Source organism: Halomonas mongoliensis (assembly GCF_052496345.1).
In genome coordinates this window covers 1,683,268-1,794,360 of sequence record NZ_CP199288.1, presented here as the reverse complement: position 1 = coordinate 1,794,360, position 111,093 = coordinate 1,683,268, and the positions used below count along the sequence as shown (strand labels likewise).

The 111,093-nt window shown below is 68.4% G+C and carries 105 protein-coding genes, 1 other RNA gene and 1 pseudogene (1 of these 107 only partly in view); 47 read left to right on the top strand and 60 right to left on the bottom strand.

From position 1 onward, the window contains the following. Positions 1-55: 55 nt before the first annotated feature. Positions 56-331 (bottom strand): HU family DNA-binding protein, encoded by a 276-nt coding sequence (locus ACRYRV_RS08435; protein ID WP_110069428.1) that lies wholly within the window; start codon positions 329-331, stop codon positions 56-58. A gap of 63 nt (positions 332-394) precedes the next feature. Continuing rightward, on the bottom strand, positions 395-1,555 hold the full coding sequence (locus tag ACRYRV_RS08430; protein ID WP_253447135.1) for an FAD-dependent oxidoreductase: 1,161 nt from the start codon (positions 1,553-1,555) through the stop codon (positions 395-397). A 74-nt stretch (positions 1,556-1,629) separates the two neighbouring features. Between ACRYRV_RS08430 and ACRYRV_RS08425 the strand changes: the two genes are divergently transcribed. The 4 genes from ACRYRV_RS08425 (at position 1,630) to phoR (ending at position 5,206) form a co-directional block, all read left to right on the top strand. Beyond that, positions 1,630-2,178, top strand: coding sequence for a chorismate--pyruvate lyase family protein (locus ACRYRV_RS08425; RefSeq protein WP_444985419.1), 549 nt, complete (start codon positions 1,630-1,632; stop codon positions 2,176-2,178). Positions 2,179-2,222: 44 nt separating this feature from the next. Further along, positions 2,223-3,116, top strand: a complete 894-nt coding sequence (gene ubiA, locus ACRYRV_RS08420; RefSeq protein ID WP_253447136.1) for a 4-hydroxybenzoate octaprenyltransferase — start codon at positions 2,223-2,225, stop codon at positions 3,114-3,116. Between the two features lie 94 nt (positions 3,117-3,210). Next, positions 3,211-3,900 (top strand): phosphate regulon transcriptional regulator PhoB, encoded by a 690-nt coding sequence (phoB, locus tag ACRYRV_RS08415; protein WP_253447137.1) that lies wholly within the window; start codon positions 3,211-3,213, stop codon positions 3,898-3,900. A 1-nt stretch (position 3,901) separates the two neighbouring features. After that, positions 3,902-5,206 (top strand): phosphate regulon sensor histidine kinase PhoR, encoded by a 1,305-nt coding sequence (gene phoR / locus ACRYRV_RS08410; RefSeq protein ID WP_444985420.1) that lies wholly within the window; start codon positions 3,902-3,904, stop codon positions 5,204-5,206. Positions 5,207-5,230: 24 nt separating this feature from the next. On the opposite strand, the gene ACRYRV_RS08405 is transcribed toward phoR, so the two are convergent. The 7 genes from ACRYRV_RS08405 to ACRYRV_RS08375 all read right to left on the bottom strand — a co-directional run bounded on the left by ACRYRV_RS08405 (position 5,231) and on the right by ACRYRV_RS08375 (position 11,987). Next, entirely contained in the window at positions 5,231-5,719 is a 489-nt protein-coding gene (locus ACRYRV_RS08405) for a copper chaperone PCu(A)C (RefSeq protein WP_253447140.1), read from the bottom strand. A 60-nt stretch (positions 5,720-5,779) separates the two neighbouring features. Continuing rightward, the gene (cysZ, locus tag ACRYRV_RS08400; RefSeq protein ID WP_444985421.1) at positions 5,780-6,511 is read right to left on the bottom strand and encodes a sulfate transporter CysZ; all 732 of its coding nucleotides are present in this window, start codon (positions 6,509-6,511) and stop codon (positions 5,780-5,782) included. Between the two features lie 13 nt (positions 6,512-6,524). Beyond that, positions 6,525-7,253 (bottom strand): phosphate signaling complex protein PhoU, encoded by a 729-nt coding sequence (gene phoU, locus ACRYRV_RS08395; RefSeq protein ID WP_253447144.1) that lies wholly within the window; start codon positions 7,251-7,253, stop codon positions 6,525-6,527. Between the two features lie 45 nt (positions 7,254-7,298). After that, positions 7,299-8,114, bottom strand: a complete 816-nt coding sequence (pstB, locus tag ACRYRV_RS08390) for a phosphate ABC transporter ATP-binding protein PstB (RefSeq protein ID WP_253447146.1) — start codon at positions 8,112-8,114, stop codon at positions 7,299-7,301. Positions 8,115-8,142: 28 nt separating this feature from the next. Beyond that, the gene (gene pstA / locus ACRYRV_RS08385) at positions 8,143-9,684 is read right to left on the bottom strand and encodes a phosphate ABC transporter permease PstA (protein WP_444986185.1); all 1,542 of its coding nucleotides are present in this window, start codon (positions 9,682-9,684) and stop codon (positions 8,143-8,145) included. Further along, on the bottom strand, positions 9,684-10,871 hold the full coding sequence (locus tag ACRYRV_RS08380) for an ABC transporter permease subunit (RefSeq protein WP_444985422.1): 1,188 nt from the start codon (positions 10,869-10,871) through the stop codon (positions 9,684-9,686). Before ACRYRV_RS08380 ends, pstA begins: the two co-directional genes overlap by 1 nt. Before the next feature lie 87 nt (positions 10,872-10,958). Beyond that, positions 10,959-11,987: a PstS family phosphate ABC transporter substrate-binding protein gene (locus tag ACRYRV_RS08375; protein ID WP_444985423.1), complete on the bottom strand. Its 1,029-nt coding sequence runs from the start codon at positions 11,985-11,987 to the stop codon at positions 10,959-10,961. A gap of 74 nt (positions 11,988-12,061) precedes the next feature. Here ACRYRV_RS08375 and ACRYRV_RS08370 point away from each other — a divergent pair, with 74 nt between their 5' ends. After that, positions 12,062-12,463: an acyl-CoA thioesterase gene (locus tag ACRYRV_RS08370; RefSeq protein ID WP_253447150.1), complete on the top strand. Its 402-nt coding sequence runs from the start codon at positions 12,062-12,064 to the stop codon at positions 12,461-12,463. A gap of 83 nt (positions 12,464-12,546) precedes the next feature. Here ACRYRV_RS08370 and ACRYRV_RS08365 read toward each other — a convergent pair whose 3' ends face one another. The 3 genes from ACRYRV_RS08365 to hexR form a co-directional block, all read right to left on the bottom strand. After that, positions 12,547-13,635 carry a TRAP transporter substrate-binding protein gene (locus tag ACRYRV_RS08365; protein ID WP_253447152.1) on the bottom strand — a complete coding sequence of 363 codons (1,089 nt, stop codon included), beginning with the start codon at positions 13,633-13,635 and terminating at the stop codon, positions 12,547-12,549. A 160-nt stretch (positions 13,636-13,795) separates the two neighbouring features. After that, positions 13,796-15,997: a DNA helicase II gene (gene uvrD / locus ACRYRV_RS08360; RefSeq protein WP_444985424.1), complete on the bottom strand. Its 2,202-nt coding sequence runs from the start codon at positions 15,995-15,997 to the stop codon at positions 13,796-13,798. Positions 15,998-16,077: 80 nt separating this feature from the next. Then, positions 16,078-16,935 carry a transcriptional regulator HexR gene (hexR, locus tag ACRYRV_RS08355; RefSeq protein ID WP_253447155.1) on the bottom strand — a complete coding sequence of 286 codons (858 nt, stop codon included), beginning with the start codon at positions 16,933-16,935 and terminating at the stop codon, positions 16,078-16,080. Positions 16,936-17,181: 246 nt separating this feature from the next. Here hexR and ACRYRV_RS08350 point away from each other — a divergent pair, with 246 nt between their 5' ends. After that, positions 17,182-17,391, top strand: a complete 210-nt coding sequence (locus ACRYRV_RS08350) for a PA3496 family putative envelope integrity protein (protein ID WP_253447157.1) — start codon at positions 17,182-17,184, stop codon at positions 17,389-17,391. A 93-nt stretch (positions 17,392-17,484) separates the two neighbouring features. Here ACRYRV_RS08350 and ACRYRV_RS08345 read toward each other — a convergent pair whose 3' ends face one another. The 25 genes from ACRYRV_RS08345 to argC all read right to left on the bottom strand — a co-directional run bounded on the left by ACRYRV_RS08345 (position 17,485) and on the right by argC (position 42,919). Further along, on the bottom strand, positions 17,485-18,828 hold the full coding sequence (locus ACRYRV_RS08345; RefSeq protein ID WP_253447160.1) for a sodium-dependent transporter: 1,344 nt from the start codon (positions 18,826-18,828) through the stop codon (positions 17,485-17,487). Positions 18,829-19,175: 347 nt separating this feature from the next. Further along, a complete protein-coding gene (locus tag ACRYRV_RS08340) occupies positions 19,176-19,997 on the bottom strand; it encodes a DUF72 domain-containing protein (RefSeq protein WP_444986187.1) in 822 nt (273 codons plus the stop codon). Positions 19,998-20,038: 41 nt separating this feature from the next. Continuing rightward, a complete protein-coding gene (glmS, locus tag ACRYRV_RS08335) occupies positions 20,039-21,874 on the bottom strand; it encodes a glutamine--fructose-6-phosphate transaminase (isomerizing) (protein WP_444985425.1) in 1,836 nt (611 codons plus the stop codon). A gap of 11 nt (positions 21,875-21,885) precedes the next feature. Further along, positions 21,886-23,283 (bottom strand): bifunctional UDP-N-acetylglucosamine diphosphorylase/glucosamine-1-phosphate N-acetyltransferase GlmU, encoded by a 1,398-nt coding sequence (glmU, locus tag ACRYRV_RS08330; protein WP_444985426.1) that lies wholly within the window; start codon positions 23,281-23,283, stop codon positions 21,886-21,888. Then, complete coding sequence (locus ACRYRV_RS08325) at positions 23,273-24,397, bottom strand: FAD:protein FMN transferase (RefSeq protein WP_253447169.1); 1,125 nt, start codon at positions 24,395-24,397, stop codon at positions 23,273-23,275. The genes glmU and ACRYRV_RS08325 overlap by 11 nt, the downstream gene beginning before the upstream one ends. A 37-nt stretch (positions 24,398-24,434) precedes the next feature. Then, on the bottom strand, positions 24,435-25,235 hold the full coding sequence (locus tag ACRYRV_RS08320; RefSeq protein ID WP_444985427.1) for an undecaprenyl-diphosphate phosphatase: 801 nt from the start codon (positions 25,233-25,235) through the stop codon (positions 24,435-24,437). Between the two features lie 130 nt (positions 25,236-25,365). Beyond that, positions 25,366-26,745, bottom strand: a complete 1,380-nt coding sequence (gene mgtE, locus ACRYRV_RS08315) for a magnesium transporter (protein ID WP_444985428.1) — start codon at positions 26,743-26,745, stop codon at positions 25,366-25,368. A gap of 145 nt (positions 26,746-26,890) precedes the next feature. Beyond that, the gene (locus tag ACRYRV_RS08310; protein WP_253447178.1) at positions 26,891-27,319 is read right to left on the bottom strand and encodes a F0F1 ATP synthase subunit epsilon; all 429 of its coding nucleotides are present in this window, start codon (positions 27,317-27,319) and stop codon (positions 26,891-26,893) included. A 24-nt stretch (positions 27,320-27,343) separates the two neighbouring features. Further along, positions 27,344-28,720, bottom strand: a complete 1,377-nt coding sequence (gene atpD / locus ACRYRV_RS08305; RefSeq protein ID WP_253447181.1) for a F0F1 ATP synthase subunit beta — start codon at positions 28,718-28,720, stop codon at positions 27,344-27,346. 66 nt (positions 28,721-28,786) lie between these two features. Next, entirely contained in the window at positions 28,787-29,668 is an 882-nt protein-coding gene (gene atpG / locus ACRYRV_RS08300) for a F0F1 ATP synthase subunit gamma (RefSeq protein WP_253447184.1), read from the bottom strand. A 68-nt stretch (positions 29,669-29,736) separates the two neighbouring features. Next, a complete protein-coding gene (gene atpA / locus ACRYRV_RS08295; protein ID WP_253447187.1) occupies positions 29,737-31,281 on the bottom strand; it encodes a F0F1 ATP synthase subunit alpha in 1,545 nt (514 codons plus the stop codon). Between the two features lie 16 nt (positions 31,282-31,297). After that, a complete protein-coding gene (locus tag ACRYRV_RS08290) occupies positions 31,298-31,834 on the bottom strand; it encodes a F0F1 ATP synthase subunit delta (RefSeq protein WP_253447190.1) in 537 nt (178 codons plus the stop codon). Positions 31,835-31,845: 11 nt separating this feature from the next. Further along, positions 31,846-32,316, bottom strand: coding sequence for a F0F1 ATP synthase subunit B (locus tag ACRYRV_RS08285; protein WP_253447193.1), 471 nt, complete (start codon positions 32,314-32,316; stop codon positions 31,846-31,848). 72 nt (positions 32,317-32,388) lie between these two features. Further along, positions 32,389-32,616, bottom strand: coding sequence for a F0F1 ATP synthase subunit C (gene atpE / locus ACRYRV_RS08280; RefSeq protein ID WP_195861500.1), 228 nt, complete (start codon positions 32,614-32,616; stop codon positions 32,389-32,391). Between the two features lie 68 nt (positions 32,617-32,684). Then, a complete protein-coding gene (gene atpB / locus ACRYRV_RS08275; RefSeq protein ID WP_253447197.1) occupies positions 32,685-33,512 on the bottom strand; it encodes a F0F1 ATP synthase subunit A in 828 nt (275 codons plus the stop codon). Positions 33,513-33,527: 15 nt separating this feature from the next. Further along, positions 33,528-33,965, bottom strand: a complete 438-nt coding sequence (locus ACRYRV_RS08270; RefSeq protein ID WP_253447200.1) for an ATP synthase subunit I — start codon at positions 33,963-33,965, stop codon at positions 33,528-33,530. 163 nt (positions 33,966-34,128) lie between these two features. Then, the gene (locus tag ACRYRV_RS08265) at positions 34,129-35,037 is read right to left on the bottom strand and encodes a ParB/RepB/Spo0J family partition protein (RefSeq protein ID WP_253447203.1); all 909 of its coding nucleotides are present in this window, start codon (positions 35,035-35,037) and stop codon (positions 34,129-34,131) included. Between the two features lie 36 nt (positions 35,038-35,073). Then, the gene (locus ACRYRV_RS08260; protein ID WP_299313280.1) at positions 35,074-35,844 is read right to left on the bottom strand and encodes a ParA family protein; all 771 of its coding nucleotides are present in this window, start codon (positions 35,842-35,844) and stop codon (positions 35,074-35,076) included. A gap of 31 nt (positions 35,845-35,875) precedes the next feature. Further along, positions 35,876-36,526 carry a 16S rRNA (guanine(527)-N(7))-methyltransferase RsmG gene (gene rsmG / locus ACRYRV_RS08255; protein ID WP_444985429.1) on the bottom strand — a complete coding sequence of 217 codons (651 nt, stop codon included), beginning with the start codon at positions 36,524-36,526 and terminating at the stop codon, positions 35,876-35,878. After that, the gene (gene mnmG / locus ACRYRV_RS08250) at positions 36,523-38,427 is read right to left on the bottom strand and encodes a tRNA uridine-5-carboxymethylaminomethyl(34) synthesis enzyme MnmG (protein ID WP_444985430.1); all 1,905 of its coding nucleotides are present in this window, start codon (positions 38,425-38,427) and stop codon (positions 36,523-36,525) included. Before mnmG ends, rsmG begins: the two co-directional genes overlap by 4 nt. A 532-nt stretch (positions 38,428-38,959) precedes the next feature. Next, positions 38,960-39,727, bottom strand: coding sequence for an amino acid ABC transporter ATP-binding protein (locus ACRYRV_RS08245; protein WP_309637233.1), 768 nt, complete (start codon positions 39,725-39,727; stop codon positions 38,960-38,962). A 12-nt stretch (positions 39,728-39,739) separates the two neighbouring features. Further along, positions 39,740-40,411, bottom strand: coding sequence for an amino acid ABC transporter permease (locus ACRYRV_RS08240; protein ID WP_309637232.1), 672 nt, complete (start codon positions 40,409-40,411; stop codon positions 39,740-39,742). Positions 40,412-40,522: 111 nt separating this feature from the next. After that, a complete protein-coding gene (locus ACRYRV_RS08235) occupies positions 40,523-41,311 on the bottom strand; it encodes a transporter substrate-binding domain-containing protein (RefSeq protein ID WP_444985431.1) in 789 nt (262 codons plus the stop codon). A 117-nt stretch (positions 41,312-41,428) separates the two neighbouring features. Then, positions 41,429-41,782 carry an iron-sulfur cluster insertion protein ErpA gene (gene erpA, locus ACRYRV_RS08230; protein ID WP_253447221.1) on the bottom strand — a complete coding sequence of 118 codons (354 nt, stop codon included), beginning with the start codon at positions 41,780-41,782 and terminating at the stop codon, positions 41,429-41,431. Positions 41,783-41,884: 102 nt separating this feature from the next. Continuing rightward, on the bottom strand, positions 41,885-42,919 hold the full coding sequence (gene argC, locus ACRYRV_RS08225; protein ID WP_444985432.1) for an N-acetyl-gamma-glutamyl-phosphate reductase: 1,035 nt from the start codon (positions 42,917-42,919) through the stop codon (positions 41,885-41,887). A 113-nt stretch (positions 42,920-43,032) separates the two neighbouring features. On the opposite strand from argC, the gene ACRYRV_RS08220 reads away from it, so the two are divergent. The 5 genes from ACRYRV_RS08220 (at position 43,033) to ACRYRV_RS08200 (ending at position 48,847) form a co-directional block, all read left to right on the top strand. After that, entirely contained in the window at positions 43,033-44,811 is a 1,779-nt protein-coding gene (locus tag ACRYRV_RS08220; protein WP_444985433.1) for a chloride channel protein, read from the top strand. Positions 44,812-44,866: 55 nt separating this feature from the next. Continuing rightward, positions 44,867-45,298 (top strand): protoporphyrinogen oxidase HemJ, encoded by a 432-nt coding sequence (hemJ, locus tag ACRYRV_RS08215; protein ID WP_253447231.1) that lies wholly within the window; start codon positions 44,867-44,869, stop codon positions 45,296-45,298. Beyond that, entirely contained in the window at positions 45,298-46,152 is an 855-nt protein-coding gene (gene thiD, locus ACRYRV_RS08210; RefSeq protein ID WP_444985434.1) for a bifunctional hydroxymethylpyrimidine kinase/phosphomethylpyrimidine kinase, read from the top strand. Before hemJ ends, thiD begins: the two co-directional genes overlap by 1 nt. A 108-nt stretch (positions 46,153-46,260) precedes the next feature. Next, the gene (gene hemL / locus ACRYRV_RS08205) at positions 46,261-47,550 is read left to right on the top strand and encodes a glutamate-1-semialdehyde 2,1-aminomutase (RefSeq protein ID WP_309637226.1); all 1,290 of its coding nucleotides are present in this window, start codon (positions 46,261-46,263) and stop codon (positions 47,548-47,550) included. A gap of 37 nt (positions 47,551-47,587) precedes the next feature. Further along, positions 47,588-48,847 carry an AAA family ATPase gene (locus tag ACRYRV_RS08200; protein ID WP_444985435.1) on the top strand — a complete coding sequence of 420 codons (1,260 nt, stop codon included), beginning with the start codon at positions 47,588-47,590 and terminating at the stop codon, positions 48,845-48,847. Between the two features lie 8 nt (positions 48,848-48,855). On the opposite strand, the gene ACRYRV_RS08195 is transcribed toward ACRYRV_RS08200, so the two are convergent. Then, a complete protein-coding gene (locus ACRYRV_RS08195; RefSeq protein ID WP_309637224.1) occupies positions 48,856-49,551 on the bottom strand; it encodes a LuxR C-terminal-related transcriptional regulator in 696 nt (231 codons plus the stop codon). A 348-nt stretch (positions 49,552-49,899) separates the two neighbouring features. Here ACRYRV_RS08195 and rdgB point away from each other — a divergent pair, with 348 nt between their 5' ends. From rdgB to ACRYRV_RS08175, 4 genes are all read left to right on the top strand, one after another. Next, entirely contained in the window at positions 49,900-50,508 is a 609-nt protein-coding gene (gene rdgB / locus ACRYRV_RS08190) for an RdgB/HAM1 family non-canonical purine NTP pyrophosphatase (protein WP_444985436.1), read from the top strand. After that, positions 50,508-51,680 carry a radical SAM family heme chaperone HemW gene (gene hemW, locus ACRYRV_RS08185; RefSeq protein ID WP_444985437.1) on the top strand — a complete coding sequence of 391 codons (1,173 nt, stop codon included), beginning with the start codon at positions 50,508-50,510 and terminating at the stop codon, positions 51,678-51,680. Before rdgB ends, hemW begins: the two co-directional genes overlap by 1 nt. 95 nt (positions 51,681-51,775) lie before the next feature. Then, complete coding sequence (locus ACRYRV_RS08180) at positions 51,776-52,453, top strand: OmpA family protein (protein WP_309637221.1); 678 nt, start codon at positions 51,776-51,778, stop codon at positions 52,451-52,453. A 92-nt stretch (positions 52,454-52,545) separates the two neighbouring features. Further along, positions 52,546-53,394: a 23S rRNA (adenine(2030)-N(6))-methyltransferase RlmJ gene (locus ACRYRV_RS08175; protein ID WP_309637220.1), complete on the top strand. Its 849-nt coding sequence runs from the start codon at positions 52,546-52,548 to the stop codon at positions 53,392-53,394. Between the two features lie 127 nt (positions 53,395-53,521). On the opposite strand, the gene mnmE is transcribed toward ACRYRV_RS08175, so the two are convergent. The 4 genes from mnmE to rpmH form a co-directional block, all read right to left on the bottom strand. Next, on the bottom strand, positions 53,522-54,889 hold the full coding sequence (gene mnmE / locus ACRYRV_RS08170; RefSeq protein WP_444985438.1) for a tRNA uridine-5-carboxymethylaminomethyl(34) synthesis GTPase MnmE: 1,368 nt from the start codon (positions 54,887-54,889) through the stop codon (positions 53,522-53,524). 102 nt (positions 54,890-54,991) lie between these two features. Further along, complete coding sequence (gene yidC, locus ACRYRV_RS08165; protein WP_253447287.1) at positions 54,992-56,680, bottom strand: membrane protein insertase YidC; 1,689 nt, start codon at positions 56,678-56,680, stop codon at positions 54,992-54,994. Between the two features lie 180 nt (positions 56,681-56,860). Further along, the gene (gene rnpA, locus ACRYRV_RS08160; protein WP_253447290.1) at positions 56,861-57,280 is read right to left on the bottom strand and encodes a ribonuclease P protein component; all 420 of its coding nucleotides are present in this window, start codon (positions 57,278-57,280) and stop codon (positions 56,861-56,863) included. Between the two features lie 13 nt (positions 57,281-57,293). Further along, positions 57,294-57,428 (bottom strand): 50S ribosomal protein L34, encoded by a 135-nt coding sequence (gene rpmH, locus ACRYRV_RS08155; RefSeq protein WP_010626003.1) that lies wholly within the window; start codon positions 57,426-57,428, stop codon positions 57,294-57,296. Positions 57,429-57,982: 554 nt separating this feature from the next. Here rpmH and dnaA point away from each other — a divergent pair. The 4 genes from dnaA (at position 57,983) to gyrB (ending at position 64,267) form a co-directional block, all read left to right on the top strand. Further along, on the top strand, positions 57,983-59,449 hold the full coding sequence (dnaA, locus tag ACRYRV_RS08150; protein WP_444985439.1) for a chromosomal replication initiator protein DnaA: 1,467 nt from the start codon (positions 57,983-57,985) through the stop codon (positions 59,447-59,449). A gap of 122 nt (positions 59,450-59,571) precedes the next feature. Next, complete coding sequence (dnaN, locus tag ACRYRV_RS08145) at positions 59,572-60,675, top strand: DNA polymerase III subunit beta (RefSeq protein WP_253447296.1); 1,104 nt, start codon at positions 59,572-59,574, stop codon at positions 60,673-60,675. 44 nt (positions 60,676-60,719) lie between these two features. Beyond that, positions 60,720-61,835: a DNA replication/repair protein RecF gene (gene recF / locus ACRYRV_RS08140; RefSeq protein WP_444985440.1), complete on the top strand. Its 1,116-nt coding sequence runs from the start codon at positions 60,720-60,722 to the stop codon at positions 61,833-61,835. An 11-nt stretch (positions 61,836-61,846) separates the two neighbouring features. Next, positions 61,847-64,267, top strand: a complete 2,421-nt coding sequence (gene gyrB / locus ACRYRV_RS08135; RefSeq protein WP_299316036.1) for a DNA topoisomerase (ATP-hydrolyzing) subunit B — start codon at positions 61,847-61,849, stop codon at positions 64,265-64,267. A 145-nt stretch (positions 64,268-64,412) separates the two neighbouring features. On the opposite strand, the gene gmhB is transcribed toward gyrB, so the two are convergent. From gmhB to glyQ, 3 genes are all read right to left on the bottom strand, one after another. Beyond that, on the bottom strand, positions 64,413-65,012 hold the full coding sequence (gene gmhB, locus ACRYRV_RS08130; RefSeq protein WP_444985441.1) for a D-glycero-beta-D-manno-heptose 1,7-bisphosphate 7-phosphatase: 600 nt from the start codon (positions 65,010-65,012) through the stop codon (positions 64,413-64,415). A gap of 242 nt (positions 65,013-65,254) precedes the next feature. Then, positions 65,255-67,321, bottom strand: coding sequence for a glycine--tRNA ligase subunit beta (gene glyS / locus ACRYRV_RS08125; protein ID WP_444985442.1), 2,067 nt, complete (start codon positions 67,319-67,321; stop codon positions 65,255-65,257). Positions 67,322-67,323: 2 nt separating this feature from the next. Further along, positions 67,324-68,301, bottom strand: a complete 978-nt coding sequence (glyQ, locus tag ACRYRV_RS08120) for a glycine--tRNA ligase subunit alpha (protein WP_253447308.1) — start codon at positions 68,299-68,301, stop codon at positions 67,324-67,326. A 98-nt stretch (positions 68,302-68,399) separates the two neighbouring features. On the opposite strand from glyQ, the gene rfaD reads away from it, so the two are divergent. Together rfaD and waaF are read left to right on the top strand one after the other, a co-directional pair. Further along, entirely contained in the window at positions 68,400-69,356 is a 957-nt protein-coding gene (gene rfaD, locus ACRYRV_RS08115; RefSeq protein WP_253447311.1) for an ADP-glyceromanno-heptose 6-epimerase, read from the top strand. Then, entirely contained in the window at positions 69,349-70,416 is a 1,068-nt protein-coding gene (waaF, locus tag ACRYRV_RS08110) for a lipopolysaccharide heptosyltransferase II (RefSeq protein ID WP_444985443.1), read from the top strand. The genes rfaD and waaF overlap by 8 nt, the downstream gene beginning before the upstream one ends. 7 nt (positions 70,417-70,423) lie before the next feature. Here the strand turns inward: waaF and ACRYRV_RS08105 are convergent, their stop codons facing one another. Next, positions 70,424-72,130, bottom strand: coding sequence for a sulfatase-like hydrolase/transferase (locus ACRYRV_RS08105; protein ID WP_444985444.1), 1,707 nt, complete (start codon positions 72,128-72,130; stop codon positions 70,424-70,426). Positions 72,131-72,251: 121 nt separating this feature from the next. Between ACRYRV_RS08105 and ACRYRV_RS08100 the strand changes: the two genes are divergently transcribed. Continuing rightward, positions 72,252-73,034, top strand: a complete 783-nt coding sequence (locus ACRYRV_RS08100) for a glycosyltransferase family 2 protein (protein ID WP_444985445.1) — start codon at positions 72,252-72,254, stop codon at positions 73,032-73,034. Here ACRYRV_RS08100 and ACRYRV_RS08095 read toward each other — a convergent pair. After that, positions 72,985-74,079: a glycosyltransferase family 9 protein gene (locus tag ACRYRV_RS08095; protein ID WP_444985446.1), complete on the bottom strand. Its 1,095-nt coding sequence runs from the start codon at positions 74,077-74,079 to the stop codon at positions 72,985-72,987. The genes ACRYRV_RS08100 and ACRYRV_RS08095 overlap by 50 nt on opposite strands. A gap of 38 nt (positions 74,080-74,117) precedes the next feature. On the opposite strand from ACRYRV_RS08095, the gene ACRYRV_RS08090 reads away from it, so the two are divergent. Then, positions 74,118-75,260 (top strand): glycosyltransferase family 4 protein, encoded by a 1,143-nt coding sequence (locus ACRYRV_RS08090; RefSeq protein WP_444985447.1) that lies wholly within the window; start codon positions 74,118-74,120, stop codon positions 75,258-75,260. 74 nt (positions 75,261-75,334) lie between these two features. After that, positions 75,335-76,303 (top strand): glycosyltransferase family 9 protein, encoded by a 969-nt coding sequence (locus ACRYRV_RS08085; protein ID WP_444985448.1) that lies wholly within the window; start codon positions 75,335-75,337, stop codon positions 76,301-76,303. On the opposite strand, the gene ACRYRV_RS08080 is transcribed toward ACRYRV_RS08085, so the two are convergent. Next, the gene (locus tag ACRYRV_RS08080; RefSeq protein WP_444985449.1) at positions 76,276-76,998 is read right to left on the bottom strand and encodes a 3-deoxy-D-manno-octulosonic acid kinase; all 723 of its coding nucleotides are present in this window, start codon (positions 76,996-76,998) and stop codon (positions 76,276-76,278) included. The genes ACRYRV_RS08085 and ACRYRV_RS08080 overlap by 28 nt on opposite strands. Between ACRYRV_RS08080 and ACRYRV_RS08075 the strand changes: the two genes are divergently transcribed. From ACRYRV_RS08075 to waaA, 3 genes are read left to right on the top strand one after another with little or no spacing between them, the layout of a single operon-like run. Beyond that, on the top strand, positions 76,997-78,100 hold the full coding sequence (locus ACRYRV_RS08075; protein WP_444985450.1) for a glycosyltransferase family 9 protein: 1,104 nt from the start codon (positions 76,997-76,999) through the stop codon (positions 78,098-78,100). The genes ACRYRV_RS08080 and ACRYRV_RS08075 overlap by 2 nt on opposite strands. Beyond that, on the top strand, positions 78,090-79,520 hold the full coding sequence (gene hldE / locus ACRYRV_RS08070; RefSeq protein WP_444985451.1) for a bifunctional D-glycero-beta-D-manno-heptose-7-phosphate kinase/D-glycero-beta-D-manno-heptose 1-phosphate adenylyltransferase HldE: 1,431 nt from the start codon (positions 78,090-78,092) through the stop codon (positions 79,518-79,520). The genes ACRYRV_RS08075 and hldE overlap by 11 nt, the downstream gene beginning before the upstream one ends. Next, positions 79,520-80,809: a lipid IV(A) 3-deoxy-D-manno-octulosonic acid transferase gene (waaA, locus tag ACRYRV_RS08065; RefSeq protein ID WP_444985452.1), complete on the top strand. Its 1,290-nt coding sequence runs from the start codon at positions 79,520-79,522 to the stop codon at positions 80,807-80,809. Before hldE ends, waaA begins: the two co-directional genes overlap by 1 nt. A gap of 23 nt (positions 80,810-80,832) precedes the next feature. Here the strand turns inward: waaA and rpiA are convergent, their stop codons facing one another. Then, positions 80,833-81,507 carry a ribose-5-phosphate isomerase RpiA gene (gene rpiA, locus ACRYRV_RS08060; protein WP_444986189.1) on the bottom strand — a complete coding sequence of 225 codons (675 nt, stop codon included), beginning with the start codon at positions 81,505-81,507 and terminating at the stop codon, positions 80,833-80,835. 168 nt (positions 81,508-81,675) lie between these two features. Between rpiA and ilvA the strand changes: the two are divergent. After that, positions 81,676-83,214: pseudogene (gene ilvA, locus ACRYRV_RS08055) on the top strand (threonine ammonia-lyase, biosynthetic); the annotation flags it as partial. 335 nt (positions 83,215-83,549) lie between these two features. On the opposite strand, the gene ACRYRV_RS08050 reads toward ilvA, so the two are convergent. The 3 genes from ACRYRV_RS08050 to ACRYRV_RS08040 form a co-directional block, all read right to left on the bottom strand. Next, positions 83,550-84,194 carry a 5-formyltetrahydrofolate cyclo-ligase gene (locus tag ACRYRV_RS08050; RefSeq protein ID WP_444985453.1) on the bottom strand — a complete coding sequence of 215 codons (645 nt, stop codon included), beginning with the start codon at positions 84,192-84,194 and terminating at the stop codon, positions 83,550-83,552. Positions 84,195-84,202: 8 nt separating this feature from the next. Next, positions 84,203-84,387: non-coding RNA, 6S RNA (gene ssrS / locus ACRYRV_RS08045), on the bottom strand. 51 nt (positions 84,388-84,438) lie between these two features. Then, the gene (locus ACRYRV_RS08040; RefSeq protein ID WP_253447341.1) at positions 84,439-84,738 is read right to left on the bottom strand and encodes a cell division protein ZapA; all 300 of its coding nucleotides are present in this window, start codon (positions 84,736-84,738) and stop codon (positions 84,439-84,441) included. Between the two features lie 177 nt (positions 84,739-84,915). On the opposite strand from ACRYRV_RS08040, the gene ACRYRV_RS08035 reads away from it, so the two are divergent. The 4 genes from ACRYRV_RS08035 to ACRYRV_RS08020 all read left to right on the top strand — a co-directional run bounded on the left by ACRYRV_RS08035 (position 84,916) and on the right by ACRYRV_RS08020 (position 89,453). Then, positions 84,916-85,494, top strand: a complete 579-nt coding sequence (locus ACRYRV_RS08035) for a UPF0149 family protein (RefSeq protein ID WP_253447343.1) — start codon at positions 84,916-84,918, stop codon at positions 85,492-85,494. A gap of 32 nt (positions 85,495-85,526) precedes the next feature. After that, complete coding sequence (gene pepP, locus ACRYRV_RS08030) at positions 85,527-86,864, top strand: Xaa-Pro aminopeptidase (RefSeq protein ID WP_444985454.1); 1,338 nt, start codon at positions 85,527-85,529, stop codon at positions 86,862-86,864. Positions 86,865-86,932: 68 nt separating this feature from the next. After that, complete coding sequence (gene ubiH, locus ACRYRV_RS08025) at positions 86,933-88,162, top strand: 2-octaprenyl-6-methoxyphenyl hydroxylase (RefSeq protein WP_444985455.1); 1,230 nt, start codon at positions 86,933-86,935, stop codon at positions 88,160-88,162. A 37-nt stretch (positions 88,163-88,199) separates the two neighbouring features. Then, positions 88,200-89,453, top strand: a complete 1,254-nt coding sequence (locus ACRYRV_RS08020; RefSeq protein ID WP_444986191.1) for a UbiH/UbiF/VisC/COQ6 family ubiquinone biosynthesis hydroxylase — start codon at positions 88,200-88,202, stop codon at positions 89,451-89,453. 18 nt (positions 89,454-89,471) lie between these two features. Here ACRYRV_RS08020 and ACRYRV_RS08015 read toward each other — a convergent pair whose 3' ends face one another. From ACRYRV_RS08015 to gpmI, 3 genes are all read right to left on the bottom strand, one after another. Next, positions 89,472-90,770, bottom strand: a complete 1,299-nt coding sequence (locus ACRYRV_RS08015; protein ID WP_444985456.1) for a S41 family peptidase — start codon at positions 90,768-90,770, stop codon at positions 89,472-89,474. 74 nt (positions 90,771-90,844) lie between these two features. Further along, positions 90,845-92,005, bottom strand: a complete 1,161-nt coding sequence (locus tag ACRYRV_RS08010) for a murein hydrolase activator EnvC family protein (protein ID WP_444985457.1) — start codon at positions 92,003-92,005, stop codon at positions 90,845-90,847. Positions 92,006-92,019: 14 nt separating this feature from the next. After that, the gene (gene gpmI, locus ACRYRV_RS08005) at positions 92,020-93,606 is read right to left on the bottom strand and encodes a 2,3-bisphosphoglycerate-independent phosphoglycerate mutase (protein ID WP_309637198.1); all 1,587 of its coding nucleotides are present in this window, start codon (positions 93,604-93,606) and stop codon (positions 92,020-92,022) included. 261 nt (positions 93,607-93,867) lie between these two features. Between gpmI and ACRYRV_RS08000 the strand changes: the two genes are divergently transcribed. From ACRYRV_RS08000 to ruvX, 8 genes are read left to right on the top strand one after another with little or no spacing between them, the layout of a single operon-like run. Further along, on the top strand, positions 93,868-94,290 hold the full coding sequence (locus tag ACRYRV_RS08000; protein ID WP_253447357.1) for a rhodanese-like domain-containing protein: 423 nt from the start codon (positions 93,868-93,870) through the stop codon (positions 94,288-94,290). A 46-nt stretch (positions 94,291-94,336) separates the two neighbouring features. Continuing rightward, positions 94,337-94,846, top strand: coding sequence for a protein-export chaperone SecB (gene secB, locus ACRYRV_RS07995; protein WP_253447360.1), 510 nt, complete (start codon positions 94,337-94,339; stop codon positions 94,844-94,846). Between the two features lie 15 nt (positions 94,847-94,861). Beyond that, positions 94,862-95,605 (top strand): 16S rRNA (uracil(1498)-N(3))-methyltransferase, encoded by a 744-nt coding sequence (locus ACRYRV_RS07990; protein ID WP_444985458.1) that lies wholly within the window; start codon positions 94,862-94,864, stop codon positions 95,603-95,605. Positions 95,606-95,648: 43 nt separating this feature from the next. Continuing rightward, entirely contained in the window at positions 95,649-96,353 is a 705-nt protein-coding gene (locus ACRYRV_RS07985) for a CvfB family protein (RefSeq protein WP_253447366.1), read from the top strand. A 45-nt stretch (positions 96,354-96,398) separates the two neighbouring features. Beyond that, positions 96,399-97,367, top strand: coding sequence for a glutathione synthase (gshB, locus tag ACRYRV_RS07980; RefSeq protein ID WP_444985459.1), 969 nt, complete (start codon positions 96,399-96,401; stop codon positions 97,365-97,367). A 13-nt stretch (positions 97,368-97,380) separates the two neighbouring features. Further along, positions 97,381-98,301 carry a TonB family protein gene (locus tag ACRYRV_RS07975; RefSeq protein ID WP_444985460.1) on the top strand — a complete coding sequence of 307 codons (921 nt, stop codon included), beginning with the start codon at positions 97,381-97,383 and terminating at the stop codon, positions 98,299-98,301. A 17-nt stretch (positions 98,302-98,318) separates the two neighbouring features. Next, complete coding sequence (locus ACRYRV_RS07970) at positions 98,319-98,882, top strand: YqgE/AlgH family protein (protein ID WP_253447375.1); 564 nt, start codon at positions 98,319-98,321, stop codon at positions 98,880-98,882. Then, positions 98,882-99,325 carry a Holliday junction resolvase RuvX gene (gene ruvX, locus ACRYRV_RS07965; RefSeq protein WP_253447378.1) on the top strand — a complete coding sequence of 148 codons (444 nt, stop codon included), beginning with the start codon at positions 98,882-98,884 and terminating at the stop codon, positions 99,323-99,325. Before ACRYRV_RS07970 ends, ruvX begins: the two co-directional genes overlap by 1 nt. A 5-nt stretch (positions 99,326-99,330) precedes the next feature. Here ruvX and ACRYRV_RS07960 read toward each other — a convergent pair whose 3' ends face one another. From ACRYRV_RS07960 to serA, 5 genes are all read right to left on the bottom strand, one after another. Continuing rightward, a complete protein-coding gene (locus ACRYRV_RS07960; protein ID WP_444985461.1) occupies positions 99,331-99,954 on the bottom strand; it encodes a hypothetical protein in 624 nt (207 codons plus the stop codon). A gap of 91 nt (positions 99,955-100,045) precedes the next feature. Next, complete coding sequence (pyrB, locus tag ACRYRV_RS07955; RefSeq protein ID WP_253447384.1) at positions 100,046-101,074, bottom strand: aspartate carbamoyltransferase; 1,029 nt, start codon at positions 101,072-101,074, stop codon at positions 100,046-100,048. 60 nt (positions 101,075-101,134) lie between these two features. Then, the gene (locus ACRYRV_RS07950) at positions 101,135-101,986 is read right to left on the bottom strand and encodes an IclR family transcriptional regulator domain-containing protein (protein ID WP_444985462.1); all 852 of its coding nucleotides are present in this window, start codon (positions 101,984-101,986) and stop codon (positions 101,135-101,137) included. A 110-nt stretch (positions 101,987-102,096) separates the two neighbouring features. Further along, positions 102,097-102,882, bottom strand: coding sequence for an enoyl-CoA hydratase (locus tag ACRYRV_RS07945; RefSeq protein ID WP_253447498.1), 786 nt, complete (start codon positions 102,880-102,882; stop codon positions 102,097-102,099). Positions 102,883-103,065: 183 nt separating this feature from the next. Then, positions 103,066-104,307, bottom strand: coding sequence for a phosphoglycerate dehydrogenase (gene serA, locus ACRYRV_RS07940; RefSeq protein ID WP_309637191.1), 1,242 nt, complete (start codon positions 104,305-104,307; stop codon positions 103,066-103,068). Between the two features lie 230 nt (positions 104,308-104,537). Between serA and ACRYRV_RS07935 the strand changes: the two genes are divergently transcribed. From ACRYRV_RS07935 to tssC, 7 genes are all read left to right on the top strand, one after another. Beyond that, positions 104,538-104,825: an exodeoxyribonuclease VII small subunit gene (locus ACRYRV_RS07935; RefSeq protein ID WP_253447583.1), complete on the top strand. Its 288-nt coding sequence runs from the start codon at positions 104,538-104,540 to the stop codon at positions 104,823-104,825. Beyond that, complete coding sequence (locus ACRYRV_RS07930; RefSeq protein ID WP_309637190.1) at positions 104,815-105,699, top strand: farnesyl diphosphate synthase; 885 nt, start codon at positions 104,815-104,817, stop codon at positions 105,697-105,699. Before ACRYRV_RS07935 ends, ACRYRV_RS07930 begins: the two co-directional genes overlap by 11 nt. A gap of 16 nt (positions 105,700-105,715) precedes the next feature. Next, positions 105,716-107,656 (top strand): 1-deoxy-D-xylulose-5-phosphate synthase, encoded by a 1,941-nt coding sequence (gene dxs / locus ACRYRV_RS07925; protein ID WP_444985464.1) that lies wholly within the window; start codon positions 105,716-105,718, stop codon positions 107,654-107,656. A 430-nt stretch (positions 107,657-108,086) separates the two neighbouring features. Further along, a complete protein-coding gene (locus tag ACRYRV_RS07920; RefSeq protein WP_444985465.1) occupies positions 108,087-108,587 on the top strand; it encodes a copper resistance protein NlpE N-terminal domain-containing protein in 501 nt (166 codons plus the stop codon). Positions 108,588-108,625: 38 nt separating this feature from the next. After that, a complete protein-coding gene (locus ACRYRV_RS07915; RefSeq protein WP_309637187.1) occupies positions 108,626-109,375 on the top strand; it encodes a hypothetical protein in 750 nt (249 codons plus the stop codon). A gap of 59 nt (positions 109,376-109,434) precedes the next feature. Beyond that, positions 109,435-109,965: a type VI secretion system contractile sheath small subunit gene (gene tssB / locus ACRYRV_RS07910; protein WP_302140161.1), complete on the top strand. Its 531-nt coding sequence runs from the start codon at positions 109,435-109,437 to the stop codon at positions 109,963-109,965. 15 nt (positions 109,966-109,980) lie between these two features. Beyond that, on the top strand, positions 109,981-111,093 hold the 5' portion of the coding sequence (gene tssC / locus ACRYRV_RS07905; protein ID WP_309637186.1) for a type VI secretion system contractile sheath large subunit. Its footprint extends 390 nt past the window's final position; 1,113 of the gene's 1,503 nt are visible here — the first part of the coding sequence; it begins with the start codon at positions 109,981-109,983; the stop codon falls past the right edge of the window.

Below are 111,093 nucleotides of genomic sequence, written 5' to 3'. Positions count from 1 at the left end.
GAGGAGAAAGCATCGCGGCCTGCCGGAGCAGGCCGCAGCTGTGGTAGCCGTGGGCCTACTTGGCCACGGCGTCCTTGAGCCCCTTGCCGGGCTTGAAGGCCACCGTCTTGCTGGCCGGGATGGTCAGCGGCTGGCCGGTCTGGGGGTTCTTGCCGGTACGCGCCGCACGCTCGCGCACGGTGAAGGTGCCGAAACCGATCAGCGACACGTCCTGGCCCTGGGCGACGCTTCCGGTGATCTCGTCGAGGATGACGTTGAGCACCTGGCTCGCCTTGTCCTTGGAAAGATCGGCACGCTCGGCAATCGCCGCGGCGAGTTCTGGCTTACGCATACTGCCCTCCTGGTGTTGGCATTCTCCCCGGGCGCCTGTCGCCGGGGGCTTGTTGTCGAAGATCTAGCCTAGCAATGGCGGCGCAGCCCGCGCCAGCTCAACTTTCCGACGGACACAGGCCCCTGTCAACGCAAATCCGATCAAACGTCCGTCCTCCGCCTCGGCCAGGGCGGTGAAATCCCCCGCCTCCCCCTCGATACGCCAGCGTGCCGGCGGGCGGGTGGGGGGCAGCGCCACCACCGGCAGCAGCGGCGTCTTCACCACCACCGGCCAGGCGCCATAGCTGACCGGCGTGGGCGTGCCGCCCAGGGTCCGGGCCAGGGCCTTGGCACTGGCCTGCAGCGGCTGCACATACATGGCGTTCACGCCATCGACGCAGGCCACATCGCCCAGGGCGTAGACCCCCGGCGCCGAGGCGGCCAGCCAGCGGTCGACGTGGATCCCGGCGGCGCTGACCGCCAGGCCCGCCGCCTCGGCCAGGGCGGTGCGCGGCGCGAGGCCGGTGGCCACCAGCACCAGGTCGGCATCGAGCCGGCTGCCGTCGTCCAGGGCCAGGCCCACCGCGTTCCCGGCCGCCTCCAGGGCGGTCACCCCGACCTCCAGCGCCAGCGCCATGCCGGCCTCCTCGAAGGCCACCCCCAGGGCGCGCCCCAGGGGTTCCGGCAGCAGCCGCGGCAGCGGCGCGGCCTCGGGGGCCACCAGGCTAACCTCGTGGCCGCCGGCCAGCAGGTCGTTGGCAAACTCGCAGCCCACCAGGCCGGCGCCGACGATGGCGATGCGGCCGGGCCGCCCCAGGGCCGCCAGGGCCGCGTGGAAGTCGCGATAGTCGTCCAGGTCGTTGATGGTGAAGACCCGTCCGGCCACGGCCTCGGGTACCGGAAAGGGAATCGCCGGTGCCGCGCCGGTGGCCAGCACCAGCTCGCTCCAGGGCAGCGTCTCCCGACCCACCGTCAGGGTCCGCGACGCGGTATCGATGGCGTCGACCCGGGTATGGGTGCGCGTCACGGCATGGAGCTGCTCGGCCACCTGGAGGGCGCTGCGCGCCGCCAGCCGCTCCGGGGGCAGGCGCTTGGCGAAGCCGGTGGAGAGCAGCGGCTTCGAGTAGTCATCGCCGCTGTCGGCGGTGATCAGGGTGATGGGGCGCTCGGCATCCTGAGCGCGCAGGGCGCGCAGCAGGCCGATGCCCGCCATGCCGGAGCCGATGATGGTCAGGGGAGCGCTCATGGATCTCCTCGGATCAGGAAGGGAGTGCCCCGCATGTTACACTAGCCGCCCCTGAATCGACGCGGAGCCCGACGGTGTCCGACCTGCCGACTTCCGAGACCCGCGCCCCGACGCGCTGGCTGCCCCTGGCCGAGGCCCGCCTCGCCATGAGCCCCGCCTGGCAGCGCTGGGTCGGCTCCCGGGACTCCCTCACCCTGCGTCTCACCGAGGCCGGCGCGCCGCGTCCCTTCCGCGTGCGGCTGCTCGACCAGCGTCTGGACGCGCCGCGCCCGGATGAGGCCCGCGCCCTGGGCATCGCCCCCGGCCAGCGCGCCTGGCTGCGCGAGGTGGCGCTCTGCCTGGGCGAGCGCCCCTGGGTGGTGGCCCGCTCGGTGGCGCCGCTTACGGGCCTGCCCGAACAGGAGCTGGCCCACCTCGGCGAGCGCTCCCTGGGCTCCTGGCTCTTCCGCCAACCGGATCTGGAACGCGGCGAGATCGAGGCGACCAGCGCCCCCGCCGGCTTCCACGATGCCAGCGGCCCCTGGGGACGCCGCTCGGTGTTCCGCCGCGGCGACTTCCGGGTGCTGGTGCAGGAGTGGTTCCTGGACGCCATGGCGGATGACCTCGGCCTCCCTTCGCGCTAGGCTCTGGGCCTCGTGCCGATAATGAAAACCTTCACGAGGTAGAGATGGACCGTTCCCTGATGCGCCCCAAGGGCCTGGCCCGGGTGCCCGACTTCCTGCAGCTGATGCGCCTCGACCGCCCCATCGGCACCTGGCTGCTGATGTGGCCGACGCTCTGGGCGCTGTGGATCGCCGCCGAAGGCATTCCGGGCCGCGATGTGCTGCTGATCTTCGTTGCCGGCGTCTACGTGATGCGCGCCGCCGGCTGCGTGGTCAACGACTACGCCGACCGCCACTTCGACGGCCACGTCAAGCGCACCCTTAACCGCCCCCTGGCCACCGGCCGGATCAGCGAGGGCGAGGCCCAGGGGCTCTTCGCGATCCTGGTCATGGTCGCCTTCGTGCTGGTGCTGTTCACCAACCTCTTTACCATCCTGCTCTCCATCGGCGGCGTCGTGCTGGCCTTCATCTACCCCTTCATGAAGCGCTACACCCACCTGCCCCAGCTCTTCCTGGGCGCCGCCTTCTCCTGGGCCATCCCCATGGCCTTCGGCGCGGTGCTCGGCCGGGTGCCCTTCGAGGCCTGGCTGCTGTTTGCCGCCAACGTCGCCTGGACCGTGGCCTACGACACCCAGTACGCCATGGTCGACCGGGACGACGACCTCAAGATCGGCATCAAGTCCACCGCGGTGCTGTTCGGCCGCGCCGACCGGCTGATGATCGGCCTGCTCCAGGGGCTGACCCTGCTGCTGCTGGTCTGGGCCGGTCTCCGCCTGGGGCTGGGCGGCTTCTTCTGGCTGGGCCTGGCCGCCATGGCCGCCACCTTCGTCTGGCAGCAGTGGCTGATCCGCACCCGCGAGCGGGATCCCTGCTTCCGCGCCTTCCTCAACAACCACTGGTCGGGGCTGCTGGTCTTCGCCGGCATCGCCCTGACCCTGTGGCCGGAGCTTGGCGCCTGAGGGCCGTCCGCCGCGTCCGAGCGCGGCTGTCACGCCAGTGTCATACTGGCATGGTGAGATCGTCACCGATTCGTCACTGTGCCGAGGCTACCGGATGACCGCCAAGACCGTTCTTATCGTCGATGATGAGGCGCCGATCCGCGAGATGATCGCGGTAGCGCTGGAGATGGCCGACTATCATGTGCTCGAGGCGGACAGCGCCCAGAGCGCCCACGCCCTGATCGTCGACCACCAGCCCGACCTGGTACTGCTGGACTGGATGATGCCCGGCACCAGCGGCATCGAGCTGGCCCGACGCCTCAAGCGCGAGCCCACCACCGCCGAGCTGCCGATCATCATGCTCACCGCCAAGGGCGAGGAGGACAACAAGATCCAGGGGCTCGAGGCCGGCGCCGACGACTACATCACCAAGCCCTTCTCCCCCCGGGAGCTGGTGGCCCGCCTCAAGGCGGTGCTGCGCCGCACGACTCCCCAGGGGGTCGAGGAAGCGGTGGAGGTGGACGGCCTGCTGCTCGACCCGGTCAGCCACCGGGTCAGCGCCAACGGCCGCGCCGTGGAGATGGGGCCCACCGAGTATCGCCTGCTGCAGTTCTTCATGACCCACCAGGAGCGCGCCTACACCCGCAGCCAGCTGCTGGACCAGGTGTGGGGGGGCAACGTCTACGTGGAGGAGCGCACCGTGGACGTGCATATCCGCCGCCTGCGCAAGGCGCTGGGCGAGCGCCACCAGCATCTGGTCCAGACGGTGCGCGGCACCGGCTACCGGTTCTCCGCCAAGGGCTGACGTGGGCCTCTGGAAGCGGGAAGCGTGGCGGCTGCTGCTGCTGGCCGGCAGCGGCCTGGCGGTGGGATGGCTGCTGTCTCATGCCTGGGCCGGCCTGGCCCTGGGGCTCGGCGCCTGTCTCGCCTTCCACCTGCACCAGCTGCGTCGCCTCCACCGCTGGCTGACCCTGACGCCCCAGGCCGAGCCCCCCGCCACCACCGGCATCTGGGGCGACCTCCTCGACCGGCTCTACCGCTACCAGAAGGGCCAGCGCCATACCCAGGAGCGCCTTCTCGGCATCATCAAGCGGGTCCAGGAGTCTTCGGAGGCGATGCGCGACAGCGTGGTGATGCTCGACGGCCATGGCGACATGGAGTGGTGGAACAGCGCCGCCGAACGCATGCTGGGCCTGCGCGCCGCCCACGACCGCGGTCACCACATCACCAACCTGGTGCGGGATCCCCGCTTCATCGACTACTTCCACGCCCGGGATTACCGGGAGCCGCTGACGCTCCCCTCGCCCATCGACGAGCAGATGGTGCTGCAGTTCCAGATCACCCTCTACGGCGACGACGAGCGCCTGCTGATGGCCCGGGACATCACCCGCCTGCACCGCCTGGAGGAGATGCGCCGGGACTTCGTGGCCAACGTCTCCCACGAGCTGCGCACCCCCCTCACCGTGCTGGCCGGCTACCTGGAGACCTACGCCACCTACGCCGACCAGCTGCCGCCGCGCTTCGCCCGGGGAGTCGATCGGATGCAGGAGCAGACCGTGCGCATGCAGAGCCTGGTCAGCGACCTGCTGCTGCTGTCCAAGCTGGAGATCGAGCGCGGCGGCGCAGACCATGCCCCCCTGGCGATGAGCGCGCTGCTGGCCAGCGTACAGCGGGACGCCGAGGCGCTCAGCGGCGGGCGACACACTCTGGAGGTGGAGCAGAGCGAGGCCCGGGCACTGGTCGGCAGCGAGCAGGAGATCCGCAGCGCCCTCTCCAACCTGGCCTTCAACGCGGTGCGCTATACCCCCGAAGGGAGCCACATCGTGCTGCGCTGGCGGCCCCAGGGCGACGGTGCCTGCCTGGAGGTGGAGGATAACGGCGAGGGCATCGACCCGGTGCACCTGCCGCGGCTGACCGAGCGCTTCTACCGGGTCGACAAGGGGCGCAGCGCCGCCACCGGCGGCACCGGGCTTGGCCTCGCCATCGTCAAGCATGTGCTGCTGCGCCACGATGCCCGCCTGGAGATCGACTCCCGGCCCGGCCAGGGAGCCCGCTTCCGCTGCCTCTTCCCGGCCTCCCGCCTGCTGGAGCCCCAGCTCGTCGAGCAGTGAGCCCGCCTCCGCGCGCAGGCCGATTCACCTGAGGTCATGGTGGTGGCCGTCGGCGGCCCGGCTGCCCCGTTCGGCGCTCTGCACCCAGACCTCCACCTCGACCTCGCCGCGCTCGGCGAACTCCAGCGTCATGGGAAAGCGCTCCCCCAGCCCCAGGGGGGCCACCAGCCCCTCGAGCATTAGATGGTAGCCGCCTTCCGGCCGCATGAGCTGGGTGATGCCCGCCGGCACCTCGATGCGCTCGAGGCGACGCCTCTCCGGCTCGCCCTCTTCGCGCCGCGTCTCGTAGAGCCCCACCGACTCGCTGGCCGGCGTCCTGGCACCGATCAGCACGGCGGGAGTCTCCCCCTCCACCCGGATATCCACATAGGCGGCGGCATGGGGCACCCCGGGCGGCGCCGGGGTAGCGAAAGGATGCACCAGGACGAGATCCTCAAGGACATATTCGTGGGCCTGGGCCAGGCCCGGAAGGGCGAGGCCGGCGGCCAGCAGCAGGGTAACGGACAGGCGCATGGCGGTTGGCTCCTTGTCGGGGTGTCTTCCGAGCATAGCAGCCGTCCTGCGGGGCCCCGTTCAACGCGCCACGGGGCTCTCCAGATCGCGATAGTGCTCGGCCCACATCAGCACCGCGCCGGACACCGCGCCGGGCAGCAGGAAGAGGTTGGCCAGGGGAATCCAGGTCACCAGGGTCACGCAGCCGCCGTAGCTGAGGCTCGGCCACCAGCGTGCCGCCAGCCGCCGTCGCATCTCGGCGAAGCTCACCTTGTTGTTGTCCATGGGGTAGTCCAGGTAGGCGATCGCCATCACCCAGGCCGAGAAGAGCGCCCAGAGCAGCGGGGCGGCGAGGTTCACGCCGGGAATCCAGCTGATCAGGAAGAGCAGCAGGGCCCTGGGCAGGATATAGGCCAGCTTGACCAGCTCGCGCCCCAGGGCGTCCACGGCGGTCCTGGCCAGGCCGCGATCATCCAGCGGCGGTCGCCCGGTGGCCACCCGCTCCACCTTGGCCGCCAGGAAGCCGTAGAAGGGAGCGGCGATCAGGTGGGTCACCAGGGTAAAGGTGAAGAAGACGATCACCACCAGGCTGACCAGGAAGAGCGGCCAGATCAGCCACTCCAGCCAGCCAAGCCATCCCGGCACCATGGCCATCCAGCCCTCCAGCCAGCCGCCGAAGTTGGCCAGCACAAAGCGCAGCATGGCGGCGTAGACCAGCAGGTTGATGACGATGGGCACGAAGACATAGCGGCGCAGGCCGCGGGAGTAGGCCAGGCGAGTGCCCCGGGCCAGGGCGGTCACGGCATCGAGCATGGGGCTATCGCGCTCACTCCTTGCGGGTGATCGCCCGCTCGTCCAGGTCGTCGGGGTCGGTGTGGCGGATATCCAGCCCCTTGACCAGATAGACCACGTACTCCGCCAGGTTGTTGGCGTGGTCGCCGATACGCTCCAGGGAGCGCAGGATCCACATCAGGCTGAGGATCGGCGAGATCGAGCGGGCATCCTCCATCATGAAGGTCATCAAGGAACGCATGGCGGTGCGGTACTCCTCGTCCACCTCCTCGTCCTCGTGGACCAGCTTCAACGCCAGCTCGGTATCGAAGCGGGCGAAGGAGGTCAGGGCATCGCGCACCATGCGCCGCACATGCTCGCTGATCATGCGCACCTCGACGAAGCCGCGGCTGCCGTTGTTGCCCTCTATCAGGTCGGCGGCGTTGCGGGCGATCTTGCTGGCCTCGTCGCCGATGCGCTCCAGGTCCGAGGCGGCGCGGATCACCGCCAGCACCAGGCGCAGGTCCGAGGCGGCGGGCTGGCGGCGGGCCAGCACCTGGGTGCACTCGCCGTCGATCTTGATCTGCATGTCGTTGACCGCCCGGTCGTTCTCCACCACCCGGCGGGCCAGGTCGGAGTCGCCGTCGAGCAGCGCCACCACCGCTTCCTGGATCTGCTTCTCCACCAGGCCACCCATGGCCATCAGGTGGGTCTTGAGCTCCTCGAGCTCCTGGTTGAACTGCCGCGAGATATGGCGGCTATGGATATCGCTGGTGATGTCCATGGGGACTCCTCTAGGGGGAACAGGCCTCGGGCCCTGGACCTGCGGTCAGCCCATGCGCCCGGTGATGTAGTTCTCGGTGCGCACGAGGCGCGGGTTGGTGAACAGGCTGTCGGTGGGGCCGTACTCCACCAGCTCGCCCTCCTGCAGGAAGGCGGTGTAGTCCGAGACTCGCGCCGCCTGCTGCATGTTGTGGGTGACCAGCACCAGGGTCAGCTGCGACTTCAGGTTGCGGATCAGCTCCTCGATCTTCAGCGTCGAGATCGGGTCCAGCGCCGAGGCCGGCTCGTCGAGCAGCAGCACCTCGGGACGCACCGCCAGGGTGCGGGCGATCACCAGGCGCTGCTGCTGGCCACCGGAGAGCGTCCAGGCCGAGCTGCCGAGCCGCTCCTTCACCTCGTCCCAGAGCGCCGCCGACTGCAGCGCCCATTCGACGATGTCGTCCATCTGCCGCTTGCGGATGCCGCCCTGCAGCCGCAATCCGAAGGCCACGTTGTCGTAGATCGACATCGGGAAGGGATTGGGCGCCTGAAACACCATCCCCACCCGCCGGCGCAGCTCCGCCACCTCCACCTCGGGGGCATGAATATCCTGCCCCTCGAGCAGAATCCGACCGCTCAGCCGCACCTCGTCGTTGAGGTCGTGTAAGCGGTTGAGGGCCCTCAGCAGCGTCGACTTGCCGCAGCCGGAGGGGCCGATAAAGGCCGTGACCCGCTGGCGCGGCACCCGCAGCGAGAGGTCGCGCAGGGCCAGTGTCTCGCCGTAGGCAAGGCTCAGCCCCTCGACCTCCAGGCAGCTGGCGGCCGGCTCGAAGTCGATGATCGGTCCGCCGGCGGCAGGCCGCGGCGACGGGAAGACAGACATCGGGCTCACACTCCTTCGGGCGCTGCCGCTAGCGACGCGGCAGCACCCCGTGACGCGCCCTCAGATGGTGGCGCAGAAATATTGCAGTCAGGTTAAGCACCAGGATCACCAGCACCAGCAGCAGCGCCGTGGCATAGACCAGCGGCAGCGCCGCCTCCACGTCGCCGCCGTGAAAGGCCACGTCGTAGATGTGATAGCCCAGGTGCATGAACTTCTGTTCAAGATGCAGGAAGGGAAACTCACCGTCCACCGGCACCTGAGGCGCCAGCTTGGCGACCCCCACCAGCATCAGCGGCGCCACCTCGCCGGCGGCCCGGGCGATGGCCAGGATCACCCCGGTCAGCATCGCCGGGGTGGTCATCGGCAGCACCACCCGGGTCAGCATCTCCACCCGGGTGGCCCCCAGGGCCAGGGCCCCCTCCCGCTGGTGGTCCGGCACCCGGGCCAGCCCCTCCTCGGTGGCCACGATCACCACCGGCAGGGTCAGCAGCGCCAGGGTCAGGGAGGCCCACAGCAGCCCCCCGGTGCCGAAGGTGGGCGAAGGGAGCCGGTCGGCGAAGAACCACTCGTCCAGGGTGCCGCCGATGCCGTAGACGAAGACCCCGAGCCCGAAGACCCCGTAGACGATGGAGGGCACCCCGGCCAGGTTGCGCACGGCGATGCGTACCAGCCGGGTGAAGCGTCCCTGATGGGCCACCTCGTTGAGATAGATGCCGGCCAGCACGCCGAAGGGGGTCACCACCACCGACATCAGCAGCACCATCAGCACGGTGCCGAAGATCGCCGGCCAGACGCCGCCAGCCGTGTTGGCGGCCCGGGGCCCCTCGGAGAGGAAGCGCCACACGCCCTGCCCCCAGGCGGCCAGCTTCTGAGGCGTCGACATGGCGTTGGGCCGCCAGGCACGCAGCACCTGCTCCAGGGGCTGCTCCAGCTGCCGGCCGTCGACGCTCTCCAGCAGCAGGCGAGTGCCCCCCATGCGCGCCTGGAGCTCGCGGATGCGGGCGTTGGCGGCGCCGAGCTCGGCGACCAGGGCCTCGCTCGTCTCCCGCTCGAGGCGGCGCACCAGCGGCACGACCACCTGGTCACGCAGGCGCTCCCGCTCCCGGCGCAGCGCCTGCAGCTCGTCGAGGCGCGCCTCGAGGGCCTGCCAGGCCGCCTCCCCCTCCACCCGGCCACGCTCCTCCTCCAGCGCCCGCAGGCGCCCCTGGAAGCTGCCCCAGCGCGTGCGCTCCAGCACCACCAGGTCCCGGGGGCGGCTCTCGGCGGCGATCTCCTCCAGATCTACCCAGGTCCAGATGGCACCGTCCAGGTCGCGGTTGGCGGTCAGGTAGAGGCGCTCACGCCCCTCGCCGTCCGCGCGGCGCTCCTCGCGCACCGCCTGGCCCGCCAGCAGGCGACCATCCTCCAGGGCCACCAGGCTGAGCGGCGCCGGCCAGAAGTGCCCCAGGCCGCGCACCGCCAGCAGCAGCACGAGGCCACTGAACATCAGCAGCGACAGGGCCACGCTGCCGGCGGCCAGCCAGGGCCAGGGCCCCTCGCCCCGGGGCAGGCGCGCCCATCCGGCGCGCATCATGAGGCCGCCCCCAGGCGGCGATAGCGCCGCCGCAGCCGCGCCCGCACCAGCTCCGCCAGGGTATTGACCAGGAAGGTAAAGGCGAACAGCGCCAGGGCGGCCAGGAAGAGCAGCCGGTAGTGGACACCGCCCGGCACCGCCTCGGGCAGCTCGATGGCGATGGTGGCCGACATGGAGCGCATCCCCTCCAGGGGGCTCAGGGTCATCAGCGCGGTGTTGCCGCTGGCCATCAGCACGATCATGGTCTCGCCCACGGCGCGGCCGGCGCCGATCATCACCGCGCTGAAGACCCCGGGCGCCGCCGCCGGCAGCACCACCCTCCAGAGGCTCTGCCAGCGGGTGGCGCCCAGTGCCTGGGCGCCCTCACCGAGGCTCGCCGGCACGCCGGTGAGGGCGTCCTCGGCCAGGGCGTAGATGCCGGGAATCACCGCAAAGCCCATGGCCAGGCCGACGATCAGCGCATTGCGGGCGGCATAGTCGAGCCCGAAGCGCGCATCCAGCCAGTGGCGCAGGTCACCGCCGAACAGCAGCGCCTCGAGGGCGGGGGAGAGCCACAGCGACAGCGCGGCCAGCAGCGCCAGCCAGGGCATCAGCCAGAGCCCGGCCCAGCCCGGCGCCAGGCGGCGCCGCAGGCCCGGAGGCAGCCAGGTCCAGGCCAGGCCGGCCAGCAGCATGCCGGCGGGCAGCAGCAGCGCCAAGGCCAGGGCGCCGGCCAGGTGGCGCTCCACCCAGGGGGCCAGCACCAGGCCGGCCACGAAGCCCACCACCACCCCGGGCATCGCCTCCATCATCTCCAGGGTCGGCTTGAGGCGGCTGCGCAGCCGCGGCGGCATGTAGAGCGCCGAGTGGATGGCGGCGCCCAGGGCCAGAGGAATGGCAAACAGCAGCGCCCAGAAGGCCGCCTTCAGGGTGCCCCAGGCCAGGGGCAGCATGCCGTAGGCGGGGGCTTCGCCGGGCAGGGTGCCGGGCTGCCAGCGCCCCTGCCACAGCTCCCGCCAGCCGACCGAGGCCTCGGCGCCCAGAAAGAGCGGCGCGACCTCCAGGGCCAGGAAGACCCCGATGGCAAGCACCGCCACGACCACGCCAACGCCCCCCGCGGTGATCAGCAGGGTCGCCAGGCGATCGCGCAGGCGCCGGTACCACTGGCGGCGGGGTTCGGGCCTGGGCGGCAGGGGTTCGATCATGGCCGCTCCCGATGGCTCATCGACATGGCTCTTGAAAGGGGGCAGAAGCCCAGATTACGACATCCCGGTGACAGTTGGGTGACAGCATTACGCCTCGGGTCCGCGCGCCAGCAGGTCCAGCTGCCGCTGCCGGAGGGCTTCCGGCAGCGACACAAAGCCCAGCTCCTCCACGATCGACTGTCCCTCGGGCGAGAGCACCAGCTCGAGGAAGGCCCGCTCCGGCCCGGGCAGGGGCTCCCCCGGTCGTCGGTTGACGTAGAGATAGAGGCTCCGCGCCAGGGAGTAGTCGCCGCTGACCACGGTGGTGGGGCCAGGCGGATGGAGCTCGCCGCTCTCCCCGTCGCGTCGAGGTATCACCCGCACCGAGGGAGTCAGGTGGTTGAGGCCGGCAAAGCCGATCGCCGCCGGCTCCGCCGCCACGGCGGCCACCACGGCGGCGGAGCCGGGGTGCTCGTTGACGTTCAGCCGAAAGCGGCCGCCGCAGAGCCCGTGCAGACGCACCAGGTCGTGGGTCCCGGAGGCCACGTTGCGCCCGTGCAGCACGATGCGTCCGGTCGGCGACGCCAGGCCGAGCTGGGACCAGTCGCTGATGGCCCGCTCGGCTCCACAGCGGCGGTTCTGAGAGAAGATGGCATCCAGCTCGGCCAGGGTCAGGCTCTCCAGAGGGTTATGGCGATGCACGATGACCGCCAGGGCGTCCCGGGCCACCTCGAGCTCCAGGGGCGGATAGCCGTGGCGGGCCGTGAACGCCGCCCGCTCGCTCTCGCTCATGGCCCGGGACATGGGCCCCAGCCGGGTGGTACCGGCGATCAGCGCCGTGGGGGCGCTGGCCGACCCGCTGGCCTGCAGCTGCAGCCGCACGGCGGGATAGCGCTCGGTGAGCGCCTCCCCCCAGCGCAGCATCAGCCCCGCCAGGGTATCGGACCCCACCGCCCCCAGGGTACCCACCACCTCGTCGCTGGCGGCCTGGAGGTTTGCCGGCAGGAGCAGCGCCATCACCAGTGCGGCGCCAAACCGCACCAGTCGCCGGCCCAGTGCACCGGGCGGCCGACGCCCGGGCGGACTGTCGCAGCCCGCGGCGCGGCGCTGGTGAGCGGCGGCGACTGCATATACCATGGCCTCCGATTCAGACATCCGTTTGCCTCTTGTCGCATACGGCCACAATAACAAGCCAGGATGATGACAATTTCATGACAGATCTCGATGATATTCCCGCCCCCCAGGGGGAGCTGACCCTCAAGCTGCTGGCCAGCCGGCAGGATACCAACCTTCACGGCGATATCGCCGGCGGCTGGCTGGTCGCCCATATGGACCAGGCCGCCGAGCTCGCCGCCGGTCGCGAGGCCCGGGGCCGCACCGCCACCGTGGCCATCGAGTCCATGGACTTCCTCTGCCCGGTTCGGGTGGGCGCCATGGTCAATATCTACACCGCCGTGCGCGAGATCGGCCACAGCTCGATCCGCATCGACGTCGAGGTGTGGATTCGCCAGCCCCAGGAGCGCGACCCCAGGGAGCTGCACAAGGTCACCGAGGCCAGCTTCGTGATGGTGGCCCTGGACGACAAGGGCCGCATCCGCGCCGTTCACCAGTAGGCCCGACTCTCTCCCGGGGCACCGCCCAGAACGCATCGGGGGCGCCAGCCGGCGCCCCCGATGCGTCGCGTCAGGCGTCTGGATCAGGCACCGACGGCGTCGCGACTCTTGAGGTAGGCGTACTCGCCGATATCGCTGAAGGGCCGCACCAGCTTCTGGAAGGCCAGGTAGGACTCGTACACCCTGGCGGATTCCGGGTCGCCGTCCACCTGGGCCTGGACCACCTCCATGGAGGCCTCATAGAGGGCCTGCATGACGTCCTCCGGGAAGGTGCGCAGCTGCACGCCGTGCTCCTCGACCAGGGTCTCCAGAGCCTGGGCGTTGCGGTAGGCAAACTCGCTGATCATGGAGAGGTTGGAGGCCTTGGCCGCCTCGCGCACCACCGCCTTGAGGTCGTCGGGCAGGGCGTTCCAGGCATCCAGGTTGACGGTGCCCTCGAGCACCGCGCTGGGCTCGTTCCACACCGAGGTGTAGTAGTAGTCGGTCACCTGATGCAGGCCAAGAGCCATGTCGTTGTAGGGGCCCACCCAGTCGGCGGCGTCCAGCACCCCGGTCTGCAGGGAGGTGAAGATTTCGGAGGCCGGCATGTTCACCGTGGTGACGCCGATGCGATTCATCGCCTCGCCGGCCAGGCCCGGCAGGCGCAGGCGGATGCCCTGCATATCGGAGAGGGAGTTGATCTCCTTCTTGAACCAGCCCGCCATCTGGGTGCCGGTGTTGCCCACGGCGAAGGGCTTGAGGTTGTGCTTGGCGTAGATCTCGTCCCACAGCTCCTGGCCGCCACCGTGGTAGAGCCAGGCGTTGGTCTCGGTGGTGTTCATGCCGAAGGGGACCGCGGTAAAGAACTGGGAGGCCGCCACCTTGCCGCGCCAGTAGTAGGCGGCGGAGTGGCCCATCTCGGCGGTGCCGGCGGCCACAGCGTCGAAGACCTCCATGGCCGGTACCAGCTCGCCGGCACCGTGAACGCGGATGCGCATGCGCCCGCCGGAGAGCGCCTCGACGCGCTGGGCAAACTCGTTGGCGCCGGTCCCCAGCGCCGGGAAGTTGCGCGGCCAGGAGGTGACCATGTCCCAGGTGATAGTCTCCTGGGCCTTGGCGGTGGAGACGAAGGGGGCGGCGGCGACGCCGGCGGCGCCGGCACCCAGGGTCTTCAGAAAGTTGCGGCGTTGCATGCGGCATGACTCCGAAAGCTTGTTATAGGACCACGGCGCTAGGTTCGGCCGTGGCAGTGTCCATCCGAAAGTATGCGTCAAGGGCAATTTGGCCGGCAAGCCGCGACATTGACGGGTACGTCAACGGGAGTTGGCACCGCCGCCCTACGCTACAGCGGGGCTACAGCGGGGTCAGCTTGGCGAAGCCCAGCACCAGCCACTTGTCGCCCTCGCCCTCGAAGCTGACCTGCACCCGGGCCCGGGGCCCCTCCCCCTCGGCGTTGAGGATCACCCCCTCGCCGAACACCGGGTGGCGCACCCGCTGGCCCAGGGAGAGCGACGGCAGATCGTCGCCGCCGCTCACCTCGGTCTGGCGCAGGCCCCCGGGGCGCGTGGCGGTCACCGGCCGGCTGACCTGGCCGCGCAGGCGCACCTCCTCGAGGTACTCCTCGGGGATCTCGCGCAGGAAGCGCGAGGCGCGCTGGAAGGTCTCCTTGCCGTGAAGCCGGCGGATCTCGGCGTGGGTCAGGTAGAGCTTGTGCATGGCGCGGGTCAGGCCCACGTAGCAGAGCCGGCGCTCCTCCTCCAGGCGCCCCGGCTCCTCCGCCGACATGCGGTGGGGGAAGAGCCCCTCCTCCACCCCGGCGATGAAGACCACCGGAAACTCCAGCCCCTTGGCGGAGTGCAGGGTCATCAGCTGCACGCTGTCCTCGAACTCGTCCGCCTCATGGTCGCCGGCGTTGAGCGCCGCCTCGGAGAGGAAGGCCTCCAGCGCCGCGCCCCCTTCGCCGGCCTCCGGCGGGTCGAAGGACTCCCCCTGGGTGAAGGCCCGGGCGGCCGTGACCAGCTCCTCCAGGTTCTCGACCCGGGCCTGGCCCTTCTCGCCCTTCTCGCTGCGGTGGTGCTCCACCAGACCCGAGCGCTCGATCACGTGGTCGATGATCTCATGGAGGGCGAGGCCCGCGGTGTCGTGGTCGAGCCGTTCGATCAGCTCGGCGAAGGCCTGGACGGCTTTGCCGGCGCGCCCCTTGAGGGAGCCGTCGCTCACGCCGTCATGCAGCGCCTGCCACAGCGAGACGCCGCGCTCCCGGGCGCCGGTACGCAGCAGCTCCACGGTGCGGGTACCGATACCCCGGGCCGGCACGTTGATCACCCGCTCCAGGGAGGCATCGTCGTCGCGGTTGAGCAGCAGGCGCAGGTAGGCCAGGGCGTTCTTGATTTCCAGGCGCTCGTAGAAGCGGTGCCCGCCGTAGATGCGGTAGGGCACCCCCTGGCGAATCAGCGTCTCCTCGATCACCCGGGACTGGGCGTTGGAGCGGTAGAGGATGGCGATATCCCGACGCCGCACGCCCTCCTCGACCCGCTCGCGCAGGGTGTCGACGATAAAGCGCGCCTCGTCCAGGTCGTTGAAGCCCGCGTAGACCGAGATGGGTTCGCCCCGACTGCCGGCGGTCCAGAGCTCCTTGCCCATGCGCTCGGTATTGTGGCTGATCAGGGCGTTAGCGGCTTCGAGGATGGCGCTGGTGGAGCGGTAGTTCTGCTCCAGCCGCACCGTCTTCGTCTGCGGGAACTCCCGCTCGAAGCGGCGGATGTTCTCCACCCGAGCGCCGCGCCAGCCGTAGATCGACTGGTCGTCGTCGCCCACCACCGTCATCGGCGTGCGCCTGCCGGAGAGCAGCTTGAGCCAGGCGTACTGCAGGGTGTTGGTGTCCTGGAACTCATCCACCAGCAGGTGGGCGAAGCGCTCCTGGTAGTGGGCCAGCAGGGCGGGGGTGTCGCGCAAAAGCTCCAGGCTCCTGAGCAGCAGCTCGCCGAAGTCCACCAGGCCGCCGCGCTCGCAGGTGAGCTGGTAGCGCTCGTAGAGCTCCACCATCTGCCCCAGGTAGGCGTCGCCGTGGACCTCGACCTGATGGGGGCGCAGCCCCTCCTCCTTGCAGCCGGAAATGAAGGAGTGCACCTGGCGCGGGGGGAAGCGCTCGTCGTCGACGTCATGCTCCTTGATCAGCCGCTTGATCAGGCGCATCTGGTCGTCGGCGTCGATGATCTGGAAGTGCTGAGGCAGCCGCGCCTCCTGCCAGTGGGTGCGCAGCAGGCGGTGGGCGATGGAGTGGAAGGTGCCCACCCAGACGTGGCGCAGGGAGAGGCCCAGCAGCGCCTCCAGGCGAGTGCGCATCTCCCGGGCCGCCTTGTTGGTGAAGGTCACGGCGAGCACGGCATAGGGGGAGAGCCCCTCGGCCTGCATCAGCCAGGCGATGCGGTGGACCAGCACCCGGGTCTTGCCGGAGCCGGCCCCGGCCAGCACCAGCATATTGCCCTGGGGGGCGCTGACCGCCTCGCGCTGGGCGGTATTCAGGTGGTCGAGAATCGCCGTGACGTCGTCCATGGAGAGGGCATCGCTGCTCGGAAAATGGGCGCACAGCTTAGCATATCGCCCGCCACTCCTCCTCGGCCTGCCTCGCCGCGCTAGGCCTCTTCCTCGGGGTAGCGCAGGGGGATCAGGCTCTTCTTCACCGACTTGAGCTGCTCGGCAAGCTTCGGGCCGCGGGTCTTGGCCACGCCCACCGCCAGCACGTCGACCAGCACCAGATGGGCGATGCGCGAGCTCATGGGGGTGTAGATCTCGGTATCCTCGTGGACATCGATATAGAGCGGCAGGGTGACCTCCTCGGCCAGGGGCGAGCCGCTGGGGCAGAGCCCGATCACGGTGGCCCCGGCCTCCTTGGCCAGGCGCACGCTGGCCACCAGGGCCCGGGTGCGGCCGGTCTGGGAGATCGCCACCACCACGTCACCCTCCTTGAGGGTCACCGCCGACATGTTCTGCATATGGGGGTCGGCGTAGGCGGCGGTGGAGATCTGCAGGCGGAAGAACTTGTGCTGGGCGTCGAAGGCCACCGCACCGGAGGCGCCGAAGCCGTAGAACTCCACCCGGTTGGCCATGGCCAGGGCGTTGATCGCCTGGCTCAGCGCCTCGTTATCGAGGCGGTCGCGCACCGAGAGCAGGGTGCCCACGGTGGAGTCGAAGATGCTCTGGGAGAATTCCGCCACCGAGTCGCTGTCGTTCATGGAGAACTGGGCGAACTGGCTGCCGGTCGCCAGCATCTGCGCCAGCTTGAGCTTGAAGTCCTGGAAGCCGTTGCAGCCCAGGGCGCGGCAGAAGCGCACCACCGTGGGTTCGCTGACCTTGGCCTCGGTGGCCAGGTCGACGATGCGCATGTGGATCACTTCCTCGGGGTTGCGCAGCACGAAACGCGCCACCTTCTGCTCGGAGCGGCGGAAGTGCTCCATGCGGCGTCTCATCTCATCGAACAGGGCGCTGCTCACGGGAACTCCTTGGCTTGGGTATCACCGTCGGGCGAGGAACGGTGCGTTGAAAGGATACTGCCTACAGTATGCCCCAAGCGGGCCTCTGTTGTGCAACGCAAGATGTCCGGCAGGGCAGGCGACGCCAAGCGTTGGAATAGCGTTTTTGCTCTGCAGCATGAGCCGTCATCATTCTGAAAGCTGCGTTATAGTAGGAATGTGATGGCTGGAATGACAGTGTCGCAACGTGACACAGGAGAGTCGATCATGCGAAATGTCGAACGGTTAACCTCCCTGAAGAGCGAGCTCCTCGATATCTTCATGAGCATGGAAGTCGTCGAGCACGAGCAGCGCTCCCGCACCGCCGCCCAGCGCAGCCTGAGGGCGCGCCGAGGCATCGAGCTCCACGAGGAGTTCAAGCAGCTCTCCCGGGATATCGCCGAGCTGCCCGAGGACGAGCTCGACGAGATGCACTGAAGCGCCCTCGAGGCAGGACGCTTCCCGGCCCGAACGACGCGAGCCCCGCCGGGGCGGGGCTCGCAGGGGGTATCGTGCTTCCCGCCTAGCGGCCTAGAGCAGGCCGGTGACGAACACCACGATCACCCCGATGGGCGCCACATAGCGCGCCACGACGTGCCACAGCTGCTCCTTGCCGCCGGTCAGGTTGAGTTCGCTGGCCACGCTCTGGCGCTCCAGGCACCAGGCCACGAAGAGGATCGCCCCGAGGCCGGTCAGCGGCAGCAGCACCTTGCTGGTGAAGGTATCCAGCAGGTCGAAGATGTTCAGGCCGAAGATCAGCACGCTGTCCCAGACGTTGAAGGACATCAGCGCCGCGATACCCAGCGCCCAGACCGCCACGCCGCTGATCAGGGTCGCCGCGACCCGAGTCAGAGGGGTGCGCTCCTCCACCAGCTCCACCACCGGCTCGAGCAGCGAGATCGCCGAGGTGAGCGCCGCGAAGGTGAGCAGCAGGAAGAACATCAGACCCAGGATGGCACCGCCGGTCATGTTGCCGAAGGCCACCGGCAGGTTGACGAAGATCAGCCCGGGCCCATCGGCGGGGCTCATGCCGTTGGCGAAGACGATGGGGAAGATCGCCATGCCCGCCAGCAGGGCGATCACGGTATCGAGGATGATCACGGTCCGGGCGGTGCCGACCAGGTTGACGTCCTCGCCCAGGTAGGAGCCGTAGGCCATCATGATGCCCATGCCCAGGGAGAGGGTGAAGAAGGCCTGCCCCATGGCGGCCAGCACCACGCCGCCGGTCACCGCGCTCCAGTCGGGACGGAACATGAAGGCCAGCGCCTCGCCGAAGTGCCCGGTGGTCATGCCGTAGCCGACCAGCACGATCAGCAGCAGCACCAGCCCCGGCATCAGGGTCCGCACGGCGCCCTCGAGCCCCTTGGTGACGCCGCGGGCGACGATGAAGATCACCAGCGCCATGAAGGCGGTGTGCCACAGGGTCAGGATGCCCGGGCTGCCCAGCAGGCCACCGAAGAGGGCGCCGATGCCGTCGGCATCCTGGCCGGTGAAGCGGCCGGTAACCGAACCCAGGGTGTAGGAGAGCGACCAGCCCCCGATCACGCTGTAGAAGGAGAGGATCAGGAAGGCAGCCAGCACGCCGCTGGCGCCAACCAGCGCCCAGGCCGGCAGGCGGCCATTCTGGCGGGCCAGATCCGCCATGGCGTTGATGGGGTTCTCCTGGCCGCGCCGACCGATCAGCCATTCGGCCACCAGGATCGGCAGGCCCACCAGGGCCACGCAGGCCAGGTAGATGAGCACGAAGGCCGCGCCCCCGCTGTCGCCCACCATGTAGGAAAAACGCCAGATATTGCCCAGTCCCACCGCGGAGCCCGCGGCGGCGAGCACGAAGGTCATCTTCGATGACCACTGCGCATGCACGAGTTTAGACATGATTCACCCTGAGTGTACGTGTCGCCATCGGCCGGTCTGGCGCGATGACGGCTTGTGCTTGTCATTGCCACGTCCAGGACGCCATGGATCGCACGGCGTCTTCCAGAGCATGACAGGATCCAGGCAGGATCACTGCCGTGCCGCCCGTCTCCGTCCGGCGAGTTGTTGCACCGAAAGGAGAAGGGACCGTGCGGCGGATACTGGCAGGAATCACGTCTTTACGCGGGAGATCCGGTCAATATCCATGGGGTATGCCGCACAGGGGAATAAAACTATCCGATCAAACGCTCGATGGCCAGCGGCGGCCGGCTCATGGAAACAATTTGCTGCGGTGGGTCATTGCCGGCCTAGAAGAGGGCCGCCTGGGCCTCGCCCGGAAAGTCCGCCAGGGGCGCCAGGGAGAGGGCCTCGGCGAGCCGCGCATGGAGGGATCTTGCCAGCTCAGGCGCCTGGCGGTTATCCGGAGTATGCACCATGAGATAAGGGGTTTTCCCCTGTTTTATCCACAGGGCGAGACGCTGAATCCAGGGCGCAAAGTAGCGCTCGTTGATCGCCGGATCGAGGTGGCCGATAAAGCGCACCAGGGGACGATCCGCCGTGGAAAGCACGTGTAAAGGGCGTCTTGGCTTTTCTCCCTGGGCCTTCAGCAGCCCGGGATGGCCGCTGGCCGGCGTCGAGAAGAGCGGGCGCACGTCGAGCATCACCCGGTCGACGCCGCGACTTATCAACAATCTGTTGAGGGCGATCTCGGCCGCCCCCTTGTGGAAAAACTCGGGGTGGCGCACCTCCACCGCGCAGGGGACCTCTGCCGGCCAGCGGGCCAGCAGGGCCTCGAGGCTGGGGAGCTCATCCGCGCCGAAGTCCCGGGGCAGCTGGACCATCATCGGCCCCAGCCGATCATGGAGCGGGGCGAGCGCCTCGAGGAAGGCGTCGAACTCGGCCTCGATGCCTGCCAGGCGGCGCTCGTGGGTCAGCGCCGCCGGCAGCTTGAAGCAGAAGCGAAACTCCGCTGGCGCCTGGCGGGCCCAGGCGGCCACCGTCTCCGCCCGGGGGGCACCGCTGTAGAAGGTGGTATTGCCCTCCACGCTGCCGAACACCCGGGCGTACTCCTCGAGGCCGCCACCGTGGGGCGGATAGAGGCTGCCGCGCCAGTCGGGGTTGGCCCACATGGGCAGCCCCAGGTAGAGACGCGGCGGCTCGACGATCGAGTTCACTCCACCGTCACGCTCTTGGCCAGGTTGCGGGGCTGGTCCACATCGGTGCCCTTGAGCACCGCCACGTGGTAGCTGAGCAGCTGCAGCGGCAGGGTGTAGAGGATCGGCGCCAGGGCCTCGTGCACCCGGGGCAGGCGCAGCACCCGGACCCCCTCCTCCTCGGTCAGCGCTATCCCCTCGTCGGCGAAGACGAAGAGCTCGCCGCCACGGGCCCGCACCTCCTGGAGGTTCGACTTGAGCTTGTCGAGCAGCTCGTCGTTGGGGGCCACGGAGATGACCGGCATCTCGCTGTCCACCAGCGCCAGGGGGCCATGCTTGAGCTCACCCGCCGGATAGGCCTCGGCGTGGATATAGGAGATCTCCTTGAGCTTGAGCGCCCCCTCCAGGGCGATGGGGAAGTGCGCCCCGCGGCCCAGGAAAAGGGCGTGATGCTTCTCGGCGAAGGCCATGGAGAGCGCCTCGATCTCCGGATCCAGCGCCAGCACCCGCTCCACCAGCCGCGGCAGGCCGCGCAGGGCCGCCACCAGCTCGGCCTGGACCGCCTCGTCGAGCCCCTTGACCCGCCCCAGCGCCAGGGTGAAGAGCATCAGGGCGGTGAGCTGGGTGGTGAAGGCCTTGGTGGAGGCCACGCCGATCTCGGGGCCGGCCTGGGTCATCAGGGTCAGGTCCGACTCCCGCACCAGGGAGCTGCCCGGCACGTTGCAGATCGCCAGGCTGGCCAGGTAGCCGCGCTCCCGGGCGAAGCGCAGCGCCGCCAGGGTATCGGCGGTCTCGCCGGACTGGGAGAGGGTGACGAAGAGGGTGTCGTCGGGCACCACCACCTGGCGGTAGCGGTACTCCGAGGCGACCTCCACCTGCACCGGCACCCCGGCGAAGCGCTCCAGCCAGTAGCGGGCCACCATGCCGGCGTGATAGCTGGTGCCGCAGGCGATGATATGAATCTGGCGCACCCGAGCGAAGAGCGCCTCGGCGTCGGGGCCGAAGCTCTCCACCAGCGCCGAGCGCTCGCCCAGGCGGCCTTCCAGCGCCGCGGCGATCACCGCCGGCTGCTCATGGATCTCCTTGAGCATGAAGTGGCGGTACTCCCCCTTGCTGGCCGCGCCGTCGCCGTGCTCGAAGGTCTGCACCTCGCGCTCCACGGGCCGGCCGGCGCCATCGAAGACCTCGATGCGCCCGCCGGCCGAGAGGCGCACCAGGTCGCCCTCCTCCAGGTAGATGAAGCGGTCGGTGACCTGCAGCAGCGCCAGCGGGTCGGAGCCCAGGAAGGCCTCGCCGATGCCCACGCCCACCACCAGCGGGCTGCCCTTGCGGGCGCCGACGATCACATCGGGCTCCGCCGCGCTGACCACGCCCAGCGCATAGGCGCCCTCGAGTCGGCCCAGCATGCGGCGCACGGCGGCCAGCAGGTCGCCGCCCTCGCGGCTCTCCTGATCGAGCAGGTGGGCCACCACCTCGGTATCGGTCTCGGAGGTGAAGGCGTAGCCGGCCGCCGCCAGCTCCTGGCGCAGGGCCTCATGGTTCTCGATGATGCCATTATGCACCACCGCGAGGCGCTCGCCGGACTGGTGGGGGTGGGCGTTGGCCTCGCTGGGGCGGCCGTGGGTCGCCCAGCGGGTGTGGGCGATGCCGCAGCGCCCCGGCAGCGGCTCGGCCGCCAGGCGCTCGGCCAGGGCCGCCACCTTGCCCACCGCCCGGCGGCGCGAGAGCGCCCCTTCCGGCGAGAGCACCGCCATGCCGGCGGAGTCATAGCCGCGGTATTCCAGGCGCTTCAGGCCCTCGAGCAGGATGCCTTCCACGTTGCGCTCGGCAACGGCACCGACGATGCCACACATGCGATCTCTCCCTAGCTTTTCTTGATGGAACCGCTTTCCTTGGTCGGCCGGGGCCAGTCGGCCCTGCTGACCTGACGCGCCCGGGTGACGGCCAGGGCGTTGTCGGCCACGTCCTTGCTGATGGTGGAACCGGCGCCCACGGTGGCGCCCTGGCCGATGCTGACCGGTGCCACCAGGGCGCTGTTGGAGCCGATGAAGGCGCCGTCGCCGATCTCGGTGCGATGCTTGTGGGCGCCGTCATAGTTGCAGGTGATGGTGCCGGCACCGACGTTGACGTCGCGGCCCAGGCGGGCATCGCCCACATAGCTCAGGTGGTTGATCTTGCTGCCCTCGCCCACCTCGACGTTCTTGGTCTCGACGAAGTTGCCCACCTTGGCGCCCACCGCCAGCCGAGTCCCCGGACGCAGCCGGGCGAAGGGGCCGATGGTGCCGCGACCGGCGATGACCGCTCCCTCGATGACGCTGTGGGGCTCGATCACGGTGCCGGCGCCGATATGGCTGTCGCGAATCACGCAGTGGGCACCGATGCGCACCCCCTCGCCGAGCTCCACCTCGCCCTCGAAGACGCAGCCCACGTCGATCTCCACGTCGTGGCCGCAGCGCAGTCTGCCGCGCACGTCGAGTCGGCTCGGATCGATCAGCGCCACCCCATCGGTCATCAGCCCCTCGGCGATGGCCAGCTGGTGGGCACGCTCCAGGCGCGCCATCTGCAGGCGGTTGTTGACCCCCTCCACCTCCAGCGGCTCGGCGGGCTGGGTGGTGACGATCTTCACCCCTTCGGCGGCCGCCATGGCGATGATATCGGTGAGGTAGTACTCGCCCTGGGCGTTGTCCGCGGAGAGGCTGGGCAGCCAGCGGCGCAGCTGGGCCGCGGTCATGGCCATGATCCCGGTGTTGCACTCGCGGATCGCCCGCTCGGCCTCGCTGGCGTCCTTGTGCTCGACGATGGCCACCGGCTCGCCGTCGGCGTTGCGCAGGATCCGCCCATAGCCGGTGGGGTCATCGAGGGTCACGGTCAGCAGCCCCAGGTGGTGGTCGTCGACCCCCTTCAGCAGCGCCTCCAGGGTCTCCCGGCGAATCAACGGCACGTCGCCGTAGAGCACCAGCACGCGGCCATTGCCCAGCCCCTCCAGGGCCTGGGCCACGGCATGACCGGTACCCTTCTGCTCCGCCTGCAGCGCAAAGCGCACCCGGCAGTCGGCCAGGGCCTCGCGCACCTTGTCGGCACCGTGCCCCACCACCACGTGGGTGCGCTCGGCGGCAAGCCCCGCGGCGGTATCGATCACGTGGCGCACCATGGCCTTGCCGGCCAGCCGGTGCAGCACCTTGGGTAGGGTCGAGCGCATCCGGGTGCCCTGCCCCGCGGCCAGTATCACGACATCGAGCTGTGTGGTTGGATCAAGCGTCATCAATGACTCCAGTGGACTCCATCTGTGGACTGTCGAACTCGGCTTCCAGGCCGAGCTCCTCGACCAGCGATTCGCCGAAGTATGCCACGAAGGCGGGACTGACGCGGCTCTGCCACTCGTCGCCGTCGCGCACGATCATCATCACCTTGAGGTCCTGCTCCAGGGCCAGGGCCATGCCCGCCTCGTCGCCCAGCACCATCAGCGCCGTGGCCCAGGCGTCGGCCCAGGCGTTGGAGGGGTGCAGCACGCTCACCGAGGCCAGGCGGTGGTCGATGGGACGGCCGCTGCGCGGGTCGATGGTGTGGGAGAAGCGCTGCCCCGCCTCCACGAAGTAGTTGCGATAGTCTCCCGAGGTGGCCAGGGAGACATCGCCGATGGGCAGCACATACTGGGCCTCCTGGCGGTCATCCAGCGGCGCCTCGATGCCGATGCGCCAGCGCTCCGCCTCGTCGTCGCCCGCCTCCCTGGCGTTGCGATAGCCCCGGGCGATCAGGTCGCCCCCCAGGTTGACCAGATAGTGCTTGATGCCCTCGCGGTCCAGGAAGGCGGCGACCCGATCCACCGCGTGCCCCTTGGCCACCCCCCCCAGGTCGACCTGAACGTCCCGGGTACGGCTCGCCTGCATGGCAGCGAGGTCCAGGGTCACCGCATCGAAACCCACCACCTGGAGGCGCTCGGCCAGGCTGGCCTCGTCAGGCACCTCCCGGGGTCGCGCCTCGGCGCCGAAGCTCCAGAGATTGACCAGCCCTCCCACCGTGGGGTCAAAGGCGCCATCGCTCTTCTCCGCCACCGCCTGGCTGATCGCCAGCACTTCCATCAGCTCATCGGAGAGCGGCTGCCACTCGTCCAGCGGCGCCTGGTTGAAGACCGAGAGCTCGGAGTCCTCGATATAGATCGACATGGAGACGTCCACCGCCTCGAGCACCTCGAGGATGCCCTCCTCCAGCTCCCGAGCCTCGCCCTGGGTCAGCGGATCGGCGATGGTCACCTGATAGAAGCTGCCGTAGACGCCGCCCTCGAAGCGCACCGGTGAATCGAGGGGCCGGTCGCGCTCCGAGCAGCCGGTCAGCAGCAGCGCAAGCAGGAGAAAGGGAAGGGAAGCCAGGGCTTTCATGATTCGAGCACGCTCCATGAGTGAAGGGGATACGGGACTACCAGAACAGCCACAGCAGCCAGCCGCCCAGCAGCAGACGATAGACCACGAAGGGCTGCATGCCGACCCGTTTGATAAAGGCCAGGAAGAAGTGGATGCAGAGGTAGGCGCTGATGCCGGAGAGGATGGCACCGACAAGCACCGCCGGCCAGTCCACCTGGTGGGCTTCGCGGATCAGGCCAACGACCTCCAGGCCGCCGGCCAGGGCGATCACCGGAATCGAGAGCAGGAAGGAGAAGCGCGCCGCCCCCTCCCGGCTCATGCCCAGCAGCAGCGCGGCGGTGATGGTGATGCCGGAGCGCGAGGTGCCGGGGATCAGCGCCAGGGCCTGGGCGCCACCGATCAGCAGCACGTCCCTGAGCCCGAGCTGGTACTCGCTGCGCCCGCCCCGGCGGCGGCGCCAGTCGGCATAGCCCAGCAGCAGGCCGAAGCCGATCAGGCTCACGCCGATGATCAGCGGCGAGCGCATGCCCAGCGCGACGGCATCCCGGAAGGCGAAGCCGATGATACAGACCGGCAGGGTGGCCAGCAGCACCCACCAGGCCAGCCGGGCATCCTCGTTCACGCCTCTGCCGCCCAGGGAACCGACCCAGCTTGCGGTCATGCGCACGAGCTCATGGCGGAAGTAGAGCACCACCGCCGCCAGGCTGCCGATGTGAAGGGCGACGTCGAAGGCGAGGCCCTGGTCTTCCCAGTCGGTGAGCACCGGAACCAGAATCAGGTGGGCGGAGCTGGAGATCGGCAGGAACTCGGTGAGCCCCTGCACGATGGAGAGAACGAGGACCTGGAGCCAATCCATCTTGCCATCCTTTGTCGGGAGAAACGTCAGCGTGGTGCCGGCGCACCGGCGCCAGCGTTGGCTCCAAGCCTAACCATCCACCATGACAGTCTGACCCGGCCTGCCGGGCCAGACCCTGAATGTCGCGGTCCTAGCCGCCCGGCAGGCCCAGGACGGCCGTGGCCAGGGCAAAGTAGATCAGCACGCCGGACGCATCCGCGATGGAGGTCACCAGTGGCGCCGAGGCGGTGGCCGGATCCCAGCCCAGGCGGTTGAGAATGAAGGGCAGGATCATGCCGATCAGGCTACCGACGATCACGATCAGCACCATGCTCATCGCCACCACCATGGCGATCTCCGTACCGGCACGGAACACCCCGACCACCGAGACGGCCAGTGCCATGGTCAAGCCAAGCCCCAGGGCGACGAACACCTCTCGTCCCAGCAGCCTGGCCCAGTCGCGACTGCGCACATCGCCAGTGGCCATGCCGCGCACCATCAGAGTGGCAGCCTGGGAACCGGCGTTGCCGCCGCTGTCCACCAGCAGGGGCAGGAAGAAGACCAGGGCGATGTAGGCCTCGATGGTCTCCTCGAAGTAGGCGATACCGGCACCCGAGAAGATATTGGCGAACACCAGCAGCACCAGCCAGACGATACGCTTGCGATAGAGCTCGAAGAGGCTGGCCGAGCGCAGTCCGCCCTCCAGTTTTCCGACCGACACGCCCTTGTGCATGTCCTCGGTGGCCTCTTCTTCGGCCACGTCCATGGCGTCATCGTGGGTGATGATGCCCACCAGCCGCTCGTCGGCGTCGAGCACCGGCACCGCCAGCATGTCGTAGCGGGCCACCACCCTGGCGACCTCCTCCTGGAGCTCGTCGACCGGAATGCTGATCACATCCCGAATCATGATGTCGTCGACCCGGGCCCCGGGTCGCGCCACCATCAGCTGGCGCAGCGACAGGGTGCCGGCCAGACGACCATCCGTCTCGATGACATAGAGCTGATAGACCGTCTCGGCGTCGGGGGCGGTCTGGCGCACCCGCATCATCGCCTGTGAAACGGTCATGCCACTGGGGATGGCCACATAGTCCGAGGTCATGATCGCCCCGGCGGTGCCCTCCTCATAGCTGGCCAGGCGTTTGAGATCCTCGCGCTCCTGACGCGCCATGCGCCGCAGCAGGCCCTCGCGGCGATCCTCATCAAGGAGCTTGAAGAGGTCAGCCCGTTCGTCGGCGCTCATCTCCTCCATGACCGACAGCAGCGTCTCGTCGCTCATCTCGCCGGCCAGCTCCTCCTGAAGGTCCTCAGGCAGGTAGCCGATGATATGTGCGCGTCGCTCGATGGAGAGATTGGCCAGCAGCGCAAAGACCGTCTTGCGATGCTCCTCCTCCTCGGCAATATGCTCGAGGATCTCGGCGATGTCGGCGGCACGCATCTCCTGCAGCAGGCTTTCCACCTGCTCACTATCCTCCGACTGCAGGGCGGCCATCAGGGCGTCGTGCTGCTCGATCAGGGTCTCATTCAGGGACATGGCATCCTCCTGACGCCTCATGGAGTGGTAGTCGGGCCGGGGGCAGGCCGACCACGATAGTGGATTGCATGATAGCAGAGACAAAAACGCCCCCCGACCCCGGTATTTCACGGGCGCGGGGGGCGTCATTGCGGCTCGGGCTGGATCAGCCCTTGCCGGCCTTCTTGCGCAGCTGCTGGATGGTACGCAGCTGTGCCACGGCCTCAGCGAGCTCGGCGGCGGCGCGGGTGTAGTCCAGCTCCGCCGACTTGTCGTTGAATGCCTTCAGCGCATGCTGACGGGCCTCCTCCGCGGAGGCCTCGTCGAGGTCACGAGCGCGGGATGCGGCGTCGGCCAGGATGGTCACCACGTCCGGCTGCACTTCGAGGAAGCCGCCGGAAACGTAGAAGTTCTCTTCCTGTCCACCGTCGTGGATCACGCGAATCGGCCCGGGCTGAAGCTCGGTCAGCAGCGGGGCGTGCCCGGGCAGGATGCCCAGGTCCCCCATGATCCCGGACGCGACGAGCTGCTCGATCTCGCCCGAGAAGATGGCCGCCTCGGCGCTGACGATTTCGCACTTGAAGCTGTTCGCCATAGCGAATCCCCCTGATGGACGGGATTACTTCATCTGGTTGGCTTTCTCGACGGCTTCGTCGATGGAACCGACCATGTAGAAGGCCTGCTCAGGCAGCTCGTCGTACTCGCCGTTGAGGATGCCCTGGAAGCCGCGGATGGTGTCCTTGAGGGACACGTACTTGCCGGGCGACCCGGTAAACACCTCGGCCACGAAGAACGGCTGCGACAGGAAGCGCTGGATCTTACGCGCCCGGGCCACGGTCTGCTTGTCCTCGTCGGACAGCTCGTCCATGCCCAGAATCGCGATGATGTCCTTGAGCTCCTTGTAGCGCTGCAGCACGTTCTGCACGCCGCGAGCGGTGTTGTAGTGCTCCTCACCGACCACCAGCGGGTCCAGCTGACGGGAGGTGGAGTCCAGCGGATCGATGGCCGGATAGATACCCAGCTCGGCGATGGAACGCGCCAGTACCACGGTAGCGTCCAGGTGCGAGAAGGTGGTCGCCGGGGACGGGTCGGTCAGGTCATCCGCGGGCACGTAGACGGCCTGCACGGAGGTGATCGAGCCGGTCTTGGTGGAGGTGATGCGCTCCTGGAGCACACCCATCTCCTCGGCCAGGGTCGGCTGGTAACCCACCGCGGAGGGCATGCGGCCCAGCAGTGCGGAGACCTCGGTACCGGCCAGGGTGTAGCGGTAGATGTTGTCGACGAACAGCAGCACGTCGCGGCCTTCATCGCGGAACTTCTCGGCGATGGTCAGGCCGGTCAGGGCCACGCGCAGGCGGTTGCCGGGCGGCTCGTTCATCTGACCGTAGACCAGCGATACCTTGTCGATAACGTTGGATTCGGTCATCTCGTGGTAGAAGTCGTTACCCTCACGGGTACGCTCACCCACGCCCGCAAACACCGAGTAGCCGCTGTGCTCGGTGGCGATGTTGCGGATCAGCTCCATCATGTTGACGGTCTTGCCCACGCCGGCGCCGCCGAACAGGCCGACCTTGCCGCCCTTGGCGAACGGGCAGACCAGGTCGATGACCTTGATGCCGGTCTCGAGCAGCTCGTTGGAGGCCGACTGGTCCGCGTAGCTCGGGGCCTTGCGGTGGATCGGCATGCGCTCCTGCTCGCCGATGTCGCCGGCCTCGTCGATGGGGCGGCCCAGGACGTCCATGATGCGGCCCAGGGTCTCCTTGCCCACCGGCACGGAGATGGCAGCACCGGTGTTGATGGTTTCCATGCCGCGCTTCAGGCCCTCGGTGGAGCCCATGGCGATGGTGCGCACCACGCCGTCGCCCAGCTGCTGCTGGACCTCGAGCACGGTCTCGGAGTTCGAGACGTTCAGCGCGTCGTAGACCTTGGGAACGTCGTCCCGCGGAAACTCTACGTCAATCACCGCGCCGATGATTTGTACGATACGTCCGCTCATCTTGCGATCCTCTAAAAAACCTGCAAATGAAGCCTGTGTGCCGGGAGGGCCTCGCCCTCCCCGGCGCTATACGGCGGCGGCGCCCCCGACGATCTCGGAGATCTCCTGGGTGATGGCGGCCTGGCGGGCCTTGTTGTAGACCATCTCCAGGTCGTCGATCAGGCCGCCGGCGTTGTCGGTGGCGTTCTTCATGGCGATCATTCGCGCCGCCTGCTCGCAGGCCGCGTTCTCGACCACCGCCTGGTACACCTGGGATTCGATGAAGCGAACCAGCAGGCTGTCCAGCAGCGCCTTGGCATCCGGCTCATACAGGTAGTCCCAGCTACCGGGACGCTTGTTCTCTTCGTCATGCGTATCCGTGCCCATGTCCGGGGACAGGGGCAGGAGCTGACGGACCACCGGCTTCTGGGTCATGGTGTTGACGAACTCGTTGTACACCACGTACAGGCGGTCCAGGCGCCCCTCGTCATACGCATCCAGCATGACTTTCACGCTACCGATCAGATCCTCGACCTCGGGCGACTCGCCCAGGCCGCTCTTCGCCGCCACGAGGTTGCCCCCGTAGCTGCGGAAGAAGCCGCCGGCCTTGGAGCCGAGCGCACAGAAGTCCAGCTCGGCGCCCTGGTCGCGCTTCTCCATCGAGTCCTTGAGCACGGCCTTGAACAGGTTGACGTTCAGGCCGCCGCACAGGCCGCGATCGGTGGAGACCACGATGTAGCCCACCCGCTTGACCTCGCGATCGACCATGTAGTCGTGCTTGTACTCGGGGTTGGCATCGGCGATATGGGCAACGACGTTGCGGATCTGACGCGCATAGGGCTGGCTGGCCTTCATCAGGTCCTGAGCCTTGCGCATCTTCGACGCAGCGACCATTTCCATGGCGCTGGTGATCTTCTGCGTGTTCTTGATGCTCCCGATCTGGGTGCGAATCTCTTTTGCAGCTGCCATAGCGATCTACTCCGTTCGTGGCCCTCAGACAGTTCCGGGGCCCGCCCGAGGCGGGCGGGCCGCCAGGCTTACCAGCTCTGAGTGGCCTTGAACTTCTCGAGACCCGCCTTGAGGCCGTTCTGGATCTCGTCGTTGTAGTCGCCGGTCTGGTTGATCTTGTCGAGCAGCTCGGCATGCTCGGACTTCATGTACTCGTGCAGGGCACGCTCGAAGTCCAGCACCTTGCTGACGTCAACGTCATCCAGATGGCCCTCGTTGGCCGCGTACAGCGACACGCCCATCTCGGCGACCGAGAGCGGCGAGTACTGCTTCTGCTTCATCAGCTCGGTCACGCGCTGACCGTGCTCCAGCTGCTTGCGGGTCGCTTCGTCCAGGTCGGAGGCGAACTGGGAGAAGGCCGCCAGCTCACGGTACTGGGCGAGCGCCAGGCGCACGCCGCCGCCGAGCTTCTTGATGATCTTGGTCTGGGCCGAACCACCCACGCGGGAGACCGACAGGCCGGCGTTGATGGCCGGACGGATGCCCGAGTTGAACAGGTCGGTCTCCAGGAAGATCTGACCGTCGGTGATGGAGATCACGTTGGTCGGAACGAAGGCGGAGACGTCGCCGCCCTGGGTCTCGATGATCGGCAGCGCGGTCAGCGAGCCGGTCTGGCCCTTCACTTCACCGTTGGTGAACTTCTCGACGTACTCGGCGTTGACACGCGCGGCACGCTCCAGCAGGCGAGAGTGGAGGTAGAAGACGTCACCCGGGTAGGCTTCACGGCCCGGCGGACGACGCAGCAGCAGGGAGACCTGACGGTAGGCCCAGGCCTGCTTGGTGAGGTCGTCATAGACGATCAGGGCGTCTTCGCCGCGGTCGCGGAAGTATTCGCCCATGGTGCAGCCGGCATAGGGAGCCAGGAACTGCATCGGAGCCGGGTCGGCAGCGCCGGCGGCGACCACGATGGTGTGCTCCATGGCGCCATGCTCTTCCAGCTTGCGGACCACGTTGGCGATGGTGGACTGCTTCTGGCCAATGGCGACGTAGATACAGGTGACGCCCTTGCCCTTCTGGTTGATGATGGCATCGATGGCGATCGCCGACTTACCGATCTGGCGGTCACCGATGATCAGCTCACGCTGGCCGCGGCCGATCGGCACCATGGCGTCGATGGACTTGAAGCCGGTCTGGATCGGCTGGTCCACCGACTGACGGGTGATAACGCCCGGGGCGACCTTTTCCACCGCGTCGGTGAGCTTGGCGTTGATGTCGCCCTTGCCGTCGATGGGGTTGCCCAGGGCATCCACCACGCGACCCTTCAGCTCGGGGCCCACCGGCACCTCGAGGATGCGGCCGGTACAGCTGGCGGTCATGCCCTCTTCCAGCTGCAGGTAGTCACCCAGCACCACCGCGCCCACGGAGTCGCGCTCGAGGTTGAGCACCATGCCGTAGATGCCGCCGGGGAATTCGATCATCTCACCGAACATCGCATCCTCGAGCCCGTGGATCTTCACGATGCCGTCGGAGACGCTGACGATGGTGCCCTGGTTACGGGCTTCGGATGCGACGTCAAGCTTTTCGATACGCTGCTTGATGATGTCGCTGATCTCGGAAGGATTCAGTTGCTGCATGCCATGTCCCTCAGACTCAGGCGGTAAGGGCTTCGGCGAGGCGAGTCAATCGACCGCGCACCGAACCGTCGATGACGGTGTCGCCGGCGCGCAGGATCACGCCACCGAGAAGCCTGGGATCCACCTGAGTGGTAATGGAGATTTCGCGATTCAGGCGCTTCTTGAGCGCGCCGGCGAGCTTCTGCTGCTGCTTGGCGTCGAGTTCGAAGGCCGATACCACGGTCACGTCGACGCGCTTCTCGTGGTCGGCACGCAGCCGCTCGTACTGGCCGGCAATGGCGGCCAGCGCAGGCAGGCGGCGCTTTTCGGCCAGCTCATCGAGGAAGCGACGCGCCGCGTCGTCCACCTTGATGTCGGCCACTTCGACCAGCAGCGCCACCTTGCGCTCGCTGGAAAGCTTGGGGCTGGCAACGAGCGCCTGGACGTCCCGGCTGGCCATGACCTGGCCCAGGGTGCCCAGCATCTCGGACCAGGCATCCAGCACCTGGTGATCGCGTGCGTACTCGAACGCCGCCTTGGCATAGGGCCGCGCGACGGTAGACAGTTCCGCCATGGATCACCTCCTCACAGTTCGGCCGCAAGCTTGTCGAGCAGCTTGCGATGTGCCTTCTCGTCGATGGAGGCTTCCAGGACACGCTCGGCGCCAGTGACCGCGAGGGTCGAGACCTGGGCGCGAAGCTCTTCCTTGGCGCGATTGATTTCCTGCTCGATCTCGGCACGGGCGCTGGCGACCAGGCGCTCGCCTTCGGCGCGGGCCTGCTCGCGGGCTTCCTCGACCATCTGGGAAGAGCGCTTGTGGGCCTGCTCGAGAATCTGGGAGGCCTGCTCCTTGGTCTCGCGAAGGGTCTGAGCGGCCTGTTCCTGAGCGAGCTCGAGGTCACGAGAGGCACGGCTTGCCGCGTCGAGGCCATCGGCGATCTTCTTCTGGCGCTCATGGAGCGCGGAACTGATCGGCGGCCACACGTACTTTATGCAGAACCAGACAAAGATCGCGAAGGCGATCGTCTGCCCGATCAGCGTCATGTTGATATTCACAGGACTGTACCTCTGACAGGTTCGTGGCGACCGGTAACAAGCAAACCGAGCGCTGAGCGCTCGGTGCTGTCGTTAACCGGCGACGACGAAGATCAGGTACATCGCGATACCAACGCCGATCATGGGCACGGCGTCGAGGAGACCTGCCATGATGAAGGTACGGGTCTGCAGCTGGTCACCCAGCTCCGGCTGGCGAGCGGTGGACTCGAGCAGCTTGCCGCCCAGCAGGGCGAAGCCGAGGCCGGTAGCCAGGGCGCTGACGCTGATGATGATGGCAGCAGCAATGTAAACGATTTCCATGGTAGTACTCCTGGTAGGTTGAGTTGCAAGGGTTAGTGGATGGTTGAGTTACAAGCGTTGCTCGGGTCTCAGTGATGCTCGTGCGCGGCGCTCAGATACACGATGGACAGCGTCGTGAAGATGAAGGCCTGCAGAGTCACCACCAGGATGTGGAAGATCGCCCACGGCACATCCAGCAGCCAGATGGCCCAGAAGGGCAGCAGCGCGATCAGGATGAAGATCACCTCGCCGGCGAACATGTTGCCGAAGAGACGCAGACCGAGACTGATCGGCTTGACGATGAGGCCGACCACCTCGAGGATCAGGTTGAACGGGATCAGCGACCAGTGGTTGAAGGGGGTCAGCGAGAGCTCCTTGGCGAAACCGCCCACGCCCTTGACCTTGCAGCTGTAGTAGACGATCAGCAGGAAGACACCGAAGGCCATGCCCAGGGTGGCATTGACGTCGGTGGTCGGCACTATCTTCATGTACTCGAAGCCCAGCTTGCCGAACATCTCGGGGAAGTAGTCCACCGGGATGATCTTGAGGCTGTTCATCAGCAGGATCCACATGAACAGCGTCAGCGCCAGGGGCGCGATGCTGGCGTTCTTGCCGTGGAAGGTGGAGCGGGTCAGGTTCTCGATGAACTCGATGACCATCTCGACGCCGTTCTGCAGCCCGCCGGGGACCCCGGTGGTGGCCATCTTGCCGGCCTTGCGGAACAGCCACAGGAACAGCACGCCCATGGCGATGGACCAGCCCATGGTATCCAGGTGGATCGCCCAGAAACCCATCTCCACCGCCTCGGCAGAGGTGCTGGCTAGGGACCAGCCGTTCTGCGGGTGGTAGCCGAAGGTCAGGTTCTGGAGGTGGTGCTGTATGTAATAGATGGCCGATATTTCGTTATCTGCTGCCATACTGCTTCCTCAGGTTCAGGGGGTCGACCGCTCGCGCGCCAGCCAGGGTGTCAGCCAGTGCATGAGTTGGGCCGCCACATATGCGACAAAGAATAAAGCCGGGTTTGAGGGGGGCGCTGCGACGAACACCACCACGAACAGTGCCACCGTCAAACCGAACTTGCCCATTGCCGCCTGGTAGAGATTGAGCACGTTGACGCGTACTCGCTTGCCTCCCCGGCTACGCAGCCCTCGCCAGACGAAGTAGAGCGACGGCACCAGGCTGACCAGACCACCCAGCAGGGCCGATGCCGCTCCTCCCGGGCCCGCCTGCCAGAGCCCCAGCAGGGCTATCAGCAGGGTTGCCAGCCCCTGGGCCATGAACAGCCGCGTGAAATCCAGCTGTCGGCGTCCTGCAGCGGTTGAGGCTCTGCGCATCGTGTCGACATCCTGACGCTCCGCGGAGCGAGTCATCCTTGCCGCTGCTGCCACGCCCGACATTGAGGCAAACACCGGCGGATTATAGGGAAGGGCTATCGGGGCTTCAACAGAGCGGCTATGGAATTTCCCGCTATCTCGCCTCGCTTGCGACCAAAGATGCAGGAATTGTCGACATCCTGGCGGTCGGCCCGGGATTCTAGCGAATATGCTCGAGAATGCCGTCCAGCTCGTCGAGGCTCGCGTAGCGAATGGTGAGCCGCCCCTTGCCGCCACGGCCGTGCTGGATCTTCACCGGCGCGCCCAGCAGCTCACCCAGACGCGTCTCCAGGCGGGCCACGTCGGGGCTCTCCGCGGGCTTCTCGGCCCGCTTCGGTTCGCCGGCGACGAGTCGCTTCACCAGCGCCTCGGTATCGCGCACGGTGAGGTCCTTGTTGACCACCTCGTGGGCCGCCTTGCGCTGCTTGGCGCCGGAGAGCCCCAGCAGGGCCCGGGCATGGCCCATGTCGAGGTCACCGCGCTCCAGCAGGGTCTGCACCTCGGGGTCGAGCGCCAGCAGGCGCAGCAGGTTGGCGACCTGGGCCCGGGACTTGCCCACGGCGTCGGCGACCTGCTGCTGGGTCAGCTCGAACTCCTCCAGCAGCCGCTTCAGCGCCAGCGCCTCTTCCACCGGGTTGAGGTTCTCGCGCTGGATGTTCTCGATCAGGGCCAGGGCCAGGGCGACCTCGTCGCTCACCTCGCGGATCACCGCGGGGATGGTATCCAGTTCGGCGAGCTGGGCGGCGCGCCAGCGCCGCTCACCGGCGATGATCTCGTAGCGCTCCTCGCCCACGGGGCGCACCACGATGGGCTGCATCACCCCCTGGGCACGAATCGAGTCCGCCAGCTCCTCCAGCGCTTCGGGCTGGATATCCCGACGCGGCTGGTACTTGCCCCGGGTCAGCTGACCCAGCGGCAGGCGCTCGAGGCGCTCCTCCGCCTCCGGCGCGGTCGCGGGCGGGGCCGCCATCTCGCCCCCCGCCTCAGGCAGGTCGAGGCTCTCGCGGCGGCGGGCGCCGGCCCCGATCAGGGCATCCAATCCACGTCCCAGGGCGCGTTTACGCGTCATCGACTCTCCCTCATTGCAGGCATTACCGAACAGGGGTTACAGCGACAGGCGCCGAATCAGTTCCTTGGCCAATACCCGATGGGCCTGGCTGCCCCGCGAGAAGCGGGCGTACTTGGTCACCGGCAGGCCGTGGCTGGGCGCCTCGGCGACCCGCACGTTGCGCGGAATGGTGGCCTTGAGCAGGGTGTCGCCGAAGTAGTCGCGCAGCTGCTTGGTGACGTCCCGGGTCAGGCTGTTGCGGGCATCGAACATGGTGCGCAGGATCCCGTAGACCTCGAGCCCGGGGTTCACGCTGTCCTTGATCTGCTCCACGGTATCCAGCAGCGCCGAGAGCCCCTCCAGGGCATAGAACTCGCACTGCAGCGGGATCAGCACGCCGTTCGCGGCGGTCAGGCCGTTGACGGTGAGCATGTTGAGCGACGGCGGACAGTCGATCAGCACCACGTCGTACTCCCCGGCCACATCGGTCAGGGCCTTCTCCAGGCAGCGCTCCCGGCCGGCCTCGCGATCGAGCAGCGCCACCTCGGCGGCGGTCAGGTCGCCATTGCCGGGCAGCAGCGCATAGCCCGCCTCGGGGCAGTCCAGGATCACCTCGGTGGCGCCGCGGTCGCCGAGCAGCACATCCAGCACGCTGCCGTCGAGCTCATGCTTGTCCACGCCGCTGCCCATGGTGGCATGGCCCTGGGGGTCGAGGTCCACCAGCAGCACGCGGCGATCCAGGGCCGCCAGGCTGGCGGCGAGATTGACCGCGGTGGTGGTCTTGCCGACGCCACCCTTCTGGTTGGTCAAGGCGATGATCTTGGTCACGGGCAACTCCGTTGCGGGAAAACGCGGGTTGTCATGGGGCCGACCCGGCGGGCTGTCGCTCCAGCACCACCAGCAGGCGACTGCCGACCTCGAAGGGAACCTCCAGGGCGTGGTGGGCCACCGGCACCACCCCGTCCGGCACCCCGGCCAGCTCCTCCTCCACCGCTGGCCCCTTCATGGCCAGCCACTGCCCACCGGGTGCCACCAGCGGCAGGCTCAGGGAGACGAAATCGCCGAGACTGGCGAAGGCCCGGGAGATCACCTGATCGAAGCGTTCCTCAAAGGCCTCGACCCGCGCCTGCACCGGCGTCACGTTGGTCAGCCCCAGCTCCATGACCGCCTGGCGCTGGAAACGCACCTTCTTGCCGTTGCTGTCGAGCAGGCTGACGGCAAGCTCGGGCCTGAGAATCGCCAGTACCAGGCCGGGAAAGCCCGGGCCGGCGCCCACATCGAGCAGGGTCGGCCCCGTCACGAAGGGCACCACGGCGGCGCTGTCGAGCAGGTGGCGGGAGACCATCTCCTCGGGAGAGCGTATCGCGGTGAGGTTATAGGCGCGGTTCCACTTGTGCAACAGGCCCACCAGCCCGAGCAGCTGGCGGCGCTGCTCGGCATCCACTGCGATCCCCAGGCGTTCGAGCCCCTGGTCGAGGCGCACGTCCACCGCCGTATCGGATACCGTCATGCGCTGGCCGCCCTGTGGTCGTCGAGCAGGCGGCGCTTCTTCAGATGGATCAGCAGGATAGAGACCGCCGCCGGGGTGACCCCGGAGATGCGCGAGGCCTGGGCCAGGGTGGCCGGTTTCGCCTCGGCCAGCTTCTGGCGGATCTCATGGGAGAGCCCCTCGACCCGGGAGTAGTCGAGATCCTCCGGCAGCGGCGTGGCCTCGTGGCGCTTGAGCCGGTCGATCTCTTCCTGCTGGCGGTCGATATAGCCCTGGTACTTGGCCTGGATCTGCACCTGCTCCGCCACGGACTCGTCCGTCACCGACTCGCCGTCGATGCCGGGCAGATCGGCCAGGTCCCGATAGCCGAGCTCCGGGCGCTTGAGCAGGTCCATCAGGCTGTACTCCCGGGAGAGCGGCTTGCCGGTCTTCGTCTCGACCGCCATCGCCGCCGTGGTGCCGGGCTGCACCCAGCAGGCACGGAGCCTGGCGCTCTCGCGCTCGATGGCCTCGCGCTTCTCGCCGAAGGCGGCCCAGCGGGTATCGTTCACCAGCCCCAGCTCGCGGCCCGCTTCGGTGAGGCGCAGATCGGCGTTGTCCTCGCGCAGCAGCAGCCGATATTCGGCCCGGGAGGTGAACATCCGGTAGGGCTCCCGGGTGCCCAGGGTGATCAGGTCATCCACCAGCACGCCCAGGTAGGCCTCGTCGCGGCGCGGCCACCACGCCTCCAGCCCCTTGGCTCGGCGGGCGGCATTGAGCCCGGCCAGCAGGCCCTGGGCCCCGGCCTCCTCGTAGCCGGTGGTGCCGTTGATCTGCCCCGCGAAGAAGAGGTTGTGGATAAATTTCGTCTCCAGGGAGTGCTTCAGGTCCCGAGGGTCGAAGAAGTCGTACTCGATGGCGTAGCCGGGCCGGGTGATATGGGCGTTCTCCAGCCCCTTGATCGAGCGCACCACCTGGAGCTGGACATCGAAGGGCAGTGAGGTGGAGATGCCGTTGGGGTAGAGCTCATGGGTCTCCAGCCCTTCCGGCTCGATAAAGACCTGGTGGCTCGACTTGTCCGCGAAGCGGTGCACCTTGTCCTCGATGGAGGGGCAGTAGCGCGGCCCGACGCCCTCGATGACGCCGGAGTACATCGGCGAGCGGTCGAGGTTGGCCAGGATGATCTCGTGGGTGCGCTCGTTGGTATGGGCGATATGGCAGCTCACCTGCCGAGGGTGCTGCTCCCGACGCCCCATGAACGACATCACCGGGGTTGGGGTATCGCCGGGCTGCTCCTCGAGCTGCGAGAAGTCGAGGCTCCTGGCATCCAGCCGCGGGGGGGTGCCGGTCTTGAGGCGGTCGACCCGGAACGGCAGGGCGCGCAGGCGCTCGGCGAGGCGATTGGAGGGTGGGTCTCCGGCGCGGCCGCCGCGGCTCTGCTCCAGGCCGATATGGATCACCCCGCCGAGGAAGGTCCCGGTGCAGAGCACCACGGTTTCGGCAAGGAAGCGAATACCGGTCTCGGTGACCACGCCGCGGACGGTGTCGTTCTCCACGATCAGGTCGCCGGCGGCCTGCTGAAACAGCGTCAGGTTGGGCTGGTTCTCAAGCATGCCGCGAATGGCGGCCTTGTAGCGCACGCGGTCGGCCTGGGCTCGGGTGGCGCGCACCGCCGGGCCCTTGCGGGCGTTGAGTACCCGGAACTGGATGCCACCGAGGTCCGTGGCCACGGCCATGGCACCGCCCAGAGCATCGATCTCCTTGACCAGATGGCTCTTGCCGATCCCGCCGATGGCGGGATTGCAGGACATCTGCCCCAGGGTCTCGATGTTGTGGGTCAGCAGCAGGGTCTGACAGCCCATGCGGGCGGAGGCCAGGGCGGCTTCGGTTCCCGCGTGGCCACCGCCGATGACGATGACGTCAAAGCGGTCGGGATAATCCAAGGTGCACCTCGTTGGCGCCACGGCGCCGTGTTGCAGACAGGGGGTGAAATCAGCCCGGCAGTATAACCCCCCTGTGGGTAATCGTCAGGGTTTTCCACATGCCTGTCGGTCGGCGAGGGAGCTTCTCCATGCCAATCAATATAAATAGAAAAATATAAAGAGAAGTTCTGTTGTGGTAGTAACTACTGGTGTGGACAAAATCCGTGGATAAGTCAATAAACTCATTTTTTATCAACAGGATGGATTGTTGACCAAGGCGGGGAAAGAGAGCCGGCAGGCTGCGGACAGCCGGGGCTGAGGCTGTGGATGGAATCTCGACTTGCCCACAGCGCCCTTCGCACACGGCTTGTCCACCGCTGGCTACCGCCCTTGTGCCCGTGGCTGTGAACAACCGGCCTTCTTATCCACGATCGCCTCTGGCATGGGCCCTGCAGCGCGGATTGTCCCTTCCGGAGAAAATTCTATCCACAGGCGAAAAAAAGCCCCTGTCGATGCCGACAGGGGCTCCCTTGCTCGCCTTGCAGGGGGATTGTCAGTGCTTGAGAACCCTGGCCAGGAAGCTACGGGTACGCTCATCGGTGGGCTGGTCGAAGATCTGCTCCGGCGGCGCCTGCTCGGCGATCTCCCCCTTGTGGATGTAGATCACCCGGTCGGCGACCTCCCGGGCGAAGCCCATCTCATGGGTGACGATGATCATGGTCATACCCTCTCGCGCCAGCTCGCGCATGGCATCGAGGACCTCGCCGATCATCTCTGGGTCCAGCGCCGAGGTGGGCTCGTCGAAGAGCATCAGGCGCGGCTCCATGGCCAGGGCTCGAGCCAGGGCCACACGCTGCTGCTGGCCGCCGGAGAGCTGGCTGGGGTACTTGCGGGCCTGGTCGCTGATGCCGACCCGGGCCAGCAGCCGTTCGGCGGTCTCCAGGGCGTCTGCGCGGCTCCAGCCGCGGACCTTCATGGGCGCCAGGATGACGTTGTCCAGCACGCTGAGGTGAGGAAAGAGGTTGAACTGCTGGAACACCATGCCGACCTCGGTGCGGATGCGCTGGAGGGCGCGTCCGCTCTTGCCGTTGGGGAGCAGTTCATTGCCGTCCACTTCTATCTGCCCGCCCTGGAACTCCTCCAGGCCGTTGATGCAGCGAATCAGCGTCGACTTGCCGGAGCCGCTGGCCCCGATGATCACCACCACCTCGCCGGGCGTGACCGTGAGGTCGATCTCCTTGAGGACATGGAGGCTGCCGAAGTGTTTGTTGACCCTCTCCATGCGCACGATGGGAGCTGTCGAGTTCGCGTTCTGTGTCATGGTGGGGCTCCCTTATTGACCGACCAGGCCGCGCTTCTCGAGCATGCGGAGCAGCAGCGACAGGGTCCAGGTGATGGCCAGGTACATCAGGGCCACCATGAAGTAGACCTCCAGGGCGGTGAAGGTGGTGGCGATATAGATCTGCCCCTGGCGGACCAGCTCGCCCACGCCGATCACCGAGAAGAGCGAGGTGTCCTTGATGCTGATGATGCCCTGGTTGCCCAGGGGAGGAATCATGCGCCGGAAGGCCTGGGGCCAGATCACGTAGCGGAAGGCCTGGGTGCGGGAGAGGCCCAGCGACAGCGCCGCCTCACGCTGGCCGCGCTCGATGGACTGCACGCCGCCGCGTACTACCTCGGAGATGTAGGCGCCGGAGTTGACCGCGATGGCGGCGATGCCGGCGGTGAGGGCGTTGATGGGACCGCCGAGCAGCTGGGGCAGGCCGTAGAAGATGAAGAGCACCTGAACCAGGATGGGGGTGCCGCGGAATACCTCGATATAGAGGATGGCCGGCAGGCGCAGCAGGCGCGACGGGCTGATGCGCATCAGTCCGAAGACGATGCCGATGACAAAGCCGATGGCCAGCCCGCCGAAGGAGATCAGCAGGGTCCAGGGAATGCCCGGCAGCAGGTGGGGTATCGAGCGGAATGCCGCCGCCCAGTCGAATTGAAAGGTCACGTCCACGGGCGTTTCTCCGGGATGGCTGGGAACGAGGCGGGGCCGGGAGGTGCTACCGCCCGGCCCCGCTGGTCAGCTCGCCGCTGACAGGCGGCGAGGAGTCAGGTCAAGGGCGCTTCACTCCTCGGAGGGCGCCTCGCCGAACCACTTCTCGTAGATCTCGGCATAGGTGCCATCCTCGCGCATCTCGGCCAGGGCCTCGTTGACCGGCTCGACCCACTGGCTGCCCTTGTGGAAGACGATGCCGTACTGCTGGCCCTCGTAGAGCGGACCGACCACCTTGGTGCGGCCCTCGCCGCGGGTCTGGGAGAAGTAGGCGACGTTGGGGGCGTCATAGAAGGCCGCATCCACGTTGCGGCCGAGCAGCGCCATGTACATGTCGCTGTTGCCCGGGTAGGGGGTGATGTCGGCGCGATCGCCCAGCTGCTCCTGGAGGAAGTCGTAGCTGGTGGAGCCGATGCGGGTGGCGATGGACATGCCCTCGAGATCCTCGAGGGTCTCGACGCTGTCGTTGTCGGCGCGCACGATGATCTGCAGGCCGGAGTCGTAGTAGGGGTCCGAGAAGTCGACGATCTGGGCGCGCTCCTCGGTGATGGTCACGCCGGCGATGGCGATCTCCTGACTGCCGGTCTGCACGGCGGGAATGATGCCGGCGAACTCCATGGTGGTCAGGTTGATCTCGAAGCCGGCGCGCTCGGCCACCTCGTTGATGATGTCCATGTCGAAGCCGATCATCTCGCCGGTCTCGGGATCCATCATCTCGAAGGGCACGAAGCTTGGGTCGGTGACCACGTTGACGCGGGGCGTATCGGCCAGCGCCGAACCGGCCGCGCCAAGGCCCAGCGCCAGGGCGGCAGCCAGTGCAGTTTGCTTCAGGAAGGGTGATGCACAAGCGGATCTTTTCATGAGATTCCCCGTTATTGAGTCTTTATCTGGTGGGTCTCGCCTCTTCAACCTTGGCGAGAATGCCCCAGAGCGTCAAGTCGGGGGATTTCACGGTTCTCGGCAGCCCGCGGGGCGTCCCTAGACCATGAAGGAGGCGCCGCAGCCGCAGGTGGTGGTGGCATTGGGGTTCTGGACCAGGAAGCGGGCGCCGGCCAGGCCCTCCTCGAAGTCCACGGTGGAACCCACCAGGTACTGGTAGGAGAGCGGGTCCACCACCAGGGCGACGTCGCCGAACTCGATGACGGTATCGTCTTCGGCGACCTCCTCGGCGAAGTCGAAGCCGTACTGGAAGCCGGAGCAGCCGCCACCGGTGACGTAGACGCGCAGCTTGAGCTGGCTGTTGCCCTCCTCCTCGACCAGCGACCGGAGCCTTGCCCGGGCACTGTCGGAGAGCAGCAGGGGGGTGGGAACAAAGGATTCGGCACCGCTCATGGAGAGCTCCCTCGAGGGAAATGGAGAAGTCGACCCGTCATTATCCCCAATCCCCAGCAAAAGGGTCAACTTTTGCCGGGGAGGCGCCCTGTCGAACTGGCCTCAGGGCATCAGCGCTGGAGCCTCGAGGCCGGCGTTCTCGGCGAAGCCGAACATCAGGTTGAGGTTCTGGATCGCCTGGCCGGAGGCGCCCTTGACCAGGTTATCGATCACCGCGAGCACCACCACGGTGTCGCCGTTGCCCGGGCGGTGCACGGCGATGCGGCAGAGATTCGCCCCCTTGACGCTGCGGGTCTCCGGGTGGCTGCCGGCGGGCATGACGTCGACGAAGGGCTCCTCGGCGAAGCGCTGCTCGAAGAGCGCCTGGAGGTCTCCCGGCTCGCCGACGAGACGCCCGTAAAGAGTGGCGTGGATGCCGCGGATCATCGGCGTCAGGTGGGGGACGAAGGTGAGCCCCACCGGCGCGCCGGCGGCATCGCCGAGGCCCTGGCGGATCTCCGGCAGGTGGCGGTGGCCGGCGGCGCCGTAGGCCTTCATGGACTCGCTGGCCTCGGCCATCAGCGAAGGCACCTTGGCGCCGCGACCTGCCCCGGTCACCCCGGACTTGCAGTCGGCGATGATATGCCCGGCATCGATCAGCCCCGCCTCCAGCAGCGGCAGCAGGCCGAGCTGCACGGCGGTGGGGTAGCAGCCGGGTACGGCGATCAGCCGCGCCTGGCGGATCCTGTCGCGGTTGACCTCGGGCAGGCCGTAGACCGCCTCCTCCAGCAGGGCCGGGGCGCCATGGGGCTGGCCGTACCACTCGGCCCACTCCTCGGCGTCGCGCAGGCGGAAGTCCGCGGAGAGGTCGATCACCCGGGTGCCGCGCTTGAGCAGATCAAAGGCCAGGGCGTGGGCCACGCCGTGGGGGGTGGCGAAGAAGACGGCGTCGCAGGCGCCCAGGCGTTCGGCATCGGGCTCGCTGAAAGCCAGGGTGTCGTAGTGGCCGCGCAGGTTGGGGTAGAGGTCACAGACGCGCACGCCCGCCTCTGAGCGGGAGGTGATGGCCTCCACCTCGACTTCGGGGTGCTGGGCCAGCAGCCTGAGCAGTTCGACGCCGGTATATCCGGTGCCGCCGACGATTCCGACCTTGATCACGTTGACCTCCTTCCGCTTGGCTCTGGGCTGGGCTCGGTTATGACGAATATGATACACAAGAAGGCGGGGGCCGACCCAGCCGGCTCCGTCACTGGTCGAACAGGAATTTCGCCGTGCCGCGTTTCTCACTGCCGGACCTCAGCCTGGAGGGCTTCCGCCAGCGCCTGGCCAGCGTCGATGCCCTGCCCCAGCTCTGCGTGCTGGGCGTGGTGTCGGGGCTGATCACCGGTGGCTTCATGGTGGGCTTCCGGCTGCTGATCGATCTTGGCGCCCTGGCCTTCATGCCCGGCGGCGACCCCGAGGCCTTCGAGGGGCTCTCGCCCCAGGTGCGCTCGGCCCTGCCGATCCTGGCGGTCATCATCGTCGGTATCTTCCTGTGGCGTCAGCCGGAGAAGGCCCGCAAGCTGGGCGTCGGCCATGTGATGGAGCGTCTGACCTACCACCAGGGACGCTTTCCCCTGCGCAACTGGCTCAATCAGTGGTGGGTCGGCGTGGTCACGGTGCTGGGCGGGCTCTCCGCCGGCCGCGAGGGCCCGGCGATCCACCTGGGGGCGGCCGCCTCCAGCGGCCTCGGCCAGCAGCTGCGCCTCCCCCACAACAGCCTGCGGGTGCTGGTGGCCTGCGGCACCGCCGCCGGCATCTCCGCCTCCTTCAACACGCCCATCGCCGGGGTCATCTTCGCCATGGAAGTGGTGATGATGGAGTACACCATCGCCGGCTTCATGCCGGTGATTCTGGCCTCCACCATGGGGGCGGTGGTGGCCCAGCTGGTCTACGGCTCTGAGCCGGCCTTCCAGGTGCCCACGGTGAGTCTGGGTTCCCTTTCCAACCTGCCCTGGCTGGTGGTATCGGCGCTGGTGATCGGCCTGCTGGCGGGACTCTTCATCCATCTGGCCCGAAGCGACTGGATTCGCCGGCTGCCGGTCGCGCTGCGGCTGGCGCTGGTGGCGGTGGCGACCGCCGGGGTGGCCTGGTGGTACCCGGAGGTGCAGGGGATCGGCTATGACAGCCTGGAAGCCTCGCTGACCGGCGACCTGGCGGTGGACGTGCTGCTGGCGCTGGTGGCGGCCAAGCTGCTGCTCACGGCGATCACCGTGGCCAGCGGCATTCCCATCGGCATCATCGGCCCGGTGCTGGTGATCGGGGCCGCGGCGGGGGCGCTGATGGGGCTGCTGGGCGGCTGGATCTGGCCCGGGCAGGGCTCCGAGCCGGGCGTCTACGCCATGCTCGGCATGGCGGCGATGATGGGGGCGGTGCTGCAGGCACCGCTGGCGGCGCTGATGGCCCTGCTGGAGCTGACCCATAACCCCAACATCATCCTCCCCGGCATGCTGGCGGTGGTGGTCTCCTGTCTCACCTCGCGCCAGCTCTGCCGCTGCGATGGCTTCTTTATCAGCGCGACCCGCCAGGGCCTGCACCCGCTGCAGCAGCCGCTGATGCAGGCGCTCTCCCGGGTGTCGGTGCCGGCGGTGATGGAGCGCAGCCTGGAGCGCACGCCGCGCATGGTGACCCGGGAGCGCGCTCGGGCCCTACTGGCGCGCAACCCGATCTGGATCCTTATCGAGCGCTCCAGCGATGACAAGCCGGCACTGGCGCTCAAGGCGGCGGACCTGGCGCGCTGGCTGATGGAGGTCGAGTCGGCGCCGCCGTCGGATGAGGCCGGCGGCGAGGGCGAAGACGCGGAACTCATCGACCTGCTGGAGATCCCCGGCCTGCGCCTGGAACTGGCGCCCATTCACCTGCAGGCGACCCTCTCCGAGGCCTTCGAGCGGCTCAATGACCAGGCGGTGGATGCCCTCTACGTCGAGCATGGCAACCGCCCGAAACAGAAGCGGATTTCCGGTATCATCACGCGGGGCGCCATCGAGCGGTACTATCGCTTCAGCGAGTGACCCTTGCCGCGGCCCCGCCCCCTGTTCTCAGCCACTCTTCCTGCCAGGAGCGTTCATGTATCTCTGGATCAAGGCACTGCACCTGATTGCCATGGTGACCTGGTTCGCCGCCCTCTTCTATCTGCCGCGCCTCTACGTCTACCACGCCATGGCGCGGGATCGCGGCGAGCAGCAGGCCATCGATCACTTCCTGGTCATGGAGCGCAAGCTCTACCGGGGGATCATGACACCCTCGATGATCGCCGTGCTGCTCTTCGGTGGCTGGATGCTCTACCTGATGCCCTTCTGGCTGAGCCAGGGCTGGCTGCATGCCAAGCTGCTGCTGGTGGCGCTGCTGGTGGCCTACCACCATGTCTGCCTGATCTACCTCAAGCAGCTGCGCGACGGCCGCTGCACCAAGAGCCACGTCTTCTTCCGCTGGTTCAATGAGCTCCCGGTGATTGCCCTGCTGATCATCATCTTCCTCGCCGTGCTCAAGCCCTTCTGATGGCGATGGCCGACGAGGTGTCCCCGCATCTGCCGGCGGTGCTGGTCATGGCGGGTCACGACCCCACCGGCGGTGCCGGCCTGGTCGCCGATGCCGAGGCGATCGCCGCCTGCGGCGGCTGGGCGCTGACCATTCCCACCGCGCTGACGGTGCAGAGCTGTCGTGATGTCCAGCGGGTGGTGCCCTGTGACCCCGATACCATGCGGGCCGCCGCCGAGGCGCTGGACGAGTTCGAGATCGCCGCCATCAAGGTGGGACTGGTGGCCGACCTGGCGACCCTGGATGCGGTAAGCGATATCGTGCGCCGTTTTCCCGGGGTGCCGCTGGTGGTGGATCCGGTGCTGAAGGCCGGCGGTGGGCGAGAGTTATCCACAGCCGAGCTGGTGGATGGTTTTCGGGAGCGGCTGCTACCCCTTGTGGATATCCTGACCCCCAACCGGACCGAGCTGGCGTGTCTCTCCAGCCTTCCCGGCGAGGATACCGAGCGGGCCGTGGAGCTGATGTCCCTGGGCTGCCAGGCGGTGCTGGTGACCGGGACCGACAGCCCGGCCGCGGGTACGCCGGCCGATCGCGTGGCCCACACCCTGCACACCCCGGATCAGAGCCGCCAGTGGAGCTGGCCACGCCTGGAAGGGCGCTTTCACGGCTCCGGCTGCACCCTGGCCTCCGCCCTGGCGGCGCGGCTGGCGGCCGGGGAGTCCCTGGTAGCGGCCTGCGAGCAGGCCCAGGCCTTTACCTGGCAGACCCTGGCCCACGGCTGGCGCCCCGGCGAGGCCCAGTCGCTGCCGCGTCGACTCTGGCGCCTGCCCATGACCCCGGTCACGTCGTCCGGGAAGCAAGAGGCTGCCGACTGAGCGGGAAGCTGGCCATCGCCACTCCCAGCACCGAGAATAGGGGCATCAGGGTGCCCATCAAATGGTTATCCAGAGAATTATCCACAGCTTGTAAGGACGGAAGACGCCATGACGACATCCGCTGAACTCTTCGAACGGGCCTGCCGCCATATTCCCGGCGGCGTCAACTCACCGGTACGCGCCTTCAAGGGCATGCAGCGTCCCCCGGTCTTCATGGAGCGCGCCCAGGGCGCCTACCTGTTCGACGTGGAGGGCAAGCGCTACGTCGACTATGTGGGGTCCTGGGGACCAATGATCACCGGCCACGCCGACCCGGAGGTGCTGAATGCCGTGCGCGAGCGCCTCGATAGCGGACTCTCCTTCGGCACGCCGACGGCCATCGAGACCACCATGGCCGACCTGATCTGCGAGATGATCCCTTCCATCGAGATGGTGCGCATGACCAGCTCCGGCACCGAGGCCACCATGTCGGCGATTCGACTGGCCCGAGGGGTGACCGGACGCGACAAGATCGTCAAGTTCGAGGGTAACTACCACGGCCACTCCGACTCGCTGCTGGTCAAGGCGGGCTCCGGTGCCCTGACCCACGGCGAGCCGAGCTCCCCCGGCGTGCCGGCCTCCCTGGCCGAGCACACCGTGACGCTCTCCTACAACGATATCGATGCCGTGGAGCAGTGCTTCGAGGAGATCGGTGACCAGATCGCCTGCATCATCGTCGAGCCGGTGGCCGGCAACATGAACTGCATCCCGCCCCAGCCGGGCTTCCTGGAGTGCCTGCGCCGGGTCTGCGATGCCAACGACAGCGTGCTGATCTTCGACGAGGTGATGACCGGCTTCCGGGTGGCCATGGGCGGTGCCCAGGCCCACTATGGCATCCGTCCGGATCTCACCTGCCTGGGCAAGATCGTCGGCGGCGGCATGCCGGTGGGCGCCTTCGGCGGCAGCGAGACGATCATGTCCAACATCTCGCCGCTGGGGCCGGTCTACCAGGCGGGGACGCTTTCCGGCAATCCGCTGGCCATGTCGGCGGGCATCGCCCTGCTGACCAAGCTGCGCCAGCCCGGCTTCCATGACGCCCTGGCCCAGCGGGTCGAGACCCTCTGCCATGGCCTGAAGGAGCGTGCCGATGCGGCCGGCGTCGAGATGATCACCCAGCATGCGGGCGGCATGTTCGGCCTCTTCTTCACCGGCCAGAGCCGCGTCGACAACTTCGCCCAGGCCACCGCCTGCGATGCCGACGCCTTCCGGCGCTTCTTCACTGCCATGCTGGACGAAGGGGTCTACCTGGCCCCCTCCGCCTACGAGGCGGGCTTCATGTCCAGCGCCCATACGCCGGAGGATATCCAGCTGACCCTGGACGCCGCCGAAAAGGCCTTCGTGGTCATGCAGCGGACCTGAGTCCCCTGCTTCGCCACCCACCACCGGGAGACTCGCGATGACGCACCCTGCCGCTGTGCCTGACCGGGCCTGTGACACCAACGAGAGCCTGGAGTCACTGGTCGACTCCCTGGCGGCCTATCACGGGACGGCCCAAGCCGATGACGAGTCGGCCGTCGATCCCTGTGACACCCTGGAGCAGATGGTGCGTGAAGAGCTGGCGGCCATTGGCGAGGGAATACTCGACGAGGAGGAGCGCGGCCGGCTCGACCATCTCGGCGAGTGGCTGCGCCAGGATCTGGTGCGCCTCCAGCCGCTACTCGACGACCGGCGGGCGCGTCAGCGGAAGAGCTGGGCTCTCGCTCATCCGGCGAGCCGCCTGTGCCACGAGGGGCGCACCCTGCTGGTCAACGCCATCGGGCGCGACCCGGCGGCGCCCGGCTTTGCGCTGCCGGCGGATCCGGCCAGCGATCTTGCCGCCCTGCTGGTAGGGCTCGAGGCAAGGGGGGAGTCGGCGCTGACGCGCCGGGCCCTGGATCGCTACCTGCGCCTGACCGGCGACTACTCCCAGGCGCGTCTGCTGTCGCTCTATGGCACCTGCCACGCCCTGAGCGGTGCCCGGCGAGCCCTGCAGCGGCGCCCGGCGCCCGGCCAGGATCCCGAGCATCCGGCGCGCCTGGCCGAGAGCATGGCCGAGTGTCGTCGTTTCCTGGCCCTGGCGGAGCGCATCGCCGAGTTCCGCTTCCCGCCGCTGGTGATTGCCGTGGGCGTCTCGGGCAGCGGCAAGAGCCGCTTCACCTCGGGGCTGGTGGCAAGGCTGGGAGCGATCCGGGTCTGCTCGGATGCGGAGCGGCGCCGGCTATACGGAGTGCCCCTGGAGGCAAGTCATCCACAGGTGGTGTCGAGGGAGCCCGCTGTGGATATCTTCGATGAGGCCGCCACCGAGCGCACTTACCAGCGCCTGGCCCGCTGTGCCGGGACCCTGCTGGATGCCGGCATCCCGGCCTGCGTCGATGCCACCTGCCTGAAGCGCTGGCAGCGCGACCTGCTGCGACAGCAGGCCGAGGCGCGGGGGCTGCCCTGCCTGGTGGTCAGCTTCGAGGCGGATGAGGCGACGCTTCGGCGGCGGATCGAGAAGCGCGCCGATCGCCAGGGCATCGAGGCCGAGAAGAGCCTGGCGGTACTCGACCGCCAGCTGGCCGAGCGAGAAGCCTTCGGCGATGAAGAGAGGCTGCACCTGGTGCATCTCGATACCACGGCCGACAATGCCGCCGAGACCCTGGTCGACCTCATCGAGGAGCACGTCAAGCTGGGATGAGCATGAGCTCAGCCGGGGCCTCTGTGGTGGCTGGTCTCCCGCCGCCGCCGGCCCAGGTCGGCAGGCGGCGGTATCCCCAGGTTCTGCCTGGCCCAGTTGACCGCCTGGATGCGGTTGTGCACGTCGATCTTGCGGAAGATGTTGTAGAGGTGCGATTTCACGGTGTGTTCGCTGACGAAGAGGCGATCGGCAATCTCGCCGTTGGAGGCGCCCGAGCCGAGCAGTCCGATGATCTCCAGCTCCCGATGGGTCAGCCCGCAGACGGGACGATAGGAGTTGAGCTGCTGTCGACGCAGGAAGGAGATCATCCGGGTCATCAGCGAGCGTGACATCCAGAGCTCCCCGTCCGCCAGCGACTGGAGCCCCTTGCAGATCATCTCCAGGCTATCGCTGCGGTAGAAGATGCCCTGAAGGTGCAGGGCCGAGAGGGTCTCGACGGCGTGGTCCTCATCCCGAAGGTTGAAGGCGGCCAGGGATAGCCGCTCGTCCTCCATGGCGCGAGCGTGCCACTTCTGCATCTGATCATCGGAGAGGTGGTCCACATCAAGCAGGACCAGGGTGGGATGGAGCTCTTTCGGCTTCCACTCGCTGCCCGGTGGCAGGACGGCCACCGGGCTTTCGAGCTGATGGTGCAGATAGTCGATGAACAGCTGACACTGCGGATTGCTGGCGGTGACCAGCAGAAGCGAGCGTGATTTTTGCATTCCTGCCCCCCTGAGGAAGCTCCCGCCGGTGGTTGGAAAAGTGGTGATCTACCTTGTCATGAAGCGGGTCAGCCTGAAGTGTTGGACATTCTGTAACAGTTCGTTTGTAACGATTTGGTATAAAGAAAAAACTTTTTATCCTCAAGCCCAAGCAGCCCCGCAGCCTCCCTGCCGAATCAGAGGGTTGCACCCTCGGTCACGGTTGCCCGAAGGCCGCCGGCTTAAGGAAATCAGTCCCTGCCATTAGCCGTGTCATGCAAGGCGCTCCCGGCACCACCTCCCACAACGTTTCCACGGCTGCTCTGCCGTCCTAGAATGGTAGCCCGTGAATCCCCAGGAAGCTCGACCATGATCCCGACCCCTCTGATTCTCGCCAGCGGTAACGCCGGCAAGCTGCGCGAGTTCCATGAGCTGCTGGCGCCGCTGGGCTTCGATGTCCGGCCCCAGGCGGAGTTTGCCGTGCCCGAGGTGGAGGAGACCGGCCTCACCTTCGTCGAGAACGCCCTGCTCAAGGCGCGAGAGGCCAGCCGCGTCAGCGGCCTGCCGGCACTGGCGGACGACTCCGGCCTGGAAGTCGATGCCCTGAACGGTGCCCCGGGTATCTACTCCGCGCGCTTTGCCGGTGAACCGAAGAGCGACGAGCGCAACAACGCCCTGCTACTCGAACGCCTTGCCGAGGTGCCGGAGGGTGGTCGCCGCGGCCGCTACTGGTGCGTGCTGGTCTATCTGCGCCATGCCGAGGACCCCGTGCCGCTGATCGTGCAGCGCAGCTGGGAAGGCGAGATCCTGGCGCATCCGCGCGGTGAAGGCGGCTTCGGCTATGATCCGCTGTTCTGGCTGACCGACCAGGCCATGAGCGTGGCGGAACTGTCGGCCGCCGAGAAGAACCGCCTGAGCCACCGCGGCCGCGCCCTCCAGGCGCTGGTCGAGGCGCTGGGCAGGGCCCAAGGGGCGTGATGATCGCGCTGCCCCCCCTCTCGCTCTATGTGCATGTCCCCTGGTGCGTACGCAAGTGCCCCTACTGCGACTTCAACTCCCATGGCGTCGGCCGCGATGCCGAGCTTCCGGAGGTCGACTACCTGGCCGCGCTGCTGGCCGACCTCGAGGCCGACCTGCCGCTGGCTGCCGGCCGGACGCTGGGCAGCATCTTTATCGGCGGGGGGACGCCGAGCCTGATGTCGGCGGCCTTCTATCGAGACCTGCTGGCCGGGATCGCGGCTCGCCTGCCCATGGCGCGTGATATCGAGATCACCCTGGAGGCCAATCCGGGGACCCTGGAGCGAGGGCGCTTCCACGGCTACCGTGAGGCGGGGATCAACCGCCTGTCGCTGGGGGTACAGAGCTTCCGGGGGGCTCAGCTGCAGGCTCTGGGCAGGATCCATTCCGGTGATGATGCGATCACCGCGGTGGCCGAGGCCCGGGATGCCGGCTTCGATAACCTCAACCTCGATCTGATGCATGGCCTGCCGGATCAGACGCCGGCGCTGGCCCTGGAAGATCTGGAGCGAGCCCTCGAGCTCGCCCCCGAGCATCTCTCCTGGTACCAGCTCACCCTGGAGCCCAATACCGAGTTTCATTCCCGGCCACCCCGGCTGCCCGAGGAGGAGGTGCTGTGGGATATCCAGGACCTGGGTCACGAGCGCCTCGAGGCGGCAGGCCTCAGGCGCTATGAGATCTCCGCCTATGCCAGCCCGGAGCGTCGCTCCCGGCACAACCTCAACTACTGGCGCTTCGGGGACTATCTCGGCATCGGTGCCGGCGCCCATGGCAAGCTGAGCGCCGCCGGGGAACCGGGGAGGGCGCTGGCCATCGAGCGGCGCTGGAAGGTCCGCCAGCCGAACTCCTACCTGCGCCGGCGGCATGACCCGCGAGGCTTTGTGGCGGGCCACAGTCGCGTGGAGGAGAGCGAGCTGCCACTGGAGTTCGCCATGAATGCGCTGCGCCTGGTCGACGGTGTGTCGATGGCCACCTGGGAAGGCGGTACGGGCCTGCCCGCTTCACAGCTGGAGGCTCGGCTCCGGGAGGCGCGCAATAAAGGACTTCTCGTGGAAGATGTCGACCGGCTGCAGGCATCACCCCAGGGTCTATTATTCTTGAATGAACTGCTGGCGCTGATCGGCATGGAGTGACCGATCCACAAGACTCATCGCAGCCGTGACACCGATGAACTGCCCGGCAGGGATGCCTACCGGGTCGACCGAAGACCGACAGGAGATCTGACCTTATGATCAAGCCCATTCGCTTCTTTGTACCGCTTGCCGCCGCCGCCCTGCTGGTGGGCTGTGCCACCACCGATCCCTATTCCGGCCAGACCCAGCGCAGCCAGACCGGTACAGGGGCCGCCATCGGGGCCGCCGTGGGTGCCGCCGCCGGTGCCCTGAGCGGTGACGGCAGCACCAGCCGTCGTGATCGTGCCCTTATCGGTGCCGCCGTGGGTGCCGCCGCCGGTGCCGGTATCGGCGCCTATATGGATCGCCAGGAGGAGGCCCTGCGCCAGAGTACCCGGGGTACCGGTATCGAGGTCGATCGCCGCGGTGACGATATCGTGCTCAACATGCCGAGCAGCGTGACCTTCGGCTTCGACTCCAGCGAACTGACCATGAGCGCTCGCAACGCCCTCAACGATGTGGCGTCGATCCTCACCCAGTACACCGATACCCGGGTCAATATCGCCGGCCATACCGACAGCACCGGCAATGCCGACTACAACCAGCGTCTCTCCGAGCGGCGTGCCGAGTCCGTCGGCAACTATCTGGCCCAGTCTGGCGTCTCCCGCAACCGCCTCTATATGACCGGCTATGGCCAGACCCAGCCCGTGGCCAGCAATGCTACCGAGGAGGGCCGCGCTCAGAACCGTCGCGTCGAGATCACGCTGTCCCCCATCGAGAGCCAGTTCCAGTAGGCCTGAGGTTACCGCCACGTGCCAGAATGGGGCCTGCCGCCAGAAGCGGCAGGCCCCTTTTCCTTTCCTTGCCGAGCCAGCAGCCCCCGTCCATGCTTTCCTATCAGCACGCCTACCATGCCGGCAACTTTGCCGATGTTCACAAGCACCTGACCCTCCATGCGGTCATCGATCATTTATTACGTAAGAAATCACCCATTACGTATATCGATACCCATGCGGGTCGAGGCCTCTATCCCCTGGATGCCGCCGAGACCACCCGGCTGCAGGAGTACCGGGAAGGGGTCGCACCGCTATGGTCTGCCCGGGAAACCCGTGAAGGGGGGACGCTGCTGGTGGAGTGGCTGACGGCCCTGGCGGCGGCTCAGCCCGACCCTCGGCGCCTGACCCACTACCCCGGCTCGCCCTGGTGGATGGGGCAGCGGCTGAGGGCCCAGGACCAGCAGTGGCTCTTCGAGCTGCACCCGGGGGAGCATGAGCATCTCAGTCAGCAGCCTTTTCCTGCGGCAGTTCAGCGGATCCATGGCGATGGCCTCAAGGGCCTGCGTGAGCGATTGCCGGTCAGGACGCCGCGACTCTGCGTGCTGATCGACCCCAGCTACGAGCGCAAGGAGGAGTATCTCGAGGTGGCCGAGACGGTGCTGGCAGCGATGCGCAAGGCGCGCCATGCGGTGGTGCTGGTCTGGTATCCGCTGCTGCCGGCGGGCCGCCACCGGGAGCTGCTCGAGTCGCTGCGCGACGGGGGGCTGCGCAAGGTCTGGTACGGGGAGTTCAGCCGCCGCACGCCGGCCCAGGAGGAACGGGGGATGTACGGCAGCGGCATGCTGGTGGTCAACCCGCCCTGGGGCCTCGACGAGCGCCTGGCGGAAGCGATGGCCCCGGTAGTGGCGCGTCTCGGCTCACCGGGGAGCTACCGCAGCGGCTGGTGGGTGGAGGAGTAGCCGCCGTTACTTGCCGATGCTGGGCGATGAGGCTCACTTGCCGATGCAGAAGCTGCCGAAGATCTCGCCCAGAAGCCAGCGGGGTTGTACTGGCGGCGCGTTCAGCGCCGATGCTGGGCGATGAGACTCACTTGCCGATGCAGAAGCTGCCGAATATCTCGCCCAGAAGGTCATCGGCGCTGAATTCGCCGGTGATCTCGCCCAGGGCCTGCTGGGCGTCGCGCAGATCCTCGGCCAGCAGCTCGCCGGCACCGAAACCGGCCAGCTGCGCCTCGCCGTTCTCCAGGGCCTGGCGGGCACGGTCCAGGGCATCGAGGTGGCGGCGTCGCGCCGAGAAGCGCCCCTCGGTGGTCCCGGTATAGCCCATCACCTCCTTGAGGTGCGCCTTGAGGTTATCCACACCCTCCCCGGTATGGGCGGAGAGCCGCACCACCGGGGTGGCTGTGGATAACTCGCTTCCGGCGGGCTCACGGCTGGCGTCGATCTTGTTGCGCACCAGGGTCAGCCGGGAGGGGTCCGGCAGTCGGGCCACGAACTCCGGCCAGATCGCCATGGGGTCGGTGGAGGTGGTGGTCGCGGCGTCCACCAGCAGCAGCACCCGGTCGGCCTTCTCGATCTCTGCCCAGGCGCGAGCCACGCCGATCTGCTCCACGGCGTCCGGAGTGTCGCGAAGTCCCGCGGTGTCGATCACATGCAGCGGCATGCCGTCGATATGGATGTGCTCGCGCAGCACGTCTCGGGTGGTGCCGGCGATGTCAGTGACGATGGCGGTCTCCTGCTCGGTAAGGGCGTTGAGCAGGCTCGACTTGCCCGCATTGGGACGCCCGGCGATCACCACGCTCATCCCCTCGCGCATCAGCGCCCCCTGGCCGGCAGCGGCGCGCACCTCGGCAAGCTCCGCCATGACGCCGGCGAGCCGCTCGGCCACCTTGCCATCGGCCAGGAAGTCAATCTCCTCCTCGGGAAAGTCGATGGCCGCCTCCACATAGACCCTCAGCTCGATGAGCCGCTCCACCAGCGCCTCGACTCGCCGCGAGAAGTCCCCCTGCAGGGAGCGCAGGGCGTTCTCGGCGGCGGCCCGGGAGCTGGCCTCGATCAGGTCGGCGATCGCCTCGGCCTGGGCCAGGTCGAGCTTGTCGTTGAGGAAGGCACGCTCGGAGAACTCGCCCGGGCGGGCCAGGCGGGCGCCCAGCTCGACGCAGCGCTCCAGCAGCAGGTCCATGATCACGGGGCCACCGTGGCCCTGCAGCTCCAGCACGTCCTCGCCGGTGAAGGAGCGGGGGCCGGGGAACCAGAGGGCGATGCCCTCGTCGATCACGCCCTCCCTGCCCAGGAAGGGGCCGTAGTGGGCGTGGCGGGGCGCGGGGCAATGGCCCACCACCGCCTCGGCGATCGCCGCGCACAGCGGCCCGGAGAGGCGAATGATGCCGACGCCTCCGCGCCCGGGTGGCGTGGCGAGGGCGGCGATGGTGTCCTGGTCGTGGAGGCTGGCCATGGAAATCTCCTCGTGGTGGCGCTGCCATTGTCCGCATCGGGCCCTGTAAACGCCAGACCCCCGCACGGGGCGGGGGTCCGGAGTGGCTGGGGCGGGTGAAGGCTACTTGGTCTTCATGCCCTTGCCGACGGTGGGGTCATTCTCGATCTTGCGCGTGATGGCGTACTGCTGGGCGATGGAGATGATGTTGTTCACCACCCAGTAGATCACCAGACCGGCCGGGAACCACAGGAAGAAGAAGGTGAAGACGATGGGCAGCATGCGCATGATCTTCGCCTGCATCGGGTCCGGAGGCGTCGGGTTGAGCAGCTGCTGCACGAACATGGAGGCGCCCATCAGGATCGGCAGGATGAAGAAGGGATCCTTCACCGAGAGATCCTGGATCCAGAACATGAAGGGCGCATGGCGCAGCTCCACGGACTCCAGCAGCATCCAGTAGAGGGCGATGAAGACCGGCATCTGCACCAGGATCGGCAGACAGCCCCCCAGAGGATTGATCTTCTCCTTCTGGTAGAACTTCATCATCTCCTGGGACATCTTCTGGCGGTCGTCGCCGTACTGCTCCTTCAGGCGCTGCATCTCGGGGCCGAGCTTGCGCATGCGGGCCATGGACTTGTAGGCCTTGGCGGAGAGCGGCCAGAGGGCCAGCTTGACCACGATGGTCAGCAGCACGATGGACCAGCCCCAGTTGCCGATCAGGCTGTGGATCTGGTCGAGCAGCCAGAACAGCGGGTTGGCGATGAACCAGAGCCAGCCGAAGTCCACGGTCAGGCGCAGGTTGGGCGCCACGGCTTCCAGGTAGTCCTGGACCTTGGGGCCCACGAAGAGAGTCGCGCCCAGCCGCGCCTCGCCCTCGGCGGCGATGGTGGTCACCGGGCCGGCGAAGGCCGCCACGTTGCGATTGCGCGAGTCGGTGGTGGCATAGAAGAGGTTCTGCTGGTTCTGGGGCGGCGCCCAGGCCGAGACGAAGTAGTGCTGGATGATCGCCACCCAGCCGCCCTGGGCGTCGACGTTGTCGAAGCGGCCGCGCTGGATATCGTCGAAGTCGACCTTCTCGTAGCGGCTCTCCGGGGTGGAGAAGGCCGCGCCGAGGAAGGAGCTCATGCCCAGGGCCACGCCGCTGGAGGGGTCGGGGCTGTTATCCCGTGCCAGCTGGCCGATGAAGCGGGCAGAGACCGGCTCCTCGGTGTTGTTGGCCAGGTAGTAGTGAACGTCAACCGCGTAGCTGCCGCGCTCGAAGCTGAAGCGCTTGATCACGTCGATGCCGTTCACCTCGGCGGTGAGGTCGACCTCGAGACGGCTGTCACCCTCGGCCAGGCGGTACTCGGTGCGCTCCGGTGTGAAGGCGATACGTCCTGCCTGGCCGTCCAGCTGGAGCCCGGAGCGCGCGACGTAGCTGCGCGTCTCGTTGTCGGAGAGCAGCACATAGGGGCGGTCTGAGTTCAGGGTCAGGCGATGCTGGGGCAGGGCCGCGTAGACGATATCGCCGCCCTGGGGGTCGATGCGCAGGTCGAGTACATCGGTCACTACGGCAATCAGGTCGCGGCTGCCGGTGGGGGAATCGGCGCTGCCTGGCATCGCCTGGCTGACGTCGTCCGCCGCGCTGGGCGATGCCGGTACGGCAAGGCCATCCGGGTCGGCGGGCTGGGCCTGGCCATTGTCTGAGCTGCTGGTAAAGGAGGGGGCCTCAGGCTCAGGAGCCACCTGGCCATAGTCCTGATTCCACTGCACGACGATCAGGTAAGCGAGCACCGCCAGGGGGATCAGCAATAGGAGTCGTTTTACGTCCATGAGGGTTCTGCCCGATGGGTGGTGAACTTGCCAGGGGCGGGATGGGAAGTACCCGCCCGAGATAGACAAAAGCCTGCCAGAGGCAGGCTCGATGCCGAACACGGACTGTCGGCGGTGGAATCGGCCGGGGCGAGTGTCGCCATGGCAAGCAGGTGCAGCATGGCAATACCGCCGGTCCGCTCATCCGCTCTGACTGGCGTTCGCACTGGTCGTCCCGTTCTGCGGCTGATCGTCACGCTTCCACCTGGCAGCATCTCGCGCCAGGCGTCGCCACATGCCGTGCAGCTGGCGATGCAGGGTGGCGTTATCCAACTCTCCTACGCCTCGCCTGGCCAGGACCACGATGTCCAGGGCAGGGATCTGCTGTTGCTGGAGACGGATGGACTCACGAACGAGCCGCTTGAGGCGGTTACGGTCGACGGCACGGCGAAGGTTCTTCTTGCTGACCACCAGGCCGAGACGCGGATGTCCCAGCTCATTGGGTATGGCCAGGGCCATGAGCCCCTTGCCGTGAACCTTGAACGCCGCGGCCTCGAAGACCTGACGGTAGTCCCCGGCCGTCAGCAGGCGCAGACGGCGGGGAAATGCCTGACGGGACACCAGGAGTCCGTGATCAGGCGCTCAGGCGCTTGCGACCCTTGGCGCGACGACGGGCCAGGACGGCACGGCCGTTCTTGGTGGCCATGCGAGCACGGAAGCCGTGCACACGCTTACGCTTCAGAACGCTGGGCTGAAAGGTACGTTTCATAACTCATTATTCCCACGTGGTTTTTAGGACGATTGGACAGCTTGGAGGCGTCCGGATCCCGCTCGGGGCCCGGTGATATTCGGCTCAAGACCGGAAATTGTAGTGATATCGCGCTCCGGGTGCAATTTTTCCGTTGCCGGATCCGGGCAACGGCCTCGGTGCTCCCCGCCTCGCTGCCGGGACAGCGGGAGACTCTGGCCTGGCTTCTACCCTCAGGACGCAACAGTAACTATTTATAGTTCTTTTATAAAACCTGTTATTAATGCTGGGGACAGTTGCTGTGGATAACTTGACTTTCCATTTCCAGGACAAGGGGATATACAGGTTGAAAGTGTGTGGACGAGCGCTGGAGGCAGCATGGACAGCCTGTGCAGTGAGGGTGGACAAATATTGCTCTGGTCCACAGGCTCCGGGTATCCCCAGAGCTCAAGTGCAGCAGTCCCGAGGGCCCCCCAGGGTTTTCCACAGCCTTGCGGCCTGGAGGTCGGGGTGTGGATAACCGGCCTTGGGGGAGCTACAATACCCGCCCGTTTTCCAACCGATGGTGAGGTCGCGTGCCACTAGCTCTCTGGCAGCAGTGCCTGGACACCCTTCAGGACGAACTGAACTCGCAGCAGTTCAATACCTGGATCCGCCCGCTGCAGGCGGAAGAGGGAGAGTCCGGCGAGCTGTGTCTGCTGGCGCCCAATCGCTTCGTGCGGGACTGGGTCAGTGACAAGTACGCCAAGCGTATCGGCGAGCTGATGCGTGAGCTTTCGCCTGCCAAGCCTCCCAAGGTGGTGCTGAGCGTGGGTAGTCGGCGCAGTGCGCCTCGGCCGCAGCCTCGCGAGCTGGGCAACCCCGTCTCCGCCGCTCCCCGCCGGCCGGCGGCGCCTGCCGTGCATACCTCTTCTCGAGGCAGTGCTGCCGACGAGCGCGAGGTCGAGGCGCTGCGCGAGGAAGGGGAGGTGCGCCGACCCGGCGGGGAGCGGCAGGTCCAGGTGGAGGGCAGTCTCAAGCACAGCAGCGGCCTCAACCCCAACTTCACCTTCGAGACCTTCGTGGAGGGCAAGTCCAACCAGCTGGCCCGGGCGGCCTCGCGGCAGGTCTCCGAGAACCCCGGCGGCGCCTACAACCCGCTGTTCCTGTATGGCGGGGTGGGCCTGGGCAAGACTCACCTGATGCATGCGGTGGGCAACGCCCTGGCCGGGCGCCGCGAGAACGCCCGGGTCGTCTACCTGCACTCCGAGCGTTTCGTGGCCGATATGGTCAAGGCGTTGCAGCTCAATGCTATCAACGACTTCAAGCGCTTCTACCGCAGCGTCGATGCCCTGCTGATCGATGACATCCAGTTCTTCGCGGGCAAGGAGCGCTCCCAGGAGGAGTTCTTCCATACCTTCAACGCCCTGCTCGAGGGCGGGCAGCAGATGATCCTGACCTCCGATCGCTATCCCAAGGAGATCAGCGGCGTGGAGGAGCGTCTCAAGTCGCGCTTCGGCTGGGGATTGACCGTGGCGATCGAGCCGCCGGAGCTGGAGACGCGGGTGGCGATCCTGATGAAGAAGGCGGACCAGGCCAAGGTGGACCTGCCCCACGATGCCGCCTTCTTCATTGCCCAGAAGATTCGCTCCAACGTGCGCGAGCTGGAGGGGGCCCTGAAGAAGGTGATCGCCGACTCCCATTTCATGGGCAAGCCGATTACCCAGGACTTCATCCGAGAATCCCTCAAGGACCTGCTGGCCCTGCAGGACAAGCAGGTGGGTGTGGATAACATCCAGCGCACCGTGGCGGAGTACTACAAGATCAAGCTGGCCGACCTGCTCTCCAAGCGTCGGTCGCGTTCGGTGGCCCGTCCTCGCCAGGTGGCCATGGCCCTGGCCAAGGAGCTCACCAACCACAGCCTGCCCGAGATCGGTGACGCCTTCGGTGGCCGTGATCACACCACGGTGCTGCACGCCTGCCGCAAGGTGCAGCAGCTCAAGGAAGAGAACGCCGATATCCGCGAGGACTACAAGAATCTGCTGCGCCTGCTGACCAGCTGATCTTTCGAACCAGCTGATGCGCTGGCCTCCGAGTCGCCGTCGGCTTGTGGTTTAATGTCCGCCATGCCGTTCGGCCGGAGCTTCGCCGGCTGCAACCCTTCAGGACAAGATGTGGAGCCGACATGAAATTTTCCATCTCCCGCGAAGCGCTGCTGCGACCGTTGACGCTGGTGGCCGGCGTGGTGGAGCGTCGCCAGACCCTGCCGGTGCTCTCCAACGTGCTGATTCAGGTCAACGGTGACGAGGTCGCCCTGACCGGTACCGACCTGGAAGTGGAGCTGATTGGCCGCACCGTGGCCAGCCAGGTGGATGAACCGGGCGCCGCCACGGTACCCGCCCGCAAGCTCATGGACATCTGTAAGTCGCTTCCCGATCAGGCCGAGATCCAGCTCTCCCTGGAGGAGGGCAGGGCGGTGCTGCGCAGCGGCCGCTCTCGCTTCACGCTCTCCACTCTGCCCGTGGCGGAGTTCCCGAATATCGAGGACAGCCAGGGCAGCATCGAGCTGAGCCTGCCGCGGGGCGTTCTCAAGCAGCTGATCGATGCCACCTCCTTCGCCATGGCCCAGCAGGATGTGCGCTACTACCTGAACGGCATGCTGCTGGAGCTGCGCTCCGGGCTGGTGCGTGCCGTCGCCACCGATGGGCATCGCCTGGCGGTCTGTTCGCGCCCGGTCGAGATCCAGGTGGAGCCTGCCCAGAAGCTGATCGTGCCGCGCAAGGGGATTCTGGAGCTGGTGCGCCTGCTGGACGACGGCGAGGAGCCGGTCAGTCTGACCCTGGGTGCCAGCCATATTCGTGCCCACACCGGCGACTTCACCTTTACCTCCAAGCTGGTGGATGGCAAGTTCCCCGACTATGAGCGCGTCGTGCCGCGAGGCGGCGACAAGGTGTTTATCGCCGAGCGGGCCGAGCTGCGCCAGGTGCTGTCGCGTACCGCCATCCTCTCCAACGAGAAGTATCGGGGCGTGCGCCTGCACCTGGCAGAGGGCAATCTCAAGGTGATGGCCAACAACCCCGAGCAGGAAGAGGCCGAAGAGAATATCGCCATCGAGTACAGCGGTCCCGGCCTCGAGATCGGCTTCAACGTCGGCTACCTGATCGATGTCCTTAACGCCCTGGACGAGGAGCGCGTGCAGATGACCCTGGCAGACCCCAACAGCAGTGCGCTGATGGAGGAGCCGGGCGGCGGCGACGCCCTCTATGTCGTCATGCCGATGCGCCTCTGATACCCACCGGCGGCACCCGGGTGCCGCCCTGCCTGCCCCTCTTCATGCCACTCGATCGACTCAGCTTTCAGGGTCTGCGTAATCTCCAACTTGTTGATTTTGAACCATCTTCAAGGATCAACCTGATTATGGGGAGCAACGGAAGCGGCAAGACCAGCCTGCTGGAGGGCATCCATGTCCTGGGCATGGGCCGCTCCTTCCGTACCCGCCATATGCGTCATGTGATCGCCGACGGTGCCGAGGCGCTGGTGCTGCATGGCCGGCTGGCGGGTGCCCCCCCGCTGCCCTTCGGGGTGCGCCGTCGTCGCGACGAGAGCGAGCTGGAGATCCGCCTGGCCGGGGAGCGGGTCAACCGCCTGTCGCGGCTGGTGGAGACGCTGCCGCTCCAGCTGATCAATCCTGATGCCTTTCGCCTGCTGGAGGGGCCTCCGGCGGGCCGCCGAGAGTTTCTCGACTGGGGTGTGTTTCACGTGAAACATGACTTCCTCGAGGCCTGGCAGCGGGCCCGACGGGCGCTGAAACATCGGAATGCCCTGCTCAGGCATGGTAGAATGGACGATGCTTCCCTGTCGGCCTGGGAGCTTGAGCTTGTTCACTGGAGCGAGCGAATCGATGCCATGCGCAGCGACTGGTTCGATGCCTTTCTGCCGGTATTCGAGGAGACCCTGGCCGGCCTGATGCCATTGCCTGGCCTGCAGCTTCGCTATTCACGCGGCTGGGACAGGCGCCGCGCGCTGAGTGACGTGCTGCGGCAGGGCAGGGAGGTCGACGGGCAGATGGGGTTTACCCAGCAGGGGCCGCAGCGTGCAGACCTTGCCATCAGGCTTAACCGGCGTCCCGCGGTAGAGGTGCTCTCCCGGGGGCAGCAGAAGCTGGTGGTGAGCGCGCTCAAGCTGGCCCAGGGGCGCCTGCTCGAGGCCGCCACTGGGCGGGGCTGCCTCTACCTGATCGACGACCTTCCGGCCGAGTTGGACAGCGCCCATCGCAGGGTGTTCTGTCAGTGGCTGGAAAGCATGCACTGCCAGGCCTTTATCACCAGCGTCGACCACGACGCCCTGGCAGATCTGTGGCAGCCGGCCACTCCCGTCGCGATGTTTCACGTGAAACGTTCGGAACAGGGCGAGGGGCGGCTGGTGCCGCTGGAACGACAGACTTCATGATGGAGCAGTCAATGAGCGAACAGGCCTACGACTCATCGAGCATCAAGGTACTCAAGGGGCTGGATGCCGTACGCAAGCGTCCCGGCATGTACATCGGTGATACCGATGATGGCACGGGCCTGCACCATATGGTGTTCGAGCTGGTGGACAACTCCATCGACGAGGCGCTGGCGGGGTACTGCAGCGAGATTCGGGTGGTGATCCACCCCGACGAGTCGATCACGGTCAGCGACAACGGTCGAGGCATTCCCACCGATATTCACGAGGAGGAGGGGGTCTCGGCGGCGGAAGTGATCATGACGGTGCTCCACGCCGGGGGCAAGTTCGACGACAACTCCTACAAGGTATCGGGAGGCCTCCACGGCGTGGGGGTCTCGGTGGTCAACGCCCTCTCCGAGGAGCTGAAGCTGACCATCTGGCGGGCCGGTGAGGTATTCGAGCAGATCTATCGCCACGGCGTGCCCCAGGCCCCGCTGGCGGTGGTAGGCAAGACCGAGAAGAGCGGTACCCGGGTGCACTTCCAGCCCTCCACCGAGACCTTCGCCAATATCGAGTTCCACTACGATATCCTGGCCAAGCGCCTGCGCGAGCTCTCCTTCCTCAACTCCGGCGTGGCCATTCGCCTGATCGACGAGCGTAGCGGCAAGGAGGAGCTGTTCCACTACGAAGGCGGCCTCAAGGCCTTCGTCGACCACCTCAATACCAACAAGACGGTGCTCAATCCGGTCTTCCACTTCAACGTGGAGCGCGAGGATGGGGTGGGGGTGGAAGTCGCTATGCAGTGGAGCGACTCCTTCAACGAGAACATCTTCTGCTACACCAACAACATCCCCCAGCGGGATGGCGGCGCCCACCTGGCGGGCTTCCGTGCCTCCCTGACCCGTACGCTCAACGCCTATATCGAGGCGGAAGGGCTGCTCAAGAAGTCCAAGATCAACACCGCCGGTGACGATGCCCGGGAGGGCCTGACGGCGATCATCTCGGTCAAGGTCCCGGATCCCAAGTTCTCCTCCCAGACCAAGGACAAGCTGGTCTCCTCCGAGGTCAAGACCGCGGTGGAGCAGGAGATGGGGCGCCTCTTCTCCGACTACCTGATCGAGAAGCCCAACGAGGCGAAGGCGATCGTCAACAAGATGCTCGATGCCGCCCGGGCTCGGGAGGCCGCGCGCAAGGCCCGCGACATGACGCGTCGCAAGGGAGCCCTCGATATTGCCGGCCTGCCCGGGAAGCTGGCCGACTGCCAGGAGAAGGACCCCAGCCTCTCCGAACTCTTCCTGGTGGAGGGTGACTCCGCCGGGGGTAGCGCCAAGCAGGGCCGCGACCGCCGCACCCAGGCGATCCTGCCGCTCAAGGGCAAGATCCTCAACGTCGAGAAGGCCCGCTTCGACAAGATGCTCTCCTCCGCCGAGGTGGGCACCCTGATCACCGCCCTGGGCTGCGGTATCGGGCGCGAGGAGTTCAACCCGGACAAGCTGCGCTACCACTCCATCATCATCATGACCGACGCCGACGTGGATGGCTCCCACATCCGCACTCTGCTGCTGACCTTCTTCTTCCGCCAGATGGCACAGCTGATCGAGCGCGGCCATGTCTTCATCGCCCAGCCGCCGCTCTACAAGGTCAAGCGCGGCAAGCAGGAGCTCTACCTCAAGGATGAGCAGGCGATGACCGACTACCTTACCGCAACGGCGCTGGACGGGGCTCGGCTCTACGTCAACGCCGATGCGCCGGGCATCAGCGGCTCCCAGCTGGAAGGGCTGGTCAACCAGTATCGCGAGGTGATGCGTCGCATCGACCGCCTGTCGCGGGTCTACCCCAACGAGGTGCTGAAGAAGATCGTGCACGCCGCGCGCCTCGACGGCGAGAACAGCCTGCGCGACCGCGGCACCATGCAGAACTGGATCGACTATCTGCAGGAGCAGATGGACGCTCAGGTGGCCTACGAGGGTGGTCCGCGCTACACCTTCCGCCTGGAGGAGGATACCGAGCGTAGCCTCTTCCTGCCGGCGGTGACGCTCACCGCTCATGGGGTGACCACCGACTATGTCTGGGGTATCGACTTCTTCACCAGCGCCGACTATCGCGGCATGGCCGAGCTGGGGGAGACCCTCGATGGCCTGCTGGAGGAGGGCGCCCATGTGGCTCGCGGCGAGCGTCAGAAGCGTATCGGTACCTTCTACGAGGCCCTGGAGTGGCTGATGAACGAGGCCCAGCGTGGTCTCTCCATCCAGCGCTACAAGGGGCTGGGCGAGATGAACCCCGAGCAGCTGTGGGAGACCACCATGAATCCGGAGACGCGCCGCATGCTGCGCGTCTCCATCGAGGATGCGGTAGGTGCCGACATGATGTTCAACACCCTGATGGGCGACGAGGTGGAGCCGCGCCGCGACTTTATCGAGCGCAATGCCCTGGTCGCCAATCTAGACGTGTGACGCGCATCCATCGGCTGCCGCCATGTTTCACGTGAAACACGGCGTCACGGAAACATGGCCAAGGCCAGGGTGCCGGTACCAAGCAGAACGCAGAAGGCCCGTCTCGGTTTCGAGACGGGCCTTCTGCTTTTGCCGGCAGTGGGGGTTACCGGCGATGGGGCAGGGGGCCGCTCGCGGCGGATGTGCTGGCCAGCAGCCAGTCCACGAAGGCCGCAAGATCGTCGAAGACGCGTGCTTCGCTATCTTCGGCCGTCAGCTCCGGGTGCTTGGCCAGGGTGCGCTCTCCCTTGCCGGTGCGCACCAACGCCGGCCGACAGCCCATGGGCTCGCCGGCCTGGAGGTCGCGCAGACTGTCGCCCACCATCCAGCTGCCGGCGAGGGACTCCATGCCCAGCGCGCTGCGGATCTGCTCGAGCAGGCCGGGCAGCGGCTTGCGGCAGTTGCAGCCGTCGTCGGGGCCGTGGGGGCAGAAGGCGATATGGGCGACCTCGCCACCGGCCTTCCTCACCAGGCGGTTCAGCTCTGCGTGCATCTCGGCCAGGGTGGCCTCGTCGTAGTAGCCTCTGGCGATGCCCGACTGGTTGGTGGCCACGGCCACCGTCCAGCCGGCGCGACTCAGGCGGGCGATGGCATCGATGGCGGAGGGGTAGGGCACCCACTCGGCCAGGGATTTTACATAGTCGTCGGAGTCGCGATTGATGACGCCGTCGCGGTCCAGGATCACCAGTCGGTCGGGGGAGGGCATGGCACTTCCTTGGTGGCTAACTTGTGTATGCTCTGGGCGAGGAGTGTTTCACGTGGAACACTGTCTGCCAAGGCGTGAGGCGTGAGGCGTGAGGCGTGAGGCGTGAGGCGTGAGGCGTGAGGCGTGAGGCGTGAGGCGTGAGGCGTGAGGCGTGCATGTTTCACGTGGAACATCGAGTCGAGGGCAGGGCATGAAAAAGGCCGGCAGCTTGCGCTGCCGGCCTTCGTTCCTCCTGCCCGGTGTTACTGCTGCAGCTGGGCGATATCGGCCACTTCCAGGAAGAGGGCGCGCAGGCTGCTCAGCAGGGCCAGGCGGTTGGCGCGCACCGCTTCGTCGTCTGCCATCACCATGACCTGGTCGAAGAAGGCATCCACCGGCTCGCGCAGATCGGCCAGGGCGTCCAGGGCCTCGGCGTAGCGGGCCTCGGCGAACAGCGGCATGACCCGTTCGCGCTGAGCACCGAGGGCCTCGTGGAGGGCCTTCTCGGCCGCCTCCTGCAGCAGGCGGGTATCCACCTGGGTGCCGGCGTCACCGCCCTGCTTGGTCAGGATGTTGGAGACCCGCTTGTTGGCGGCGGCCAGGGCGGCGGCCTCCTCGCGGCCGGCGAAGCCCTGGACGGCGCGCAGGCGGCGGGCGAAGTCCAGCGGTCGGGTGACCGGCCGGGCGCGCACGGCCAGGTAGGCCTCGGCGGAGATGCCCTCGTCCTGACCCCAGGCGCGGAAGCGGTCGAGCATGTAGCCCAGCACCTCGTCCACCAGCGACTCGGCGTAGGGCAGCTCCTGGTGCTGGGCGGCCGCCAGCTCCAGCAGCTCGCGCAGGTCCAGGTTCAGCTCGCCCTTGATCAGGATGTTCAGCACCCCGATGGAGGCGCGACGCAGGGCGAAGGGGTCCTTGGTGCCGGTGGGGCGCTGGCCGATACCGAAGATGCCGGTGAGGGTATCCAGGCGATCGGCCAGGGCCAGGGCCAGGCCGGTGCGGCCGTGGGGAATGGCGTCGGCGGCGAAGCGCGGCAGGTACTGCTCCTCCAGGGCCTGGGCGACCTCGGCGGCCTCGCCGTCATGCTCAGCGTAGTAGCGGCCCATGATGCCCTGCAGCTCGGGGAACTCCAGCACCATCTCGGTGACCAGGTCGCACTTGGCCAGCTCCGCGGCGCGGCGGGCGTGGCCCACGTCGCCGCCGATCTGGCCGGCGATGAAGGCGGCCACGGCGGCGCTGCGGTGGGCCTTGTCGGCCAGGGTGCCGAGCTGCTTCTGGAACACCACGCCGGCGAGCTCGTCGATGCGCGAGGCGAGGGGGCGCTTGCGGTCGGTGTCGTAGAAGAAGGCGGCGTCGGCCAGGCGCGGGCGGATGACCTTCTCGTTGCCCTCGATCACCTGCTGGGGATCCCGGCTCTCGATGTTGGAGATGGTGATGAAGAGCGGCTTGAGCCTGCCTGCGTCATCCAGCAGGTGGAAGTACTTCTGGTTGGCCTTCATGGAGGAGATCAGCGACTCCGCCGGCACCTCCAGGAAGCGCTCGTCGAAGCTGCCGGTCAGGGCCACCGGCCACTCCACCAGGCCGCTCACCTCGACCAGCAGATCCTCGTCGATCACCGCGGTGGCCTCCTGGACCTCCGCCTCGGCCAGCACCTGCTCGCGGATGCGCTCCCGACGGCGGTCGCGGTCGGCCAGCACCCAGGCCTGCTCCAGCGCTTCCAGGTAGTCATCGGCATGGGCCAGCTCGATGGCGGCGGGCGCGTGGAAGCGGTGGCCGTAGGTGGTGCGGCCCGCCGCGAGGCCCAGGGCCTCGGCCTCGACAACGTCGCCGCCATAGAGCATCACCAGCCAGTGCACCGGGCGGGAGAACTCCACCCGCGAGGCGCCCCAGCGCATGTTCTTCGGCACCGGCAGGGCGGCGACCGCCTTCTGCAGGATGGCCGGCAGCAGGGCAGCGGTGGACTCCCCCTGCTGCTGCTCGCGATAGCCGAGCCAGGTGCCCTTGTCGGTTTCCAGGTGGATCAGTTCTTCCACGGCGACGCCGCAGGAGCGGGCGAAGCCCTCGGCGGCTCGGGTGGGCTGGCCATCCTTGAAGGCGGCGGCGAGTGCCGGGCCGCGCTTCTCCACCTCGCGGTCGGGCTGCTTGTTGGCCAGCCCCTCGATCTGTACCGCCAGGCGGCGCGGGGTGGCGTAGGCGCGTACCTCGCCGTGGGCCACCTCGGCGTCGGCGAGCCCGCGGCGCAGGCCGTCGGCCAGGGCGTCGGAGAGGGCGTCGATGGCGTTCGGCGGCAGTTCCTCGACGCCCAGTTCAACCAGTAGGGTATTGGCGGCCATGCTCAAGCGTCTCCCTCGTCGGCAAGCAGTTCCTTCCGCAGGGCCTCGGGAGCCAGCGGGAAGCCGGCGGCCTTGCGGGAGTCGTAGTAGGCGTGGGCCACGTCCCGGGCCATGGTGCGTACGCGCAGGATGAAGCGCTGGCGTTCGGTGACCGAGATGGCGTGGCGGGCGTCGAGCAGGTTGAAGGTGTGGGAGGCCTTGAGCACCTGCTCGTAGGCGGGCAGTGGCAGGCCGGCTTCGAGCAGGCGGCTGCAGTCGCGCTCCTGCTGGTCGAAGGCGCCGAACAGGAAGTCGACGTCGGCATGCTCGAAGTTGTAGGCGGACTGCTCGCGCTCGTTCTGCAGGTAGACGTCGCCGTAGGTGACCCTGGAGCCGTCCGGTGCCACGGTCCAGACCAGGTCGTAGACGCTGTCGACGTTCTGCAGGTACATGGCGATGCGCTCGAGGCCATAGGTGAGCTCGCCGGTGACCGGGTAGCACTCGATCCCGCCGGCCTGCTGGAAGTAGGTGAACTGGGTCACCTCCATGCCGTTGAGCCAGATCTCCCAGCCCAGCCCCCAGGCGCCCAGAGTGGGGGACTCCCAGTTGTCCTCGACGAAGCGGATGTCGTGGACCAGGGGATCCAGGCCGAGATGCTTGAGGGAGCCCAGGTAGAGCTCCTGGAAGTCGGCGGGGGAGGGCTTCATCACCACCTGGAACTGGTAGTAGTGCTGCAGGCGGTTGGGGTTCTCGCCGTAGCGACCGTCGGTGGGGCGGCGCGAGGGCTGCACGTAGGCGGAGTTCCAGGTCTCGGGCCCGATGGCGCGTAGGAAGGTGGCCGGATGGAAGGTGCCGGCGCCGACCTCCATGTCGAGGGGCTGGAGGATCACGCAGCCCTGGTCGGCCCAGTACTGCTGCAGGGCCAGGATCAACCCCTGGAAGGTCGAGACGTCGGGCGCCGGCCCGGAGGTCGGCGCGGATGTCGAGGACGAGAGAGTCATTGCGGAAAGCACCGTTGGCCATGAATTCACAGGGCGTCAAGTATACAATCACCGGAAGATCGGTTATAGGCGCACGGCCCGAGAGAGAGGATATCCCCATGATCGTAGTGACAGGCGGAGCCGGCTTCATCGGCTCCAACCTGGTGAAGGCGCTCAACGAGCGCGGCCGCCAGGACGTGATGGTCGTCGACGACCTTTCCGACGGCACCAAGTTCGTCAATCTGGCCGACTGCACCCTGGGTGACTACCTGGACAAGGATGACTTCCGTCGCCGGGTCGAGGCGGAGCTGCGCGGCGAGCCGGCCCGGCTGCCCGAGATCGAGGCGATCTTCCACGAGGGGGCCTGCTCCGACACCACCGAGTGGGACGGCCGCTTCATGCTCGACAACAACTTCGAGTACTCCAAGGTGCTGCTGCACTTCTGCCAGAAGCGCGGCATCCCCTTCCTCTACGCCTCCTCGGCGGCTACCTACGGCGGCAGCGAGGTGTTCGTGGAGGCGCCGGAGCACGAGAAGCCGCTCAACGTCTACGGCTACTCCAAGCTGCTCTTCGACCAGTACGTGCGCGCCCGCTGGGACGAGTTCGAGAGCCAGGTGGTGGGCTTCCGCTACTTCAACGTCTACGGCCCCCGGGAGCAGCACAAGGGCAAGATGGCCAGCGTCGCCTATCACCACCACACCCAGATCCGCGGCGGCGACAGCGTCAAGCTGTTCGGCGCCTGGGACGGCTATGAGGCGGGCATGCAGAGTCGCGACTTCGTCTACGTGGGCGATGTGGTCAGCGTGAACCTCTGGTTCCTCGACAATCCCCAGGTGTCCGGCATCTTCAATCTGGGCAGCGGTCGCGCCGAGCCCTTCAAGGCGATCGGCGAGGCGGTGATCGACTACTACGGCCGCGGTACCATCGAGTACATCGACTTTCCCGACGAGCTCAAGGGGCGCTACCAGAGCTACACCCGTGCCGATATCGGCAGCCTGCGTCGGGCGGGCTACGACCGGGAGTTTCGCACCGTGGCCGAAGGCGTGGGCGAGTACCTGGAGTGGCTGAATGGCTGAGCCGGCCCCTCCGGGAGAAGAGGGCGGGGAGGGCGGGGAGCGGATCCTGGTGGTTGGCCCCTCCTGGGTCGGCGACATGGTGATGGCCCAGAGCCTGCTGATGACGCTCAAGGACCGCCACCTCGGCTGTCACCTCGGCGTGGTGGCCCCGGGCTGGTCGCTGCCGATTCTCGAGCGTATGCCCGAGGTGGACGAGGCGATCGCCCTGGACGTGGGGCACGGCGAGTTCGGCTGGGCGACGCGGCGCGCTGTGGCTCGCACGCTGCGCGGCCGCTTCGATCGCGCCATCGTGCTGCCACGCTCCTGGAAGTCGGCCCTGGTCCCCTTCTTGGCGGGCATTCCCCGCCGTACCGGCTTTACCGGCGAGCAGCGGCTGCTGCTGCTCAATGATCGCCGCCGCCTCGACAAGGCGGTGCTCGACCAGACGGTGAAGCGCTTCGTGGCGCTGGGGCTGCCCGCCGATGAGGCAGCCGGCGGGGGCTTCCCGATTCCACCGCCGCGTCTCGTCGTGGATGACGACAACCTCGCCGAGCTGCGTCGGGCTCACGGGCTCTCGTCACGCCCGGCCATCGGCATGATGCCCGGCGCCGAATATGGCCCCGCCAAGCAGTGGCCGCTCGAGCACTTTCGCACCCTGGCCGAGGCGCTGGTGGCCGAGGGGTTCGAGGTCCGTGTGCTGGGAGGGCCCAAGGATGCCGAGGCCGGCGAGGCGATCGCCCGGGAGGTGGACCATGTCCACAACCTGTGCGGCCAGACGCGCCTGGCCGATGCCGTGGACCTGCTGGCGGACTGCCGCCAGGTGGTCACCAACGACTCGGGGCTGATGCATGTGGCGGCGGCGACGGGCACCCGGGTGCACGCCCTCTACGGCTCCTCGTCGCCGGCCTATACCCCGCCGCTCACCGACAGCGCCGAGATCCATTACCTGGCGCTGGAGTGTTCCCCCTGCTTCCAGCGCACCTGCCCCCTCGGGCATACCCGCTGCCTCGTCGAGCTCTCGCCCGAGCGCCTGCTGACGGCGGTGCTGGCGGCCGAACGGCGTATCGCCGTCGAGGAGTAGCCCGGCGCTACTGGACGCTGGCCGGCACTTCGCCGGTCGCGTCCAGCGGGCTCTCTACCACCTGGGCATCGCGCCTTTCCGGCTCCGCGGCATCCTCGCTGCGGCCCTGGGGCACCAGGCCTTCCCAGAGGCGCTTCTGCAGGGCGTTTTCCTCCCGCATCCGGGCATTGATGCCCTCCAGGCCGTGGGCCTCCACCAGGGTGGCGTGCTCCTCGCCGGCGAGCAGGGAGACGCCGAGTCCGGCCCGGTGGCCGTCGATGCCGAAGCCCATGGCCTCGAGAATGGTCGGGAAAAGGTCGACCATGGACGCTTCGCGGTAGGTACGGGCGCCGGCGCCGATGCCGTGCCCCAGCAGCATGAAGGTGTTGTCGCGTTCGCCGGCAATCAGCTGGTCCCACACCGAGACGCGCATGGTCAGATGGTCGCTGGCCACTACCACCAGGGTGTTCTCCAGCAGCCCCTCGGCCTCCAGGCGCTCCACCAGGTCCCGGGCCAGCCAGGCCGAGCACTCCACCGAGTAGAGAATATCCACGCCGTCGAACTCCCCCTGGCGGTCGATACAGGCCTGGGCAGGATAGCCGTTGGGGGCATGGCCGGCGATGGTCAGGTTGACCACGCCCCAGGGGCCGTCGTGCTCGGCGTCCAGACGCTGGATCTCCTCGACGGTGAAGTCGTAGAGGGAGTCGTCGTAGAGCCCCCAGTTGTTCAGGTATTCCGGGTTCTCGAGGCGCTCAGCCAGCTGCTCGCGTCCCAGCACGGTCTCGAAGCCGTGCCCCTCGTAGAAGAGCCCCTTGCCGGCAAAACCGGTGCTGGCACCGCCCAGGTAGCTGAGTCGGTAGCCCTGCTCGCTGAGCAGGTCGCCCAGGCAGTCGACCCCGGGCACCACCTTCTCCAGCGGCGAGAACTGCCGGTCGTGGAGCAGGCCTGCCGGCATCAGCGGCGTGCCGCACTGGCTGGCGATCATGCCGGCCATGGTCCAGCCGGTGTTGTCGAGCTGGCGTACCCCCTCGAAGACATGGCCGCGCTCCCCCAGAAGGTCAAGGTCGGCATAGGCATCGCCGAAGCGCTCCCGGTCTGCATAGGTGCGCTCGATGCTCTCCAGGTAGAGCAGCAGCAGGTTGGGTGGGTTGGAGGGAGTCTCCTCGATCACCGGCGCCACATAGCGGCGGTCCAGCCAGGCGCCGTCGTCGGTGACGATGGCCGCGCCGCGCTGGGTCATGCCGTAGAGCAGAGGGTTGCTGGCCAGCAGCACCAGGGCCAGCAGGCGCTCGCCAAGGCGCCAGCGGTGGTCGACCCGGACCAGCCAGGTGAAGGCGGCCAGCAGGGCGAGCATGCTCAGGCAGTAGAGCGCGGCGGCGACCAGGCGGTCGCTGCCGCCGTGGTCGGAGATACCGGCCTGGAGGTGGAAGAAGATCGCCCCCAGGTCGACGATGCCGAAGCTGTCGTTGAGGTAGACATAGAGGCCCCACAGGGCCAGCGGCAGCAGCGACCAGGGCCATACCCGGGCCGGCGGTCTCGGCCGATGGGGGGCACCCCAGCGCAGCAGCCAGCCGGCGCCCAGCCAGGCCCCGGCGATCGGCGGCAGGGCCCAGAAGGGCAGCAGGCTGATGGTCACCGCGGCATAGCCGAGGCAGAGGCCGATGGCGAGCAGGGCCCACCAGCGGGGATGGCGCAGCGGAGCAGGCAGTTGATGACCTAGCTGACGACCTAGCATGGTGCAACACCGGTTCAGGGGTGGCCCAACAGCTTATCAAGTCGTGGCGTTCACGACATTGGTCCCGGCATGGCGGTCACCGTACACTGGGCGCCTGCCAAACCTCTGCCAAGGAAACGCCATGTCCATCGCCGCCGTGCTCATCGTCAAGAACGAGCAGGACCACCTGCCTGCCTGCCTGGAGACCCTCGACTGGGTCGACGAGATCGTGGTGGTGGACGCCGGCAGCAGCGACGGGACCCGTGAGATCGCCCGGGAATTTACCGACAAGGTGGCGGTGGAGGACGACTGGCAAGGGTTCGGGGTGCAGAGGCAGCGGGCGGAAGCCCTGGTGGAGAGCGACTGGATCCTGATGGTGGATGCCGACGAGCGGGTGACGCCGGCGCTGCGTGAGAGCCTGCAGGCCGCGGTGGCACAGAATAGCCCGGCGATCTACACCCTGCCGCGTCTCTCCTGGTGCTTCGGCGGCTTCATTCGCCACTCCGGCTGGTACCCCGACCGGGTGGCGCGCCTCTATCCCCGCGGCCGAGCCGGCTACAACGACGCCCTGGTCCACGAGAAGCTGGAAAACCCCGAGGAGCTGCCGGTGCGGCCTCTCGAGGGCGATCTGCTGCACTACACCTACCGCGACCTGCGCCACTACCTCGAGAAGTCGGCCCACTATGCCCAGGCCTGGGCCGAGCAGCGGGCGGCACGTGGCAAGCGCGGCAGCCTCGCCGCGGGCATCGGCCACGGTATCGGCTGCTTCCTGCGCATGTACCTGCTCAAGGCGGGCTTCCTCGACGGTCGTCAGGGGCTGCTGCTGGCGCTGCTCTCGGCCCACTCCACCTTCGCCAAGTACGCCGACCTCTGGGTCAGGACCCGGACGTCACCGCCGCCGGAAGGCGGCACAAGAGATCGCTGACCGCCTCGGCCGCCGCGGGAATGTCGATGGTTGCCATGTCCTGCTCGCCGGCATCCGCGGGCGGGCAGAAGGCGAGGCGGCGCTCGGCGTGGTTGCAGGTCTGCCAGCGCAGGGGGGTGGCGGAGCGGTGGGCCGGGTAGAAGCCGGCGGTGGCGATATCCAGGCAGCCGGCGATATGCAGCGGCCCGGTGGAGCCGGCGACAAAGAGGTCTGCCGCCGCCAGCGTCCGGGCGAAGTCCTCCAGGCCGGCCCGCGGCGGCAGGCGCTGCGCCTCGAGGCCGGCCTTGCGCAGCGGTGCAAGGATCGCCTCGGCGGTGGCCTCCTCGCCGGGACCGGCGGTCAGCACCCACTGGGCGCGCTTCTCCATCGGCAGGCGGGCATCCACCTCCTGCACCAGCCGCACATACTGCGCGGGGGAGAGGTTGACCGCCGAGCCGCCGCTGCCTCCGTGGAGGAACACCCAGGACCGCGCCGGGTCGAGGCCGAGCTCCTCGGCGAGGCGCCGGCGCTGGGCCCGGCGCTCGCTTGTCGGGAGGGGCCACCAGGGCGGCTCGGGCTCGATATCCGGTGTCAGGTCGAGCTCGCTCAGGAGCGCCTCGGCCAGCTCGATGTTGTAGCGGTACTCCGGCTTTTCCGAGCGCGACCTGCGCTGCACCACCCTTCGGTTGTAGAATAGCTGCGCCCACTTGGTGGCCGGGGCCAGGCGCAGCGGAATGCCCGCACGCCACCCCAGCCAGCCGATACGCGGCGTGGAGAAGAGCGTGAGCAGCGCATCGAAGCGTGCCGCCTTCACCTCGGCCAGCAGCCGGCGCTGTTCGGCGCGGGAGGCGCCATCGCCCGGGTCGAGCAGCACCTCGTCGACCCAGGGGCAGAGGCGCGCCATGGGCACCGTATAGGCCGGTACCAGCACGCTCACCCGGGGGGCAGGGCTTGCCGCCTTGAGGCGGGCCAGGGCCGGCCAGGCGAGCATGAAGTCGCCGAGCTTGTCATTGCGAACCACCAGCAGGCGCGGCGCGGCGCCCCGGGCGGTGGAAGTTGCAGTCATCCGGGCTCCCGAGCCCCGAGATACCGAAGGAGTCAGCCTTGTCGCACAAGGTCCTGCATATCTGTCTCTCCAGCGGCTGGGGCGGACTGGAAATGTATCCGTCTCGGATTATACCCGAGCTGGCCCGCCAGGGGTGGCAGGCCCACGGCCTGGCCCTGGCCGGCTCCCGGGTCGCCGAGAGCTTCCGCGAGGCCGGCGTCGAGCCGCTGACCCTGGCCTCGAAGGGGCGGGCGCTGCTGGCGGCAGGGCGCGTGCTGGCCTATCTGAAGGCACACGGGATCGAGGTGATCCACTGCCACAAGTCCAGCGACCTGCGCCTGGGGGCGCTGCTGGCGACCCTGCGGCCATCGCTGCGCCTCTTCTTCACCGACCATATGGGGGTGACACGCCCCAAGAAGGACCCCTACCACCGCTGGGCCTACGGCAAGGTTACCCGGCTCTTCTCCATCAGTGAGGCGACCCGGCAGCGCAACCTGGCGGCCTTCCCGCTGCCCGCCGAGCGCATCCGGCGTCTCTACCTGGGCATCGACCCCGCTCCCTATGCGCCCTGTCTCGACGAGGAGGCGCGCCTTGCGCTGCACCATGAGCTGGGCGTGCCCGAGGGCGCCGTGGCCATTGGCCTGCCCGGCCGGTTGACGCCGGGCAAGGGCCAGGAGGTGTGGGTCGAGGCGCTGGCTCGCCTGGCCGAGGCTCGGCCCGAGCTTGCCTGGCACGGTGTGCTGATCGGCGGCCTCACGGCACAGGAGGGCAGCGACGAGGCCCATGTGGCGGCGCTGCGCAAGCGTATCGAGGCGCTGGGTCTCGAGGCGCGTATCGCCTTCACTGGCTTTCGCCGCGACCTGGCGCGCCTCTTCGAGGCCCTCGACGTCGTCTGCGTCCCTTCGCGCAACGAGGCCTTCGGCCTGACGGTGATCGAGGCCATGGCCGCCGGCAGGGCGGTGATCGGCAGCGACAGCGGGGCCATTCCCGAACTTCTCGATGTCGAGACGGGACGCCTGGCGCCCCCCGAGGAAGCGGCGGCCTGGGCAGAGGCGCTGGCCGAGCTGGCCGGCGACGCCGAGCTGCGGCGCCGCCTGGGGCAGGCGGCTCGGCGCCGCGTCGAGAAGGACTTTACCCTGGCGGCCCATGTGGCCAGTCTGACCCGCGAATACGAGAACCCAAAAGGAGCTGAGGGCGAGTGAGAGCCTGGATCGACAAGTGTGCCTACCTAAGCCGGCGCGGAGGGCGCTGGTTGGAGAGTACGGCCCCGAACGAGGTGAGGCGTATCCTGGTGATTCGCCAGTGCGCCTTCGGCGACTACATGGCGGCGAGGCCCTTTCTGGTCGAGCTGCGGCGGCTGTTTCCCGAGGCGCATATCACCCTGGCCACGGTGACGACCTACCGCTATGCGGTGCCGGAGGACCTGGTGGATGAGGTCTTCGTGCAGGAGACGCGAGGCAGCCTGGCGGAGCAGTGGCGCTCGCTGCGCGCCCTGGAACCCGTGGATATTCTCTTCGACCTGGCCGATACCTCCCGCTCCCGGGTGCTGACGCTGATGGCTCCCGCCGCCATCAAGCTGGGCTTTCCCTATCGCGGCGTGTTCAACCGGCTGCTCTACGACGTGGGCCTGCGGCGCTCCAACTATCACTACGAGGCCGAGGTGCTGCTCGACTTCCTCAAGGTCATGGGGCACAAGCCGCGCTACCCGCTCGACTTCGCCATGCCTGTGCATCGGCAGGCGGAGTCGCCCCGGGTCATTGCCTACTTTCCCTTCGCCTCCCAGGCGGAAAAGTCCCTCTCCCTGGACTCTTGGTGCCAGCTGATCGACAGGGCGGCGCGGGAGTTTCCCGACTACCGCCACGTGCTGCTGGAGGGGCACAAGGCCGAGGAGTCCGGCGACTTCCTGGCCGAGGTGGCGGCGCGGCAGGCCAACGTCGAGGTTCAGCCGCGCATGTCTCTGGAGGCGCTGGGCCCCTGGATGGCCGGCGTATCTGCGCTGGTGTGCGGGGATACCGGCGTGCGCAACCTGGCGCTGGCCACCCATACGCCGACCCTGGGGATCTTCTTCCAGACGCTGCCCTATCGCTACTGGCCCCGATACGAAGACCTCCACGAGGCGGTCTTCCTGAGAAGCGGCGAGGTGCCGGGCAGCACCGATATCCTGCAGGGGCTCGAGGAGCTGCTGGTGCGGGTCTATCCCGAGCGCGGTGCGCCGCGTCAGTCGGTGTCCGACGCCTCCTCGTAGCCCCTTCGGATCGGCGCCATGGCATCACCGGCGTCGAACTTGGCCAGGGAGCGCTCGAGGCGCGCCAGGTTAGCGTCCTGCCAGGCGCCCTTCGGGCGCAGGCGGCAGCGGTCCAGGTCGATCAGCCACACCGCGCCATGTTCATCCACCAGCAGGTTGCGGGCGTTGAGATCCACGTGGTCGAGGCCGGCGTCGTGAAAGCGGCGGATGGTGGTGCCGACGCGCCTCAGCAGGTCGTCGTCGGTTTTGTCGGTTTCCAGCCGGCTGGCCAGGGCCCGGGCGCCGGGAATGCGCTCGGTGATCAGGGCGGCCTCGTAGGTGAGGCCGTGGCGGGTGACGGCGGCGGCCACCGGGGTGGGCACCGGCAGGCCGCGCTGGTGGAGGTCGGCGGTGAGGCGCAGCTCCCGGAAGGCGCGGGTGCGCTCCAGGCCGGTCCAGAGGTAGCGCCTGGCGCTGAGCCGGGCGATGAGGCCGCCCCGGCGGTAGGGACGCAGCACCCACTCGCGGCCGGCGCCGGCGTCCAGGAAGAGGCTCGCGCCGCGGCCCGGCGCCTCGCCGGTGACGCGGCCCCGGGCCCGCCATCCTTCGGGGTCGAAGAGCGATGGCTCGGGGGCGACGGTCCCCTCGGCGTCACATAAACGCGCCGCATCATATAGAATGAAAACCTTTCCCGCTCGATACGTTGCCAACCCCATGAAGCATCCTCTGCCTGCACAACCTCGGCACATCGGCGTGCTGCGACTCTCCGCCCTGGGCGATGTCTGCAACCTGGTACCGACGGTTCGCGCCCTGCAGCGCCAGTGGCCCGAGGCGCGCATCACCTGGATCATCGGCAAGGGCGAGCACAGTCTACTGGCGGGCCTCTCCGGGGTCGAGTTCGTGGTCTACGACAAGGCCTCGGGCCTCGCCGGCATGCGCGCGCTGTGGCGCGAGCTGGCCGATACTCGCTTCGACGTGCTGCTGCATATGCAGCAGGCGCTAAGGGCCAGCGCGCTCTCCCTGGGCCTCAAGGCCGAGGTGAGGGTGGGCTACGACAAGGCCCGGGCCAAGGATGCCCAGCACTGGTTCACCCACCGCCAGCTGGCGCCCCATCCCCGGGCACACGTGCTGGACTCCTTTATGGATTTCGCCCGGCTGCTGGGGGTCGAGGACCTCTCCCCGGCCTGGGACCTGCCGGTGCCCGAGGCGGCCTATGACGAGGCCCGGGCGCTCACCCACGATGCCCCCTACCTGCTGATGAGCCCCTGCGCCAACCCGCGGCTGCGCAACTTCCGCAACTGGTCCGCCGAGGGCTATGCGGCGGTGATCCAGCACGCCTGGCAGCAGCACGGCCTGGCCACGCTGCTGACCGGCGGCGGCAGCACCCAGGAGCGGGAGATGGGCGAGCGGATCCAGTCACTGTGCGAGCCCGGCTCGGTGATCGACGCCATCGGCGGTACCTCGCTGAAGGGGCTGCTGGCGCTGATCGACCGGGCCCGGGCCGTCATCGCTCCGGACTCCGGGCCGGTGCACATGGCCAACGCCCTGGGCACCCCGGTGGTGGGGCTCTATGCCACCACCAACCCCGACCGCGCCGCCCCCTACTGCTGGCGCGACTTCGTGGTCAATCGCTACCCCGATGCCGTACGCACCTACCTGCACAAGGCCCCGGAGGAGATCTCCTGGGGACAGCGGGTGCGCCACCCCGACGCCATGTCGCTGATCCACGCCGAGGATGTGATCGAGCGCCTGGAGGCGGTGCTCGATCATGCCGCCGCCACTCACCCGGAAAGGGAGCTTCCCGACGATGAAACTTGATCTGACCGCCCTGGAACGCTCACGCCTGCTGGTGGTGGGCGATGTCATGCTCGACCGCTACTGGCACGGCGGCACCTCGCGGATCTCCCCGGAGGCGCCGGTGCCGGTGGTGAGGGTGGAGGAGAGCGAGGACCGCCCCGGCGGTGCCGCCAACGTGGCGCTCAACATCGCCTCCCTGGGCGCCCACGCGGCCCTGGCGGGACTGGTGGGCGACGACGACAACGCCGACCGCCTGGCCTCGCGCCTGGAGGGTGCCGGTGTGAGCACTCACTTCGCCCGCAGCCCCAGGGTTCCGACCATCACCAAGCTCAGGGTGATGAGCCGCAACCAGCAGCTGATCCGGCTCGACTTCGAGGAGGGGCTCGGCGAGGTGGACACCTCGGGCCTGCTGGCGGAGGTGGAGACGGCCCTGCCCGAGGCGGATCTCGTCATCCTCTCCGACTACGGCAAGGGCACTCTGAACCGGATCGAGGAGCTGATCCGCCTGGTGCGCGCCAGCGGCAAGCGGGTGCTGGTGGACCCCAAGGGCAGCGACTTCCGCCGCTACCGCGGGGCCAGCGTGATTACCCCCAACCTGGCCGAGTTCGAGGCGGTGGTGGGCCACTGCCGCGACGACGCCGAGCTGGCCGAGCGCGGCGAGGCGCTGCGCGCCGACCTGGAGCTCGAGGCGCTCTTGATCACCCGCAGCGAGAAGGGCATGACCCTGATCCGCGAGGGCCACGAGCCGCTGCACCTGCCGACCCGGGCTCGGGAGGTCTACGACGTCACCGGTGCCGGCGATACCGTGATCGGCGTGCTGGGCCTGGCCCTGGCCGCCGGCCATGGCTTCCCCGAGGCGATGACCCTGGCCAACCTGGCCGCCGGCCTGGTGGTGGCCAAGCCGGGCACCGCCACCCTCTCCATCGCCGAGCTCTATACCGCCCTGCAGGGCGACAAGCTGGCGGAGTTCGGGGTGATCGAGGAGGCGCCGCTGATCGAGGCGGTGCGTGCCGCCCAGGCTCGGGGCGAACGGGTGGTGATGACCAACGGCTGCTTCGACATCCTCCATGCCGGCCACGTGGCCTACCTGGAGCAGGCCCGCAAGCTGGGCGACCGGCTGATCGTGGCGGTCAACGATGACGCCTCCATCGGCCGCCTCAAGGGGCCCAAGCGCCCCATCAATCCCCTGGGGCGGCGCATGCAGGTGCTGGCCGGCCTCGGCGCCGTGGACTGGGTGGTGCCCTTCGCCGAGGATACCCCCCAGCGGTTGATCGAGGCGGTGCTGCCCGATGTCCTGGTCAAGGGCGGCGACTACCGGCCCGAGCAGATCGCCGGCGGTGCGGCGGTGCGCGAGGCGGGCGGCGAGGTGAAGGTGCTCGGCTTCGAGGATGGCGTCTCCACCACGGCGATGATCTCCACCATCCTCGACCGTGAGACCTGATGGGCTGGGCCCGGGGGCTCTACTCGACGGCACTGTTCGCTCTGGCGCCGCTGATCTGGCGGCGCGTCTGGCGTGAGCATGCGCTTACTGACCCCCGCCGCACGCTTCGCGAGCTGCGCCTGGGGCGCATTCCCCGGACGCCCCCCGGTGAGCCCATGCTGTGGCTGCACTGCGCCTCCGTGGGTGAGGTGCTGGCGGCCCGGCCGCTGATCGAGGCGCTGCTCGAGCGCTACCCCGAGCACCGCCTTACGCTGACCACCATGACCGCCACCGGCGCCGAGCGTGCCCGGGCCCTGGCGGCATCCCGAGGCGACGAGCGCCTCGTCCACCGCTTCATCCCCCTGGACTTTCCCGCCGCCGCGACGCGCTTCGTCTCGCGGCTGCGCCCGGGGCTGGCGCTCTTCTTCGAGACCGAGCTGTGGCCCAACCTGCTGCATGCCTGCCGCCGGCAGGGGGTGCCGGTGGCGGTGGTCAACGGCCGGCTCTCCCCCCGGGCCTTCCGCGGCTATCGCCGCCTGCGCCCCCTGATGGGCGAGGCGCTGGCCTGCGTCGACTGGCTGGCCGCCAAGTCGAGTGACGACGCCCAGCGCTTTCGCGAGCTGGGCATGGCCGAGGCGCGCATGACGGTGGTGGGCTCGCTGAAGTTCGATATCGCCATCGATGACAAGGCGCTCGAGGTGAGTGAGTGCTTGCGTACTCGCCTGGGAGAGCGGCCGGTGTGGGTGGCCGGCTCCACCCACGAGGGCGAGGAGGCGGCGCTGCTGGTCGCCCACGCCCGGCTGCGGGAGCGCTGCCCTGACGCCCTGCTGGTACTGGTGCCGCGCCATCCCCAGCGCTTCGATGCCGTGGCGGCGCTCTGCGCTCAGGCGGGCATGCCGGCGGCGCGCCGCTCCCTGGATGAGTGGCCCACGGCCGATACGGCGGTCTACCTGGGGGATACCATGGGGGAGCTGCTGGCGCTCTATGGCGCGGGGGATCTCGCCTTCGTGGGGGGCAGCCTGGTGCCGATCGGCGGCCACAACCTGCTGGAGCCGGCCGCCCTCGGCGTGCCGGTGCTCACCGGCCCCGAGCTTGCCAACTTCGAGGAGGTGGCCGAGACGCTGCGCGAGGCCGATGCCCTGGTGGAGGCGGCCGACGAGGCGGCGCTGGCCGCCTCCCTGGCGGCGCTCTTCGCCGACCCCGCCGAGCGGCGCCGGCTCGGCGAGGCGGGCCGCGCCGTGGTGGCGGCCAACCGCGGGGCGCTTGAGCGTACCCTGGAGGGCCTGGCGCGGCTGCTGCCGCCGAAGTGAGCAGTCACTTCGGCGGGTAGGGATCAGGCGGGGGTCAGCCGCTCCACGCCCTGCTCGCCGCCCAGCAGCAGCACGTCGGCACCCCGGGCGGCAAAGAGGCCGTTGGTGACCACGCCGACGATGGCGTTGATGCGCGCTTCCATGGCCACCGGGTCGTCGATCATGAAGTCGAAGCAGTCGAGGATCTGGTTGCCGTTGTCGGTCACCACCCCTTCGCGGTAGACCGGATCGGCGCCGAGCTTGACCAGCTCCCGAGCCACATAGGAGCGTGCCATGGGAATGACCTCCACCGGCAGCGGAAACTCGCCCAGCCGCTCGACCTTCTTGGAGGCGTCGGCGATGCAGATGAACTTCTCCGCGCAGGCGGCGACGATCTTCTCCCGGGTCAGGGCTGCGCCGCCGCCCTTGATCATGTGAAGGTGAGCGTTCACTTCGTCGGCGCCGTCGATATAGAAGGGCACGGTGCCCACGCTGTTGAGCTCGAAGACCTCGATACCGTGGCCGCGCAGGCGCTCGGCGCTGGCCTCTGAGCTCGCCACGGCCCCCTTGAAGTCGTCGCGCAGGGCGGCCAGCCGGTCGATGAAGAGGTTGGCGGTGGAGCCGGTGCCGATGCCGAGCACGGTGCCACGCTCGAGCCAGGGCTTGATCTCGTCGATGGCGGCCGCGGCCACGGCGTCCTTCAGCTGATCCTGGGTCAGGCTGGCCTGGGTCATGGTTCGTTCTCCGGTGGGGGGATGGGTGGGCAAGAGGTCGGGCGCCATTATAGGGCAGCGAGGCCCGCCTGCCGATGGCGCCGCTGGACGCCAGGCCGGCCGGGATGCTACCAATAGGGGTTCTCTGCAGCGCAGCAATCGGCTGCCTCCGCCGCGTCACGCCTCTGGGATATCAGGATGCTCGAAGCTACCGTCAAGAAGATTCTCCAGGCCCGGGTCTACGAAGCCGCCCGGGAAACGCCGATCTCTCCGGCGCCCTTCCTCTCCCGCCGCTTCAACAACACCATCCTGATCAAGCGCGAAGATCTTCAGCCGGTCTACTCCTTCAAGATTCGCGGGGCCTATAACAAGATGGCCCAGCTCAGCGAGGCACAGAAGGCCAAGGGCGTGATCGCCGCCTCCGCTGGCAACCACGCCCAGGGCCTGGCCATGGCGGCCAAGCAGATGGGCGTCAAGGCGGTGATCGTGATGCCGCGCATCACCCCGGAGATCAAGGTGGCGGCGGTGCGCGCCCGGGGCGCTAGGGTGGTGCTCAAGGGGGACGCCTTCGCCGCGGCCGCCGAGCATGCCCAGGAGCTGATCAAGGAGCACGGCTACACCTATATCCCCCCCTTCGACGACATCGACGTGATCGCCGGCCAGGGCACGGTGGCCATGGAGATCCTGCGCCAGCACGGCAGTCGGCTGGACGCCATCTTCGTGCCGGTGGGCGGCGGCGGCCTGATCGCCGGGGTGGCGGCCTATGTGAAGTACCTGCGTCCGGACATCAAGGTGATCGGCGTCGAGGCCGAGGATAGCGCCTGCCTCAAGGCGGCCATGGCGGCCGGGCGGCGGGTCACCCTGGAGCAGGTCGGCGTCTTCGCCGAGGGGGTGGCGGTGGCGCAGATCGGCAAGGTGCCCTTCTCCATCGTCCGCGACCTGATCGACGACGTCATCACCGTCAATACCGACGAGATGTGCGCCGCGGTGAAGGATATCTTCGATGATACCCGGGCGGTTTCCGAGACCTCCGGGGCGCTCTCCCTGGCCGGCCTCAAGAAGTACATCCAGCAGACCGGCGCCGAGGGGCAGACCCTGCTCTGCATCAACTCCGGGGCCAACACCAACTTCGACCGCCTGCAGCATATCGCCGAGCGTACCGAGCTCGGCGAGCAGCGCGAGGCGATCCTGGCGGTGACCATTCCCGAGAAGCCCGGCAGCTTCAAGAAGTTCTGTCGCACCATCGGCAAGCGGATGGTCACCGAGTTCAACTACCGCTACGCGGACCCCGAGAACGCCCATATTTTCGTCGGTGTCCAGGTCAAGCCCGGCGGCGAGGATCGCCAGGGAGTGATCGACCGGCTGCGGGAGGCGGGCTATCCGGTGGAGGACCTCACCGACAACGAGCTGGCCAAGCTGCATATCCGCCACCTGGGCGGCGGCCGGCCAAAGGAGCAGTTCGACGAGGAGGTCTACCGCTTCGAGTTCCCCGAGCGCCCCGGGGCGCTGATGAACTTCCTGACCCACCTGCCCCACGACTGGAACATCTCGCTGTTCCACTACCGCAACCACGGCGCCGCCTATGGCCGGGTGCTGGTGGGCATGCAGGTGCCGGGCGGCGATCGCTCCCACGTGGAGGAGTACTTCGACGAGATCGGCTATCGCTACTGGAAGGAGACGGACAACGCCGCCTATCGGCTCTTCATGGCCTGACCCGGTGTGCCGGCGGGGGTAAGCGCTGACTCCCGCTGCAGGCCTTGCCCCGCCAGTGTTTCAAAGGGTAAGCGTTGAGCGGAAGCGGTTGTCGTGACTGGCCAATCGCCCTATAGTCCTGCCCAGTCCTGTTCCCTGTGGCATTCCCTACGGAGTCGATAATGAAGCGCAAGCCCGATCTGGTCATGGCACTGGTGCTGCTGTTCTGTGTCGGCGTGGTAGCGACCGGCTATGCCCAGGCGCTGGCCGGCAGCTGAGAGAGAAGCTGAACGCCCTGGCGTCATGACCCGAGAGCCTGCCATTCCACGGGGCGATGCCATCCGGCATCGCCCCGTTCACGTTTGGACGATGCGAGCGTCGCTGGCGATGGCATCCAGCGGCACGTCCCAGGGGGCGACAGGCAGCCGCTCGACCCGCTGACACTCGTGGGCCAGGCCGATCAGCCGCGGTCGGGGGCCCGGCCGGCGAGTGAAGGCCAGGGTGCGGTCGTAGAAGCCCCCCCCCATGCCCATGCGGTTGCCATCGTCGTCGAAGCCCACCAGGGGCAACAGGATCAGGTCCAGGGCCCAGGCGGGTAGCCGCCTGGCGCGATGGGCGCCGTGACGGGGCTCGGGCTCGGGGATGCCGTAGCGGTTATTCACCATGGGGGTGGCGGTGTGGTAGTGCACGAACCACAGCCAGTTGCGCGAGAGCGGGCGCAGCACCGGGAGGTGCACGCGAGCTCGGCGGCGTTGGAACCAGCCGATCAGCGGGGAGGGATCGATTTCGCCATCGTTGGGCAGGTAGAGCGCCACGCGGCGGGCACGGCGTACTTCGGGCAGCGCCTTCAGTCGTCGACAGAGGCGCTCGCTGGCCTCACGGCGCTGTCGGGGCGTCAGCTCGCGTCTGCGCCTGCGTAGTTCGCGGCGAAGCTCGCGACGTGAACCGTCGAAGGTATCGAGGGAGAGGGGTGCGGCAGCTGTCGTCATGACGTTGAGCATGGCAGACGAGGTTCCCCAGAGTGCCGCTGTCGTTCTGGCCCTTGAACCCAGTGGTTCAAGGTGGGTGGCCGCAGCCGAACCGTCAGGCTTTCCGACGCGCGGACATGCACACGGGTCCGGCTAGCATATGGCCCCCTGGGTACTGCGCATAGGCTCGAGGGACTATAACGACTGGCAAACACCCCAGGGAACATCTTCATCCTAACAGAGCCTCGCGGGCGGGCCAATGAATTCCGGGGCGGCGTCAGCGCTGGGGGGCATCGGCCAGGGCGCGCTCCAGGCGTGCGCTGAGCTCGTCCAGACTGCGCTCTCCGGCACGCTGGGCATCCAGCGCCTCGAGCAGCTCGTGGGTGATGTTGAGGGCCGCCATGATGGCGATACGCTCGGTGCCCAGCAGCTTGCTCTGGGCCTGGATACCGCTCATGGCGCGATCCAGATAGCGGGCCGCGCGCTCAAGCTTGGCCTGCTGGTCGGGTTCGCAGGCGATCACATAGCTGCGTCCCAGCAGGGTGATGTCGGTGGTCGGACGCGAGGCGTCGGTCATCGAAGGGCTCCGAGTCGGCCTGTGGAGAGCGCTGCCGCGCGCCCCGGTGGCCCGATGCGTTAACATCCATGGCAGGAAAGGTCTTGGACCTCACTATAAGAGAGCCCTTCCGGGGCGGTCAACGCGCCGCTCCCTTCCCGGGGCTCTGCCATGCCCGCTGCCAGTACGGATCTTCCCATGTCACTGATCAACGAACGCCAGGATTTCTCGACCATTGCCGACCTCTTTCTGCTGCATGGCAGCATGCAGTCGCCGGCCTTCCTCGACGGGCGGCTCTGCGCCGGTCTGGCCATGCAGGACCTCTCTGCCGAGGCCTGGCTGGAGGAGGTGTGCCTGGCGCTGGGGGTCGAACAGCCCCGCGACGAGCCCTCCGCCGAACGCTTCCTGGGCTGGCGCCGCCAGACCCTGGATGCGCTCGCCGCCAGCGAGCTGGGCTTCGAGCCCCTGCTCCCCGATGACCTCTTCTCCCTGGCCGAGCGCGCCCAGGGGCTCAAGGAGTGGACGCTCGGCTTCATGGAGGTGATCCAGGACGCCGGTGACGCGCCGCGCAAGGCCTGGTCGCCGGCGCTGCGGGAGGCGGTGGAGGACCTCGAGGGTATCGCCGCCATGGAGACCGACCTGGAGGAGAGCGCCGAGAACGAAGGGGACCTCTTCGCCCTCACCGAGCATGTGCGCATGGCCGCCATGCTGCTCTACACCGAGCAGCACCCCGGCAGGCCCCAGGTCGAGAACGCCGAGAGCGGTACCCGCCACTGATCCTTGCTTCGAGCCCAGCCAGAGGAGCCTGCATGCTGCCCGAGATCCTGACCCGCCCCGCCCCCATCGCCAACGAGGAGTACCGGGCCCGGCGTCGCGCCCTGATGGACGCCCTGCCCGCCGACAGCGCCGTGCTGCTGCCCGGCGCCTCCCTGGTCACCCGCTCCCGCGACAGCGAGTTTCCCTTCCGCCAGGACAGCGACTTCCACTACCTGAGCGGCTTTCCCGAGCCCGACGCCCTGCTGCTGCTGCTGCCGGGGCGCGCGGAGGGCGAGTGCGTGCTCTTCTGCCAGGACCGCAATCCGCTGATGGAGGCCTGGACCGGCATTCGCCTGGGGGCCGAGGGGGCGGTGCGCGAGCATGGCGTGGACCAGGCCTTCGAGAACGCCGAGCGTGACGAGCGCCTGGAGGCGCTGCTGGACGGCCGGCACACCCTCTACCTGCCCCTGGACAGCGCCGAGGCGATGGCCATCGCCGAGGAGGTGCGCGGTGCCTTGATGGCCAGGGTGCGCCAGGGGGCCAGGCCCCCGGAGGCGCTGGCCGATCTGCTCCCCTTGATTCACGAGGCGAGGCTGATCAAGAGCGAGGCGGAGCTGGCCCTGCTACGCCATGCCGCCGAGATCTCCGCCAGGGCTCATAGGCGGGCCATGCGGGCGGCGCGGCCCGGGCTCGCCGAGTATCACCTCCAGGCGGAGCTGGAGCACGAGTTCCGCTGGCAGGGCGGCAGTGGCGCCGCCTACGCCAGCATCGTCGGTGGCGGCGCCAACGCCTGTGTGCTGCACTACATCGAGAACCAGGCCCCCCTGGCGGACGGCGACCTGGTGCTGATCGACGCCGGCGCCGAGTTCGACCTCTATGCCGGCGACATCACCCGCACCTTCCCGGTCAACGGCCGCTTCAGCGAGGCCCAGCGGGCCCTCTATGAGCTGGTGCTGAGGGTGCAGGAGCAGGCCGTGGCGGCGATCCGCCCCGGGGAGACCCTGGTCAGACTCCATGAGGGAGTGGTGCGCGGCCTCACCGAGGGGCTGATCGAGCTGGGGCTGCTCGAGGGCGAGGTGCAGGCGCGTATCGACGACGAGAGCTATCGGCGCTTCTACCTCCACTCCACCTCCCACTGGCTGGGGCTCGATGTCCACGACGTCGGCGCCTATCGGCAGGGCGGTGAGCCGCGTCCCCTGGTGCCAGGCATGGTGCTGACCGTGGAGCCTGGCCTCTACGTTCCCGCCGATGACGACATTCCCGAAGCCTTCCGCGGTATTGGCATCCGCATCGAGGACGATGTGGCGGTCACTGCCGGCGGCCATGAGGTGCTGACGACCGGCGTCCCCAAGCGGGTGAGCGAGATCGAAGCGCTGATGGCGAGGAAATGACCCGGCATGAAGAGCGGTGAGTTTGCATTATGTAAATTACATTATGATTCCTTCGTGGCGGAGATGAGATGAACAGAACCGACAAGCACCCGAGTAGCGCCCCCGCCAGCGTGGATATCGCCATCGTCGGCGGCGGGCTGGTGGGTGCCAGCCTGGCCTGCGCCCTGGCTCCGCTGATCGAGCAGGGGGCACTCTCGGTGGCGGTGATCGAGGCCACGCCGATCCTGGAGCTGGCCAGTGCGCCCTTCCAGCCCAGCTTCGATGCCCGGGCCAGCGCCATCGCGCGAGGCTCGGCGGAGCACTTCGCCGGCATGGGGCTCTGGTCCGCCATGGCCGAGCAGGCGGCGCCGATTCGCACCATCCACGTCAGCGAGCGGGGGCGCTTCGGCGCCACCCGGCTGACCGGCGAGGAGCTGGGCGTCGAGGCCCTGGGCCATGTGATTCCCAACGCCTGGATGGGGAGGGTGCTCCATCGGCGTCTGGCCGAGCTGCCCATCGCCTGGCACTGCCCGGCCAGGGTCGAGACCATCGCGCCGGTGGCGGGCGGACACCGGCTGAGGCTCTCCGACGGCGGTGAGCTCGAGGCGGGGCTGACGGTGCTGGCGGACGGCGGCCGCTCGGGCCTCAAGGAGCGGCTCGGCATCGCCAGCGACAGCCAGCCCTATGACCAGGTGGCGCTGATCGCCAGCGTGGAGATGAGCCGGCCCCATGGGGGCGTGGCCTGGGAGCGCTTTACCCCGGAGGGGCCCATCGCCCTGCTGCCCCTGGCCGGCAACGCCATGGAGCTGGTCTGGACCCATCCGCTGGGCGCCGAGCAGCGTCGGCTGGCGCTCTCGGACGGCGACTTCCTGGCCGAGCTGCAGCGCGCCTTCGGCGACCGCGCAGGCCGCTTTCGTCGGGTGGGCAGCCGCCACGCCTACCCGCTGAGCCTGGTCACCGCCCGTGAGACCACGCGTCCCGGGCTCGCCGTGCTGGGCAACGCCGCCCACGCCCTGCATCCGGTGGCGGGCCAGGGCTTCAACCTGGCGCTGCGCGGGGTCATGGACCTGGTGGCTGCCCTGGAAGCAGGCCGAGAGCGGGGCGAGGCGCCGGGCAGCCCGGCGCTGCTGGCCGACTTCGAGGCGCGGCGCCGGGCCGACCGCCACAACGTGATCCGCTTCAGCGATGGCCTGGTGCGGCTGTTCGGCATCGACAGCGCCCTGCTCTCCCATGCCCGGGCGGCAGGGCTGATCGGTCTCAACCTGGCGGGTCCGCTGCGACGTGGGCTGGCGCGCCGCGCCATGGGCCTGGAACGCTAGAGGAGAAGGCATGAGTGGAGCAGAGGAGGCGCCCCGGATGAGCACGGGAGCCGAGAAGCGCGGCGAGGCACATGCCGAGGTGGTGATCGTCGGCGCGGGGATGGTGGGCGCCGCCCTGGCCTGCCTGCTGGGCGAGGCGGGGGTCGAGGTGGCCCTGGTGGATGCCCGGGAGGCCCTGCTGGACCCCGAGGCGGTGGGGCGCGGCCAGCCCGCCATGCGGGTCAGCGCCCTGACGCCGGTCTCCCAGCGCCTGCTGGAGAGGCTGGGCGCCTGGGAGTGGATGGCGGCGCGGCGGGTGAGCCCCTACCGCCATATGCAGGTGTGGGACGCCGAGGGCAGCGGGGAGGTGAGCTTCTCCGCGGACCAGGCCGGGGTGCCGATCCTGGGCCATATCGTCGAGAACGACGTGACCCTGGCGGCTCTGGAGCGGCGCCTGAGGGCGCTGCCCTCGGTGCAGCTGGTGCTGGGCGGCCGGGTGGCCGGTCTCGAGGCCGCCGAGGGGGAGGCGCGGCGGGTGCGCCTGGCGGATGGCCGCTGCCTGGTGGCTCCCCTGGTGGTGGCCGCCGACGGCGCCCGCTCGCCGCTGCGTGAGCTTGCCGGCATCGAGACCCGGGAGCGCGACACCGGGCACAGGGCCGTGGTGACCACGGTCAGGGTGGCGCGCGCCCATGGCGAGGTGGCCCGTCAGGCCTTCCTGCCTACCGGCCCGCTCGCCTTCCTGCCGCTCTGCCTGGAGGGGGAGTCCCATTACTGCTCCATCGTCTGGTCCACCTCACCGGAGGAGGCCGAGCGGCTTCAGGGGCTCTCGCCCGAGGCCCTGGGGCAGGTGCTGGCCGCGGCCATCGACCACCGCCTGGGCGAGGTGACGGTAGTGGAGCGCACCGTCGCCTTCCCGCTGGTGCAGCGACACGCGGAGCGCTATGTGCTGCCGGGGCTGGCGCTGGTGGGGGATGCCGCCCACAGCATCCATCCCCTGGCGGGCCAGGGGGTGAATCTGGGACTCATGGATGCGGCGGTGCTGGCCGAGGAGCTGCTGGCGGCGCGCCGCCGCGGAGTGGGGCTGGGCAACGAGCGCTGGCTGGGCCGCTATGCCCGGCGGCGTCGCGCCGACAACGCCGGGATGCTGGCGCTGATGGACGGCTTTCGCCTGCTCTTCGGGGCGCGCCACCCGGCCCTGGCCCTGGCCCGCAACCTGGGCATGAGCGGCGTGGATCGGCTCACGCCCGTGAAGCGCCTGCTGCTGCAGCAGGCGACCGGGCATCGAGGCCGCCTGCCGCTGTCGTGCCGGTAAGGGCCGGGCGGAGCCGGCCTAGCGCCGGCTCAGCACGTTGAGCGCCTTGAGCAGGTTGAGGGCCTCGCCCAGCTGGTAGTCCTCGCGCAGGCGCTCGCTGAGCTCGGCGCGCTCCCGCGGCGCCTCCCGGGAGCGCAGGTGCCCCTCGAGGTCCGCCTCGCGCACCTGGCGTCCGCTCTCGGTCACCTCCACCCGGCCGCGCACCACCTCCACGTCGGGCTCGATGCCCTGAGCCTGGATGGAGCGGCCGTTGGGGGTGTAGTAGAGCGCCGTGGTGAGCTTGAGCCCCTCGCCGTTGCCCAGCGGCATGATCTGCTGCACCGAGCCCTTGCCGAAGCTCTCGGTGCCCATCACCACCGCCCGGCGCTGGTCCTGGAGGGCGCCGGCGACGATCTCCGCCGCCGAGGCGCTGCCGCCGTTGATCAGCACCACCAGAGGCACCTCCGGTGCGGCAGTGTCTCTGACGGCGCTGAACTGCATCTCGGTGTCCGCCAGGCGCCCCTCGGTATAGACGATCAGGCCGCTCTCCAGGAAGGCGTCGGCCACGCCCACGGCCGCCTGCAGCACGCCGCCCGGGTTGTTGCGCAGGTCCAGCACCAGCCCGTTCAGGCTGCCGTCGCGCTCCAGGCGGCGGATATGCTCGCTGACCTGGTCGGCGGTGCGGCTCTGGAACTGGCTGACCCTCAGGTAGCCGTAGCCCGGCTCCAGCAGCTCGCTGCGCACGCTCTCGGTGCGGATCACCTCCCGGGTCAGGGTGACGCTGCGCGGGGCGCTCTCGCCGCGGCGCTGAATGGTCAGCTCGATGCGGCTGCCCGGTTCGCCGCGCATCAGGTTGACCGCCTCCTGCAGCGAGAGGCTCTCGGTGGGGGTGTCGTCGATGCGCAGGATCAGGTCCCGGGCCTGTAGGCCGGCCCGGGAGGCGGGGGTGTCGTCGATGGGGCTGATCACCGTCAGCTGGCCATCCTCCAGCCCCACCTCGATGCCGATACCGCCGAACTCGCCCTGGGTAGATTCGCGCAGGCTCTGAAACTCCTCGCGGTCCAGGTAGGCAGAGTGGGGGTCGAGCTCGCTGAGCATGCCGCGCATGGCGTTGCGCAGCAGGGTGGCATCGTCCACTTCCTCCACGTAGGCGCGCTTGATGCGCTCGAAGACCTCGGCGAAGGTCTGGATCTCCTCCACCGGCAGGTCGTTGGCCGCGGGCGTGGCCATGGCGGGCAGGGGCAGCGCCAGCAGGGCGATGGGCAGCAGCGAGGCCAGCAGGCGACGCGGCGACCGGGCGAGGCGGGCCCTGCCAGGCAGGGGAAGCGCTGGGGTCATGCGATCTCCGCAGTTCCGGGACGACGAGGGTCCAGCATAGCCCGGTCACGGCGGGCAGGGAAATAGCCGGGCCCTCAGCGGGCGGCGATCCACCCCTGGGGGTCGATGGGGTTGCCGTCCCGGCGCACCTCGAAGTAGAGCGCGGGGCGGCTGTGGCCGCCGCTGGCCCCCACCGCTCCCAGCACGTCACCCCGGGAGACCGCCTGGCCGGGCTGGACGGAGAAGTGCTGCAGGTGGGCGTGCAGGGTCATCACCTGGTCGCCGTGGTCGATGATCAGCAGGTTGCCGAAGCCGCGCATCCAGTCGGCGAAGACCACCCGGCCGGCGTGGACGGCCTTGACCGGGGTGCCTTCGCCCGCCTGGATCAGGATGCCGTTGCGGTGCACGCCGTCGCCGGCCCGGAAGCGCGAGGCGATGCTGCCCTGCACCGGCCAGGGCAGATCCCCCCGGGTCTGGGCGATGGCGGTGGAGGGGGGCGGGCGCTGCAGGCGTGCCAGCTCCTCCTGCACCTGGCGCAGTACCCGTTCGGCGTGGGCGCGATCCTGCTCGAGGTCCACCAGGCGTGCCTGCTCGGTGGCGTAGCGGCCGTCGAGCTCGGCGACCAGGGCGCTGCGCTCCTGCATCTGGCGGGCCAGGTCGCTGGAGCGGCTGGCGAGCTCCGCGGCCAGGGCGCCCAGGCGCTCGCCGCGCCGGTCGAGCTCGCGGCGGTTGTCGCCGAGGGCGCTATCCAGGCGCGCCAGCTCATCGAGCCGCGCGTTGCGGGCTCGGGAGAGCTGGTTGAGGTAGTGCTGCAGGCGGTCGAGGCGGGCGGGATCGTCCTGGTTGAGCAGCAGCTTGAGCTGGGGGCTCGTGCCGAGGCGGTAGAGGGCGTCGAGCTGGACGTTCAGCGCCTCGACCTGGTCGGCGCGCTCCGCTTCCAGCAGGTCGCGACGCCGCTCCAGGGTGACGACCTCCTCGGCCAGCTCGCTGCGCTCGGCCTGGAGCTCGTCGAGGCGGCGGTGGGTCTCGCCCAGGGCCGTCTCGACCCGGCGCAGCTCGCGGCTGGCGTCGGCCTGGGCGTCCCGAGTGGAAGAGAGGCGCCGGGTGACGCCCTGGATCTCCTCGCCGATGGCATCCAGGCGCTCCCGGGCCGCCCGCTCGCTGGGCTGGGCGGCCAGGGGCGCGGCCAGGCAGAGCGCCAGCAGCGCCACCGTGAGCCGGCCTGCCCGTCGGGGCAGGCGGTGCGGGCTGGCCATGGGGCCGGCCTGGTTCAGGAGGCCGCGTCGAAGTCGACCAGCACCCGGCCGGTCATCTCCTCGGGCACCGGCTGGTCCATCATGGCCAGCAGGGTGGGGGCGATGTCGCAGAGGCTGCCGTCCTCCAGCAGGCGCGCCGGGCGCTGGCCCACGTAGATCAGCGGCACCTCGAAGGTGGTGTGGGCGGTCTGGGGGTTGCCGGTCTCGGGGTTGACCATCTGCTCGGCGTTGCCGTGGTCGGCGGTGACCAGGCAGGCGCCGCCGGCCTTCTCGATCGCCGCCACCACGCGGCCCACGCAGCTGTCGACGGCCTCGATGGCCTTCACCGCGGCGTCGAAGTCGCCGGTGTGGCCGACCATGTCGCCGTTGGCGTAGTTGCAGACGATCAGGTCGTGCTCCCCGGACTCGATGGCCGCCACCAGCTTGTCGGTGACCTCGACGGCGCTCATCTCCGGCTTCTCGTCGTAGGTCTTCACGTCCTGGGGCGAGGGCACCAGCACCCGGGTCTCGCCCTGGTACTCCGCCTCCCGGCCGCCGGAGAAGAAGAAGGTGACGTGGGCGTACTTCTCGGTCTCGGCGATGCGCAGCTGGGTCAGGCCACGCTTCTCCATCACCTCGCCCAGGGTGTTGGTCAGCTCGTTGGGCGGGAAGGCGGCCGGGGCCGGGATATCGGCGGCGTACTGGGTCAGCATCACCAGGCCGTCGCCGGCAAGGCGAGGGCAGACGCGGCGCTGGAAGCCGCTGAAGGCGTCTTCCACGAAGGCCCGAGTCAGCTCCCGGGCGCGGTCGGCGCGGAAGTTCATGAAGATGGCGGCGTCGCCCTCTTCCACGACCACCGGGGTGCCGGTGGGGCGTACGCTGGTGGCGGCCACGAACTCGTCGGTCTCGCCGCGCTCGTAGGCGCTGCGCAGCCCCTCCTCGGCGCTTACCGCCTCGAACTCGCCCACCCCCTCGGTGAGCAGGCGATAGGCCTTCTCGACGCGCTCCCAGCGGTTGTCGCGATCCATGGCGTAGTAGCGGCCGATGATGGAGGCGACGAAGCCGTTGTCGGCGCCGACCAGCTCGGAGAGGCGCTCGTTGGCGCGCTCGATGGAGGCCAGGGCGCTCTTGGGCGGCATGTCGCGGCCGTCCAGGAAGCCGTGGACATAGATGCGCCGGGCGCCGCGGCGGGCGGCCAGCTCGGCCATGGCGATGAAGTGCTCCTCATGGCTGTGCACCCCGCCCGGGGAGAGCAGGCCCAGCAGGTGCACCGCGCGGCCCTCGGCCACGGCGGCATCGATGGGCGCGGTCAGGGCGGCGATGGTGTCCAGGTCGCCGTCCTCGATCGCCTTGGTGATGCGGGTGAAGTCCTGGTACACCACGCGGCCGGCGCCGAGGTTCATGTGGCCGACCTCGGAGTTGCCCATCTGGCCGTCGGGCAGCCCCACGTGGCGGCCGTCGGTGTGGATCAGGGTGGCCGGATGCTCGCGGTGGAGGCGGTCCATCACCGGGGTGCGGGCGGCCAGCACGGCGTTGTGGGCCGAGTCCGGGTTGTGGCCGTAGCCGTCGAGGATGATCAGGGCAACGGGGCGCGGTGTCCGGGGGCTGGCGGAATTCGTCATGGGGCTGTCCTCGAGGAGTGATGGCGACACCTTCACGCCCTGAACGGCTCGCGGCACAGGCGCAGGGCCCGGCGCAGCCGGCTCGGCAGGCGAGGCAAGGGCGGGGTCGCGGCAGATGGCGGATTGCGGCATCATATCGCATGGCCCCATCGGGCGTCATCGCCGGCCGCCAGGCGTCGTGTATACTGGGCGCCGTTCGGCAAAGGCCCGAGTGGCCCCGGCCTTCCCCTTCGTGCACCGAGACAAGAGTTATCCGGACCCATGATCGATCAGCTGTTTGAATTCATGCAGAACCACCCGCTGCTGGTGGGCGCCTTCCTGATGGTGCTGACCGCCTGGATCCTCTACGAGGTTCGTAACAGCAGCGCCAGCGGCGTGACCGCGAGCGAGGCGACCCAGCTGATCAACCGCGAGGATGCGGTGGTGGTGGATACCCGTGACGCCGGGGACTTCAAGGCCGGCCATATCGCCGGTGCCCGCAATATTCCCCAGAGCCGCATCGACGAGCGCCTGTCCGAACTCGACAAGGTCAAGGAGAAGCCGATCATCATCGTCTGCAAGTCCGGCCAGTCGGCGGGCATGACCGTGGCCAAGCTGGCCAAGGCGGGCTACCCTCGCGTGCTCAAGCTCAAGGGCGGCATGCTGCAGTGGCAGGCCGACGGCCTGCCGGTCGTGCGCAAGTAGCCCCAATCGATACATCGTTCGTTCACCGATTCAAAGGATCATTCCCATGGCGGAAGAGAACAACCAGAACGCCGGCGGCCAGGCGGCCGGCCAGCAGGACAAGCCCCAGCTGCAGTTCGCCGTGCAGCGCATCTATGTGAAGGACATCTCCTTCGAGGCCCCCAACTCGCCGGCGGTCTTCCAGCAGCCCTTCAAGCCCAAGGTGGGCCTGGACCTCAACACCTCCAGCCAGCAGGTGGGCGAGGGCCTCTACGAGGTCGTCATCAAGGTCACCGCCCAGGTGACCCACAGCGAGGAGGGCACCACCTCCTTCCTGGCCGAGATCGAGCAGGCCGGCCTCTTCCGCATCGCCGGCATCGAGGGGGCCCAGCTGGATCACACCCTGGGCGCCTTCTGCCCCAACGTGCTCTTCCCCTATGCCCGGGAGTGCATCGACAACCTGGTCAACCGCGGCGGTTTCCCGCCCCTGATGCTGGCGCCGGTCAACTTCGAGGCGATCTACGCCCAGAAGAAGAAGCGCGAAGCCGAGCAGGCCCAGGCTCAGGCCACTCAGTAAGGACGACGGCGACCCGTGACGACTTACCGGAAAGCGCCGCGCATCCACGTCGCCGCCGACCTCATCGTCGGCGGCGACGTCGTTCTGCCCGAGGGCCCCGCCCGCCATGTGGCCAGGGTGCTGCGCCTGGGCGAGGGCGCCTTGCTGCGCCTCTTCGACGGCGCCGGCCACGAGGCCGAGGCGGTGCTGGTGGAGGCCTCGCGCAAGCGGGTGGTGGCGCGCATCGAGGCCGTCGAAGCGGGCGGCGGCGAGTCGCCCCTGGTCGTGCACCTGGGCCAGGCGATCTCCAAGGGGGATCGCATGGACTACGCCATCCAGAAGGCGGTGGAGCTGGGAGCGGCGGCCATCACGCCGCTCTACACCGAGCACGGCGACGTGCGCCTCAAGGGCGAGCGCGAGGCGAAGAAGCTGGCCCACTGGCAGGCGGTGGCGGCCAGCGCCTGCGAGCAGTGCGGCCGCGCCGTGGTGCCGCCGGTGCACCCGCCGCTGGCGCTCGCCGACTGGCTCGCCGAGCGCGACGAAGCCCTGCGCCTGGTGCTGCATCCGGCCACCGGCGCCGAGGATGCCCTGCAGCGGGATGCCGCGCCGGCAAGCGTTGCCCTGCTGATCGGCCCCGAGGGCGGGCTCGCCGAGGGCGAGGTCGCGGCCGCCCGGGCCGCCGGCTTCGCCCCGCTCACCCTGGGGCCGCGCATCCTGCGTACCGAGACCGCCCCGGTGGTGGCACTGAGCCTGCTGCAGTACCGCTTCGGCGATCTGTAAGCGCTCACTTTCGTTCCTCATCCCACTCTACAGGGAGCCCCCCATGTCCGATTCCCGTGAACCGCGTACTTCGCGCCCCGCCGCCGGCCGGCGCTACCGTGCCCCGAAGTGCGCGGTGGGCGAGGTGGCCTACCTGGAGGTGGTCACCGTCAACGAGACCGGTGCCTTCCTCGACTGGGGGCACCCCAAGGACCTGCTGCTGCCCTACGGGGAGCAGCGCTTCCGGCCCAGCGTGGGCAAGCGGGTGCTGGTGAGGATCTACGAGGACCAGCAGGGGCGGCCGGTGGCCTCCCAGAAGCTCGACCGCTTCGTCGCCGACGAGGCCCGGGGCCTCTCCGCCGGGGACGAGGTGACCCTGGTGATCGCCGAACAGACCGATCTCGGCTTCAAGGCAGTGGTGGAGCACCGCTGCTGGGGGCTGCTCTACCGCGATGACGTGACCCGCCCGCTGCGTCGGGGCCAGCGCCTCACCGGCTACGTGAAGCGCCTGCGCGACGACGGCCGCCTGGACCTCTCGCTGCTGCCGCCGGGGGAGGCGCGCCTGGACGTGGTGGGCGAGGCGGTGCTCAAGGCGCTGCGCGAGAGCGGCGGCTACCTGCCGCTGGGCGACAAGAGCGACGCCGCCGAGATCAAGGCGCGGCTGGGGGTGAGCAAGAGCGCCTTCAAGCAGGCCATCGGCCGGCTCTACAAGCGCCGGCTGATCACCCTGTCGCCCACCGGTATCCGGCTGGCGCCCGGCGGCGACTAGCCGGCATACTGGCCCCATCCACACTCTCGATCGGAACTCGACCCCATGAGCGAACGCGCCCTGAAGATCGGCGTGGTGATGGACCCCATCGCCGATATCGCCTACAAGAAAGACACCACCCTGGCCATGCTGTGGGCCGCCCAGGACCGCGGCGCCTCGCTGCACTACCTGGAGCAGGGGGACCTCTTCCTGCGCGACGGTCGGTCCTTCGGTCGACTGCGCGACCTGACCGTGCATCGCGACTCGGCCCACTGGTACGATCTGGGCGAGCCCGAGCCGCGCCCCCTGGCCGAGCTCGACGTGATCCTGATGCGCAAGGATCCGCCGGTGGATGCCCACTTCCTCAACGCCGTCTACCTGCTGGGCTTCGCCGAGCGCGAAGGCGTGCTGGTGGTCAACCCCACCCGGGCGCTGCTGGAGTGCAACGAGAAGCTCTTTGCCCAGCAGTTTCCCCAGTGCTGCACCCCGACCCTGGTGGCCTGCAACGAAGCCGAGCTGCGCGCCTTCCACGCCGAGCACCAGGACGTGATCTTCAAGCCCCTGGACGGCATGGGCGGCAGTGGGATCTTCCACGTGCGCCCCGAGGGTCGCAATCTCGGCGCCATCATCGAGACCCTCACCGAGCGCGGTCAGCGTCAGATCATGGCCCAGCGCTATATCCCCGAGATCACCGACGGCGACACCCGCATCCTGCTGGTGGACGGCGAGCCGGTGCCCTATGGCCTGGCCCGGGTGCCCATGGCCGGGGAGACCCGCGGCAACCTGGCCGCCGGCGGTACCGGCGTCAGCCGCGAGCTCACCGAGCGGGACCACTGGCTGATCCGTCAGGTGCAGCCGATGATCCGCGACAAGGGGCTGATGTTCGTGGGCCTCGATGTGATCGGCGACTATATCACCGAGATCAACGTGACGAGCCCCACCTGCGTGCGCGAGATCGATGACCAGCGCGGCACCGACATCGCCGGCATGCTGCTGGACGCCATCGAGCGCCGCCTCGAGGCCCGCTGCGGCTGAGCGGGAGTCCCCCATGTCCTGGTCGGTCAGCGATCCCATCCAGTATGCCCCGGTCACCCGGCCCTACCGGCGCTGGCTGGCCGTCTCGCTGGCGCTGCTGCTGCACCTGGCGCTGATCGGCGTGGTGGCGAGCTGGCAGCTCGCCGCGCCGCCCGTCGAGCGCTCTAGCCTCGACGTGGTGCTGGTGAGCCGCCCCGGTGAGCCGCCGGTGGAGGCCGAGGCGATCGCCGAGCAGGACCAGCAGGCCAGCGGCGAGCAGCAGGAGGAGGCCCAGGCGGAGTCCCTGGCCGCGCCCCTGGAGGAGCTGCCGGCGGTGCAGGAGAGCGTGGCCGACGTGGACCCGGCCACCCCGGCCGAGCCGGAGCAGGCGCGCACCGAGCCCGACGCCCGCCCCGACGAGCAGGCACCGCCCGCCGCCGAGAGCACCCGGGAGGTCGAGACGCCTCCCGAGCCCCGGGAGAGCGCCCCCCAGGCGGCGGATGCCGCCGCCCCGCCCAGCGCCACGGCCCCCTCGGCGTCCGGCCGCGACCTGCTAGCCCAGGCCACCCGCAGCATCCGCGAGCAGGGGCTGGCGCCGGAGGCGGCCGGCCAGGCCGGCGAGGCGCCGCAGCTGGCGGCCCAGCGTGCCGCCGAGGCGCGCTATATCGACGACTGGACTCGGCGGGTGGAGGACTATGGCAACCGGGTGCATCCGGCGCCGCGCCACCTCCAGGGGCAGCTGCGCATCCGCGTGGTGATCGGCCGTGACGGCGGGCTTCGTCAGGCGGAGGTGGTACAATCCTCGGGACATGCCGAGCTCGACCAGGCCGCGCTGGATACCGTTCACGGTGCGGCGCCCTATCGCCCCTTCGATGCGGGCATGGGGAGCCTGGACAGCCTCTCCATTACGCGCGTCTGGCGGTTCGGCCAAGGCAATCACTACGGCGTGCGATAGGACCGCCGGGGAGTCTCATGCAACATTTCGGTTTGAAGGACCACTTCCTGCTGGCGATGCCGCACCTGGAAGACCCCAATTTCGCCGGTAGCCTCGGCTATCTGTGCGACCACGACGAGAAGGGCACCATGGGGGTGATCGTCAACCGCCCTCTGGAGCTCACCCTGGAGGCGCTCTTCGAGCAGCTGGAGCTCGGCGGCGAGGAGAGCCCCCACCGCAACGCGCCGGTCTACTTCGGGGGCCCGGTGCACAAGGATCGCGGCTTCATCCTGCACCGGGGCTCCAGCACCCCCTGGGACTCCAGCATCCAGGTCACCGAGGAGCTGGCCCTGACCACCTCCATGGACATGCTCCAGGCCCTGGCGGCCGGCGAGGGCCCCGAGCACTTCCTGGTCTGTCTGGGCTGCGCCGGCTGGGAGTCCGGTCAGCTGGAGCAGGAGCTGCTCGACAACGCCTGGCTCACCGTGGAGGGGCGCAGCGACATCCTCTTCGAGGTGCCGCCGGAGCAGCGCCTCAGCGCCGCTGCCGGCATCCTCGGCGTCGACCTCAACCTGATGACCCGCGAGGCGGGCCACTCCTGATGGCGCGCGAGGGCGAGCGGCTGATCCTGGGGTTCGACTTCGGTACCCGGCGCATCGGCGTGGCGGTGGGTAACGAGCTGCTGGCCAGCGCTCGGGAGCTCGACCCCCTGCCGGCCCGGGACGGCATCCCCGACTGGCAGCAGGTGGCCAGGCTGGTGGAGGAGTGGCGGCCGGACCTCTTCGTGGTGGGCCTGCCGCTCACCGCCGAGGGCGAGGAGCAGCCGATGAGCACCCGCGCCCGCAAGTTCGGCAAGCGGCTCTTCGGCCGCTTCGGGGTGCCCTGCGAGATGGTCGACGAACGCGGCTCCACCGGCGAGGCCAAGGTGATCGCCCGGGAGCTCGGCCACCGCGGCAACTACCGGGAGGCGAGCGTCGACGGCATCAGCGCGGTGCTGATCGTCGAGCGCTGGTTCGCCGCCCGGGAGGGGCTGCCCGGGCGCTGAGCGGCTCAGGCGGCGGGCGTCAGGTCCTCCACCGAGAGCTCCGTGAACTGCTCGAGAAAGGCCACCAGGGTGGCCGGATGGTGGAAGCTGGCGTCGAACTCCTCCTGCCGGCCGTCGCGCCGCCGAACCACCCGGGTACGGTACTCGCTGCCCGCCTTGACCACCCTGACGCTGGCCTCCCGCCCCCCATCGCGCCTGTGCCCCTCCAGGGGCGCCTTGCCGGCGAGCTTGGTCTCCAGCCGGTGACCGTCGGCGATCGCCTTGGCGGTGGCCCAGATCGCCTGGTCGCGATCGCCGTAGCGGTAGAGGATCACCACCAGCAGCGCCGAGAAGACGGCGCTGGTCAGCATCCAGGTGGCGGTGACGCCGTCCGGTGACGTCGCGAGCAGGGCGAAGAGCTGCAGCGCGGCGCCTACCGCCAGCACGCCGGCCAGCGGCCGCCACATCCGCGGCCCCATGAAGCCGCGCTGCAGGACATACCCCCAGAGCCCTACCACCGCCAGGCCGCCGACCACCAGCTGCGCCAGGGCCAGCGGGGTGCCCCCTCCGGCGAGCAGGGCGATCAGGCCGATCAGCAGCAGCAGGGAATAGAAGACCGCCAGCAGGCGGTAGGCGCGTTGCAGATTCATGGGTCACTCCTCCGGCCGACGTGGGGGCGGCACGCTGGCCGTCCCCTCTGAACCTCATCAGCATAGGCGAAGTGGCGCGCCTCGCTACGCCTCAGATCTCGCGGTCGTCAACGCCCAGCTTGGCGGGCACGAACCAGCGCACCGGGCGCAGCTCCTTCTCGATCAGGTCGTCCACCTCGAGCAGGGTGGCGAAGATCGCCATGCGCACCGGGATACCGTTGTCGGTCTGGCGGAAGATCGCCAGGCGGGGGTCACCGTTGAGGTCCACGTCGAGGTCGTTGGCGCCGGGGCGGCTGTCCCGGGGCAGCGGATGCATGACGATGGTGGTGTCGCTGCAGCGCCGGTCGAGGAAGGCGCGATCCACGGTGAAGTCCCGGGAGAGACTGAAGCCCTCGCTCATCTCCTCGGTGAAGCGCTCCTTCTGGATGCGGGTGGTGTAGACCACGTCCACGTCCCGGTAGTCCTGGGCCAGGCTCTCGCGCTGCTCGACGCGGTGGCCCCGGGAGGTGACCAGGTCGATCAGCTGGCTCGGCATCTCCAGGCCCGGCGGGGCCACCAGGGTGATGCGCATGGGCTCATGCAGGGAGAGCAGCTTGATCAGCGAGTGCACGGTGCGCCCGAACTTCAGGTCGCCGGTCATCAGCACGTGGGCACCGGCCAGCTGCTTGCCCAGGCGAGCGAACTCCTTCTCGATGGTGTAGAGGTCGAGCAGCGCCTGGCTGGGGTGCTCGCCGGGGCCGTCGCCGCCGTTGATCACCGGCACCTTGATGGCGGCGGCGAACTCCGCCACCGAGCCCTGGTCGGGGTGGCGCATCACGATGGCGTCGCAGTAGCCGCTCATCACCCGGCTGGTGTCGTAGAGCGACTCGCCCTTGGCCATGGAGGAGAAGGTGAAGCCGGTGGTGTCGCAGACGCTGCCGCCCAGGCGGCAGAAGGCGGCGTTGAAGCTGACCCGGGTGCGGGTGCTGGCCTCGAAGAAGAGGTTGCCGAGCACGGCCCCCTCCAGCACGCGGGTGACCTGGCGCCGCTGGGCAATGGGCTCCATGCGGGCGGCGACCCGCATCAGGTGATCGACGTGGTCACGGGTCAGGGAATCGACGGAGAGCAGGTGGGAACTCATCGGGCGGCCTCGGCTGGCGGGGATGGACGGCCGCTAGTGTACTCCGCCGCGGCCTTGGCTTCACGGTGAGGGGGCCGCTCCCGACCCGCTGTCGGCCGGTACCCGCCCGCCCAGCCGGGTGGTGATCTCGGCGGCGGTGTCGCGCACCAGCTCGCCCAGCTCCAGCAGGCGCGCCTCGGGAATGCGCGCCACGGGGCCGGAGACGGAGATGGCGGCCAGGGGGATGCCGTGCTCGTCGTGGAGGCAGGCGGCCACGCAGTGCAGGCCGATGGCGTGCTCCTCGCGGTCGCAGGCGAAGCCCTGGCGGCGGATCTCGGCGAGCCCCTCGCGCAGCGTCTCGGGGGTGTGCAGGGTGTTCTCGGTCACCCGGGAGAGCCCCTGCTCGGCGAGGACGCGCTCGAGCTCGTCTTCCGGGAGCCAGGCCATCAGCGCCTTGCCGACGCCGGAGGCGTGCAGCGGCGCCCGGGAGCCGAGCCGGGTGATCATGCGCATCATCTGCGGCGACTCGCTCTGGGCCAGGAAGACCGCGGTGCCGTCGTCACGGATGCCCAGGTTGGCGGTCTCGCCGGTCAGGGCGGTGAGGCGGCGCAGGAAGGGGCGGCTGGTGCCCACGAAGTCCCGGGCCTCCAGGAAGCTGTTGCCGATGCGGAAGGTCTTGACGTCGATCTTCCAGACGCCGAGCTCGCTGTCCTGGGTCACGAAACCCTGGCCCTGCAGGGCCTGGAGCAGGCGGTGGGTCGTCGAGGGGGCGAGCTCCGCCTGCTCGGCGAGCTCGGAGAGCGCCAGGCCCCCGGGGCTCGCCGAGAGGCGCTCGAGGAGGTTGAGCCCGCGCACCAGCGACTGGCTGTGGCCTCCGGTGGCCTTCCCTGATCCTGCGGGGCGTCCCGCCGTCCTGCGCCTGGTCTCGCTCACCCTCTCTCTCCTCATGCGGCGATGGTGCTACTGGCCACAGGATACCCTGTGGGCCGCCGGCTGTCGCGCCTGCGGAAATCACTTCCATTCTCTCCGTCAGGGGGGCCGGCCTAGCGATGGCGCCACTCGGGCGCGCGCTTCTCGATAAAGGCATCGATGCCCTCGCCGGCATCCTCCGCCATCATGTTGCAGGCCATCACCTCGCCGGCGAAGGCGTAGGCCTCGTCCAGGGGCATCTGCAGCTGGCGCTGGAACATCCCCTTGCCGGTGCGCACCGCCACCGCGCTCTTGGCGCAGAGGCTGGCGGTGAGCTCGCCCACGGCCTCATCCAGGGCGTCGTCATCGGCCACGCGATTGATCAGCCCCCAGTCGCAGGCGGTCTCGGCGTCGATGAACTCGCCGGTGAGCAGCATCTCCATGGCGCGCTTGCGGCTGACGTTGCGCGACAGCGCCACCGCCGGCGTGGAGCAGAAGAGCCCGGCGTTGATGCCGGAGACGGCGAAGCGTGCCGAGCGTGAGGCCACCGCGAGGTCGCAGCTGGCCACCAGCTGGCAGCCGGCGGCGGTGGCGATGCCCTGCACCCGGGCGATGACCGGCACCGGCAGCTCCACGATGGCCTGCATGACCCGGCCGCAGCGGGCGAAGAGCTCCTGGTAGTAGGCCTTGTCGGGGTTGGCGCGCATCTGCTTGAGGTCGTGGCCGGCGCAGAAGGCGCGCCCCTCGGCGCCGAGCACCACGCAGCGCACGCTGCCGTCGCTGGCGAGCCGGCCGAGCTCCTCCTTGAGGGCGGTCAGCACTTCCTCGGAGAGGGCGTTGAAGCTCCCCGGGCGGTTGAGGGTCAGGGTGGCCACGCCGCCCTCATCGCGGCGCAGCAGGGGTGGAGTCGAGTCGCTCATGGGGTATCTCCCTTCTTGTCGTGGCGTCCGAGTGGCGGATGGCGCCGACGGGCGTTGCATCAGCGCAAGCCTAGCGCGCCTTGCCCCGGCTGCGCACTTCGACCATGGGTGCCAAACGAACGCCGCCGCGTCGAATGACGCGGCGGCGTTGGGCGCTGATGTGGAGGGCGCTCAGGCTCAGGCTCAGGCGCTTTCGGAGTAGAGCACCCGCACCTTGAGGGTGTGGTTCACCTGGCGCAGGGCCTCGAGGGCCTGGGGGCCGTAGGCCTTGTCGACGTCGATCACCACGTAGCCGACCTTCTCGTTGGTCTGCAGGTACTGGCCGGCGATATTGATGCCGTTCTCGGAGAGCACGCGGTTGATCTCGGACATTACCCCGGGCACGTTGTCGTGGATATGCAGCAGGCGGTGCTTGTCCGGGTGGGCCGGCAGGGCGACCTCGGGGAAGTTGACCGAGGTGACGGTGGTGCCGTTGTCGGAGTAGGTGATCAGCTTCTCGGAGACCTCGATGCCGATGTTCTCCTGGGCCTCCAGGGTGGAGCCGCCGATGTGCGGGGTGAGGATGACGTTGTCCAGGCCGCGCAGGGGGCTCTCGAACTCCTCGTCGTTGCCCTTGGGCTCCACCGGGAAGACGTCGATGGCGGCGCCGTTGAGCTTGCCGGCCTTGATGGCATCGGCCAGGGCCTCGATCACCACCACGCTGCCGCGGGCGGCGTTGATCAGAATGCCGCCCTCTTTCATGCGCGCGATCTGCTCGGCGCCGATCATCCACTTGGTGGAGGGCAGGTCGGGCACGTGCAGGCTGACCACGTCGGCGCGGCCCAGCAGCTCGTCGAGGCTGGTCACCTGGCGGGCATTGCCCATGCCGAGCTTGGCGACCACGTCGTAGTAGATGACGTCGAAGCCCAGGGACTCGGCCAGCACCGAGAGCTGGGAGCCGATGCTGCCGTAGCCGACGATCCCCAGGGTCTTGCCGCGGGCCTCGTGGGAATTCTTGGCGCTCTTCTGCCAGCCGCCGCGGTGGGCCAGGGCGTTCTTCTCCGGGATGCCGCGCAGCAGCATGATCGCCTCGGCCAGCACCAGCTCGGCCACCGAGCGGGTGTTGGAGTAGGGGGCGTTGAAGACCGGGATGCCGCGTGCCAGGGCCGCATTGAGATCGACCTGGTTGGTGCCGATGCAGAAGCAGCCCACGGCCACCAGCTTCTCGGCGGCGGCGAAGACCCGCTCGTTGAGCTGGGTCCGCGAGCGGATGCCGATAAAGTGGACGTCGCGGATCTTCTCGATCAGCGCCGCCTCGTCCAGCGAGGTGGTCAGGTACTCGATGTTCGAGTAGCCGGCGTTACGCAGATTGTCCACCGCGCTCTGGTGGATGCCCTCGAGCAGCAGGATCTTGATCTTGCTCTTGTCCAGGGACGTCTTGGCCATGGTCGAATCAACCCCTTCCGGCGCGAGCCGCATGCAGTGACAGGTAGGAAAAAAGAGGAGCTATTCTAGCACAGGCCAGCCATGAGCCAGGATGAAAATGGTGCGCAGCCATGATGAGCGCAGTGCAAGTTGCAACCGGGCCATGCCGGGGCAGACGACCCCCGGGGGGGAGCGTGTATACTGTCGCCTTTCTAAACGCCGCATGAGCCGGCAGCCAAGCGAGGGGAGCGATGGCGGAGCGCAGCAAGCGAGCCGATGGCCAGGAGGCGACGACGGACTTTGCCACTACCGTCGAGCGCCTGGAGTGCCTGGTGGAGCGCCTGGAGTCCGGCGAGCTGTCGCTGGAGGCGTCGCTCTCCGCCTTCGAGGAGGGCATTCGCCTGACCCGCGACGCCCAGCGCCGTCTCGATGAGGCCGAGCTCCGGGTGCGCACCCTGACCGAGGGCGCCGAGGGCAGCATGACCCTGACGCCCTTCTCTCCGGGGTCAGAAGAAGGAAAGGATGAGAGTGAACGCTGAAAGCCTGGCGGCCCGGCTGGCCGCGGATCGTGCCCGGGTGGATGCCCGGCTGGAGGCGCTGTTCGGCGAGCGCGGTGCAAGCGTGCCGCGGCTGGACGCCGCCATGCGTCACGGCGTGCTGGTGGGAGGCAAGCGGCTGCGGCCGGTGCTGGTCTATGCCGCCGGGCGCGCCCTGGGCGCGGCGGACGACGCCCTGGATGCCCCGGCCATGGCCATCGAGCTGATCCACGCCTACTCCCTGGTGCATGACGACCTGCCGGCCATGGACGACGACGACCTGCGGCGCGGCCAGCCCACGGTGCATCGGGCCTATGACGAGGCCACGGCCATTCTCGCCGGCGACGCCCTGCAGGCGCTGGCCTTCGAGGTGCTGGCGCGCTCCGCCCAGCCCCGGCTCCCGGCGATGATTCGCACCCTGGCCGAGGCCGCCGGCCGCGACGGCATGGTGGCCGGTCAGGCCCTGGACCTCGCCGCCGTGGGGGGCCACCCCGACGTGGCGGCCCTGGCCGCCATGCATGGCCACAAGACCGGCGCCCTGATTCGCGCCGCGGTGAGGCTGGGAGGCCTGGCCGCCGTGGCCGAGGAGGACCCCCGCCTGGCGGCCCTGGACGACTACGCCCGGGCCATCGGCCTGGCCTTCCAGATCCATGATGATGTCCTCGATGTGACCGGCGACGCGGCCACCCTGGGCAAGGCCACCGGGGCGGATGCCGCCCGGGACAAGCCGACCTACCCGACGCTGATGGGGCTGGACGGCGCGCGCCGCCGTTCCCGGGAGCTGGTGGAGGAGGCCCTGGCCGCCCTGGCCCCGCTGGGCGAGGGGGCCGATGCTCTGGCCGCCCTGGCCCGCTACATGATCGAGCGTGACCACTGACACGACAGATGACGCCATGAAGCTGTTCGATGAGATTCCCGCCGAGCGACCGGCCACGCCCCTGCTCGACACCCTGGACACGCCGGCTGCGCTGCGTGCCATGACCACCGCCCAGCTGGCGCAGGTGGCCGATGAACTGCGGGCCTACCTGCTCTACAGCGTGGGGGTCTCCGGGGGCCACTTCGGGGCCGGCCTCGGCGTCGTCGAGCTTACCGTGGCGCTGCACCAGGCCCTGGAGACCCCCCACGACCGCCTGGTCTGGGACGTGGGCCACCAGGCCTATCCCCACAAGATCCTGACCGGCCGCCGCGAGGCGATGCCGAGCATCCGCCACTACGGCGGCCTGGCCGCCTTCCCGCGGCGCGCCGAGTCGGAGTTCGACACCTTCGGCGTCGGCCACTCCAGCACCTCCATCTCCGCCGCCCTGGGCATGGCGCTGGCCGCCCGGGCCCGGGGCGAGACGCGGCGCACCTGCGCGGTGATCGGCGACGGCGCCCTCACCGCCGGCATGGCCTTCGAGGCCCTGGCCCACGCCGGCCACGTCGACGCCAACCTGCTGGTGGTGCTCAACGATAACGAGATGTCGATCTCGGAGAACGTCGGCGGCATCGCCAGCTACCTGGCGCGGATCCTCTCCAGCAAGCCCTACCTCACCGTGCGCGAGGGCAGCAAGAAGGTGCTCTCCCACCTGCCCGGGGCCCTGGAGCTGGCCCGGCGCACCGAGGAGCACATGAAAGGGATGGTGAGCCCGGCTACCCTCTTCGAGGAGATGGGCTTCAACTACATCGGCCCCATCGATGGTCACGACCTGCCGCTGCTGGTGCAGACCCTGCGCAACCTGCGCGATCTGGATGGCCCCCAGTTCCTGCATGTGAAGACCCGCAAGGGGCGCGGCTTCCTGCCCGCCGAGGCGGATCCCATCGGCTATCACGCCATCACCAAGCTGGAAAAGAGCGAGCCGGAAAAGGGCGCCGCGGCGGCGCCGCTTGCCCCGCCCAGGAAAAAGAAGAAGTACTGCAACGTCTTCGGCGACTGGCTATGCGACATGGCCGCCGCCGACGCGCGGCTGATCGGCATCACCCCGGCCATGCGCGAAGGCTCCGACCTGGTGCGCTTCTCCCGGGAGTATCCCGAGCGCTACTTCGACGTGGCCATCGCCGAGCAGCATGCGGTGACCCTGGCCGCCGGCATGGCCTGCGAAGGGATGAAGCCGGTGGTGGCGATCTACTCCACCTTCCTGCAGCGCGGCTATGACCAGCTGATCCACGACGTGGCGGTGCAGGACCTCGACGTCACCTTCGCCATCGACCGTGCCGGCCTGGTGGGGGAGGACGGGCCCACCCACCACGGTAATCTCGATCTCTCCTACCTGCGCTGCGTGCCCGGCCTGGTGGTGCTGGCGCCCGCCGACGAGGCGGAGTGCCGCGCCATGCTGAGCGCCGCCTATCACCATCCCGGCCCCGCCGCGGTGCGCTACCCCCGCGGCACAGGCCCGGGCGTGGCGATCCCCGCCCATCTGGAGCCCATCGCCATCGGCCAGGCCGAGACCCGCCGCGAGAGCGGCGCCGAGGCGGGGCGGCGCGTGGCCCTGCTCGCCTTCGGCAGCCTCAACGTGCCGGCCGCCGAGGTGGCCGAGCGCCTCGATGCCACCCACCTCAATATGCGTTCGGTGAAGCCGCTGGACCGCGAGGCAGTGCTCGCGGCGGTGGCGGATCACGACCTGCTGGTGACGCTTGAGGAGAACGTGGTGGCCGGCGGCGCCGGCAGCGCGGTAGGTGAGCTGCTGGCTGCCGAGGGCGTGCAGGCGGCGCTGCTCAACCTGGGGCTGCCGGACGCCTATGTGGAGCACGGCAAGCCCGCCGAGCTGCTCGCCGAGTGTGGCCTGGACGCCGAGGGCATCGAGGCCGCCATCCGTGGCCGGCTGGGCGAGGGCGATCCGCTCTCCCGCAGCGGCTGATGCTAGCCCCTGGCGAATCGAGGCCCTCCCGCTCATCGCGGCGAGGGCCTTTTTCATGGACGAGAGAATAAGCACGCCAGGTGACCGGGTCCGCGATGGTTTACATCGTGTACGATATTTCTTACATGGAATTAAGCTAATTCTTTCCTTCCCTGGGGTCAGTCTCGGCGTTATCTATCCGGACCACCTTGTTAGTCTCCCCTTGCATTGGATTCTTGCTGAATAAATAGCGGTGCCGCCCGGTCTTGACGACTGACAGTGGCCGGGCGGCGCCATCCAGCTTCTCGAATTCTCGGGCTTTTTCCGAGAAGGCAGGGCGGTCTCAGCCCCTCATTGCAGCTGATGCACCTTGCCGGCTGATTCACACCTCCAAGTTGTCGAGTGATCCACCAGGAGTCGCCTGCGTCTCGTTCAGGCGGACGATCTGCCTATGTCGTTACGTGAAAGTGATTCGGCGCTGCCGGGCATCCTGCGATGCCGGCATCGCTCATGGCACCGGGGTCTTTACCTGCCAGTCCTGCTGGCAGCCATGGGTCTTGGCGGGTGTGTATCCAGCCCCGCAGAGGAAGAAAAAGAGGCGTCATTAGAGCTCGTGACGCGCTACATCGGCGTCCTTCCCTGCAGCGACTGCCGAGTGATTCGCGCCGACCTGACCCTGCATCGCGATGCCGAGGATGGTCGACCGGCCGGGTATTTCCTGCAGCAGACTCATGTGGATGCCGTCGGCGGCGATTACACCTCGACCTTCTGGGGCGAGTGGCGGTTAAGGCCCGTCGGCGATGCGCTCCATTACCGCCTCGAGGGGCTGGAGCGGCCGGTCGTACTGCGCATCGAGGAGGAGGGAGAGCTGCTGGGCTGGGTGAACATTCGCGAATTCCGAGACCTGGAAGCCGCCTCCTACGAGCTCTGGCGTGCCGAGCCACTCCGCTAGGCCGCGGGTCTGCAGCCGTGACGGGAAGGAGCCCGACCATGCAACGCACCTTCGACATCGAGTCGTTCATCCGGCACCGCAAGCAGACGCGGGTCATCGGCGATCTGCTGCATGACCAGGCGATGGACTATCTCGCCACCCTGGGGCTGCTGATTCGCCCTCAGCTGGTCTTCGGCGAGTACCTGCAGGGGGCGCCGCGGGGCAGCGGGCGCGAGGCCCAGCACGCCTTCAAGGAGTTCAAGTCGCTCTACGAGTCGACGGCAAGCGGCGCGCCCTTTCGCCTGATCCGGGAGCTGGACGTGCCCCTGGAGATCCTCGGCTCCACCCCCCGGCTCTACCCCTACGAATATGATCTGAGGCTGGCGGGGCGGGAGACCCCGGTGCGCATCACCAGCCCGGTGCGCTGGGTGGTGGGTTTCCAGGGCTTCGAGCTTCAGCGGTTTCGGCAGGTCATTCAGGACCCCAACCGCAGCACGGCGGAGCTGTTCCGCTTCGTGGTGCACTACCTGATGCTCTTCTACTGCATCAACCGGGCGCCGGGGCTCGGGCGCCTGCTGCTGGGGCTGCGTTTCCCCCTCAGCTTCGAGACGCTGGCGGACTTCGGCGACATGCCGTTCTGCGTCCTCGGCTCCCCCGTCGCCTCGCACCTGCCGGAGGAGAGCCTGGTGCTGAGGAGCACCGAGATCGCCGGCAACGCCACCTTCGAGGAGCTGGTGTATGAGGCCGACATCGTGGAGATGGAAGACACCATCAGGGAGCGCCTGCTGAAGGCGATTGCCGAGATCTGAGCGCGCCGGCCCGGCACCGGGAGGCACACATCACATCAACCCATGAGGAAATCGACGCCATGGCGGAGAGGGATAGCACGCAACACAAGCTGGGACGGGTTCGCGCACCGCGTGTGCAGATCACCTACGACGTCGAGATCGGCGACAGCCAGGAACAGAAGGAACTGCCCTTCGTCGTCGGCGTGGTCGGCGACTACACCGGCAACCCCCTGAGCCCGCCGCCCAAGCTGAAGGACCGCAAGTTCGTCGCCATCGATCGCGACAACTTCAACGGCGTCCTCAAGGGCTTCAAGCCGCGCCTGGCCTACCGCGTCGACAACACCCTGTCCAAGGACGGCTCCCAGCTGCCGGTGGAGCTGAACTTCAACGCCCTGGAGGACTTCGAGCCCCAGAACGTGGTGAAGCAGGTCGAGCCGCTGCGCAAGCTGCTGGAGGTGCGCAACAAGCTGGCGGACCTGCGCAACAAGATGGGCGGCAACGACAAGCTCGAGGAGCTGCTCATGGACGTGCTGCAGAACAGCGAGAAGCTCAAGACCCTGGGCGAAGAGTTCGGCCGCGAGCAGGCGGTGCGCGAAGACGACGACAAGTAACGGCGGAGCGACGACATGTCAGAGAAACAACCGGAAGCCCAGGCCGCGGTTCAGGAGAGCGGGGACACCGTCTTCGCACCGCCCGCGTCGCTGCTGGACAGCATCATCTCGGAAAGCCGCGTGGCGCGTTCGGAGACCGAGCGCAGCCGGGCACGTGACCTGATCGAGGAGCTGGTGGCCCAGGTGCTGGAGGGCGAGGTGCTGCCCAGCAAGGACCTGGTCGCGGTGCTCGATGCGCGCATCGCCGAGATCGACGCCATGCTCTCCGAGCAGATGAACGAGATCATGCACGCCAGCGAATTCCAGCAGCTCGAGTCCTCCTGGCGCGGCCTGAAGTACCTGGTCGACCAGAGCGAGACCGGCAGCAACATGAAGATCCAGGTGCTCAACGCGACCAAGAAGGATCTGGTCCGCGACATGAAGTCGGCACCGGAGTTCGACCAGAGCGCGCTGTTCAAGAAGGTGTACGAGGAGGAGTACGGCACCTTCGGCGGGGCGCCCTTCGGCATGCTGATCGGCGACTACGAGTTCTCCCGCAGCCCCCAGGACATCTACCTGCTCGAGCAGGTCTCCCACGTGGCCGCGGCGGCCCATGCCCCCTTCATCTCGGCCGCCTCGCCCGAGCTGTTCGGCTGGGACACCTTCACCGAGATGAGCGGTCCCCGGGACCTCTCCAAGGTCTTCGATACCGTCGAATACGCCAAGTGGAAGTCCTTCCGCAGCTCCGAGGACGCGCGCTACGTGGGCCTGACGCTGCCCCACGTGCTGGGGCGTCTGCCCTACGGCCCGGATACCGAACCGGTCGAGGAGTTCAACTTCGTCGAGAGCGTCGACGGCCGCGAGCACAACAAGTACCTGTGGATGAACGCCGCCTACGCCCTGGGCGCCCGGGTGACCGATGCCTTCAGCCACTACGGCTGGTGCGTGGCGATCCGCGGCGTGGAGGGGGGTGGCCTGGTGGAGAACCTGCCGACCCACACCTTCCAGACCGACGACGGCGAGGTGGCCCTGAAGTGCCCCACCGAGATCGCCATCACCGACCGGCGCGAGAAGGAGCTGTCGGACCTCGGCTTCATCCCCCTGGTGCACTGCAAGGGCACCGACTATGCCGCCTTCTTCGGGGTGCAG

Bases quoted from the DNA above. Each gene is read 5' to 3' on its own strand.
- ACRYRV_RS08435 (WP_110069428.1), bottom strand. From the start codon at position 331: ATGCGTAAGCCAGAACTCGCCGCGGCGATTGCCGAGCGTGCCGATCTT.
- ACRYRV_RS08430 (WP_253447135.1), bottom strand. From the start codon at position 1,555: ATGAGCGCTCCCCTGACCATCATCGGCTCCGGCATGGCGGGCATCGGC.
- ubiA (WP_253447136.1), top strand. From the start codon at position 2,223: ATGGACCGTTCCCTGATGCGCCCCAAGGGCCTGGCCCGGGTGCCCGAC.
- phoB (WP_253447137.1), top strand. From the start codon at position 3,211: ATGACCGCCAAGACCGTTCTTATCGTCGATGATGAGGCGCCGATCCGC.
- ACRYRV_RS08405 (WP_253447140.1), bottom strand. From the start codon at position 5,719: ATGCGCCTGTCCGTTACCCTGCTGCTGGCCGCCGGCCTCGCCCTTCCG.
- cysZ (WP_444985421.1), bottom strand. From the start codon at position 6,511: ATGCTCGATGCCGTGACCGCCCTGGCCCGGGGCACTCGCCTGGCCTAC.
- phoU (WP_253447144.1), bottom strand. From the start codon at position 7,253: ATGGACATCACCAGCGATATCCATAGCCGCCATATCTCGCGGCAGTTC.
- pstB (WP_253447146.1), bottom strand. From the start codon at position 8,114: ATGTCTGTCTTCCCGTCGCCGCGGCCTGCCGCCGGCGGACCGATCATC.
- pstA (WP_444986185.1), bottom strand. From the start codon at position 9,684: ATGCGCGCCGGATGGGCGCGCCTGCCCCGGGGCGAGGGGCCCTGGCCC.
- ACRYRV_RS08380 (WP_444985422.1), bottom strand. From the start codon at position 10,871: ATGATCGAACCCCTGCCGCCCAGGCCCGAACCCCGCCGCCAGTGGTAC.
- ACRYRV_RS08375 (WP_444985423.1), bottom strand. From the start codon at position 11,987: ATGGTATATGCAGTCGCCGCCGCTCACCAGCGCCGCGCCGCGGGCTGC.
- ACRYRV_RS08370 (WP_253447150.1), top strand. From the start codon at position 12,062: ATGACAGATCTCGATGATATTCCCGCCCCCCAGGGGGAGCTGACCCTC.
- ACRYRV_RS08365 (WP_253447152.1), bottom strand. From the start codon at position 13,635: ATGCAACGCCGCAACTTTCTGAAGACCCTGGGTGCCGGCGCCGCCGGC.
- uvrD (WP_444985424.1), bottom strand. From the start codon at position 15,997: ATGGACGACGTCACGGCGATTCTCGACCACCTGAATACCGCCCAGCGC.
- ACRYRV_RS08350 (WP_253447157.1), top strand. From the start codon at position 17,182: ATGCGAAATGTCGAACGGTTAACCTCCCTGAAGAGCGAGCTCCTCGAT.
- ACRYRV_RS08345 (WP_253447160.1), bottom strand. From the start codon at position 18,828: ATGTCTAAACTCGTGCATGCGCAGTGGTCATCGAAGATGACCTTCGTG.
- ACRYRV_RS08340 (WP_444986187.1), bottom strand. From the start codon at position 19,997: ATGTGGGCCAACCCCGACTGGCGCGGCAGCCTCTATCCGCCCCACGGT.
- glmS (WP_444985425.1), bottom strand. From the start codon at position 21,874: ATGTGTGGCATCGTCGGTGCCGTTGCCGAGCGCAACGTGGAAGGCATC.
- glmU (WP_444985426.1), bottom strand. From the start codon at position 23,283: ATGACGCTTGATCCAACCACACAGCTCGATGTCGTGATACTGGCCGCG.
- ACRYRV_RS08325 (WP_253447169.1), bottom strand. From the start codon at position 24,397: ATGAAAGCCCTGGCTTCCCTTCCCTTTCTCCTGCTTGCGCTGCTGCTG.
- ACRYRV_RS08320 (WP_444985427.1), bottom strand. From the start codon at position 25,235: ATGGATTGGCTCCAGGTCCTCGTTCTCTCCATCGTGCAGGGGCTCACC.
- mgtE (WP_444985428.1), bottom strand. From the start codon at position 26,745: ATGTCCCTGAATGAGACCCTGATCGAGCAGCACGACGCCCTGATGGCC.
- ACRYRV_RS08310 (WP_253447178.1), bottom strand. From the start codon at position 27,319: ATGGCGAACAGCTTCAAGTGCGAAATCGTCAGCGCCGAGGCGGCCATC.
- atpD (WP_253447181.1), bottom strand. From the start codon at position 28,720: ATGAGCGGACGTATCGTACAAATCATCGGCGCGGTGATTGACGTAGAG.
- atpG (WP_253447184.1), bottom strand. From the start codon at position 29,668: ATGGCAGCTGCAAAAGAGATTCGCACCCAGATCGGGAGCATCAAGAAC.
- atpA (WP_253447187.1), bottom strand. From the start codon at position 31,281: ATGCAGCAACTGAATCCTTCCGAGATCAGCGACATCATCAAGCAGCGT.
- ACRYRV_RS08290 (WP_253447190.1), bottom strand. From the start codon at position 31,834: ATGGCGGAACTGTCTACCGTCGCGCGGCCCTATGCCAAGGCGGCGTTC.
- atpE (WP_195861500.1), bottom strand. From the start codon at position 32,616: ATGGAAATCGTTTACATTGCTGCTGCCATCATCATCAGCGTCAGCGCC.
- atpB (WP_253447197.1), bottom strand. From the start codon at position 33,512: ATGGCAGCAGATAACGAAATATCGGCCATCTATTACATACAGCACCAC.
- ACRYRV_RS08270 (WP_253447200.1), bottom strand. From the start codon at position 33,965: ATGACTCGCTCCGCGGAGCGTCAGGATGTCGACACGATGCGCAGAGCC.
- ACRYRV_RS08265 (WP_253447203.1), bottom strand. From the start codon at position 35,037: ATGACGCGTAAACGCGCCCTGGGACGTGGATTGGATGCCCTGATCGGG.
- rsmG (WP_444985429.1), bottom strand. From the start codon at position 36,526: ATGACGGTATCCGATACGGCGGTGGACGTGCGCCTCGACCAGGGGCTC.
- ACRYRV_RS08245 (WP_309637233.1), bottom strand. From the start codon at position 39,727: ATGACACAGAACGCGAACTCGACAGCTCCCATCGTGCGCATGGAGAGG.
- ACRYRV_RS08235 (WP_444985431.1), bottom strand. From the start codon at position 41,311: ATGAAAAGATCCGCTTGTGCATCACCCTTCCTGAAGCAAACTGCACTG.
- erpA (WP_253447221.1), bottom strand. From the start codon at position 41,782: ATGAGCGGTGCCGAATCCTTTGTTCCCACCCCCCTGCTGCTCTCCGAC.
- hemJ (WP_253447231.1), top strand. From the start codon at position 44,867: ATGTATCTCTGGATCAAGGCACTGCACCTGATTGCCATGGTGACCTGG.
- thiD (WP_444985434.1), top strand. From the start codon at position 45,298: ATGGCGATGGCCGACGAGGTGTCCCCGCATCTGCCGGCGGTGCTGGTC.
- hemL (WP_309637226.1), top strand. From the start codon at position 46,261: ATGACGACATCCGCTGAACTCTTCGAACGGGCCTGCCGCCATATTCCC.
- ACRYRV_RS08200 (WP_444985435.1), top strand. From the start codon at position 47,588: ATGACGCACCCTGCCGCTGTGCCTGACCGGGCCTGTGACACCAACGAG.
- ACRYRV_RS08195 (WP_309637224.1), bottom strand. From the start codon at position 49,551: ATGCAAAAATCACGCTCGCTTCTGCTGGTCACCGCCAGCAATCCGCAG.
- rdgB (WP_444985436.1), top strand. From the start codon at position 49,900: ATGATCCCGACCCCTCTGATTCTCGCCAGCGGTAACGCCGGCAAGCTG.
- hemW (WP_444985437.1), top strand. From the start codon at position 50,508: ATGATCGCGCTGCCCCCCCTCTCGCTCTATGTGCATGTCCCCTGGTGC.
- ACRYRV_RS08180 (WP_309637221.1), top strand. From the start codon at position 51,776: ATGATCAAGCCCATTCGCTTCTTTGTACCGCTTGCCGCCGCCGCCCTG.
- ACRYRV_RS08175 (WP_309637220.1), top strand. From the start codon at position 52,546: ATGCTTTCCTATCAGCACGCCTACCATGCCGGCAACTTTGCCGATGTT.
- mnmE (WP_444985438.1), bottom strand. From the start codon at position 54,889: ATGGCCAGCCTCCACGACCAGGACACCATCGCCGCCCTCGCCACGCCA.
- yidC (WP_253447287.1), bottom strand. From the start codon at position 56,680: ATGGACGTAAAACGACTCCTATTGCTGATCCCCCTGGCGGTGCTCGCT.
- rpmH (WP_010626003.1), bottom strand. From the start codon at position 57,428: ATGAAACGTACCTTTCAGCCCAGCGTTCTGAAGCGTAAGCGTGTGCAC.
- dnaN (WP_253447296.1), top strand. From the start codon at position 59,572: ATGAAATTTTCCATCTCCCGCGAAGCGCTGCTGCGACCGTTGACGCTG.
- recF (WP_444985440.1), top strand. From the start codon at position 60,720: ATGCCACTCGATCGACTCAGCTTTCAGGGTCTGCGTAATCTCCAACTT.
- gyrB (WP_299316036.1), top strand. From the start codon at position 61,847: ATGAGCGAACAGGCCTACGACTCATCGAGCATCAAGGTACTCAAGGGG.
- gmhB (WP_444985441.1), bottom strand. From the start codon at position 65,012: ATGCCCTCCCCCGACCGACTGGTGATCCTGGACCGCGACGGCGTCATC.
- glyS (WP_444985442.1), bottom strand. From the start codon at position 67,321: ATGGCCGCCAATACCCTACTGGTTGAACTGGGCGTCGAGGAACTGCCG.
- glyQ (WP_253447308.1), bottom strand. From the start codon at position 68,301: ATGACTCTCTCGTCCTCGACATCCGCGCCGACCTCCGGGCCGGCGCCC.
- rfaD (WP_253447311.1), top strand. From the start codon at position 68,400: ATGATCGTAGTGACAGGCGGAGCCGGCTTCATCGGCTCCAACCTGGTG.
- waaF (WP_444985443.1), top strand. From the start codon at position 69,349: ATGGCTGAGCCGGCCCCTCCGGGAGAAGAGGGCGGGGAGGGCGGGGAG.
- ACRYRV_RS08105 (WP_444985444.1), bottom strand. From the start codon at position 72,130: ATGCTAGGTCGTCAGCTAGGTCATCAACTGCCTGCTCCGCTGCGCCAT.
- ACRYRV_RS08100 (WP_444985445.1), top strand. From the start codon at position 72,252: ATGTCCATCGCCGCCGTGCTCATCGTCAAGAACGAGCAGGACCACCTG.
- ACRYRV_RS08095 (WP_444985446.1), bottom strand. From the start codon at position 74,079: ATGACTGCAACTTCCACCGCCCGGGGCGCCGCGCCGCGCCTGCTGGTG.
- ACRYRV_RS08075 (WP_444985450.1), top strand. From the start codon at position 76,997: ATGAAGCATCCTCTGCCTGCACAACCTCGGCACATCGGCGTGCTGCGA.
- ACRYRV_RS08080 (WP_444985449.1), bottom strand. From the start codon at position 76,998: ATGGGGTTGGCAACGTATCGAGCGGGAAAGGTTTTCATTCTATATGAT.
- hldE (WP_444985451.1), top strand. From the start codon at position 78,090: ATGAAACTTGATCTGACCGCCCTGGAACGCTCACGCCTGCTGGTGGTG.
- waaA (WP_444985452.1), top strand. From the start codon at position 79,520: ATGGGCTGGGCCCGGGGGCTCTACTCGACGGCACTGTTCGCTCTGGCG.
- ACRYRV_RS08050 (WP_444985453.1), bottom strand. From the start codon at position 84,194: ATGCTCAACGTCATGACGACAGCTGCCGCACCCCTCTCCCTCGATACC.
- ACRYRV_RS08040 (WP_253447341.1), bottom strand. From the start codon at position 84,738: ATGACCGACGCCTCGCGTCCGACCACCGACATCACCCTGCTGGGACGC.
- ACRYRV_RS08035 (WP_253447343.1), top strand. From the start codon at position 84,916: ATGTCACTGATCAACGAACGCCAGGATTTCTCGACCATTGCCGACCTC.
- pepP (WP_444985454.1), top strand. From the start codon at position 85,527: ATGCTGCCCGAGATCCTGACCCGCCCCGCCCCCATCGCCAACGAGGAG.
- ubiH (WP_444985455.1), top strand. From the start codon at position 86,933: ATGAACAGAACCGACAAGCACCCGAGTAGCGCCCCCGCCAGCGTGGAT.
- ACRYRV_RS08020 (WP_444986191.1), top strand. From the start codon at position 88,200: ATGAGCACGGGAGCCGAGAAGCGCGGCGAGGCACATGCCGAGGTGGTG.
- ACRYRV_RS08015 (WP_444985456.1), bottom strand. From the start codon at position 90,770: ATGACCCCAGCGCTTCCCCTGCCTGGCAGGGCCCGCCTCGCCCGGTCG.
- ACRYRV_RS08010 (WP_444985457.1), bottom strand. From the start codon at position 92,005: ATGGCCAGCCCGCACCGCCTGCCCCGACGGGCAGGCCGGCTCACGGTG.
- gpmI (WP_309637198.1), bottom strand. From the start codon at position 93,606: ATGACGAATTCCGCCAGCCCCCGGACACCGCGCCCCGTTGCCCTGATC.
- ACRYRV_RS08000 (WP_253447357.1), top strand. From the start codon at position 93,868: ATGATCGATCAGCTGTTTGAATTCATGCAGAACCACCCGCTGCTGGTG.
- secB (WP_253447360.1), top strand. From the start codon at position 94,337: ATGGCGGAAGAGAACAACCAGAACGCCGGCGGCCAGGCGGCCGGCCAG.
- ACRYRV_RS07985 (WP_253447366.1), top strand. From the start codon at position 95,649: ATGTCCGATTCCCGTGAACCGCGTACTTCGCGCCCCGCCGCCGGCCGG.
- gshB (WP_444985459.1), top strand. From the start codon at position 96,399: ATGAGCGAACGCGCCCTGAAGATCGGCGTGGTGATGGACCCCATCGCC.
- ACRYRV_RS07975 (WP_444985460.1), top strand. From the start codon at position 97,381: ATGTCCTGGTCGGTCAGCGATCCCATCCAGTATGCCCCGGTCACCCGG.
- ACRYRV_RS07970 (WP_253447375.1), top strand. From the start codon at position 98,319: ATGCAACATTTCGGTTTGAAGGACCACTTCCTGCTGGCGATGCCGCAC.
- ruvX (WP_253447378.1), top strand. From the start codon at position 98,882: ATGGCGCGCGAGGGCGAGCGGCTGATCCTGGGGTTCGACTTCGGTACC.
- ACRYRV_RS07960 (WP_444985461.1), bottom strand. From the start codon at position 99,954: ATGAATCTGCAACGCGCCTACCGCCTGCTGGCGGTCTTCTATTCCCTG.
- pyrB (WP_253447384.1), bottom strand. From the start codon at position 101,074: ATGAGTTCCCACCTGCTCTCCGTCGATTCCCTGACCCGTGACCACGTC.
- ACRYRV_RS07945 (WP_253447498.1), bottom strand. From the start codon at position 102,882: ATGAGCGACTCGACTCCACCCCTGCTGCGCCGCGATGAGGGCGGCGTG.
- serA (WP_309637191.1), bottom strand. From the start codon at position 104,307: ATGGCCAAGACGTCCCTGGACAAGAGCAAGATCAAGATCCTGCTGCTC.
- ACRYRV_RS07935 (WP_253447583.1), top strand. From the start codon at position 104,538: ATGGCGGAGCGCAGCAAGCGAGCCGATGGCCAGGAGGCGACGACGGAC.
- dxs (WP_444985464.1), top strand. From the start codon at position 105,716: ATGAAGCTGTTCGATGAGATTCCCGCCGAGCGACCGGCCACGCCCCTG.
- ACRYRV_RS07920 (WP_444985465.1), top strand. From the start codon at position 108,087: ATGTCGTTACGTGAAAGTGATTCGGCGCTGCCGGGCATCCTGCGATGC.
- ACRYRV_RS07915 (WP_309637187.1), top strand. From the start codon at position 108,626: ATGCAACGCACCTTCGACATCGAGTCGTTCATCCGGCACCGCAAGCAG.
- tssB (WP_302140161.1), top strand. From the start codon at position 109,435: ATGGCGGAGAGGGATAGCACGCAACACAAGCTGGGACGGGTTCGCGCA.